A 109,717-nucleotide genomic window follows, 5' to 3' on the forward strand; every position below is an offset into this window, starting at 1 on the left:
GCGTCCCGATCGACGAGGCCAAACAGAGCGTCCGCCGGAAGCACGGCGGCGGAGGCGGCGGCTCCACTCCCACCCCCGACGCCGTCGACGTGGGCGAGATCACGACCGATCACGACGGGGTGACGGTCACCGTCCGCGTGCTCACGCAAGGGACGCGGACGATCCGGTACCAGGGCGACGACCTCACGATCCGCGAGGGCGAGGTCGCCGACGAGACCGGCGTCATCTCCTACACCGCGTGGCAGGACTTCGGGTTCGAACCCGGCGACTCGCTGACGATCGGCAACGCCGGCGTCCGCGAGTGGGAGGGCGCGCCGGAGCTCAACCTCAACGACTCCACCACCGTCGCCATCGCCGACGAGGAGGTCGAGGTCGACCGCGAGGTCGGCGGCGACCGGAGCCTCGTCGACATCGACGCCGGCGACCGCGGGCGAAACGTCGAGGTCCGCGTGCTGGAGGTCGACGAGAAGACGATCTCCGGCCGGGACGGCGAGACCGAGATCTTAGAGGGCGTCGTCGGCGACGCCACCGCGAAGCTCCCCTTCACCGACTGGCAGCCCCGCTCGGAACTGACGCCGGGCGCCGACCTCCGGATCGAGGACGTGTACGTCCGCGAATTCCGCGGGGTTCCGTCGATCAACCTCACCGAGTTCTCGACGGTCACGCCGCTCCCGGACCCCGTCGAGGTCGCCGAGGACGCGCCACGCCTGTCGATCGCCGAGGCGGTCGGCTCCGGCGGGATCTTCGACGTGGAGGTCGTCGGCAACGTCTTAGAGATCCGGGACGGCTCCGGGCTCATCGAGCGCTGTCCGGAGTGCGGCCGCGTGGTCCAAAACGGTCAGTGCCGGAGCCACGGCGACGTGGACGGCGAAGACGACCTGCGCGTGAAGGCGATCGTCGACGACGGCACCGACACCGTCACCGTCGTCTTGGACGACGAACTCACCGCCGAGGTGTACGGCGGCGGGCTCGAGGACGCCCTCGACGCCGCGAAGGACGCAATGGACAAGGAGGTCGTTGCCGAGGAGATAGCCGACTCGCTGGTCGGACGCGCCTACCGCGTCCGCGGGAACCTCTCGGTCGACGACTACGGCGCCAATCTCGACGCGGCCGAGTTCGAGCTCGCCGACGACGACCCGGCCGAGCACGCCCGCGCCGCGCTCGCGGAGGTGGGCGAATGAGCGACGACGGGCCGGGCGCCCGCGAGGTCGCTCACCGCGTGTTCGCCGCCGAGTTCGACGACGCCTCCCTCTCGTACTCCGAGAGCGACGAGGAGCGCGCCCCGAACTACGTGGTCACGCCGACCGGTGCGCGCGTGAACCGGCTGTTCGTCGCCGGCGTGCTCACCGAGGTCGAGCGCGTGAACGACGAGACGCGCCGCGGGCGAGTTGTCGATCCCTCGGACGCGTTCGTCACCTACGCCGGACAGTACCAGCCGGAGGCGCAGACCTTCTTGGAACGCGCCGAGCCGCCGGCGTTCGTCGCGCTCACGGGCAAGGCGCGCACCTTCGAGCCGGAGGACTCCGACCGGGTGTTCACCTCGGTCCGCCCCGAGAGCCTCAACGCGGTCGACGCCGATACCCGCGACCGGTGGGTCGTCTCCGCCGCGGAGGCCACGCTCGACCGTCTCGCCGTCTTCGAAAAGGCCCTCGACGCCGACCTCCGCGGCGAGGAGCTCCGCGCGGCTCTCGAATCGGGCGGCGCGCCCGCGTCGCTGGCGGCCGGGATCCCGAAGGCGATCGCCCACTACGACACCTCAACGGCCTACGTCGAGTCGCTCCGTCGGCTCGCGATCGACGCCTTAGAGCTGATCGCCGGCGACCGCGACGAGGTTCGCTCGCTCGAAATCGCGCCTGATGGGGGCGACGAGACCGCGATCGGCGCGCTCCCGGAGACGGACGTGACGATCGAGGCGCCGGCGGAGCCGGTCGGCGACGAGGCACCGGGAGAACCGGAATCCGAGTCGGTCGCCTCCGAACCGGACGAAGTCGCCTCCGAACCGGACGAGGCTGCTTCCGAATCCGAGCCGGAGCCGGCGGTGACTGGTAACGAAACGACCGAGACGGCCGAGACCACCGAGACGGCCGATTCTGGATCGGCCGACGCCGACTCGACCGATACCGACTCGATCGGTTCCGTGTCTGCCGACGCCGCCGACACCGATCCTTCCGGGACCGAGACCGAGCCCGAATCCGCCGGCTCCGAGTCGGAACCCGATCTCGGAGCCGAACCCGACGACGACAGCGACGGGCTCGACGACTTCGACGTCGGGACGGACGACGCCGAAACCGACGACTCCGGAGGAGCCGAGACCGACCGCGACGAGCCGCCGACCGAGCCTGCGTCCGACGAGATGTACGAGCTCGACGAGGAGGAGCGCGAGGAGATCGAGTCGGAGTTCGGCACCGACTTCTCGACCGGGACCGAAGTCGACGAGCCCGGCGAGGCCGACATCGACGTGCCGGAGCCCGAAGAGATCGACGAGCCCCCGGCCGAGGAGGGCGCCGCGGAGTCCGCGGTCGACGCGCCTGCAGACGAGAGCGCCGGCACCGCCGCGGCGGAACCGGACGCCGGGAATCGGGACGCCGCCGACGCGAAACCGGAGAGCGGTGAATCGGCGGGCGACGAGGCGAGCGAGGCGGCCGACGATATCGACCTCGAAGCCGCAGTCATCGACGCGATGAGCGCGCTCGACGACGGCGACGGCGCCGGCCGCGAGGCGGTCGTCGAGGCCGTCGTCGACGACCACGGCGTCGCCGCCGACACGGTCGAGGACGCGATCCAGGACGCGCTGATGAGCGGGAAGTGCTACGAGCCCGGCGACGGGCTGCTCAAGCCGATCTGATGGCGCGGGTCGAGCCGGTCGTCGGCGAGCCGGCGGCCGTGGCCGACCTCGGCGGCGAGCGGGTGCTGCTCGTCGCGGACGTCCACGCGGGCATCGAGGTCGGCCTGCGCTACGAGCGCGGCGTCGAACTGGACTCCCGGGCCGACGCGCGCCGCGAGCGGCTCTGCGACCTCGTCGCCGAGACGGACGCCGACCGGCTCGTCGTCCTCGGCGACCTCGCGCACCGGATCGGCGCGCCCGACGGCGACGAGTGCGCCGAGCTGGAAACCCTAATCTCCGCCGTCACGGACCGCGTCCCGATGGCGCTCGTCGAGGGGAACCACGACGCGGGCGTCGCGGCGGCGTTCGCCGACGACCTCGACGTGATCGGAGCGGGCGGCGGCGTGCTCGGGGATTCCGTCGCCGTCTGCCACGGCCACACGTGGCCGGATCCCGCACTCCTCGACGCCGACGTGGTGTGTATGGGCCACGAGCACCCGCAGGTGCGACTGGAGGATTCGGTCGGCGGCTCGCGCGTCGAGCGCGCGTGGCTCCGCGGCCGGATCGAACCGGGGGCGTTCGTCGAGGACGGGAGTCCAGATGGGACCCCCGACGGAGATCTGCCCGAACTCGTCGTCTTCCCGGGGTTCAACGAGCGTTCCGGGGGCACGTGGGTCAACGTCGACGGCCAGTCCTTCCTCGCGCCGTTCCTCCCCGACGCGCTCCCGGCCGGCGACGCGTACCTGCTGGACGGGACGCGACTCGGGGAGTACCGGCGATTGTGAGGCGCAGTCGATTCTCACTATCAGAGATTCTCACCGCCGCAGACGTTGGGGACCGACAGATAGCGTTTATAGTCGCTTATACCAGTGAATACGGTATTTCCTGCGACTTAGCGCGGAGTCCACAGGCGAACAGATCGCGTCTTATTACCACGGGTGAGAATATGTCCATAGATTTATTAGCAGCGTATAGTATCGTTCCGATATGGGGCTTTCCCCCGGCATAGCCACCTGGATCTTGCTCGTTATCTCCGGGTTAAACCTCGGCATCGCGGCTGTCGCGGTTCGGCGCAGGGAGGTGCGCGGCGCAGTACCGTTCGCGCTCGTAATGGTCTCCGTCTCGCTCTATTCGTTAGGGACCGGTATCCGGGCGGGGAGTACGACGCTCTCCCTGTATCAGGTCGGCACGAGCATCAAATACATGGGGATCCTCGGACTCGGGCCAACGCAGTTCTGGTTCGGATTGGTGTACACCGGTCGGGAGTCACTTCTCACTCGCCGTCACTGGGCGCTTCTGCTCGCGTGGCCAGTCGCCGTCTTTGTGCTCGTTGTGACCGCACCGGCGCACGACCTGTTGTGGAGCGTGCAGGGGTTCAGCAGGAGCGCCCCTCTGGCAGCGGTCGACCGTGTGAACGGGCTGATCTTCTGGCTGACGCTCGCGTATATCTACACGCTGATATTTATCACGTACGTGTTAATATTCATATTCGGACTCAGGCGCGGGGGCCGATACCGCATTCAGGTCCTACTGATGCTTTCCGGCGGAATAATTCCGGTTGTCGGTAGTTTCCTACTCTTGTACAACGGTAACCTATCGACGGCTTTGGACCCGACCGCGTTCGCCAACACGATCACCGGCATCGTGTTCGCTATTGCGCTTTTTCGGTTCGGCTTTCTCGATCTGGCTCCCATCGCGAGGCATACCCTCGTCGACGAGATGGTCGACCCGGTGTACGTCGTCGACGTCGACGATCGCGTCGTCGACGTGAACGTGGCCGGGATGGAACTTCTCGACGAGGGAGTGGGTGAACCAGTCGGACGACCGGCGGCCGAGGTGGTTCCGCTGTACGACTCGTTCCACGGGAGCACCGACGACGCCGACTCGGACGTGACCATCGAGCGCGACGGGTCGCTTCGATTCTTCGACATCAACCGAACGACGCTGACCGACCGGAGCGGAGCGACGATCGGGTTGCTGTTGATCTATCGCGACGTCACCGAGCGACACATCGCCGAAGAGCGGTTCAAACGGCTCATCGAACAGTCTTCGGACATCATCGCGGTGATCGACGAGAGCGGAGACATCACGCACGTCAGCCAGTCGGTTGAAGAGATTCTCGGTTACGGCCCGACGGCGTTGATCGGTGCGAACGTCATCGAGAACGTCCATCCCAACGACCGAGACGAGCTCCGCGCCGAACTCTCCGCCCACGGCACCGAGTACGGCTACACCAGCTCCTACAGGGTTCGGTTCCGGCACGCCGACGGAGAGTGGCGGGTCCTCGAAGTACGGGCGCGGAACCTGCTCAAAGACCAATTCGTGGAGGGCATCGTGCTGAACTCCCGCGACGTCACGGGAAAAGAGCGGCAGAAGCGAAAGCTGGAGCGGCAGAACGAGCGGCTCGACCAGTTCGCCAGCATCGTCTCGCACGACCTCCGAAACCCGCTGAACGTCGCGACCGGGCACGTCGACATGCTCGCATCGGACGCCGGAAGCGAGCAGGAAGACTCCATCGAGACGGTTCAGCGGCAGCTCGAACGGATGGATGCGATCATCAGCGACGCCCTCACGCTGGCTCGGTCGGGCGAGGTGATCACCGAGACAACCGAGGTGCGGCTCGAGGACATCTCTCGCACGGCGTGGCAGAACGTCGACACCGCCGAGGCCGACCTCGTCGTCGACACGTCGCTCACCCTCGACGCGGACAAAGACCGGCTGCTCAACGTCTTCGAGAACCTGTATCGAAACAGCGCCGAACACAACGAGACGACGGGTCTGATCGTTCGGGTCGGGTCGCTGTCCGAGACGTTCGGGTTCTACGTCGAGGACACCGGCACGGGGATCCCCGAGGACAAGCGCGGCCAAGTGCTCGAACAGGGGTACACGACCAACCGCGAGGGGACCGGGTTCGGGCTCGCGATCGTCAGGGACATCGTCAGGGCGCACGGGTGGCAGATCACGGTCTCGGAAAGCGACGAGGGCGGCGCGAGGTTCGAGATCGAGTGCGCCGAGGTCCCGCTGGAAGAGCAGCCCGCGACAGCCTGAGCGCTCGGCCTCGCCGGCCTCTCAGAGCGGCCGGAACCGGAACCCGTCCCAGTCCTGGCTCTCGGGCTCGCGGATCCCGGCGCCAGGCTCGCGCAGTTCGTCGGCGTAGACGGGCTCGACGCGGTCGCCGATGTCGACGTCGAACGTCTCCCCGGTGCCGTCCTCGCGCTCGGCGATCTGCCCGAGCGCGCGGACCGCCGGCCCGTCGTACTCGTCGCCCATGTCGAACTCGACGATGGCGAGAGTGTTCGGCTCGCGGACGCCCGGCGGCGTCGCCGTCGACGTCGTCCACGTGAGGACCCGGCCCTCGTACTCGCGGAGGTCGACCGTCCCGACGCGCTCGGCGCCGTTCGGGCCCACGGTGTGGGGCGGGTACGTGACGGCCCCGTCCGCGTACTCTGCCGCTTCGAAGGTCGGTTCGGCGCTGTCAGTTTGGTCGTCAACTTCGCTGTCGGCCGCTTCGTTGTCGCTCATTGGTTGCCCTCCAGAATCGTCGTGGTCACGCAGTTCCCGAACCCGCCGACGTTGCAGGCGAGCCCCGTGTCGGCCTCGACCTGCCGCGGGCCGGCGTTACCCGTGACCTGTTCGAATATCTCGTACACCTGTGCGACGCCGCTGGCGCCGAGGGGGTGTCCCTTCGACTTGAGCCCGCCGGAGGTGTTGATCGGGAGCTCGCCGTCGCGGTCGGTGACGCCCTCCTCGACTGCCTTCCACCCCTCGCCCTTCTCGAAGAAGCCGAGGTCCTCGCTCTGGAGGAACTCGAGGATCGTGAACATGTCGTGTAATTCGGCCACGTCGACGTCGTCCGGCCCGATTCCGGCCATCTCGTAGGCGATGTCGGAGGAGTCGGCGACTCCCCCCATCGTCGTCGGGTCCGCGCGCTCGTGGACGACGTGGGTGTCGGTCGCGCCGCCGATTCCCGAAATGACCGCGTACTCGTCTTCCGGGACGTACTCAGCGGCGACCGACTCCGGACAGAACACGAGGGCGGCGGAGCCGTCCGTGATCGGACAGAAGTCGTACAGCCGGAGCGGGTCGGCGACGATCGGCGATTCGAGGACGGTGTCGAGGTCGACCTCCTTCCGGAACTGCGCGTGGGGGTTGTCCACGCCGTTCTTGTGGTTCTTCACCGCGACCTTCCCGAGGCTCTCGCGGGGGGCGTCGTACTCGTCGAGGTAGAGCCGCGCCGTGAGCCCCGCGAAGGAGGGGAGCGTGACGCCCTGTTTGTACTCGACCGGGTGCGTGAGCGACGCGATCACGTCGGTCGCCTCCGACGTCGTCCGGTGGGTCATCTTCTCGCCGCCGACGAGCATCGTCAGATCGCTCGCGCCGGAGGCGATCGACTGCCACGCGGCGTACACGCCCGCGCCCCCAGAGGAGGAGGTCTGGTCGATCCGGGCGGTGTAGACGGGCTGTGCCGCCAGATCGTGGGCGAGCGCGTTCGGGACGCCGGTCTGTCCCTCGAACTCGCCGCTGGCCATGTTCGAGACGTACAGGTGATCGAGGTCGTCGCCGTCGATCCCGGCGTCGTCGAGCGCGGCCGCGCCCGCCTCCGCCAGCAGCTCTCGCACCCACGCGTCGCGTTGCCCGAACGGGGTCATCGACGCGCCGATGATCGCTACGCGTTCCATACGCGTGGGTCCACGGCGCTCGCCTAAAGGGTACCTCTCTGCGGTCGCCGACCGGGCGATCGACTTCCTCCCTCCCGACTCACTCCGCTCGGCGTCCGGCGTGGCCCGGGTAGTCGCGCTCGAACCGCGACCCGATCTCGTCGCGGTCGAGTCGGATCACGACCGGACGCCCGTGCGGACAGGCGTACGGGTTCTCGCAGGTGTCGAGCCGATCGAGCAGGTCGACGACCGACCCCTCGGTCAGCGAGGTGTTCCCGGTCACAGAGGGGTAACACGCGAGATCCGCGAGCAGCTCGTCGACCACGTCCGTCACCGGCTCGTCGCCCGCGGTCGCGTCGCCGACGAGCGCGGAGAGCACGTCCCGGAGGAGTTCGGGATCGAGCGCGGCGTCGAACACCGCCGGGACCGACTCGACGATCACCTCGCGCTCGTCCGCGCGTTCGGCGCGGAACCCGACTCCCGCGAGGTCCTCGACGAACTCCTCGAACAGCGCCGCCTCCCGCGCGGTGAGCTCGATCCGGACGGGCTCGGCGAGCGCCTGCGCGGCCGCGCCGTCGGCGAAGACGTCCTGCAGGCGCTCGTAGTTCACCCGCTCGTCGGCGGCGTGCTGGTCGATCAACACGAGCCCGTCGGGCGCCTCCGCGACGACGTACGTCTCGTGGAGCTGACCGAGCACCCGCAGCGGCGGGAGCGAGTCGTAGGTGCGCTCCGCGCTCGTCGACTCGCCGTCGAGCGTCCGCTGGGCGGTTGTGCCCGAGCGAGGTCGGTCCTCCGACTTCCCCTGTCCGTCCGCCGTACTGTCCGCGGAGGACGGCGCGGGGTCGGTAGAGGTCCGACCCCGATCGTCGCTCTCGGAGCCACCGAACCGGTCGAGTCCGTCGGCCGCCCCGGGGTCGCTCTCGCTCTCGGTGTCGGCCTCGGCGCCGGCGTCGCCGTCCCCCGCGTCTCCTTCGGTCTCGTCCGGGTCCGACTGCCAACTCCGCGGCGAGGGGCGGTCGGACGCGGCGTCGGCGGGATCGGCGGTGTCGTCCGAGCCCACGTCGCCGACCGCCCACGCCTCTTCGTCCGTGGGGTCCAGTTCTGATGCGGAACCGGCGGCGGCTCCGATATCCGGGTCGTCGTCGTTCCGGCTGTCGCCGCCCTCTCGGTTGCCGATCGCGGCACGCTCGTGATCGGTTCCGGCGCCGCCGACGGCCTCCGTCTTGGGCCCTTCGGGGCTGATCTCGGTCTGATCGGGGGCCGACTCCCCTCGCGGCGCCGTCGAGCGGATCAGCCCGTGGTCCAGCAGCGCCTCCTCGACGGCGTCCTCCACGGCCTCGCGCACGGCCGGCTCCTCGTCGAACCGGACCTCCAGCTTGCGCGGGTGGACGTTCACGTCGACGTCGCCGGGCGGGACCTCGACGAACAGCACCGCGAAGGGATACCGGTCGGGCGCGAGTTGGCCGCCGTAGGCGTCGAGGACGGCCTCGCGGAGAGCGCTCGCGGTGACGTACCGACCGTTGACGTAGGTCGCGAGGTACTCGCGGGTCGACCGGGTCGTCTCCGGGTGGGAGACGAGCCCGGTGACGCCGCGGACGGGGGGATCGGCGGATTTGGCGGCGTCCGATCCGGCCGGGCCGCCGTCCGTCTCGGGTGCCCACCCCACGTCCACCATCGCCTCCGCGACCTCGCGGCCGTAGACGGCCAAGACGGCCGACCGGAGATCGCCGTTCCCCTCGGTCGCGAACGTCTCCCGCCCGTCGTGTTCCAGCGAGACGGCGACGCCCGGGTTCGCGAGCGCGTAGCCGGTGACGACCGTGTTGATCCGGTCGAACTCGGTCGCGGTCCGCTTGAGGAACTTCTTGCGAGCGGGGGTGTTGTAGAAGAGGTCGTCGACCTCCACGGTCGTCCCCTCGGGACAGCCGGCGGGCCGGACGTCGCCGACGTCGCCGCCCTCGACGGTGATCTCCGCGCCCGGGTCGGCGCCGGGCGGGCGCGACCGGACGGTGAGCCGCGAGACCGCGCCGACGGTGTACAGGGCCTCGCCGCGGAAGCCGAGGGTGCCGACGCCGTGATCGAGGTCCTCGATGTCGCCGATCTTCGAGGTGGCGTGTTCGGCGACTGCGGCCTCCAGTTGGTCCTCGGGGATGCCCACGCCGTCGTCGCGGACGCGGATCCCCTCGGTGCCGCCGGCCTCGACCGACACGGCCACGCGCGTCGCGCCCGCGTCGAGGCTGTTCTCGATCAGCTCCTTGACGACGCTGGCCGGGCGCTCGACGACCTCGCCGGCCGCGATGCGCTGGACGGTCTGCTCGTCCAACCGCTCGATGTTCGGCGGCTCCATTGCTTACCCTCCGGTCCGTCGAGCGCGCACTTGAAGCCGTTGTCGCCGACGGCATGGGGGATAGATGATTTTGGTGAGCGCCGCCGAAGTCCCGGCCGATCGCTTATAAATATCCACCCGCGAATCGGCGGTCAGATCCTCCAAAGCCCCAGCCGCGACGACTCGCGCGCTTTGCTGCGCTCCTCACTCGGTCGCTAGCGCTCCCTCGTTGCGGTGCTTGCTGCAGCGTGCTTCGTCCTCGCGGCAGCGAGGCGCTTCGCGCCTCTGGCAGCCGGCGGCGAAGCCGCCGGCGACTGCCCCTTTGAGTCCCACCCGACCGCACAGCACCGCCGGAAGACGGTCGCCTCGCTGCGCTCGGCGCTGCGACTTCCGTGCTCCCGCTCGCTCCCTTCGGTCGCTCACGGGACCGCAGCCTCACGCCTCCCCAGCCTCGTCGGTGGTCCTCCGCGTTGCTCCGGACCACCGACTCCCTCGCGCGGTGCCGTTCGCGGCCCTTCGGGCCGCTCACGGGCACGCGCCACCGCAGTTCGTTTATAAATAGTCGCTGTCGCGCGGGCGGTGCGACCCTCAGTCCGCCGCGTCCGGCGTCGGCGCCTCGCCGCCGAGCCGGTCGCGGTCGTGGGACGCCTCCCAGTCGAGGTCCGGGCCGCGCGCGATGATCCCGGAGGGAGTCACGTCCGGGTGCGTCGTGTAGTAGTGCTCCTTGATGTGGCTCATGTTCACCGTCTCGGCGACGCCCTCGGTCTGGTAGAGGTCGCGGAGGTACGGCCAGAGGTGCTCGTACTGGTGAATGAACTTCTTGTTACACATGAAGTGCGTGTGGTACACCTGGTCGAACCGGACCAGCGTCGTGAACATGCAGATATCCGCCTCAGTGAGCGAGTCACCGACGAGGAAGCGCTGATCGGCGAGGCGGTCGTTCCAGTGGTCGAGGGCGTCGAACAGCTCGTCGACCGCCTCGTCGTAGGCCCCCTGCGACTTCGCGAACCCGGCGCGGTAGACGCCGTTGTTGACGGGTTCGTAGATGTCGGTGATCACCCGATCGACCGCCGCGACGGTCGCCTCGTCGTCGGGACCGGGCAGCAGCGACGCGTCGTTACCGAGGTCGTCGAACGCGGTCGAGAGCATCCGGAGGACCTCGCGCGACTCGTTGTTGACGATCGTCTCCTCCTCGGTGTCCCACAGCACGGGGACGGTCACCCGACAGGTGGCGTCCGGGTCGGCCTCGACGTAGAGCTCGCGGAGGTAGTCGCTCCCGTGGAGCTTGTCGGGGGTACACCCCTCCTTCTCGGGGGTGAACTGCCAGCCGCCCTCGCCGCGGTACGGGTCAACGACCGAGACGTCGATCGCGTCCTCCAGCCCGAGCAGCGACCGCGCGAGCAGCGTCCGGTGCGCCCACGGGCACGCGTACGAGACGTACAGGTGGTACCGCCCCGCCTCGGGCTGGAACCGCTCGTCCGGCTCGGCGTCGACGTGATCGGGCACGTCGCTGCCGGCGATCCAGTTCCGGAAGGTCGTCTCACCGCGCTGGAACGAGCCGTCCTCGTCGGTCGCCTCGTACGCGTCGGTCCGCCACTCGCCGTCGACGAGCTGATTCATACCCGATCGTACTGGCGCGAGCCCCATAACGTGGGCGGGGACGCGCGTGTCACCGGGAGAGCCGGCCGTTTCCGATCCCGTCGGACGAACCCGCACGCCTGGCGGCAGTATTGCCGCGCCGCGACGGGTTTAAGAAACCCACGCGACTACCGGTATCCAGTCATGGCCGCACAGGCGATGGATCGCGTTCCGCGATCGTGATGAGGTCTTCTCCGTGAGTATCGACACTACGCGCCGAGCTAACGTGACGCACCCGAGAGCGGCCGCTCTTCGAGAGTCACCGTCCTCCGAGGTGACCGCCCGATGCTGACCGGACGCGAGGCGGTCGCCCGGACCGGCATCGACGCTGCGGCGCTGAAGCCCGCCGAGTGCGACGTGTCGCGTGCGACCGAACTCCCGGTCGATCGGGTGACGATCGACTACGAGGGCCGCGAGCACCTCCCGGACGCGGAGACGCTCGACCGGCTAGCCGCCGAGACGGAACTGTACGTCACCACCCCGGTCCGGGCGGACGGGTTCGACCCGCTCGGCGACGACTCGCTGGTCGACCGGATCCCGGACGCGGCCCGCCGAGTCCTCGTCGCCGGTCACGGCGCCTACCTCACCGACGATGAGTCGTCGCGCGCGGTCGCCCCGCGGCTCGGGGCCGCCCGGCGCGACGCTCCCGACGCGTGGGTCGGCACGGAGGGCGTCGAGCGCGTCGCGCTGGCCGCCGGCGGGACCCAGTTCGAACTGCTCTCTCGGTCGACCGACCGCGACGTGCGCGCGCTCCGCGCCGCCGGGTTCGACGGCGAGGTCGCCGTCTACGCGCCGGCCGTCCTGACCGACGACGAGGACGCCGTCCTCGACGCCGTTGGCGCGTACGTCTCTCGGCGCCGCCCCGTCGCCCGCGCGCTCCCGGACGGAGACGGATCTGACGGCGATTCCGGTACCGCGCCGTCGACCGATTCGGAAGCGACGGGACGCGCCCGCGAGGTGCTCTCGGCGGCCGCGCGGGACTTCGCGCTCGTCGGGTCGCCCGAGACGGTCCGAGAGCGCGTCGACGACCTCTGCGAGGCCGGCGTCGACCACGTGGTCGGCTACCCCGCACGCGGGATCGACGAGTTCCTGTCGTAGCCGCCCCGTCGTCGGTTAGCTGAATTGAGGCGCTAAGCCCCACTCACCGGCGCTTCGCGCCTCGCTGTCACCAGCGTGTAGCGCCGGATTCAAGGAGAGCTTCGCTCTCGCCCCGCCGCGAGGACTCGCACTACTCGCTCGCGCCGTCGCGCTCGATCGCCATCCCGAGGTCGGCCATCGCGTCGAAGAAGTTCGGGAAGGAGACGTCGACGTGTTCGCCGCCCCGGATCGTCGTGGTGCCGTCGGCGACCAAGGCGGCCACCGCGAGCGACATCACGATCCGGTGGTCCGCGCGCCCGTCGACGCTCGCGCCTCGGAGGTCGCTCTCGGAGCCGTGGATCGTCAGGGCGTCCCGCTCTTCGGTCGTCTCGGCGCCCATCTTCTCCAATTCCTCGGCCATCGCGGCGACGCGGTCGGTCTCCTTGTACCGGACGTGCTCGCAGTTCGTGATCCGGGTGTCGCCGTCGGCGACCGCGCCGAGCGCGGCGATCGTGGGGAGGAGATCCGGCGTGTCTCCCACGTCGACCTCGACGCCCGACAGCTCCGAGCGCCGGACGGTGATGACCCCCGCTTCGCGGTCCCACTCGATATCGGCCCCCATGCGCTCGGCGATCTCGACGATCGCGGAGTCGCCCTGCGCGCTCGGCACGGCGCCTTCGATCCGGACCGGCTCGCCCGGCTCGGCGGCGACCGCGCCCGCGGCGACCAAGTAGGAGATGGAAGAGAAGTCGCCGGGGACGGTGTAGCTCCCGCCTTCCGGCGCGTACGACTGGCCGCCCTCGACGACGAAGCCGGCCGCGCCGGCCGCGCCGTCGAGCGCGTCGCCGCCGTCGTCGACGGGGGTAGCCTCGATCCCGAAGTCGGCGAGCAGTTCGAGCGTGATGTCGACGTACGGGGCCGACTTGAGCGGCGTCGTCAGGTCAATCTCGACGCCCTCGTCGGTGACCGCGCCGGCCATCAGCAGGGCGGTGACGTACTGCGAGGAGACGTCGCCGGGGATCGCGACCTCGCCGCCCGCGAGCGGCCCGCTCACGACGAGCGGCGCCTGCCCGTTCCCGCGGGTCGACTCCGCGCGCACGCCGAGGTCGCCGAGGGCCTCTAGGAGGGGTCCCTGTGGGCGCGAGCGGAGGGAGCCGTCGCCCGTCAGTACGGTGGTCCCGTCCGCGAGCGCGGCCGCGGCCGTGACGAGTCGCATCGTCGTCCCCGAGTTCGCGCAGTCGATCACGTCCTCGGGAACGGCGGGTCGGCCCCCGAAGCCGTCGACGGCGAGCGCGCCGGCGTCGTCGGGGATGAGCGCCTCGGTGTCGTCGACGGCGGTCTCGGTTCCGGCCTCCGGCTCGACCGCGCCGCCGAAGGCGGTCACGGCCCGGGCGGTCGCCTTCGTGTCGGCCGAGACGAGCGGGGAGCGCACGGTCGCGCCGTCGCTGTACCCCGCGGCCAGCAGCGCGCGGTGGGTGTAGCTCTTCGAGGGCGGCGCGCGGGCGGTCCCCCGCACGGTCGAGGTGGTGACGTGAACGTCCATACCTCCCCTGCCGCCCGCGGCGACAAGTGGGTACCGGCCGCGGCACGATTCTGCCCCCGGACGCTCGCCGGCGCCCGCCGGCGCACCCTTTATACCAGCGGGAGCGTTACCGTCGCGTATGCCCCAGTGTGAGATGTGTGGCGCCGACGAGGCCTCGCTGACGACGACGAAGGTCGAAGGCGCAGAGCTGGAGCTGTGCAGCTCGTGTACGGACTTCGGCACCGAGGTCCGCGACGAGTCGACCGGCTCCGGCGGCAGCAAGTACTCCACGAGTTCGAGCACCGGGAAGTCGTCCGGGTCCTCCTCCGGCTCTTCCGGCGGGTCGTCCGGCTCGTCCGGTTCGTCGGGCGGGTCGACGCGTCCACGCGACATGTTCGACGACATGGACGAGATCGCCACCGACTACGACGACCAGATCCGGAACGCCCGCGAGTCCCGCGAGCTGAGCCAGGAGGAGCTGGCGAACCAGCTCAACGAGAAGGCGAGCCTCATTCGCAAGCTTGAGCGCGGCGACACGCTCCCCACGGACGAGGTCCAGCGGAAGCTGGAGGGCGCGCTCGACATCTCGCTGGTCGAGGGCGAGTCCGTCGAGGACGCCGACTGGGACAGCGGCGACGCCGGGACGATGACGCTCGGCGACGTCGTCAAGCGGAAGGACTAGCGGTCAGACGCGCTCCGAGAGTTCCGTTTTCCCGCCGGTCACCGCCGTTCGACCCGGAGCCACATTCCGACGAGCAGGACCGCGATCAGCCCGAACGCGACGAGCGAGAGGTTCGGGATCGAGAGCCCGAGAGCCGGGCTCTGCCACTGAACGGTCGCGCACGGACCCCCGATCGTACATTCCGTCATCGTCGCTTGGAGGAAGGAGTGGTAGGCGGCGAGGCTTCCGCCGATCCCCGCGAGCGGCAGCGCGGTCCGAACGACCGCTGCTCGCTTCTCGACAGCGGCGACGCCGAGCACCACGACGAGCGGGTACATCAGGATGCGCTGGTACCAACACAGGTCGCAGGGCGTGAGCCCGAGCCCGAGGCTGAACCAGAGGCTCCCCGCGGTCGCGACGGTCGCGACGAGCGCCGCGGCCGACAGCCAGCGGGTCGTCTCCGAGGGCCTCCCCGTCACACTGCCTCTCCGTCGTCGTCCGTCCCTTCCGACCCGCCGTATCGCTCCCCTAGGTACTCGATGATGTAGTCGACCGTCTCGGGGTCGTAGCTCCAGAACCCGTAGAACTCGCCCGGAGCGCGCTCCTCGGCGAGCAGCGCGCACTTCGCGTCGTCGTACCCGCCGCCGTCGTACGCGACGAACCACGTCTCGCGGATCTCGGCGGTCTCGCCGACGTGGACGGTGTAGTGCTCCACGTCGGGCGCGTCGCCCTCGTCGGCGGCGTACGCGTGCACGGCGAGCCGCTCCTTCTCGCCGAGCAGGTCGTAGGTGTCCGTCTCGCCGGTGAGCACGTCGAGCGTCTGGAAGCCGGCGTGGAGTTCGCCGTCGCCGACCCGCCACGCGCGGTCCTCGATCTCGCGGGACGCGGCGACCATGTCCGCGCGCGAGTAGGAGGTGAACATCGTCTCGTCGAGGTGGTCCAACACCGGTCCCCCGACGCGGCCGCCGGTCGACGCTTCGTCTGCCGAGGCACCGGCACCCGACTCGCCGTCTCCCGGCTTGCTTTCGCCGCCGAGCCGCGGCAACAGCTCGCCGACGGTCACGGCCGTGACGAACTCGCCGTCGCGCGCGAGCACGGCGAACGCCTCCGGGCCTGCGGCGGTCTGTTCCTCGACGACCCGGATGTTGCGGTCGGCGAAGTGCTTCCGGAGCTCCTCCGCGACCTCCGGGTCGGCGTTGAAGACGGTCAGCGTGGCCTCGTGAGCTTCCACGCCGGCGATGAGCTCGATGAGGGACATCTCTTGTCGGACCCACAGTAGCGGGGTATAAGGTCGTTTCTGCTCTCGGAGTCGCAAACGGGGACAGTCTCGGAGCCCGTGAGGTCGTGCCGGCGGTGTGCCGGGGAACGGGCCGGGGGAGCGTCGCCGGAGTATGAAGCTATTTGCGCCGCGCTCCCCGAGTACGAGTATGTTCATCTTGGTGAACCTCAAGGCGTACCCGTGTGACCCGATCGACGTCGCGACCGCCGCCCGCGACGTGGCCGAGGCGTCCGGCGCGCGGATCGCGGTCTCGCCGCAGGCCGCCGACGTCGCCCGCGTCGCAGACACCGGCGTCGAGACGTGGGCGCAGCACGTCTCGCCGAACGCGCACGGCTCCCACACCGGCTCGACGCTCGCCGAGGCCGTCGCCGACAACGGCGCCGAGGGAACGCTCGTCAACCACTCCGAGAACCGCCTGAAACTCGCCGATATCGACGGCTCCGTCCGCGCGGCCGAGCGCGCCGACCTGGAGACGATCGTCTGCGCGAACAACCCGGCGCAGGTCGGCGCCGCCGCCGCGCTCGGTCCCGACGCGGTCGCCGTCGAGCCCCCGGAACTCATCGGCGGCGACGTCTCCGTCTCGACGGCCGACCCCGGGATCGTCGAGGACGCGGTCGCGGCCGCCGAGGCCGTTGACCCGACCGTCGACGTGTTCTGCGGCGCCGGCGTCTCGACCGGCGAGGACGTGACCGCTGCCGGCGACCTCGGTGCCGCCGGCGTCCTGCTGGCCTCCGGTGTCGCGAAGGCCGACGATCCGGAGGCCGTGCTGGAAGACCTCGTCAGCGGGATCTGAGGGGCTCGCCACCGCCCTCAGATACGGTCTCGTGGGCCCCCGCGACGGGACGCGGGATGCTGCGCTTGCGGATCGGTATAAAGACATCGGTGAGATGCGTTCACACGATCGCGGAAACCGCACGACTGCGGCGGGATCGGCTGTTCGGCAAGATCGCACCGTCTAGTAACCTTTAACCGACACAAGCCGGTACATTTGGGTAAGATGGCGAGCAACAAAATCCTCGGTATCGACCTCGGTACCACCAACTCCGCGTTCGCGGTGATGGAAGGCGACGAGCCCGAGATCATCGCCAACGCGGAAGGCGACCGAACCACTCCGTCGGTCGTCGCCTTCGCCGACGACGGCGAGCGACTCGTCGGCAAGCCGGCGAAGAACCAGGCCGTCCAGAACCCCGATCGCACGATCCAGTCGATCAAGCGGCACATGGGCGAGGACGACTACACCGTCGAGATCGGCGACGAGGAGTACACGCCCGAGCAGGTCTCGGCGATGATCCTCCAGAAGATCAAGCGCGACGCCGAGGAGTACCTCGGCGACGACGTCGAGAAGGCGGTCATCACGGTCCCCGCCTACTTCAACGACAAGCAGCGGCAGGCGACCAAAGACGCCGGCGAGATCGCCGGCTTCGAGGTCGAGCGCATCGTCAACGAGCCGACCGCGGCCTCCATGGCGTACGGCCTCGACGACGAGTCCGACCAGACCGTCCTCGTGTACGACCTCGGGGGCGGCACGTTCGACGTGTCGGTCCTCGATCTGGGCGGCGGCGTCTACGAGGTCGTCGCCACGAACGGTGACAACGACCTCGGCGGCGACGACTGGGACGAGGCGCTCATCGACCACCTCGCGAAGGAGTTCAAGAACAACCACGGGATCGACCTCCGCGACGACCGGCAGGCGCTCCAGCGCCTCAAGGACGCCGCCGAGGAGGCGAAGATCGAGCTGTCGAACAAGAAGGAGACGACCGTCAACCTCCCCTTCATCACCGCGACCGATAGCGGTCCGGTCCACCTCGAACAGTCGGTCACCCGTGCGACGTTCGAGAACCTCACCTCTGACCTCATCGAGCGCACCGTCAACCCGACCGAGCAGGCGCTCGCCGACGCCGACTACTCGAAGTCGGACATCGACGAGGTCATCCTCGTCGGCGGCTCCACCCGGATGCCGCAGGTCCAAGAGCAGGTCGAGGAGCTCGTCGGGCAGGAGCCGAAGAAGAACGTCAACCCCGACGAGGCGGTCGCGCTCGGCGCGGCGGTCCAGGGCGGCGTGCTCTCCGGAGACGTCGACGACATCGTCCTGCTCGACGTGACCCCGCTCTCGCTCGGTATCGAAGTGAAGGGCGGCCTCTTCGAGCGGCTCATCGAGAAGAACACCACGATCCCGACCGAGGAGTCGAAGGTGTTCACCACGGCCGCGGACAACCAGACCTCCGTCAACGTCCGCGTCTTCCAGGGCGAGCGCGAGATCGCCGAGGAGAACGAGCTGCTCGGCGCGTTCCAGCTCTCCGGCATTCCGCCGGCGCCCGCCGGAACCCCGCAGATCGAGGTCTCCTTCAACATCGACGAGAACGGCATCGTCAACGTCGAGGCCGAGGACCAGGGCTCGGGCAACGCCGAGTCGATCACCATCGAGGGCGGCGTCGGCCTCTCCGACGAGGAGATCGATCAGATGCAGGAGGAAGCCGAGAAGCACAAGGAGGAGGACGAGGCCCGCCGCGAGCGGATCGAGGCCCGCAACGAGGCCGAGACGTCGATCCAGCGCGCCGAGACCCTCTTAGAGGAGAACGAGGAGGAGCTCGACGACGACGAGCTCGTCGCCGACATCGAGGCGGCCATCGAGGACGTGGAGGAAGTCCTCGAAGACGAGGACGCCGACACCGAAGAGATCGAGTCCGCCACCGAGGAACTCACCGAGGAGCTGCAGGAGATCGGCAAGCAGATGTACGAGGGACAGGCCGCGCAGGCCGGTCCGGGCGGCGCCGGCGGTGCCGCGGGCGCCGGTCCCGGCGGCATGGGCGGGATGGGCGGCGCAGCCGGTCCGGGCGGCGCAGGCCCCGGCGGTGCGGGCGGTGCCGACCCCGACGGCGACGACGAGGAGTACGTCGACGCCGACTTCGAAGACGTAGACGACGAGGAGTAGCGCCGGTTCATCGGGCCTCGGATCACCATTCACAACCAATTCACCGAACGTAACGCATGAGCGAGAACTTCTACGACGTCCTCGGGGTATCGCGGGACGCCAGCGAGGAAGAGATCAAGAAGGCGTACCGCAAGCAGGCCGCTGAACACCACCCGGACGTCAGCGACGACGACGACGCCGAGGAGCGGTTCAAGAAGATCCAGAAGGCCAAGGAGGTGCTCACCGACGAGCAGAAGCGCCAGCAGTACGATCAGCTGGGCCACGACCGCTTCACCGAGGCCGACAAGCGCGGCGCGACCGGCGGGGGCGGTCCCGGCGGCGCGGGCGGCCCCTTCGGTGGCGCGGGGGGTGCCGGCGGCGCCGGCGCCGGCGGCTTCGAGGACATCTTCAACCAGTTCTTCGGCGGTGGCGGCGGCCGCGGCGGTGGCGGCGGCAACCGACCGCGTCAGGGACAGGACCTCCGGACCGGGCTCACGATCGACTTGGAGGAGGCGTTCGAGGGCGCGACCAAGGAGGTCACGCTCAGGCGACCGACCGAGTGCGACACCTGTGACGGCGCGGGCCACCCGCCCGACGCCGACGTGGAGACCTGTCCGCAGTGTAACGGTCGCGGACAGGTCCAGCAGGTCCAGCAGACGCCGCTCGGCCGCGTCCAGCAGACCTCGACGTGCCCACGGTGTGAGGGCGAGGGCGAGCTGTACAGCGAGGACTGCGCCGACTGCGGCGGCGACGGCGTCGTCCGCGAGGAGGCGACGCTCTCGGTCGAGATCCCGGCCGGGATCCGCTCGGGACAGAGCCTCCGGATGGAGCGAGAGGGCGCGCCCGGCGAGAACGGCGGCCCGAACGGCGACCTCCTGATCGAGGTCGACGTCGATGTCGGCGACCGGTTTAAACGCGACGGCGACGACCTCCGGGTGAACGAAGCGGTCTCATTCCCGCAGGCCGTCTTCGGCGACACGATCGAGGTCGAGACGGTCGACGGCAGCGTCGAGATGGACGTGCCGGCCGGCACCCAGAGCGGCGAGACGTTCCGTCTCAAGGGGAAGGGAATGCCCCGGCTCCGTCGGCGCGGGCGCGGCGACCTCTACGTGCAGGTCGCCGTCGTGGTCCCCGACTCGCTCAACGAGGAGCAGCGCGAGGCGCTGGAGGCGTTCGCCGAGGCCGGCGGTGAGGACATCGACGTCGGCGGCGGCTTCTTCGAGAAGCTGAAGAGCTCGTTTTAAATAACCGCCTCCGGCGGTCCGTTGCGGCTCCCCTTCGCCGACCCGTACCTTTTCCGCGGTTCGGTCCGTTTGTCCGGTATGGGCTACGACACGACCGCCTACGACGATGTCGAACCGCGCGCCCCCGGAATGTACTTCCTCCGCGACGCGCTCGACTGCGAAGAACTCGGAGTCACGGTCGTCGAGGCCGACGAGGGCTGGGAGGGGATGGAACACGACCACGCCGAGGACGGCCAAGAGGAAGTGTACGTGCTGCTCCACGGGGAGGCGACGCTCACCGTCGACGGCGACCCCGTCGAGCTCGGCCCCGGCGACGCGGTCCGGGTCGACGCCGACTCGGCCCGCGATCTGGCCTTCTCTGCGGACGGCTCCAAGATGGTCATCGCCGGCGCGCCCTGAACATCCCCGTCGACTCTCGCTCCCCGGTTCCTGACCACCGTCTCGCGGCTCCGGAAACGCCTCCGCGTTTTTAAGTCTCGTCCGCCCCGAGCCCCGCGTATGGATGTCGTCGGCGACTTGCTCGATCGCGACCGACGGAGCCGGGAGACCGCGCTCGTCACGGCCGACGGACGCGAGCGCACGTATCGGGACCTGATCACCAACGCGTACAAGGCCGCCAACGTGTTGCGCTACCTCGGCGCCCGCGAGGGGTCGACCGTCGCCGTCGAGCCGGCGCCGGGAGTTCACACGACGCTCGCCTTTTTAGGTGCCGCGGGACTGGGCGCTCCGGTCCGGTTCGACCCCGCGGCGGGGATCGAACGGGGCGACCGCGTGGTGCTCGTCAGCGTGGCGGACGAGGCCGAGACGGAGCCGGCGCCCGGGACCAACCTCGCCGTCTTCGGCGGGCCGCCGGACCGACCCGAGACGACCCACTGGGAGCAGGAACTCTGGAGCGAGAATCCGGGAATGCCGCCGAGCGCGGTCGGTCCCGACGATCCGGTCGTCCGCGCCGCCGACGGCGAAATACCCCACAGAGACCTCCTCGCGGCGGCCGCCTCGGTCGTCGACCGGCACGGTATCGACGCCGAGACTCGGGTCGTCCTCCGGAGCGATCTTGCGGACCCGCGGGCGCTTGCCGCCGGCGTGATCGCGCCGCTCTCGGTCGGGGGAACGGTCGTGCTCACTCACGGGGAATCCGACCGCGAGAGCGGCGAGTCCCGCGGCGATCTGGCGGTGGTCGTCGATGACGAGGTCGAGGCACCCGAGGCGGATCGGGCGACGCTCCCGACACTCGAGAGCTGTTGAGGTTGGGGCCCGATCGGAGGTCGCTGGCGCCGAAGCGGCCAGTGGTCGGCCGACGCCGAAGCGGTCAGTCGTCGGTCGATGCCGAGGCGATTAGTTGTCGGCCGGAGAGAACTCGGACCAACGGGGCTGCCAAGTGAACTGCGGCTCGGCGAGCCCGTGATAGACGCCGTCGATGAGCTCTCGCTTGCCGATCGCCGCCGCCAGCGCTTGGCGGAACGGGACCAACCGGAAGAGGTTCCCCGGACCGGCGTTCCACCCGTTCGAGCGCTGGTTCACGGAGAGAATCGTGTTGTACGGCGTGGGAACCCGTCGCACCGTGACGTTATCGCTGTCGCTGTACGACTCGTACCGCTCCGGCGGGATCGCCGCCGAGTCGGTCTCTCCGGTCTCTAAGGCCCGGAGCCGAGATTCTCGTTCCTCGACGACGCTGATCGAGGCCGCTTCGAAGAGCGGCCCCTCCGAGAACAGGTCCGGACCCTCGTCGATATCGCGGAGGTAGTACTCGTCGTTGCGAACGTACTCGGTGCCCGAGCCCCGGTTCCACGCTTCGAGCTCGAACGCGCCGAGGTTGCCGGTGAACCCGAGTTCGAGCAGCCCCTCGTCCTGTTCGAGCCCGCTCGCGTCCTCCTCCTCGACGTACGGCTCGACGAGGTCGCGCGGGATCGGGTACAAGAGCGGGTCGTACGTTCGGGGCCACAGCGGGTTCGGGGACTCCAGCGTCGCTTGGAACTCGAACTCGCCCGTCTGTTCGACTTCGACGCCGTCCCAGTCGCTCGACGACGCGGTGTTCGCCCAGTCGGACTGATGAAGCTCTTCGACGAGGTAGACGAAGTCCTCGGCGGTGACCTGGCCGTACGGCTCGCTGAACCGGAGGTTCTCCCGCACGTCGAACGTCCACACTTCGCCGTCCTCGGTGGACATGTCGTACAGCAGCGGGAAGTACTCCTGACTCTCGTCGAACGTGTATCCCCGATCGAGGGCGCGGCCGATCGCGACTCCGGCGTGGCTTTCGGTGTTATACAGGGGGTTCAGGGTCCTGAAGCCGGCCGAGGTGACGGTGTCGTACGAACCGCTGACGGTCGGCTCACCCTCGTACCACGCCGGCAGGTCCCAGCCGTTCGAGAAGTTCTCGATCGGTCCTTCGAGATCGGGGTTGTAGCCGACGAGGTCGTCGCTGAACAGGAGGGTGATGTACGGCTGCTCGCGAGCGAGGTTCCCGAAGATCTCGGCGAACGACTCTCGGAGATCGTCGCGGCTCGTCGCCTGCCGTGCCTCTTGGAACAGCCCCTGCGCGTCGAACTGCGGGTAGTAGCCGACCGGGTTGTAAAACGGGTTGGCCCCGTCGAAGAACAGCTCGTTCATCAGGGGGTTGAGAGGATGCGTGTTCAGTCCGAACACGATCGACATGTCCCACGGCTCGTCGCCCGTGACCGATCGGGGGCCCGGGTTCTGCGGCGTCGGGTTTGTCCACTCGATCTCCTCGCCGTTCACGGTGTCGGCCCCGCCTTCGGGATCGCCGGTCCAGTACTCGTTGTTGAACCGCGCGCCGTCGATGGCCTCGACGACGACGTCGATACCGAGGTTACTGCCGAGTTCCCGAGCGATGAACTCGGCGGTAAGCCGTGAGAGCTCCCGTTCCGCGCGATAGTAGATGTCGAGCGTGACCTGTTCGCCCTCCGGAGTGACGAGTTCCCCGCCGTCGAAGGCGTAGTCGTACTCGGAGCGCTCGAACGCCTGCCGCGCGAGGTCGCGGGCGGTCTCCGCTCCGTACAGGTCGTCGACGCCGAACTGCGGAAAGTCGCCGACCTCCGGGGTGTCGGTACCGTCGCTTCTCCCGTTGCCGGCGCCGCCGCCTCTTCCGTCCCCGCCGTCGCTTCCGTCGCCGCCGTCACCGCCCCGGTCGGAACAGCCGGCGAGCGTCGCGGCACCAGCGACGCCGAGCGCGGAGAGCCATCGCCGCCGGCCGATGTACGTTTCTTTGTCACTTCCACTGCGACAATGCTGCTGTCTCACGTTCTGATCCAATAAGAAGAAATACAAAAGCACCTAGATCGATATCGGTTCACACGACGAAGTAACCGAATCCCAAAACCCCTAACCCACCGGGCCGAACGGGGCGTATGACCGAAATCCATCCCGATCAGCGCGTCGCGGTGCTCGCCGACTCGCAGAACCTGTATCACTCCGCCCAGAGCGTGTACTCCCAGAACATCGATTACTCGCGACTGCTCGAGGAGGCGGTGAACGACCGATCGCTCGTGCGGGCCATCGCGTACGTGATCCGCGCCGACTCCCCGGAGGAAGAGAGCTTCTTCGAGGCGCTACGGGACATCGGCTTCGAGACGAAGATCAAGGACATCAAGACGTTCGCCGACGGGTCGAAGAAGGCTGACTGGGACCTCGGGATGAGCCTCGACGCCGTCTCGCTCGCGAGCCACGTCGATACGGTCGTGATCTGCACCGGCGACGGCGACTTCGCCCGGCTCTGCTCGCACCTTCGCCACGAGGGCGTCCGCGTCGAGGCCATGGGCTTCGGGAACTCGGCCGCCGACGAGCTGATCGAGGCCGCCGACGACTTCATCGATCTCGCCGAAGAGGAGGAGACGTTCCTGCTGTAGCGGGTCGACCGTCGACGAGCCTCGCCGGCGTCTCCCGCCGCCGCTACGCGTCCCCGAGCAGTCCCGACACAGCGCGCTCGACCGTCTCAGCCGCCGCCTCTACCTCTCGAACCCGGACGTACTCCCGCTCGGCGTGAGCCACCGCCCCGGCGTCGTCCGCGAGGTCGCCGGGGCCGAACACGACCGTCGGCGCCGGCGCGAAGTACGACGCCTCGGTCGCCGCGCCGAAGGGGCGGACAGCGCCGCCGCGGTCCGCCCGAAGGCCGACCGACTCGCCGGCGCTCCGGGCCGCGCTCGTGACCGCCTCCACCAGCCCGTGGTCTGGATCCGTCGAGAATGCCTCGAAGAACGGCGACTCTCGGTCCGTCAGCGCGACCTCGATGCCGACGTCGCCCGGCGTCGACTCCCGGACCGCGTCCGTGAGCGACGACCGGAACCCCTCGGCCGTCTCCGGCGGGACGCTCCGCCGGTCGACGGTGATCTCGCAGTCCGCGGGCACCTGATTCGTCGCGCCGCCGCCCTCGATGACCGTCGGCGTGAGCTTCGGTGGGCCGAGCTGGGGGTGTTCGTCGGCGTCGTCGTCGAAGGTCCGGATCGCCGCGAGCGCGCCCTCGGCGGCCGCGACCGCGTTCGCCCCCGCGAACTCCGCGGCGTGGGCGGCGGTCCCCGACAGCTCGACGGTTCCCTGAAACCGCCCCTTCGCGGCGGTGCAGGCGTCGAGGCCGGTCGGCTCGCCGACGAGGAACAGGTCGCCGTCGAGCCGGTCTTCGGTGCCGGGCGACTGGCCGGTCAGCGCCGCCGCGCCGAGCGACAGCGACTCCTCGTCCGGCGTGAGAGCCAGCGTGAGCCGGCCGCGCTCCGGTTGCGCGGCGAGGAACCCCGCGAGCAGCGCGGCGAGCGGCCCCTTCGCGTCGCAGGCGCCGCGGCCGCGGATCACGTCTTCGGAACCGTCGTCGGAGGTTGGGTCCGTGGAGGCGGAGCCGCCCCGCTCGTCCTCACGCGCCTCGCCCCGCTCGAACGGGACGTGCGGCGTCACCGTGTCGAGGTGCGTGTTCAACACGAGGTGCGGCCCGTCGTCGGGCGCGTCCGAGCGCTTCTCCGCGAGCACGCAGCCGCCGGCGGCGACCTCGCACTCGACCCCGAACCGGTCGAGCGTCTCGACGACGAACTCGCGCATCTCGTCGACCGACTCGTGGGAGGACGTTTGGACAGCCGCCTCGAGGAACGAGACCGGATCGAACGCCGCTTGGTTCATCGCGGGTCGGCGGGGAGCGTTCCCTCGTACTCGCGTGCGACGGGGCCGGTCAGGGTCGCGTGGCCGCGGTCCGGCACCGTGATCTCGAGGTCGCCGCCCGGGGGACGGGTGAGCGCCGACCCGCCCTCGATCAGGTCGAGCCGTCGCGCGGCCGCGACGACCGCGACGGCGCCGGTCCCGCAGGAGCGGGTCTCGCCCTCGACGCCGCGCTCGAAGGTGCGCTGGTCGATGACGGCGGGGCCGTCTCCGGACCCGTCGTCGACGACGCTCGCGAGGTTCACGTTCGCTCCCTCGGGGAAGACCTCGGCGTGACGGACCGGCGGGGCCACCCCGTCGAGGTCGACCGCGTCGATCCCGTCGGGGTCGTCGCGGCCGCCGTCGACGAACGCCACCGCGTGCGGGACGCCGGTGTTGACGGCGGTGACCGTCAGCCCCTCGACCGGCTCGTCGATCAGGGGCGCGTCGCGGGCGAGGGGGACCCACACGGGGTCGAACGTCGGCTCGCCCATTTCGATGGTGGCCGCGGTCGCGTCCGCGTTCACGGAGGCGCGCCGAGTGCCGGCCTGCGTGTCGATCATGAACTCGCGGTCGCCCGTCTGATCGTGGGCCCACAGCGCGACGACGCGGGCGCCGTTGCCGCACATCGTCGCCGTGGAGCCGTCGGGCTGGACCAGCGTCATCACAACGCGGGTGGGGTCGAAGCGCTCCTCGATACTTAAAAAGAGGACGCCGTCGGCGCCGCGTCGACCGGTGGACCCTCCGTTTCGTTCGGCGTCGAAGTCCGCCCCGTCGACGCCCGTCTCGCGGTCGCAGTGGGCGCGTGCGAAGGCCGCGCGGTCGCCGACCGCCTCGGAGTCGGCGTCGACGACGAGGAAGTCGTTCCCCGTGCCGTGGTACTTCTCGAACGGGATGGCGTGGGTGCTCATCGACCCGCCTCCGTTCGGTCGGTTCGACCGGTTCGATCCGGGTTCGCCTCCCGCTCGACCGTCGTCAGATCGCCGAGCGTCTCCCGGCGTCGGACGACCGCCGCGGTCCTGTCGTCGAGCGCGACCTCCGCCGGCCGCGGTCGTGAGTTGTATTGGTTCGCCATCTCGTATCCGTACGCGCCCGCGATCCCGACCGCGAGGAGGTCCCCGCGTGCCGGGTCGGCGAGCGCTCGGTCCCTACAGAGGGTATCGCCGGTCTCACAGATAGGTCCGGCGACCGTGACAGGGGTTGCCGACCGGTCGTCGGGGGCGGGAGCGTCGCTCCCATCGCGCGCTTGCCCGCCCCCGAGGTTCCGGATCGGGTGGTAGGCGTCGTACATCGCCGGACGCAGCAGGTCCGTCATCCCGGCGTCGACGCCGACGACCGTCTCGTCCGGCGTCGGCTTCACGGTGTTCACCCGCGTCAGGAGGACGCCGGCGTCGGCGACGACGTACCGGCCGGGCTCGATCGCGAGGTCGACGCCCGCGGGGAGCGGCGAGATCGCTTCCCGCGTCGCCTCGGCGACCGCGGGCAGGTCGAGCGCCGGCGCGTCCTCCTCGTAGGGGACGCCGAAGCCGCCGCCGACGTCGACGTATTCGAGGTCGACGGGGGACATCCCGTTATTGCTCGGCTCCGCAAGCTCCCGCGCCAGCTCGCCTATCCGCGCCACGAGCTCGCGGTGGCTGTCGAGCTGGTCCGAGTCGATCCCGGATCCCGCGTGCGCGTGGATCCCGACCACGTCGAAGCGCTCGGCGGCCTCTTGGGCCGCCCGCGCGGCGCGGTCGTAGGGGATCCCGAACTTCGCCGCGCCGCCGGTCCGGACCTTCTCGTGGTGGCCCGCGCCGACGCCGGGATTCACCCGGACGCAGACCCGTCCGTCGTAGCCGCGCTCGGCCAGCCGGTCGAGGGTGTCGACGGCGCCGACGGTAATGGTGAGATCGGGCTCCGCCTCGGCGACGCCGACCACGTAGTCGAGGTCGCGGGCGGGCGGGTTGACCGCGGTGTAGTGGAGCCGCGAGCCGTCGAAGCCGGCGGCGAGTGCGCGGTCGACCTCTCCAGCCGACGCGCACTCGGCGTCGAGACCCGCCTCGCGGACCGCCTCCAGCACGGCCCGACCGGTGTGGGCCTTCACCGCGTACCGCACGTCGGCGTCCGGGAAGGCGTCGCGCAGGCGCTCGCAGTTCTCGCGGACGCGGTCGAGGTCCTGCACGTAGAGAGGGGTGTCGTGCTCGGCCGCGAGTTCGGCGAGCCGGTCGGCGTCCCAGTCGCTCACGCGTCGGACCGGAAGGTTGTCGGCGGCGTCGCGGTCGGCGGGTTCGTCGGCCGATCCGCCCGCGTCGCGGTCGCTCATTCGCGGAGCGCGTCCTCCCGCTGCGTCGCTTCGAGGGTGTCCTCCTCGACGTGGGTCGCGACGACCGCGGGCTTGTACGCGCCGCCCTCGAAGAGATCGTGGTCGCCGACGGACGACTCCACCATCCGAGTGAACGCCCGGCGCTCGGCCGGGAGGTGGCCGTAGATGACCTCCTCCTCGACGAGGTCGTAGACGGGGATCCGGGGCGTGAGCAGGGTGTTCTCGCCGACGATAGAGTTCTCCCCGACGCGGAAGCCCGAGGTGACGCGGCAGCCGGCGCCGAGCGAGACGCCGTCCTCGATTATCACCGGCGCGTCCTCCACCGGTTCGAGGACGCCGCCGATCAGCGTGTTGGCGCCGAGCTTGACGTTTTCGCCGAGCTGGGCACAGGAGCCGACCGTGTCACACGAGTCGACGAGGGTGCCGTCGCCGACGTACGCCCCCATGTTGACGAACGAGGGGCTCATCATGATGCAGTCGCTGCCGAGGTACGCGCCGCGGCGGATCGCGGTCCCGTCCGGCGTGTTGCGGGTGCCGCGCTCGCCGAGGTCGTCGGTGTCGCGCAGCGGGAGCACGTCGTGGTAGGTGACGCCGCCGTACTCGCGCGCCTCGGTCTCGCGCAGGCCGAAGTTGAGCAGGATGCCCCGCTTGACCCACTCGTTGGCCTCCCACGAGGTCACGTCGTCGCCGGTCTTCTCGGCGGCGCGGACCTCGCCGGCCTCCAGCGCGGCGAGGAACTCGTCGACGACGGCGGCGTCCTCGTCGGTCGCGTCGGCGGCGGTCAGCCCGTCCTGATAGCGGTCCCACAGATCGGATACGTCGGCTTCGAGCGTCATTGAGTGGTGTATAGATGAGTATCGGTATTTATTCGTCGATGTGTGTATGCTCTGTAGTTATTCCGGAGCGTCTCCAGCGTCCAGCACGTCGCCGAACCCGTACCAGCCGGGCTCGCGGTCGGCGAGCCAGTCGGCGGCGTCGAGCGCGCCCTCGGCGAACACCCCGCGGTCGCCGGCGCGGTGCGTGAGTTCGATCGATTCCCGGTTCCCCGCGAACAGCACCTCGTGCTCGCCGGTCACGTCGCCCGCACGCCGGGCGTGGACGCCGATCTCGGTCTCCTCGCGGGGCGCGTCGCCCTCGCGCCCGTGGACGCGCCGGTCGAGGTCGTCACGAACAGATTCCACGTCATCGAGGATCGACTTTGCGGTGCCCGAGGGGGCGTCGCGCTTGGCGTTGTGGTGCGTCTCCGTCAGCTCCACGTCGTAGCCGGGGAGCGCGGCCGCGGCCTCGCGGACCGCGCGACGGAGCGCGGCGACGCCCCGCGCGAAGTTCGACGCCTTGAGCACCGGGATCGACTCGCTCGCAGCCCGGAGATCGCCGAGCTGTGCGTCCGCGAATCCGGTCGTCCCCGTGACTACCGGCACGCCCGCGTCGGCGCAGGTCTCGGCGTACGTGACCGCCGAGTCGGGCCCAGTGAAGTCGACGAGCGCGTCGGGCTCCGCGGCCGCGAGCAGCTCGTCGAGCCGGTTGGCGTCCTCGACCGCGACTCCCGCCACGGGGTCGGTCGGGGTGCGGTTGACCGCGACCGCGACGGCGACGCGCTCGCGGTCGGCGGCGGCCGAGATGACTTCGCGGCCCATTCGGCCGCCGGCGCCGGTAACGGCGATGGACAACGGCTCGCCGCTCATTCGCTGCCTCCCGTCGCGGGCTCGACGGCCTCGGGATCGACGGCGCCGGGCGCGCGCTCGTCGTACTCGGCCAGCAGCTCGCGCAGAATCTCGCGTCGGTCCTCGGAGAGCCGCGAGAGCGGTGAGCGGACGCGGGGACCGCCCCGGCCGCGGATGTGCATCGCCTCCTTCACCGGGATCGGATTCGTCTCGGCGAACAGCTCGCGAACGAGCGGCGCCAGCTCGTGGTGGAGCGCCCGTGCCCGGTCGTAGTCGCCCGAGAGCGCGGCGCCGACCATCGCGCAGGACCGCTCCGGCTCGACGTTGGCGACGACACTGATCGTGCCGGTGCCGCCGATCGAGAGCACGGGCAGCGTGAGCCCGTCGTCGCCGGAGAGCACCGAGAACGCCTCGTCGCGGGTGCGCTCGATCACCTCGCTGACGAGGTTCAGGTCCCCGGAGGCGGCCTTGTACCCCTGGATGTTCGGGTGTTCGGCGAGCTCGACGGTCACGTCGACCGGGATCGACTGACCCGTTCGGCTCGGGACGTTGTAGACGATCTGCGGGAGGTCGACCTCGTCGGCGATAGTGCGGTAGTGTTCGAGGAAGCCGGCGGGCTCGGGCTTGTTGTAGTACGGGGAGATGAGGAGGAGCCCGTCCGCGCCCGCGTCGGCGGCGCGTCGAGAGAGCGACAGCGCCTCGGCGGTGTTGTTGGAGCCAGTGCCGGCGATGACGGGAATATCGTCGACGGCGTCGCGGACCGTCTCGATCACGTCGACGTGCTCGTCGTGGGTCATCGTCGCCGACTCGCCGGTGGATCCGACGGGGACGACCCCGTCGACGCCGGCGCGTTCGAGGGTGCGGGCGTTGTCAGCGAGCTGTTCGTGGTCGACCTCGTCGTCGTCCGTGAACGGGGTCGTCATTGCCGGGTAGACGCCCTCAAAGGGTTCGTCGGTTCGGTCTCGCTCGCTCGCGCTCTGTGCGCCGTAGGGTGTCGTGGTCGTGGTGTCCGTCATGGGTGGGCGGTCAGTGTCTGGTCGGTGTCTGCGGTCGGTCAGGGGACGGTGCGCGCGGGTCGGGGGTCGTCCGGGACGGGGTCGCCACTCCCGCCGGTGGACGGTTCACGCGCGTTTTTTCGAGAAGAGCCGCGTCGCTGTCGGCGTCGGCGAGCCGCGTTCGGACGCGGGTCGAATCACACCTCGGTATGCGTCTTTGGCTCGCTTATAGATTGCGCCTCGGGTCGAAACTGCCGCTCCGGCCCGTCGCGCCCCTCGTCGATCGCGTCCGGTCGCCCACGTACATCCTTTTAATAACTCGCCGCGTCCTCATCGATCTCATGACCGACTCCTCAGACGCCGAGTCCGACCCCGCCGGATCCGACCCGGTCGACGCCCTCGACGACGCGGACCGCGACATCGATCGCGACGCGGACCGCGACGCGGACCGCCACGAGTACCACCCCGACCGGGAGCACGCCTTCCCCGACGACCGGCTCAACGAGATGCTCGGCCGGATCGACTCGAACCCGGAGATCACGGCGTACCTGGAGGCGCAGAACGTCAACCCGGTCGACCGGAAGGGGTACAACGACCACGGGACGAAACACGTCGAGATCGTCCGGGACCGCGCGCTCCGGCTGTACGACCTGCTGAAGGCCGGCGGCGTCGAGTTCAACGGCGCCCGTCAGCAGGGGCTCGACGAGGCCGACGAGCCGGTGATCATCGCCCTCGCGGCGACGCTCCACGACATCGGCCACGTCGTCCACCGCCACGACCACCCGTACTACTCGATCCCGCTCGCGGCCGACTTCCTCGACGACTTCCTCCCCTCCTTCTACGACGTTCCGGACCAGGTGCGGATCAAAGCCGAGGTGCTCCACGCCATCCTCTGTCACCACACCGAAGAGCAGCCGCTGACCCGCGAGGCCGGCATCGTCCGCATCGCCGACGGCCTCGACATGGAGCGCGGGCGCTCGCGGGTCCCCTACGAGGAGGGCGGCCGCGGCATCAACACCGTCTCCTCGCAGGCGATCGAGCGCGTTTCCCTCCGAGAGGGGGACGAGACTCCGGCGCAGGTCGTGATCCGGATGAACAACGCGGCCGGCGTCTACCAGGTCGACTCGCTGCTCAAAGCGAAGATCGAGGGGTCGCTGCTCGAAGACCAGATCCGGACGATCGCGATCAACACCCACCGGGACGACGACGGCAACGGATCGATCGTCGATCGGATCGAGCTGTAGTCCGCCTCTGCCACTCCGTCCGCGTCTCGTGTCGCAACGGCTTTGCGGGTGGCCGCGATAGCCGAGGTATGAGCGACGCAGCGGCCCTCGCGGACCTGCGGACCGGCGCCGACTACCAGTTCGGCGCCGGCGCGGGCGACGCGCTGTTCCCCCCGGATGAGACGCTGACTCTCCGGCGGTCGAGCGGCGGCCGCCCCCGACAGGTGATCGTCGGCGACGTGGACGGGGACCCCGGCAGCTCGGAGGGCGACCGGCTCGTCTCGTACGGGACGGACGGGCGGTTCACCCTCGGCGTCGCCGGCGGGGACCGGCTCCGCGAGGCGTTCGCGGCCCCGCGGCACCGGATGGTCGTGGGCGAGGAGAGCGAGCCGTTCGTCCGCGAGGGGCGCAACACCTTCGCGAAGTTCGTGACCGCGGCCGACGACGGGATCCGCCCCGGCGACGAGGTGCTCGTCGTCGACGAGGACGACGCGCTGTTCGCGGTCGGGCGGGCCGAACTCTCCGGCGCCGAGGCCGAGGCCTTCGCGAGCGGGGTCGCGGTGAAGGTGCGGAACGGGGCCGGGAGCGACGGAAACGATATCGACGAGTAGTGCGCTCTCAGCGCTTTTGAGGCGGCTTTCAGACTCATGCATGTACGGTGGCGCGTGCCGACGAGCAGCCGTCAGGCTGCGAGTCGCACGCGCGAGGGAGTCGGGCGCCCGGAGCAACGCGGAGGGCGACCGACGAGGCTGGGGAGGTGTGAGGCTGCGGTTGCGGTCGGGTGGGACTCAAAGGGGCAGCCGTGAGGCGGGCGCAGGCGACGCAAGCACCGCAAGGAGCGAGTGAAACGAGCGACTGAGGAGCGCAGCGAGCGTGCGCCCGCCTCACGGCTGGGGCTTTGGAGGTGATCTTTGTCGATCCGTCAACAGCCATATATAATCGATCGACGATAGCCACTCCGTTCACTCGCGCTCTCGAATCACCGAATCTCCCAATCACCCACTACACGCCTCCGTATCGGGACCGACGGGTACACAAGCGGGCCGGACCCACGACTCGGTATGGACGATATCGACGTCGAGCCGGTGGATCGCGTCGAGGAGTCGGAGACCGAGGGAGACGAGAGCGTCGACCCCGCGAGCGACGAGACCGACCTCCCGACCGAAACCGACGCCGCCACGGACCTCCCGGTGGGCGTCGACGCCCCGGACTACGTCCTCTACGGCGGGAAGGGCGGGGTCGGGAAGACGACGATGGCGGCCGCGACCGGGCTCGCCTCGGCGGCCGGCGGGGTGAACACCTTGGTGGTCTCCACCGACCCGGCCCACTCGCTGTCCGACACCTACGAGACGGAGATCCCGGCGGAACCGTCGCGCATCCGCGAGGACATCCCGCTGTACGCCGCCGAGATCGACCCCGACGACGCGATGGATGAGGGGATGTTCGGCGCGGACGGCGACCCCCTCGGCGGGATGGGCGAGATGGGGGACGCGATGGGCGGGATGATGGGCGGCGCGGACGGCCCCGCCGGCGACGCGGAAGACGGGGAGGCCGGCCTCGGCTCCCTCCTCGGCGGCACGATGCCCGGCGCCGACGAGGCGGCCGCGATGCGCCAGCTGCTGGAGTACCTCGACGACCCGCGGTTCGACCGGGTCGTCGTCGACACCGCGCCGACGGGGCACACCCTCCGGCTCCTCCAACTGCCCGAGATCATGGACTCGATGATCGGCCGGGTGATGAAGCTCCGCAACCGCTTCTCCGGGATGATGGACGGGATCAAGGGGATGTTCGGCGGCGGGGACGACGACGCCGACCCCTCCGCCGACCTCGACGAGCTCCGCGAGCGGATCGAGCGCCTCCGGAGCGTGCTGCGGGACCCCGCGAAGACCGACTTCCGCGTGGTGACGATCCCCGAGGAGATGAGCGTCGCGGAGTCCGAGCGGCTCGTCGCGCGGCTCGACGAGTTCGGGATTCCGGTGAACACGCTCGTCGTGAATCGCGTGATGGAGGGTATCGGCGACGTGACCGGGACAGACGCGGACGACGGGAGCGCGCCGACGATCGACCCCGACTGGATCGTCGAGCCGAACCCGGACACCTGCGAGTTCTGCGCGCGCCGGTGGGAGGTCCAGCAGGCGGCGCTGCGCCGGGCGACGGACCTGTTCCGCGGGCGCGACGTGAAGCGCGTGCCCCTGCTCGCGAAGGAGGTCCGCGGGGAGGCCGCGCTGCGGGTCGTGGCCGCGTGTCTGCGCTAGGACCGTTCGTCTAACGCCCCGTACAGCCCCTCCCGGACCCGCTCCGCGACGCCGGTGAGATGTGCCTGACCGAAGAGCGCCACGAGGAGCGCGCCCACGGAGTTGTACGTCAGGTCCGCCACGGTGTCGTCGAGCCCGAACTGGGCGAGCGGCATCTCGATGCCCGTCTCGTCGGCGAGGATGTCGAGCCCGAACTCGAACAGCTCCCAGACGACGCCGAACGCGAGCACCACCACGAGGATGAACACGAACGCGAACCGCGACGGGATGTATATCTCGTCGCTGTGGAGGTCCACCGCGCGTAGCGTCGTGTACCCCGCGCCGGCGACCAGCGACGCCGACAGCGCGTGCGTGAGGTGGTCCCACCACGGGACGCGGGCGTAGAACCCGGCGGATCCGACGGTGTGTAACAGCACTGCCGTCGTGATCCACACGCCGAGCCACGGGTCGAGCGGGATGTCGTAGTTCCGTTCGAGCAGGGCCGGGATGAACGTGACGAACAGGCCGAGCCCGCCGTTAGTGATCGCCTTCGGCTGGCCGTAGGCCACGCCGTACCCGACGATGGCGACGAGCAGGATCTGCATCGCCCTGGTGAGCCGCCGCTGGGTCCGCAGCGACGGGCGGGCGCGGAGGGCGCCGCGGACGCTCATCGGCGCACCACCCACCCTATCGCGCGGCGGAGCCGCGCCGTGCGCCGCCGGAAGTAGGAGTCGAAGAGGACACCGGCGACGAGTCCGGCCAGCGTCACGTAGATCCACTCGATCATCAGCGCCTCGTTGGTCGTCAGGAACTCGGTGCCGAGCAGCCGATCTGCGTTCCACCGCAGGATCGTCCACGCGGCCGCCGTCGCCATCGTGGCCATCACGACGAAGACCACGGCGAACCAGTGTGTCACGCGTAGCGTGGTGAACATCTGGAGTTCCACGGTGATGATCAGCGCGAACGCGGCGATCGCGAGGTACGTCGCGAACGTCCCGAGTTCGCCACCGAGGAGCGCACGCACCAGCACCGGCAACAGCGCCAGCCCGAGCACCTCCCACGGGAGCATCACCCGCGGGTCCCGCGCCGCGACCGCCGGCGCCACCACGACGGCGGCCATCGCGGCGACGAGGGCCATCGGCAGGAGGTCGAAGTCGAGCAGGCTCTCGACGAAGACGGCGACGAGCACCGCCACCATCGCCCACGCGATCAGCGCGTTCGTCCGCCCGCTACGGAACAGTCGCGCCAGCCGGTCCTCGATGGCGTTCCCCTCCGGGATATCCGGCTCGGGGGCGGCCGGATCGGGACTGGACGGATCGAGGTCGTCCAGGTCGGAGTCGGCCAGGTCGGAGTCGGCCGGATCGCCCCCGTCGACCTCGGCCTCGGAATCCCCGTCCGGGGCGTCCACCCCGGATCGGTCGGTAGTCATGCCTTCCCTTCAGACCGGCCCCACTATATGGGTTGCCTTGCGACACGGCGAACGAACGCCCTTTTACCCCTCACGTCCCTCCGTTCGCTATGAACTGCCGGCGGTGTGGAACCCCGCTCCGCAAGCCCGGGGACTACTGTCTCACCTGCAACACCGCCAACGCCGACGCGGTCGTCGTCGAGTTCGAGGAAGACCGGGCCCGGCTCACGATGCTCGACGAGGACGAGGTCGTCGGCGAGACGACCGTGACCACCCGGCCCGAGAGCGACGAGCAGCTGACCGAGATCCAGCTCCGCAACTTCGCCGGGCGCGTCGCCGACGAGATCCGCCGGAAACGACCCGACACCGTCTACGCCGCCGGCACTCGAGAACCGCTCCGCGAGACGCGCGCGCAGGTCCACCACGAGTTCTACCGCGTTCCTGACGCGAAGGCGGGAGCAGGCGAGGGAGAGAGCGGGGAGTCCGACGGCGATAGCGAGACGACCCCCGTCGTCTCGTGGGTGCTCGACCGCCGCGGCGACCGCGCCTTAAAAGTGGTCGAGACGCCGCCGCGCGAGAAGATCGGCGGGTCGCACTCGACGCTCATCGGCGACCGCAAGGGGCGGAAGGCGGTGAGCACGGTCGCGCAACACCCGCACGTCAAGAAGATCGTCCCGGGCCCGATTGACGCCGGGGGTACCGGCTCTCGGACGGGCCTGCGCGCGAAGGCGACGCGCGCCGGGACGAACGGGAACGTCCGGCTCCTCCTCCGCGACGGCTCCAGCGTGCAGGAGAACCGGATCGTCACCACCGCGATGGACCGCGAGACCGGCGAGCGCGTCCGCGAGGACCTCAACGAGGCGCTGCGGGACGCGGAGCTACAGGACTGACGGGCCGGGAGCGCGGGGTGGTTCCCGCGACCGACCGGACCGCCTCCCGGTAGGTATTTCCGCCGTCGCGCGCGATCGCTTATAAATGCTGAGCGACGTGATGGAGGACTACTTGAAGGCTATCTACGTCCTCCAGTCCGAGCAGGAGCCCCCCGTCTCGACGTCGGCGATCGCGGAGTACCTCGATAAGACCTCGCCGTCGGTTACCGACATGCTCGGCAAGCTGGAGGACCGCGGACTCGTCGAGCGCGAGCCGTACCGCGGCGCGGAGCTGACGGCGGAGGGCGAGGCGGTCGCGCTGGAGATCGTCCGCCACCACCGGCTGCTGGAGGCGTTCCTCGCGGAGCGGCTCGACTACGACTGGAGCGAGGTCCACGAGGAGGCCGACGCCCTGGAACACCACATCTCCGAGGCGTTCGAGCGGCGCGTGGCGGAGGCGCTCGGCGACCCCGCCGTCGACCCCCACGGCGACCCGATCCCGAGCGCGGACCTCGAACCGGTCGACGAGGGAAGCGGCGCGCGGCTCGCGGACCGCGAGGAGGGCGACCGCGTGGTCGTCGCCCGCGTCTCCGACCGCGACGAGGACGAGCTGGAGTACCTCGCCGACGCCGGGATCACGCCCGGCACCGAGATCGAAGTCATCGACGTCGCCCCGTTCGGGATGGTGACCGTGGCGACCCCGACTGGCGAGCAGAGCCTCCCCGCCGAGGTCGCCCGCGCGATCCGGGTCGAGGACGCGGGTTGATCCCGACTCCCCGTTCCCAGCCGACCGCAACGTCCGACCGTCATCGTCCACACCCGTACATCGATGTCGATTCTTCGCCCGTGGCGCCCACCATTCGTTCGCGAGGCTTTTCACGAAAACGACCCTCTCGAACGGTGTGAGTCTCCTCGTAACGCTCGGCGCCGGCGTCGTCTTCGGGCTGGCGCTCGCGGCCCCGCCCGGACCGATGAACGCCGTGATCGCCGAGGAGGCCGTGCTGCGCGGTCGCCTCGCCGGCTTCCGCGCCGGCCTCGGCGCCGCGACCGCCGACGCCGTCTTCTTCGTGCTCGCGTACCTCGGCGTCGTCGCGGTCGTGGAGTCGTTCCCGCTGTTACAGGGCGCCATGGTCGCGGTCGGCGGCGTCCTGATGCTGTACTTCGCCGTCGACGCGGCCCGCGGCGCGCGCGCGTCGTTCAGACCCACCTCGGGCGACGAGCCGGTCGTCGCGGAGGGGAAGGGGTTCCGCAAGGCGCTGGTGCTCGCCCTGACGAACCCGTACCAGGTGCTGTTCTGGCTGACGATCGGCGTCGGGCTCCTCCGCCCGGGCGAGCTCGACGTGCTCGCTCGGCTCCCCGTCATCGGCGAGGAGCTCGCCGGGACGCTCGTGGTCGCCACCGGCTCGCCGGCGCTCATCGGCGGGTTCTTCCTCGGCGTGTTGACGTGGGTCACGGGATTCCCGACCGGGCTCGTCGCCGCCGAGCGCCGGATCGAGACGTTCGCGCCGCTCGTCGCGGTCGGCTCCGCCGTCGTGCTCGCCGGGTTCGGCGTCTACTTCCTCTACGACGCGGCGACGACGCTGGCGGCGCTCGGGGTCTGAGCCCCGGCGGCCGGAGCCGCGCGGAGAGCCGGGGCGACGGCGACGATTCGCATGGACAACGGCTTTCACCCGCGGGCGCGACCGCCACGGTATGTTCGAGAAGACCACGTGGATCAAGCTCCCGCGGAACGTGCTCGTGGGGCACGGCGTCCTCGACGACCTCGGGGAGGCGGTCGGCGAGCTGTACCTCACGGGGCGGCCGCTGATCGTGACGAGCCCGACGCCGAACGACATCGCCGGCGACCGGGTGCGCGCGCAGTTCGACGACCCCGCGACTGCCGTCGTCAAGGAGGCCTCCTTCGAGGCCGTCGAGGAGCTCACCGAGACCGCGGAGGCGGTCGACCCCGGCTACCTGATCGCACTCGGCGGCGGGAAGCCGATCGACATCGCGAAGATGGCGGCCGACCACCTCGGCGTCGGCTTCGTCTCCGTCCCCACGGTCGCCTCCCACGACGGGATCGTCTCGGGGCGCTCGTCGATCCCCGAGGGCGACACGCGCCACTCGGTCGCGGCCGACCCGCCGCTCGCGGTCGTCGCGGACACGACGCTGATCGCGGAGGCCCCCTGGCGGCTCACCACCGCGGGCTGTGCCGACATCATCTCGAACTACACCGCGGTGAAGGACTGGCGGCTCGCGCGCCGGCTGCGCAACGTCGAGTACAGCGAGTACGCGGGCGCGCTCTCGGAGATGACCGCGGAGCTGCTCGTCGAGAACGCCGACATGATCCGGCCCGGGTTAGAGGAGTCGGCGTGGGTCGTCGTGAAGGCGCTCGTCTCCTCCGGCGTCGCGATGTCGATCGCGGGCTCCTCGCGGCCCGCCTCCGGCGCGGAACACCTCATCTCCCACCAGCTCGACCGGAGCGCGCCGGGGCGGGCGCTCCACGGCCACCAGGTCGGCGTCGCCTCGATCATGACCGAGTACCTCCACAGCGGCGAGAACGGGGAGTGGGCCGCGATCCGCGACGCGCTCGCCGAACTGGACGCCCCGACAACCGCCGCCGAACTCGGTATCGACGACGCGGAGCTGATCGCCGCGCTCACGAGCGCCCACGAGATCCGCGACCGGTACACGATCCTGCAGGGCGGGATCAACGAGGCGGCCGCGATCGAGGTCGCGACCGCGACGGGCGTCATCGACGGGTGAATTGACTCATCACGAGTGATCGACCCATCTGCGATCCGACCCGCCGACAGCCGGCGACCCGTTCCGCGCTCGAAAGGGAATTAACGGTCCCGCGACAACGACGCGTATGTCCACCGCCAGCGTTCGCGACCGGGTCAAAGAGCGGGCCGGCGCGGTCACCGTGCTCCTCACCGTCGTCGGCTACGGCGCGGTCGGGGGCGTGTTCCTCGTCCCGGAGTTTCAGGCGCTGTTCCCCGAACTGACCCGGAGCACCGTCGACCTCCTCGCGCACGCCATCGCCGCCGTCAACACCGTCACGATCGCCACGCTCTCGCTCGGGTGGTACTGGATCCGCAACGGCGAGGTGAAGAAGCACGCGGCGGCGATGACGACCTCCTTCGCCCTCATCCTCGTGTTCCTCGGGCTGTACCTGCCGAAGGTCGCCGGCGGCGGGACGCGGGAGTTCGTCTTGGAGTCGGCGTACGCGTGGGTCCCCCTGTGGGAGTGGATCTACCCCGCGTACCTCATCATGCTCGCGATCCACATTATTCTCTCCGTCGTCGCCGTGCCCGTCGTCCTCTACGCCGTCGTCCTCGGGCTCACCCACTCGGAGGCGGAGCTCCGGAACGAGACCCCGCACCGCCGGGTGGGCCGGATCGCCGCGAGCGCGTGGCTCCTCTCGCTCGTGCTCGGCGTCGTCACCTACCTCATGTTGAACCACGCGTACGACTCGACGTTCGCGGCCGCCGAGGCCGCGACGGCGCTCGTTCCGATGGTTCCCGGAGCGTAGAACGCGCTCCCCTCACCCCCACGCTTCTCTTCGCCCCAGCGACCCCCGGATCCGGCCCCGCCCACCGCCACCGAAACGCTTGACTCGCGCCCCGGTCACCCACAGGCATGACCGACTGGATCGGCGACGTCTTCACGAGCGACGTTGGCTGGGACCACCTCGAATCGCTCGTCGACATCGGTGATCGCATGGCCGGCTCCGACGGCGAGCGCGCCGGCCTCGAACTGACCCGCGACGCGCTGGCCGAGGCCGGCGCGCGCGACGCCCGGATCGAGGAGTTCGAGATCCAGGGCTGGGAGCGCGGCGACAGCGAGATCCGACGCGGCGACGAGGCCGTCGCGAGCGGGATGAACGCCTGTATCGCGCTCCCGCGGAGCCCGAGCGGCGAGGCGACCGGCGAGTTCGTCGATCTGGGGTACGGCGTCCCCGAGGACTTCGAGGAGGACCTCACGGGGAAAGTCGTGATGGTCTCCTCTGACACCCCCGACTCCGTCGACCGGTTCGTCCACCGACGCGAGAAGTACTACCACGCCGTCGAGGCCGGCGCCGCCGCCTTCGTCTTCGCGAACCACGCCGAGGGAACACTTCCCCCGACCGGGAGCGTCGGCACCGCGGACGCGCCCATCGGCGAGATCCCGGCGGTCGGCGTCTCGAAGGAGACCGGCGCGCGGCTCGCGCGCCGCCGCGAGGGGGAGGAACTCACCGTCGCCGTCGACTGCGAGACGCCCGACGCGACGAGCGGGAACGCGATCGCCGATACCGGACCCGACACCGACGAGTACCTCGTCGTCTCCTGCCACGTCGACGCCCACGACCTCGCCGAGGGCGCGATGGACAACGGCGCCGGCACCGCGTCGCTCGTCGAGGTCGCCAACGCCCTCGCCGCCCGAGAGGCGGAGCTCGACACGCGGGTTCGGTTCGTCGGCTTCGGCGCCGAGGAGGTGGGGCTCGTCGGCTCCTCGAAGTTCGCCGCGAGCGTCGACCCCGACCGCGTCAAGGCCGTGGTCAACGTCGACAGCAACGTGTTCGGGCGCACCCTGCGGCTCGATCACCACGGCTTCGACGCGCTGGCGGCGGCCGGCGAGCGCGTGAGCGACCGGTTCGACCACCCGATCTCGCTCGGCGGGGAGCTGGTCCCCCACAGCGACCACTGGCCCTTCGTCGAGCGCGGGATCCCCGGGTACATGGTCTCCGGGGAGACGGCGGGGCGCGGTCGCGGCTGGGGGCACACCGGCGCGGACACGCTCGACAAATTGGAGTCGCGGAACCTCCGCGAGCAGGCGATCCTCCTGACGGAACTGGTCGTCGACCTCGCCGGCGACGACGCCTCGACCGCGCGGCGGCCCACCGACGAGATCGCGAACGCGCTCGAACGGGAGGGGAAGGCGACGGGGATGAAGATAACCGGGGACTGGCCCTTCTAGCCCTGCCCGCCGTGAACCGGGAGGTTTTCACTCCCGCCGGTCGCATCCCCGGACATGGAAGCGTCGGAACGCCGTGTCGCCGTCGCCGGCGACGACGGGCGAGCGTCCGAACTCCGAGACGCGGTCCGAGACGCCGGCGGTCGTGTCGTGGAACTCGCGAGTGCGAGCGCCGAGGCACACGGGAGCGCCGAGGCGAGCGCGATCGCCGACCGGCTCTCCGACGCACCCGATGCGACCCTCCTCGTGGCGGTCGGCGACGAGGCGATCCGCGACGCGGTCGTCGCGGCGCCGGACTGCACCGTGGTCCCCGTCGCGGAGCGTCGGCTCGCGTTTGACCGCGACGGCGCAGTCGAGGCGCTCCGGCGGCTGCTCGACGACTCGGGGACCGGCGACTCCGTCGCCCGTGTCACACGTCCGGTCCTCGCGGTCGGCGACGGAACGGAGCCGCCCGTGCGGGCCGCGTTCGACGTGGCCCTCGTCACGGACGAGCCGGCGCGGATCTCGGAGTTCGCGGTCGGGTTCTCTCGCGGCCGGGACGAGTCGATCCGCGCCGACGGCGTCGTCGTCGCGACCCCCTTGGGAAGCGACGGGTACGCGAACGCTATCGGCGCCCCGCTCGTGGAGCCCGGCGGCGGGCTCGCGGTCGCTCCGATCGCTCCGTTCAGTACGCGGACAGACGCGTGGATCGCGAGCGATCGGGTGCGGCTCACGGTCGAACGAGAGAGCGAGCCGATCGGGCTCGTGGTCGACGGGGAGCGACGCGGCGCCGTCGAGCCGCACCGGCCGATCGAGATCGAGACGGTCGATGGGGTCGCGTTCGCGGTGCCGAGGGGCCGTCGCGAGCGCGCCGATCGGAAACACTCTAATAACTCGTGACCGGAATGATCGGTATGGACCCACTGCAGTTCCTCGTTCCGCTCGGCTGGTTGTCCGAAGTCGGACCGATGCTGCCGTACGCGATACTCGTGATGGCGGTCGCAAACCTCGCGACCCGACACATCGCGCACCGGCACCACGTCGAACAGGGGGACGACGGTGACAGCGTCGATCCGTACACGCCCCACGCGTTCACGAACATCGGGCTGCTGCTCTTGACGCTCCTGTTCGTCCTCGCCGCACCCGTTAGCGGGACGATCCTCGCGGTGATCGTGATCACGATGCTGATCGCCGACCTGTTCGAGCTGGAAGCCCGCAACGTCGAGGCGCGCAACGACATGCCGATCGAGGCCCCGAAGAGTTCGATCGCCGCCTCGTTGGTCTTGATGGTGTTCGTCGCCTACTACTCGCTGTTCTTCCTCGTCTCGGGGATCTGGAACCAGTTCGTCGTCGCGTAAGCCGAGCGCGTCCCGACGAACCAGATTTCGTCTTTGACCGCCACGATCGATAGCGGGAGTGGGTGTTGCAGATCGTCGGTGGCAGGAGCATATTTAAAAAGACCTGAGCGACAGCGACGATCGCTTATAAATAACCGTTCCACCAATTCGCTATACCCACTCCCGTTATCAATCAAAGGCCCACTGTATCGGACGAGAGGATGTCCGATAGAGTGCAACGGAGCAACACGGGCTAACTACGTCGTTCCGGACGCACTCTCTATCGGGGGGCGAGCGTCTTCGAGTTAGAACCGGAGACACGGCGACAGCAACGGCGAGCCGGCGCGACCGAAACGCGAAGCAGACACTACGACGAAAAACGGGGCAGAGGGTGAAAACGGAGGCAGAAGGGTCGGAGTCAGTTCGCGGTCTCGGCTTCGTCGCCGAGTATGTCCCGGAGCTGGCGACTCATCGGGATGAATACCCAGAAGGTGAGCGCACCGAGGATCATCAGCCAGAAGGAGGCGTCGCCGGCGATCAGACCGATCTCGCCGTAGGCCGTGCTGACCCCTTCGGCCGGGTTGACGAGCTGGACAATGTCGTAGTACGAGGGCGTCCGGTACCAGCCGCCGAAGGTGAGCCATCCGAGACCGCCGAGCGTGAAGAGGGTGAACCCCTTGATGAACTCGTCTGCCATTATATCAGGTTTCGCTGGAATCGCCTTGAGGCTTTCCCATCCCTTGCCCGCGGAACCGCGTACCGAGAACGTACACCGCCGTTCCCGCGACGAGGAACCCGATGCCGGTGATCGCGAGGACCGCGACGAGCAGGTCGTCGGACGGGTAGAGCCCCGCGCTGTTGAGCAGGTAGACGATCGTCGTCCGGACGAAGCTGATCTGCAGCGTCGCCGCGTCGATTAGCGTGAACCCGATCAGGTACGCGACCACGGCGGCGAGCGTCGAGAAAACGGTGACGGCCTTATACAGCCGAAACGGAACGACGATCTCCCGACCGTCGGGACCGACGCGCGGCCCGGTCGGCTCGTCTCGTGGATCCCGCTCGGCGTCCTCGGCGTCCTCGGCGTCCTTCGCGACGGGATCGCCCGTCTCGTCGAACGCCTGCGTGTCGTCGTGGTCGGGTGGTGGTGACATCGGTGACGGAGACCGCAAAATCGGGGTGTTTCGGCCCGTTACTTCGGGGGCCGCAGCATGTAGTACCGACGGTTCAGGTCGTACATGTACCCTTCACGCATCGTTTTCAACACCGCGTAGGTGATGATTCCGCCCAGCACGGGCAGCATGAACGTGAGCGTGAGCAGCAGGTCGAGCGAGATCGGGAAGAAGTTCTGGATCGCGAGCGCCGCGAGCGTGAACGCCAGGATGACGCCCGTCACGCCGACGGCGGCCCAGAACGGCTGCTCGACGGGACGGCGCGCGCTCCCCTTGTTGAGGAACGGCACGAGCCCGATAACGCCGAAGATGATCCCGTGGGCGACGATACCGAGCAGCTCGTTCCCCATCACGATGTTGCCGTCGAGCACGGCCAGGCTCGGGTTGAGGGGGTTGAGCTTCAGCAGGCCGAACGACCAGTAGAGGTACCAGTCGGGGAGGATGATCGCCGGCGTCGATCCGGGGTTGGCTGGCTCGCCGAAGTGCGCCGGCATCAGCGCCGCGACGAGGATCATGATCCCGACGAAGAAGCTCGTGATCGCGAGGTTCCGGAGCGTCTCGTGGGGCCACGTCGGGAAGCCGAGCACGTCGCGCTCGACGTACGTCGACTCCGCGCGGAGGTCCTCGTCCTCGCGGCGCGAGCGCTCGAAGTACTGGTACGTGAGCTGTGCGAGGCCCTGCTTGCGCTCCTTGCGCTCGGTCCAGGTGGGCGTCTCGTCGTCCGGCGGTACGGTGGCCGGCGGACCGCCGTCCGTGCGCGCTTCCTCGTCGGTGCCTCCGTCCGTCATGGGGGTGGTGTCGTCGGTCATTGGATTAGTGCGGCTCCGCGATGCCCTGCACCCAGACGATGCCGACGTGGAGGGCGATGAGCCCCGTCACCACGAACGGCAGCACGAACACGTGCAGGATGTACATTCTCACGAGCGTCGCCTGTCCGAGGGTGAAGCCGCCGAACAGGAGCTGCGCCGCCCACTCGCCCACGATGGGCGTCGCGAGCGCCATCTCGACGCCGATCTGTGCGGCCCAGTACGAGAGCTGCTTCCACGGGAGCACGTACCCGGAGAAGCCGAACAGCAGGGTAAGGCCGATGAGGACGATACCGAGGATCCAGTTGACCTCGCGGGGCTCCTTGTAGGACCCGGTGAAGTACACGCGAAGCATGTGGAGGAACACCGCCGCCACCATGAACTGGGCGGCCCAGCGGTGGATGGAGCGGAGCATGTACCCGAACTGCACGTCCGTCATGATCATCACGAGCGAGTCGTACGCGGCCGTCGGGTCGCCCTGCGCGGCGGCGCCGGCGGTCGACGGGGCGTAGTAGAAGCCCAGCAGCGCGCCGGAGACCGCGGCGACGAGGTACGCGACGATCGACAGGGACCCGAGCGAGTACAGGGGGTACCAGTACCAGAACTTGTTGTCGAGGTCGTACTGTTCGGTGTGGCTCTTCGGCATCTGGAGGTTCGCGCGGTAGTACATCGTCTCCAGCAGCTCGAGGTAATCGACGATGCGGAGCCGCTTGTCGAGCCAGATGAGCGTGGTGAGGAACGCGGTCTCGATAACCGTCAGATCCTGCTTTTTGAGCCACGCGTTGTGGTCCATTTCGTCTTGTTTTTTGAGGCTCATTGTCAGGTTACTTCTTGTAGTACGGGTAGACGGCCCGCTTGAGCGTCTCGGTCAGGTTCCCGGTGTCGACGCCGACGCCGTCTTTGTCCTCCTCGCGGACGTAGAGGTCCTCCCACTTGCGGCGGCGCTTCTTCACGATCATCACGTCAGGCAGGAACTCCTTGCGGTACAACAGGAGGATGAAGGCGAGGTCGATGAAGATCATCGCCAGCAAGGCGCCGGTGAACATGTTTCCAAACTCCGTCGAGGCCCAAGCGGACATGAGTCCGAACACGAACAGGGAGACGAACACGACCTCGATGACGGTGAGGAGCACGATCGCGATCGCGGCGGCGGTGCTCTCGCGGGCAGGCTCGTACCGGTGAATATCGCCGTACGAGGAGCCGCCGGAGCTCATTGGGCACCCCCGTGGCCGGTGTGTGCCGACTCGCCGTACTTCAGCAGGTAGAAGGTGAACACGAAGGTCAGCGCGATCCCGAGTATCGCTGCGATGCCGACCCAGTGGGCGTGCAGCGGGACGCCGACGTGGGCGATGTTCTCCGGCCACCCGGTGTTCCCGCCGGTCTCGACGGTGGGAACGTCCTCACCGACGGCGATGCCGCCGTGCATCCCGACCGCGTCGTGGGGCGAGCAGTGGTAGTGGGTGATCCCCGCGTCCTCCTCGGTCACCTCGTACTCGTAGGTGTAACCCTCCTCGCCGACCGGGTCACCGCTGTCAAGGGACGCCTCGCCCTCGACCGTCACGACGTTGTGGTCGCCGCCGTTCCCGGTCCACTCGAACGTGATCGTCGTGCCGGTGTCGACCCACAGCTGGGTCGGGGCGAACGCGAGCCCGTCGCTGCCGGCGCCGACCTCGACGGTGACCTCGCTCTCGCCGCGGGCGTCCTGGTACTCCCCGAGGTTCCCGCCGGTGACACCGCTCGGCCAGTCCGGTTCCGCCTCCTGTGCGGCGGCCGTTCCGGTCGCCCCGGCCGAGGCCGCAACCGCGGCGCTGGCACCGCCGGCCGTCCGCACAAATTCCCGCCTTTTCATACAGGTTCACTCGGGACGGCGTGCGCTTAAACCCACCGACTGAATCCGTCGACTCGGAGGGGTTTACAAGCCCTGTGCCCCGCGATATCGGCGGTTCACTCGTCTCGCTCGTCCTCGTTCACGACCCCGCCTTCGACCGGGACGAAGTCGGGTCGCTCCTTGGCCTGTCGGAGGGCCCGTAGCCGCTCGCGGTACTCCTCCGAACGGAACCGATCTGAGAGCCGCGCGTTCGCGACCATGACGAAGAGCAGCAGCCCGACGAGCAGGAACACGATCCCCATCGCCGGCGCGACGATCGTGTTCAGGTCGGCGACGAAGGAGGCGACGAGCAGCGCCGCCCCGGCGAGCACCTGTACGACCGCGATCACCTGAATCATCAGGTTGCCGAACTCGCCCGACCCCTCCGGAACGGTGTCCGGGTGCGGAAGCGACCAGTCCTCCGGCGGCTCGGGCACGTCGTACGACTCCATCGCCGCCAGCGCGACGATCGGCTCGATATCTCGGAGCACGGTTCCCTGACCGCTCACCTCGCCCGTGGGTCGGACGATCGCGTACCCCTCGTCCGAGTACACGAGGAGCCGATCTTCGCCGTCCTCGCGGACGCGTTCCAACACGCCGAACACGTCCCGGCGCGCGATCCGGGTCTTCAACTCTGCCTCGGCGCGGGCGAGCAGTCGGTCGCCGGTGATCCACGAGTCCGGATCGAACGCGGCGTCCCACTCCTCGGCGCTCATCCGCGCCATGTCCGAGGGCCCGAAGTCGTCGAAGTCGTACTCCTCGTCGACCCGCTCGCGGAGCGCGGCGAGGTCGTCCGCGTCGTCGAGGGCGTCGGCGGGAGTATCGGACGCGTCGCCGTCACCCCTGTGAGGCGCGTCATCACCGGGAGACCCGTCGTCGCCGTCGGACTCGTCCGGCGCCCGGTCCGGCCGCGACCCCGGATCCGGTTCCGTCGAGGTGTCCTCCATTGCCCGGGGATACGTGCTCCGGACGCTAACTGTTTTCGTCTACGGACGGGGCGATCCGAACCGGGGCGATCCGGTGGAGAGACCGCGACCACGGAGCCGCGGATCGCGGGGCTTTACGCGCCGGAGACCCAACCGCTGGTAATGGTCGACGACTCGGTTATCGCGGCGGCGGCCGGGCTGTCGGTGACGGCGAGCCTCCCGTTCCTGCTGTACGGGGCGTGGATCATGATCGACGCCGAGACCGTGACGTGGAACGTCCTCACGCACCACCTGCGATACATCGGTGCCGGGCTGTTGCTCACGACCGTTCCGATCGTCGTGTGGATGGTCCCGCGGCTCTTCCGGCGGCTGTCCGGGCTCGCCGTGATCCACGCGTTCCTCGGGCTGCAGGCGTACGCGCTGTTGGCGTTCGCGCTCACCGGAATCTTCCGGATCTTACAGGCGAAGCGCAACGCCGACGCCTACGAGGACCCCGACGTCGACATCGACGAGATCCACGAGGACATGGGACACTGGCGCGCGCGGCTCCGAGTCGGCGTGGCGGGATTCATGCTCCTCTGGCTCTGCGCGTGGGTGACGGGCCTGTATCGGTTCTACTCGATTCACGTCGCCCCGATGCTCTGACAGGTGCTTCGAGGACCTCGGAACCCCGCATCGACCGCGCCGATCGACAGGTTCAATCCCGTTTTCGCCGTAGTTCCGATACTGTGGCAGTCACCTTCGACCTGTTCGGGACCCTCGTCGACGTCGAGTACCCGTCGGATCCCGCGGAGATCGTCGCGCGCGAGCTGGAGTCGCGCGGCGTCGAGGTACCGGACGACTGGCACGTCGCGTACGGCGAGCGACACGTGGACGCCCCGGCGGGCGCCGAGGTCCCCCTCCCCGCTCACGCGGCGCACGCGCTCGACTCCCGCGGCGTCGAAGCCTCGGACAACGTCGTCCGGCACGCGGTCGTCGCGGCCTTCGACCCGGACGTAACCCGGCGCGACGGCGCGCTGGAGGCCGTCCGCGACGTGAGCGACCGCGGGCCGGTCGGCCTCCTCTCGAACTGCGCGGTGCCCGAGCTCGTCCCCAAGACGCTGATCCGCGCCGGCCTCCGCGGGGAGTTCGACGCGGTCACGACGAGCATCGGCTGCGGCTGGCGGAAACCCCACCCGAAGGCGTTCGAGGCGGCGGCCGAGGCCCTCGGCGTCGCGCCCGCGTCGCTGGTCCACGTCGGCGACGACCCGCAGACCGACGGCGGCGTCGAAGATGTCGGCGGCCGGTTCGTCGACGTGACGGAGACGCCGCTCGACGAGCTTGCGGCCCACCTCGAAGCCGAACTCTGAGGCCGGAAAACGCCTATTTGACGGGTGGATCTCTCTCGATCCGACCCGCCCACTCCCGGCCGATTCGCCCCTCAGCGAGCAGCTTTTCCAGATGCGCAACGACCGTCGCTCGCGCGAGGTCCGTGACGCCGGTCAGGTCCTTCTCGTAGGCTCCGTCGACTGCGCCCTCCACGTCGCTCGCGCCGGTCTCAACCGCGTCGAGGACGGCCCGTTCGCGGTCCAGCCGGTGGTCGATCAGGCGCTGACAGACGACATTCGGGTCGTCGATCGCGGGTCCGTGTCCCGGATACAGTCGGTCATACCCCGTCTCGCGGACCCGTTCGAGACTGTCCAAGTAGTCTCGGAGGTCGCCGTCGGGGGCGCCGACGACGACGCTCCCCTCGGCGACCGCGAGGTCGCCACAGAAGAGTTCGCGAGGCGTACCGTCTACGGCACCGCCGTCGGCGTCCTCGCTGTCTCCACCGATCGACCCGACCGCGAACGCGACGTGGTCCGGCGCGTGTCCGGGCGTCTCGACCGCCCGGACGGGGGTGTCGCCGACGCGGTCGCCGTCGCGGAACGTCTCGTCGGGGTCGACGCCGGTGGCCGCCGTGAACCGGTCGACGTGGTCCGCGTGCGCGATCACGGGCGCGCCGGTCAGGTCGGCGTACTCCGCGACCGCGCCGACGTGATCCGGGTGCGTGTGAGTGACGGCGATCGCCTCGACTGCGGTCTTTCCGGTTTCGTCGCCGCCCGCGCCGGCGACTCCGATAGCCGCGTCGAGCGCGTCCGTCCGAGCCGCGGGGTCGACGAGGAGCCCGCCCGCGAGGTAGGCGTTCGTCGTCCCGACAGGCGCCCGGGTGTCGACCGGCAGTTCGATTCGGGTGACCGACGGCTTCGGGTCCGGCGCCGCCATCGCCTCAGTCTCCGCGGCCGACCGAGGAGCCCTCGCGCCGGTCGAGCAAGGAGCGCGCGTCCGGACCGGGGCCAGATCCGGCGCGCTCGCGTCCGGGGATCGCCACGTCGGTGTCGCCGGCGACGGCGAACCGCGAGAGGTCGGCGACGCCGGAATCGACCTCGTCGATCGAGCCGTACGGGCGGCCGACGACGATGTCGCCCGCCTTGCTCCGGTTGATGCCGGGGATCGCGGTCAGCTCGTCCATCGACGCCGCGTTCACGTCGAGGGGGTACGGGACGCCAGTGACGGAGCGGTAGCCGTGGTCCGTGATCGCCACGTCGATGGCGGTGCCGAGCTCGCGTTCGCCCGGCACGGCGACGAGGAGCGCGTAGGTCCCGAGCTGGCGGCCGAACGTCTTCCCGTCTTGGTGGTACTCTAAGTGGAGGTCGGGTAGAACCGTCCCCGACGGGACGACCCGGTCGAGCATCGGGTTGTCGACGGTCTCGCGCACCTCCTTCTTGTACGCCTGGAACTGGTCTTTGTGCTCCTGTGCGATGTCCGCGCCCGTCTCGGCCATCTCCGTGCCAGCGAACGCCATCACCTGCCGGATGTTGATCCGGCGGAGCATGAGCCCCTCGTCGTAGACGGTCTGCAGGAACGCCTTGTTGTGCTCGTACGTCTCCGGGCGCTCGCCCGCGAGCCCGTGGACGAGGTTGATCCCGGGCAGGAGCTTCGGCAGCCGCGGCGAGGCGTCCGGCCCGGTCGAGGGGCCGGTCACCCGGTCGTCGGGGCCCGGGGTCGACTTCGGGGTATCGCCCGGGCGCCAGCCCCCCTCCTCGTTGACGACGCGGACGGCTTCCAAACACTCCTCGGCGGTGACGAGCAGGTTATTCTGCTCTTGGACGACCGGGTCCGCGGACTCGAGCCCGAACGCCGCGGTGTCACCGGGCGTGTTGTGCGCGGCGATGACGCGAATCGCCTCGCGGGAGGCCTCGGGGTAGTCGGTGATCGTCACCGGGTTCATGTTGTCGAGGTGGAGCGTCCGCAGGTCGGGCGCGACCTCGCGGATGCCGCCGTACAGCTCTCGTAAGGCGTCGGGGTTCGGCGCTTCGCCGTCGCCGCCGAACGCGAGGATGTCGGCCTGCCGGCCGAGCCGGAAGTGTCTGACCCCGCGGTCCGAGAGCGCGTCGACCTCGTCGACGACGGAGGCGGGCGCGCGGAACGCCGGGTCGCCGTACAGCGGTTCGGTACAGAACGAACAGCGGTAGGCGCAGCCGCGAGAGGTCTCCATCTCACAGATGAGGTAGTCCGGGTGGTTGGGGTGCTGCTCGACGACGAACGCCCCCTTCCGCGCCCAGCGGTCGACCTCCTCGTTCGTCCGCATCCGGTTGCCGTACCCCTCAAGCCCCTCGCGAACGAGGTCGTACGCGGCCGCTTCCACGTCGCCCATGGCGACGAAGTCGTAGTCCAGGTCGTCGCGCTCGGTCTCCTGCGCGCCCGCGTTCTCCTCGCCGACCCCGAACCGCACGGGACCGCCGAGCAGGGTGACGCCGTCCGCGGTCCACCCCAGTTCGCGGACCTCGTCCGGCTCCGCGGGTGTCCCGCCGACGTACTTCCCGGGGACCGTCATCCCGCCGACGTACACCATGAGGTCCGCGTTCGCGACGTCGGCGTGCTTACCGCGGTCGTCGCGTAGTTCGTCGATGGTGTGGTAGGTGATCTGCGACTCGGGGACGCCCGCGTCGACGAGCGCGCCGGCCGTGTACCGCGGGTACGTCGAGACGTAGGGCGGCACGCCGAAGTGCGCCGGCTCGTCGACGTAGCCGTCGACGATGGTGACGGAGAGGTCGTTCGGGTCGGCCGGGAGCGAGCCCCGGGCCGACGCGGGCGAATCGGTCATGTTACCCCACCGTAGTCGGCCGAGACGGGAAAAGCGTGCGGAACGGCGGGGGCCGAGCCGATCGTTTATCGTTGTTCGCTCGGTAGCGGAATCTATGCCCTCCGAGACGGTTTCGCCCCGACTGCGCGTCGTGCTCGCCGGCGTCTGCCTCTTCGCCGCGGGACAGTTCTACGCCGCCGAGCCGCGCCCGTGGGGAGTCGCGGCCGCGTGGGCGGCCGGGACCGCCCTCGTCTACGGACCGATCGCGTGGCTGGCGCGCGATCGAGTCTCGGAGGAGCGCCGCGAGACGCTGACGTACGTCGCCGCCGGTGCGGGGATCCTCCTCGCGTCGGTCTGGCTCGGTGTCGCGCTCGCGTTCGCCCCGGCACTTTTCCCGTACGGTCCGGGCGTCTGGGTGGGGGTCGCGATCGGGATCCTCGTCGCGTTGCTCGCCGAGCGCACGGTCGTTCCCGAACGGCTTCGCGGAGCCGAGATCTGATCGTCACGGCGGTCACACCGCCACGGCGACCGCGCGCTCCGCGCGCCTCGACCGCCGCCGCCACGCCGTTTAAGCCCTCGCCGACACAACACGTCGATATATGCCATCGACGATGGAGGTCAAATGCGAGAGCGACGACTGCGAACTCGACATGTTCGAGAACCACTACACCTACGACGTGCCCGACGACCACGCGGTCGAGGACCTGTCGTGCCCGTACTGCGGCGGGAGCGACCTCGTCGAGATCGAGGTGTAGCCCGTGAGCGGACTCGTCGAGACGGGTCGGTCTGTCGTCCGGCGCGCCCTCGAGCGCCTCGGCCGCGGGTGGAGCAAGATGCAGGAGCGGCGCCCGCTCTCGTACGACCTCCTGGAGAGCGACGACGCCTACCTCGTCGTCTTCGACGCCCCGGGCGTCCGCGGCGAGGACCTGAACGTGACGTTCCTCGATCACACCGTCGAGGTCGAGCTCGACCGGTTCCGCGACTTCTACGACGGCTACGAGATGCTGTTCCCCGGCCGCGGCGTCTCGCTGTCCGGAAGCGCAGAGCTGCCTCCCGACGCGAACGTGACGCCGCAGGGCGCGAACGCGACGCTGGCGCGGAACGGCACTCTCCAGGTCGAGATCCCGAAGAAGGACGACGGCCGCGACGTGGCCGTGGTTGAGGAGGGAGACGAAGACGACTCGGGACGCGACGCGAAATCGGAGCCGGCCGACGACGCCTGACCGCGGTCTTCTCTCACTCTCACACCCTCACTTTTTCGCCCCCTCACTCCTTCGCCCCCTCACTCCCTCGACCGGCTCTCCACCGACATCCCCTCCGCGATCTCGAACTCCTCATCGCCGTCGAATCGGTCCGGATCGAAGGCGTCGATCCACGGCGACTCCGGGGCTTTCGCTTCGGTGCCGTCGAGCGACGCCAACACCCCTTCGGCGACGAGTTCGCCGATCGCCGGCGCGCGCATGAACCCGTGTCCCTGCCAGCCGGCGGCGACGAACAGGCGGTCTTCGGGGTCGCCGATCGGTCCGACCAGCGGGTCGCCGTCGGGCGTGGCCGTGCAGAGCCCGGCCCACGCGCGCTCCACGTCGAGGGCGTCCGTCCCGTCCGCGCCGCTTACCCCGCCCTCGCCCACCGCTCCGAGTCGCTCGCGGAGCGTCGCCGAGACGGACTCGACGAACCAGTCGTCGCCAGTCGGGTCGTAGTCGTCCGGATCGGCCGGGACCGGCTCCGTGCCGTCGCCCGCAAGCAGCCCGGTCGGGTGCGGTCGGACGTACGCGCCCGCGGTCGCGTCGTACACCATCGGGGCGTCGTAGCTCGCCGACCCGCTGCCGCCGATTTCGGCCGTCAGCGCCTGCACGCGGTAGGGGACCACGGGAACCTCGCGACCCGCGCCGCCGAGGAGGTCGGCGGTGTGCGCGCCGACGGCGACGACGACCGCGTCGAACTCCCGGCGGTTCCCGGATCGCCCCCCGCCGCCGACACGCAGTTCGGGGCGGTCGCCCGCGAGCGAGACGGCGATGTCGGTTTCGACGGCGACTCCCTCGCGGCGCGCGCGCTCGCCCATCGCGGCGACGTAGCTCGCGGGGTCACACCAGCCGGCGCCCTCGGCCACCGCGGCGACCGCGAGGTCGTCGACGCGGAGCGGGAATCGCTCGCCGAGCGTCTTGGGATCGACGAGCGAGACGTCGCGGTCGTGTGCGCGCATCCGGTCGACCATCGCCGGCACGGCCTCCGCGTCCGGGTCGCCCTCGCGCACGGCGATGACGTAGGGACACGGAGTGAACGAGAATCCGGGGAGCGAGCGGTCGAAGGCCCGGAACCGGTCCATCGCGCGGGCGGCGAGCGCGGCGTCGATATCCTCGGCGTACGCGTCGTACAGCACGCCCGCCGCGCGCCCGGAACTCTCGGCGCCGAGATTTCCCCTGTCGTACAGCGTCACGTCGGCGCCGCGGGCCGCGAGGTCGGCGGCCGCGGTGACGCCGACGGCGCCGCCGCCGACGACCGCGACTTCGGGGGACGAAGACCCTCGATCTGCGGGAACGTCTCGGTCCGTCGATCCGTCGGAGCGGCTCATACGAACCCGGCGAGCCCGACCGCCTCGATCAGCGGGACGCCCGCGACGACGGAGCCGATCAGGTAGCCGCCGATCGCGCCGCCATTTAAGAGGGGGAGCCCGGCGTGCGGCCGTCCCTTGATGACCCAACTCATCAGCACCAGCAGCCCCGCGAGGCTGCCGACCATCGCGAGCAGCGCGGGGACGTTGATCCCGATCAGCGGCACGTCGAGGGTCGCGGCGGGCGAGAACGTCGCCGCGCTCGCCACGAGCACCGCCGGGATCACGGCGTCGCCGAGCCCGATGAAAAAGGCGTCGCGGTCCTCGATGTCGGTCGGTTCCGAGACGTCTGAGCCCCGGTCGTCCGGGTCGTCGGAGTCGTCCGGGTCGTCGGAGTCGTTCGGGTCCCCGTCGAGAGCGCTATCGGGGTTGTCGCTGTCGTCGCCGTCGGCATTGCCGCCCCCCGACGCCGCTTCCTCCCCCAGAAGCGAGTACGAGAGCGTCAGCGGGATCACGAGCACAACGGGGATGTTCAGGTCCATCACGCCCTCCGCGAGCGACAGCATGTGCTCGGTTCCGTACACCGAGATCGCGTCGTACACGGCCAGAAACGCCAACAGCAACAACGCGGGCAACAGTCCGAACGAGATCCCAAACAGCCCCGCCGCGCCCGCGCCCATCAACACCCCGGCGGTGTCGATCACGTACCACTCGGGGTACGCGAGGAGGGCGATTCCGACCGCGACCGCGGGCACCGCGGCCGCAAGCGGCGACACCAGCGCGGAGAAGACGTACCACGAGAGCCACGCGGAGACGCCGACGATCAGCAGTCGGATCCCCTGATCGAGGTCGTAGCGGAACGCCGCGAGCATCAGCCCCGTCATGCCGATGATCGCGGCGATGTACACGAGGCTGTTCGTCGGGTCGTCCGGGTTTTCGACCGCCTGATAGCCGCTCTCGGCGAACTCCGGTACCAGCGCTAACGCGCCCAGTTGAACGACGAGGAACAGGCCCACGACGAAGGCGACGCCGCGGTACTCGCGGGGGAACATTCGACCGTCGATTCGGGATCCGAGGGTTTCGTCCTTGCGCTTCGGCTCGGTCGGGGAACGGATCCGCCGCTGCCGGCGGTCGATGCGGTACCGAGAAACGGGACCGGGTACGGTGTGGGAGCGGTTGACCCGAGCCCGAAAGCCAACGGACGACGGACGGTGGAAGCGAGTCTCCGACCGGCCCGCCCGAAAACGGGGTTGGGCCGGCCGGTTTCGTCCGCGGCGTTTACGTGCTCCCCCGAGCGGCGTAAGTAGCTATCGTCTGAATTATCGCGACTGATTCCGAGCGGGGCCGAACGCCCCTCCTCCTCGGGCGGCGTCGGAGCGCGAATACGAACCCACAGAACGCGAGCTCACGGCTACGAGCGTTCGGAAAGGGAGAGGACAAGGCGGCGAAAGGCGAAACGGAAGGTTGAACGACGGGAGGCGGGCGGGCGGCGGCCGAACAGCGGACCCCCGAGCTGTCCTCGGCGACGCCGCCCGAGTGGTCGGGACGGGCGCGTGGTTTTGTCGCCGAACCCCAACGAGAAAAGCGTCGGACTTCGGCAATAGATCGTTGTCGCTTCTCCCGTATAAATGAGACGGTCCGCGACTACCGACGGTCGCGCAGCGCGGGGAACTCCTCGCGAACCGCGGCCACGCGGTCCGGGTCGACCTCGGCGGTCACGGTCGCCGGCTCCTCGCCCGCCGACGCCAGCGTCGTCCCCCACGGGTCGTAGACGGTCGTCCGGCCGCAGAGCGCGTCGCGGTCGAACGATCCGCTCCCGTTGACCGCCGCGACGTACGCCAGGTTCTCGATCGCCCGCGCTCGGCCGAGCGTCCGCCAGTGCTCGACGCGCGGGTACGGCCACGCGCTCGGCACCAGCACGCACTCGACGCCCGACTCGACCATCCGCCGGAACTGCTCGGGGAACCGGAGGTCGTAGCAGGTCGTCACGCCGACGCGCACGCCCTCGATCTCCGTCACCGGCTCCCGCTCGCCGGGGACCATCTGGGTCGTCTCCTCGGAGCCGTAGCCGAAGAGGTGCCGCTTCCGGTAGACGAGTCGGCGCTCGCCGCTCCGGTCGAACAGCACCGCCGTGTTCGCGAGCCCGTCGTCGGCCGGCACGTCGATCCCGTCGGCCGCGGACGCGGCGAGGTCCTCGACGACGGTCCCCGCCAGCACGTTCACGTCGGCCTCGGCGGCGACCGCAGCGAACCGGCCCAGTCGGTCGCCGTCCAGGCTCTCGGCCGCGCGGGCGTACGAGTCGAACGCGAAGTACCCCACGTCGAACAGCTCCGGGAGGACGACGAGGTCGGCGCCGTCGGCCGCCGCCTCGCGGACCGACTCGATCGCGCTCGTGACGTTCTGCTCGACGGCCCCGCCCTCGACGCCGAGCTGGACGCAGGCGAGCCTCATGCCGTCGTTCCGAACGACGCCCGGAGGGCGTTCTCTAGGTTGTCCAGTTCCTCGTCGAAGTTGCGCTCGAAGAAGGACTCGACGCCCGGCAGCCGCCCGTCGACCACGAACTCGTTTGCCAGCCGGCAGCCGCCGTCGGTCTCGGTGATCGTGTGCTCGCCGGTGACGCGGAAGGCGCGCGACTTGCCGACGAACTTCACCCGGGTCGGGGGCTCGCGCTCGACCTCCTCCGTCTCGACGGAGATGGTCGACCGGATCATCGGGATCGGGAGCGCGACGTGCCACGTCGCCCGCCCGTCGCCGTGTACTTCGAAGGTGTCGACGACGCTTATCGCTCCTGCGCGCTGCTCGGCGTCCGAGATGAACGCCCACACGTCCTCGGGCGGGGCGTCGAACTCGAACGTCCGGGAGACTCGGACGGTCATACGTCTCGGTTTGGGGCTACGGGGGTTAAAAACACGTGAGTCGAGTGAGCGGGGATCGAAGTCGAGAGAAGCGAAAGGAAATCGTCTCAGCCTTGCGGAGTGACGCGCCAGGTCGTCGACCGCGCGCGACCCCACTTCTCGATGTCCACGTCGTCGGACTTCTCGGCGAGCCGGGGGAGCCGCGAGCCGACCTGCTTGGCGGTGAGGCCGATGGCGTCGGCGATCGTCTTCGAGCGGACGTACCGCTCGCCACGGGTGACGCTGTCCGTGAGGTACGCGAGGATGCGCTGCTCCTCCTCGGTGTACTCGCTCATGTCCGAAGGTAGGCGTCAAACGTCCTTAACGGTTTCTCGTCCGGACGGCGCTCGGCGTCAATCAATCGAAGATCTGGACGGCGACGACCGAACAGAGGGCGAAGACGAACGCCGCTCCGAACCCCCAGGCCTTCCCGAGCTGCGACGGGTGGCCGAACATCACGACGGCGCCGACGAGCGCGATCGCGCCCAGCGCGAGCGCCACGCCGACTTCCTTGTCAGACTCGATGGATGCCTCGCTCATACCTGTCGCTTTGCGGGCGGGTACTTAGTTCATGCGAACGCGCGGAACTCGGCGTCGGAACTCGGATCCGAGGCCGGGCCGAGCGCCGGCCCGGATCAGATGATCTCGACGTGCTCCGACTCCTCGTTGAGCGCGAGGTTCGCAGCGATCTCGGCGTTCCGCATCGCGTACTCCGCGGTGTGCTGGAGGCTGACGAGCACTTCGCGGGTCATCAACAGCGTGTCGTTGTCGAGGTCGCTCGGCAGCTCCCCGAGGATCTCCTGTTCGCGGTCCTCGAGCCGGGCGAACAGCTCCCGGCACTCGACCGTGAGGTCGTAGTCGCGCTCGACGACCGCCCGCACGGCGAGCGCGGTCAGGTCGTCCACCTGATCGGTGAACTCCCGGATCTGTCGCATCGTCGCGCTGTCGACGTCGAGCGTGTGGCCGTCCGCCTCCATCACGATGTCGGCGATGTCCTCCGCGTTGTCGGCGGTGAGCTCGAGGTTCTTCGCGACCGACCGGTAGCCGATCAGCGGGAACCCCTCCTCTAACCCGACCGCCCGGGCGAGGTTCGGGTTCTGGTACGCCGTGAAGATGAGCCGGAGCAGGAGCACGAAGATCTTGTTCGCCTGCCGCTCGCGGTTGAGCGCCCGCTGGGCCAGATCGGGGTTGCCGTGCGCGAGCGCCTTCACGGCCTCGCCGCGCATCGTCGATCCCGTGTTCTCCAGCCGTTCGAGCAGGTTGTCGAGGGTGAAGTCCTCGGGGTCGACGGAACACCGGATCGAGATGTCCGAGGGCGTCTCCTCGATGACGCCGAGCCCCATCAGCTGCGTCTCGGCCTTGTAGACGGCGTTGATGTGCTCGCTGTCGAGCGTCCCCTCGCTGCGGACGTGGATCACGCGTCGCCCGAGGACGTACTGCGCGACGATGGCGCGTTCGAGCGAGCGCGCGTCGAGCGCGTCCGCGTTGATCACGGCTTCCGACTCCTCGGTGCTCACCGACTCCGGCAGCACCGTGAGCGTTCCCTTGCCACCCATCCGCAGCGAGACCTCGTCCCCCTTGTTGACGCCGTGCTCCTTCGCCCACTCAGCGGGGAGGGTCATCGCCAGCGTCGACGGCCCCAACCGCTGGACTTTCCGCGTTTCCATAGGGGTCGATACCGCCGGATACACCTTAACCTTGTTCCTATGTTCATTATACGCTCCGTCGAATATACAAGGTGTTCTTCGCGTCGTCGACGAGAGGAAGGCGATGAGCGGCGACGGAGGCGGGAGAGTACCTGCCCCCCACCGGCTGCGGTTCGATCCGCGCGCTTATGCCGTTCTGCCGCCGACGGGCAGGCATGACCGAGCGGGTACTCGTCGTCGACGACTCCTCGTTCCAGCGGACGGTCGTTCGGGACGCGCTGGAAGGGCCTTTCGAGGTGGTCGGCGAGGCGGAGAACGGCGCGGAGGCGGTGGAGCTGTTCGAGGCGTACGAACCGGACGCGGTGTCGATGGACGTCGTCATGCCCGAGATGACCGGGATCGAGGCCACCGCCGCGATCAAGGACCGCTGGCCCGACGCCGTGATCGTGATGTGCACGAGCGTCGACCAGCAGGAGAAGATGATGGAGGCGGTGAAGGCCGGCGCTGACGGCTACATCACGAAGCCGGTCGACGCCGACGAGCTTGTTCCCGAGATGCGGAGCCACTTCGGGTGAGCGGGATGCGGTCGTGGCGGAGGCGGGCCGCCTCCCTCACCCCGGATCGAACGACCGAAGGATCGACGCGAGCGCGCTCGCGAGTTCCTCAAAGCGGTCGATGTCCATCGAGTCGGTCGTCACCCATACGCCGTGACCGTTGTTGATAACCCGCGTGAGTAGCCGTTCTCGAACACGCGGACCGTGAACCGGTAGTCGCCGAGTTGGGTGTCGGCGTACAGCGACTGCGCGTGGAACCCGTGTCGCTCGCTCTCTGCGAAGCCGACGAGGTCGGCCGTCCGACTCAGGTCGCTGCGGAGGTAGAGCTGCTCGACGTCCTCCTCGGTGAAGTACGTGAGGCTCCGCAGCTCGTCTCCGGTGGCGGTCCGCGCCGCGCTGAGCAACTCCTCGACGCCGTCGTCGGGTGGGTGTCCCATGCTACCACGATCGATCGTCTGGTACATGAGCGTATGGGTGCCAGACGCGATCCCGACCCGGAAGGACAGAGTTTAGCGACTCCCCCGATATCGACCCCGTAATGAGCGAGTACGACGACGTCTGCGTCCTGTTGCCGACGTTGGACGAGGTCGAGACAGTCGCGCGCGTCGTCGAGGCGTTCCGCGACGCCGGGCTCGACGAAGTCCTCGTCATCGACGGCGGATCGACGGACGAGACGCAGGAAACAGCCCGAGAGGCGGGCGCGCGCGTCGTCGAGCAGTCGGGGCGGGGGAAGGGGCAGGCCGTCAGGGAGGCGGTCCGCGACCACATCGACGCCCCCTACGTCGTGATGGCCGACGCGGACGCGACGTACGACGCGGGCGACGTCGACGCGATGCTCGACCCCCTGCTGTCCGGCGAAGCAGACCACGTCATCGGGAATCGGTTCGCGGACATGCGTCCGGGCGCGATGACGCGGCTGAACCGGATCGGCAACCGGATCATCAACCTCGCGTTCCGCCTCATCCACGGCGAGAACTACGGGGACATCCTCTCCGGCTACCGCGCGTTCACCCGCGAGTCGTTCCGGCGGCTCCACCTCGCCGCCGACGGGTTCGGGATCGAGACCGAGATGGCGGTCGAGTGCGTGAAGAACCGGCAGTCGGTCGCGGTCGTCCCGATCACCTACCGCGAGCGACCCGGCGGCTCCGCCACCAACCTCCACCCCATCCGCGACGGCGGCGTGATCTTCCTCGAGCTGTACCGGAAGGCGAAGACGAACAACCCCCTGTTCTACTTCGGCAGCCTCGGCGCGGTCTCGACGAGCGCCGGAGCGCTCATGACCGGCTACGTGCTCTACGACTGGTTCGTCAACGGGATCACCCACGAGATAATCTCGATCGGCGCCGTCGGGGCCGCGATCTTAGGGATTCAGCTGTTGATCTTCGGATTCCTCGCCGATATGATCCTCTCGCTCCACCGCGAGCAGGTGGCGCGCTACGAGCGCGCGGTCGACGACGATCCCGACCGATAGGCGTCGTCCGCTCTGCTCTGAGCCGGCCGAGCCCCATGGTTTATGTCCGACCACCGAGAGGAACGGCTATGGACGAAAAGCGGTTCGTCATCGCCCTCTTCGGACTCATCGTCGCGCTGCTCGTCGGGTTCATCGCCTACCGGTTCGTCGCTCCGCTCACGGTCGCCGTCTTCCTCTACTACTCGACCCGTCGCCTCTACCACCGCCTCGAACGCTTCCGGCTCCCTGCCCGAGTCAGAGCGGTGGCATCGCTCTCGCTGATCGGCATCCCGCTCATCGGACTCCTGAGCTACACCGTGCTCCTCCTGCTGATAGAGGCGCGACGGTTCATCGAGCAGTATCCGGTCGCCGAGACGGTCGGCGCCGAGAACTCGTGGGTCGGCGATCTCGCCGCCCTCTCGGACCCGACGTTTGAGGGGGTCATGCAGGCCTACCAGTCCGGGCAACTGGATCCGCTCATCGACTTCATCTCCGAGGAGGCGGGGCTGCTAGCGGGCGTGGTCTCGGGGCTCGCGTTGAACCTCCTCATCACGATCGTCGTCACCTACTACCTGCTGCTCGACGGCTCGAAGTTCCACGAGTGGCTGCTCTCGTTCGACGACGACGCTATCGTCCGCGAGTACTTGGAGGCGGCCGACGCCGAGCTGGAGTCGGTGCTGTACGGGAACCTGCTCAACGTCATCGCCATCTCGATCATCGCCGTCGTCACGTACACCGGCTACAACGTGGTCGCGCCCGAGATCGCTGAAGTTCCGTACCCGGCGCTCGCAGGCGCGCTCACAGGGATCGCAAGCCTGATCCCGGTGATCGGGATGAAAATCGTGTACATCCCGATCGCGGCGGTGGCCGCGGTCCCGTCGATCCTCGGCGACGAGGTCGCCGCGCTCGTGTACATCGCGGGGTTCCTCGTCGTCGCCGCGATCGTCGTCGACACGATCCCCGACATCGTGCTCCGCCCCTACTTCAGCGGGAAGACCACCCACGTCGGACTGCTCATGCTCGCGTACATCTTCGGTCCGGTCGTGTTCGGGTTCCACGGGCTGTTCCTCGCGCCGATCGTGCTCGTGTTGGCGCTCACCTTCGCCGACACCGCCCTCATCCGGTTGCTCGGTGGCGACTCCGAGCAGACGGGTCCGGAGGTCCCGCGCGGACAGCGCCAACTCGACGAGTTCTGAGCGGGGTCCGGCGTCCAGCGCTCGGGCCGAAAAGATAAACCCCGCTCGACGACCGGAGTGACGTATGCGAGTACACGTCATCGGTCTCGGGGGCGGCGGCGGCCGGATCGCCGACCGGCTCGCGGCCGACAGCGACGGAGACCCGTTCCTGCAGGGCGTCAACGCGTTCGACACCGACTCGGCCGCGCTCGACGCCCTCCGGTCGATCGGCGAGTCCCGCCGGTACCGCTTCGGTGACGCGGCCGGTGGGGGCGGGCTGGACGGCGACCTCCACGCGGCTCGGCGGCTCGGCGACGCTCACGCCAGCGAACTCACCCGGGCGATGGACGACCAACAGCCGTCGCTCGCGGAGGCGTTCGTCCTCGTCGTCGGGATCGGGGGCGGTGCGGGCGCGGGCGTCGCGCCGGCGCTGGCCGAGGAGCTGACACGGCTCTACGACGTTCCCGTCTACGCCGTCGGGGTGCTCCCGACGCCCGCTGAGTCAGCGCCCCGCGAGCCCGACCCGGCCCACGCGAGCGCGACCGGGGACGGCTCCGAGGACCAACCTCCGGAGCGCCCCCTCGCGGAGAAGAACGCCGCGCGGACTCTCAACGCGCTCTCGGACCGGTGTGCGGCGGTCTTCCCCTTCGACAACACCGAGTGGCTTCGTCCGGGGGAGACGCTTGTCGACGCCCGCGACCGGCTGAACGGAGTCGTCGCGGAACGGATGGCGGCGCTGTTCGGCGCCGGGGAGGCCGACGACGCGGAGTCGACGCCCCAACAGGTCCTCGACGCGAGCGACGTGGCTCGGGCCGTCGGTGACGACGGGGAGATTGCCGCCGTCGGCCGCGCGACGCAGGCGGTCGAGCCGCCCGAGTCGGGATCGCGGTTCGGGCTCGGACTGTTCGGTTCCTCGGAGCCGGCGGCGGTCGACACGAGCGCGGCGGTGTCGGCGATCGAGACGACGATCCGGAAGGCAGCCCGCGGGAAGAACACCGTCGAGGTGCCCGACGGGCGTGCCGACCGCACCCTGCTCGTCGTCGGCGGGCCGCCGGCGTGGCTCAACCGCGAGGCGATCGCGGACGGGCGGCGGTGGCTCGCCGACGAGACCGGCTCCGGCGCAATCTTGAGCGGCGACGCCCCGGTCCCGGGCGGCGACGAGGTGTTCGCGCTGGTCGTGCGCTCGGGGATCGACGAACCGGCGCGGGTCCGGGAGATCCGGGAGTCGATCGCGTGATCGCTGGCGATCGACCGTCATCGCGCATGTCGGTCGTCGTTGCGCTCTGGAACCCGAACTCGTTAACCGGGTGAGGCGCCCAGTACGCCCGTGACCACCCACGCCGACCTCGGGCTCGACCTCGACGTGCGCGACACGGACGCGGTCGCCGACCGGCGCGACGAGCTCGTCGCCGCCGTGCGGGACCACGCCGGAACGATCGCCTACCAGCTCGCCAAGCTCCAAGGCGGCGACTACGGCCGACAGGAGCTGTCGACGCCGGGCGGCGAGTGGACCGTCAAACACGAGGCCGGCGAGCTGGAGTTCCTGCTTTTCTCGCCGACGTCGGGCTCGGACGTGTACGTGATCTCGACGAAACAGCCGCCGGAGCCCGCCGACCTCGCGACCGCGCTCGACGACTACGCGAACTTCGTCGCGGCGTGGAACGAGTGGGTCGAATCGCTGTCGGGCGTCCTCGACGGCGTGAGCGCCGAGTTCCCGGAGCCGGCCTCGACCGACGGGATCGTCGCCGAGCGCGACCGCGTGCTGGACCGCGTGCGCGAGACCTGCTCGGTCATGGCCGGCGAGATCCACCGGTACGAGGGCGACGACTACGGCACCTTCACCGCCCGCGTCGACGGCGACCGCTGGGAGCTGAAGTGGGACGAGGGGGCGGTCTCGTACCTCCGCGTCGGGGGATCGGGCGGGCTCTACCTCCTCTCGCAGTACGAGGCGCCCTCGGCGGCCGACGTACGCGAGTACGCCGACTCGTTCCGGGGGTTCGTCGAGGCGTACAACGAGTTCGTCGCGGAGTTGGAGAGCGATCTTGAGGCAGTTGAGTTGTAGGCGCTGGGAAACGGGTGTGAGCGATAGCGGGAGTGGGTATATTGATACGGTGGAGTGGTTGTTTATACGTGATCGAGTGGTGTTGCTGTCGGCTGTTTATAAGTGGGTAGTGACACTGCGGTGAAAGCTTCCAAAGCCCCAGCCGGTGAGGCGGGCGCACGCTCGCTGCGGTCCTCGGTCGTTCGCTTCGCTCACTCCCTGTGGTCCTTGCGTCGCCTGCGCCCGCCTCACCGGCTGCCCCTTTGAGTCCCACCCGACCGCACAGCCTCACACCTCCCCAGCCTCGTCGGGCGTCCTCCGCGTTGCTCCGGACGCCCGACTCCCTCGCACCGGCGGTTCGCGCCGCGTTGCGGCGCTCACCGGGGCGCGCCACCGCACATCTCTTTATAAACGATCGTCGCTATCGCTCGTGTCTTTTTAAATGGGCTCTTTCCACCAACCGATCTGCAACACTCACTCCCGCTATCGATCAAGGGCTCGTCTTCAGCAACCGACTGTGTCGGTGTGGTATGTCTAAACAAAACTATCTCAACGAAGTCGCGTAGTCTATACACAAACATGTGTATTACGCCGTGCAATGTGAGAATATTTATGCAGTAACGTCCGGTACCGCCGCGTATGACGATCACGCTACCGGGACCGACGCTCGGCGTCGTCGGCGGCGGTCAACTGGGTCGGATGATGGGGGAGGCGGTCGCGCCGCTCGGCGTCGAGGTCGTCGTGTTGGACCCGACAACCGACTGCCCGGCCAGCCCCGTCGTCAGCGACCAGATCGTCGGCGGGTTCGACGACGCCGACGCGATCCACGAGCTGGCGAGCCGGGTCGACGCCTTGACCTTCGAGATCGAACTGGCCGACCCGGACCTGATGGCCGAGGCGGCCGCCGAACACGACGTGCCGGTCCACCCCGACCCGGACACCCTCCGCACCATCCAAGACAAGCTCGTGCAGAAGGAGGCGCTGGTCGACGCCGGGATCCCTGTCCCCGAGTTCGCCGCCGTCGCCACCGCAGAGGGGCTCGAACGCGTCGTCGAGGAGTTCGGCGGCATCATGCTGAAGGCCCGCGAGGGCGGGTACGACGGCCGCGGGAACGTTCCCGTCGACGACCCCGCGGACGCGGCCGACGCGCTCGACGAGGTCGGCGGGAACGCGATGGCCGAGGAGTTCCTCGACTTCGAGCGCGAGATCGCCGTGATGGGCCTGAAGGGCGCCGACGGCGAGACCCGGACGTATCCCGTCACGGAGACGATCCACCGCGAGGAGATCCTCCGCGAGAGCGTCGCGCCGGCCCGGACCGACGACGTAGTCGTCGCCGAGGCCGAGTCGGTCGCGCGCGACGTGCTCGACGTGCTCGACGGCCGAGGCGTCTACGGGATCGAGCTGTTCGAGACGAAGGAGGGCGACGTGCTCGTCAACGAGATCGCGCCGCGACCGCACAACTCCGGCCACTGGACCATCGAGGGCGCGCGCACCTCGCAGTTCGAGAACCACGTCCGGGCCGTCCTCGGGTGGCCGCTCGGCCCGACCGACCTCGTCGCGCCCGCGGTCACGGGGAACGTGCTCGGCGATATCGATGAGACCCAACCCGCGACGCTGTCTGGCGTCGAGGAAGTGTTCGCGGCCCCAGACGCCGACCTCCACTGGTACGGGAAAGACGACGTGCGCCCGCTCCGGAAGATGGGGCATCTGACGGCGACGGACTGCAACGCCGACCGCGACGCCCTGCTCTCGCGGGCGCGAGACCTCCGCGACGGGCTGACGTTCCGGGACGCGTAGTCGCGAACCGGTCGCCCTTCACGAGTTCCGGTCGATCCACGCGCAGAAGGCGTCGAAGTCTTGTGCCCCTGCGCTCTCGGCGATGTCTCTGAGCGTTCCTTTCCGAACTTCGTCGTGCAACGGGACGGTGACGTGTCTCTCGTCCTCCTCGTTCGTCGGATGCCGGTAGTAGAGTTGTGCGTGGTCGCCGGTAGTTCGTCGCCACTCGAAGCCGCCGCGGTTGACGAGAACTTTCACGACTGCCCGTCCGGAGAACGTGCGCCTCGTCACGCTATTCGAGAACGTCGGGCGGCTCCGTGTCTCCGGTCGCGTTCTCCTCAGGATCGATCCCGAGGTCCTGAAGCTCTTCGTCGGTTGGTTCGCGGCCGATCTCTCCGCGATGGAGCGCGACGGCCTCGTCGAGGTTCTCCAACGCGTCGGCTCGTGACTCCCCCTGTGTCGTGACTCCCGTCCCCACGTCTCGGGCGATCCACCAGTCGTCCTCTCGCCACAGCCGGATCTCACCTTCGTGATCCGGCCCGTTTTCCGTCGAGCTTGCCATTACGGCAGAGTTCGTGCTATTTCGTTGTTAAGAGTTAGGCAGACGAACGACTGATACGGATGCGTCGACCAACGCTCGAATCGATGCCCGACGTCCCCGTGCCTGACGCCCCTCGCGAACGCCAGTCGATCCGGCTCCCGCCGGACCGGATCGAGGCGCTCCGCGAGTGGGCCGAAAAGGGAACCGCTCTGACTGCGGCGGCCTGCGTCTGCGACCCCGATGACCGGCTCGCGTTCGTGAAGGCGGCGTGGTCGGGGGGCTGGGTCCTCCCCGGCGGCGCGGTCGGGCCCGGCGAGCCGCCCGCGGTCGCAGCGAGGAAGGAGGTCAGCGAGGAGACGGGACTCGACGCGGCGATCGGCGACCCGGTCGTCGTCTTCGAGCAGTCGTACGTCGACGCCGAGCGCGAGGCGGTCGCGTTCGAGGCCGAGTACGTCGTCTACGCGGCGCGCGCCGCGGGTCGCATTCCCGACGCAGCCGAGCTCGGGATCGCTTCCAACGAGATCCGCGCCCCGTGGTGGTTCGAGGCGGTTCCAGAGAACCTGCACGACGGCGATCTTCTCCGCATGTCTCTCTCAGGAAAGAACCACTAACCGCCCGCTACCTGTCCCCATCGCCACCGTCGCGAACAGTCTCCCGTCGGCGGCGGTGACGTAGCTCGCGCCGCCGTCGACCTCGTGTTCGAACTGGGTCTCGCCGACGCGGACGGACAGGACGCCGACGCCCCCACCGACGCCGAGCCCGCGGAGCCGTTCTCCGCCGACGTATATCGTGTCGCCGACGAGCGCCGGCGGCGTCGGCCGAACGGCGCTTCCGATTTCGGTTCGCCACGCGTGATTCCCGTTCTCGGCGTTCAGCGCGTATAGCCGCCCGGCCGAGACCGCGAACACTCCGCCGCGACCGACCGCCATGCCCCCTTCGACGAATCCGCGGAGGTCGGCTCGCCACTGCGGCTTCCCGGTTGGGTCGAAACAGCGAACCGACCCGTCTCCCGCGCCGACTACCACGTCCCCCGACCCCCGTATCGACTCGCCGTCCGGCCCGCGTGACCCGACGACGGTCGGCGGGGTACGGATCCCGGCGTCGACGGTCCGGTTCCAGTGTACCCGGCCGTCGTCGTCGACCGCGTACAGCTCCCCACCGGCCGTCGCGGCGTAGACGACGCCGTACACCGACGCCAGTGAGTGGGCGGCGGCACGCCGGACGATCCCATCGAGCCGGCGCTCCCACTGCAGTTCGCCCGTCGCGCCGTCGAACGCCCGGAGGTACTCGCCGGCGCCGATCACCACTCGGTGGTCGTCCCCGCGGTCGACTACGAGAGGCGTCGTCTCCCCGAAGACGTACTCGAACTCCCGACCCCACAGCCGCTCACCGGTGTCGAGGTCGCGCGCGACCAGCGTGTCGCTCTCCAGGACGTACGCCACGCCGTCCGCGACGGCCGGCGCCCCCGTGTAGCGGAACGCGCTGTTGTCGTCGGGGGCGACGGCCCAGCGCTGGCTCAGGTCCCCGCGATCGAGCGCGACCACGTCCACGCCGGTGTTCAGGAGAACCGTTCCGGCGGTCACTACCGGGTCGCCGGCAGGGGTCCCGTCGAACTCGTGTGTACGGTCAGCAGTCGGGTCGTCGCGCGGCGCGACCCCGTTCGGAACCGCTCGCGAGTTCCAGTCGTTGCCGCCGCCGCTCGGCCAGTCGTACGTCTCGTCGGCGCCGGGATCAGCGTCGAATCCGGTGAGACAGCCGGCGGTAGCCGTCAGTCCGGCCGCTCCGAGCCCGGAGAGAAACGCGCGTCTGGAGGGCATATTCGTCCGGCGGTTCCGCGGCTGAGACCTTCCAACTTGTGGTCGCCGGGCTGTCTATCGACGGCGTACTGGTCGACCGCCGGACCGGCACGATTTACAACCCGCCTCGCGTCACTCACACCCATGACCACGGTCCAAGACCTGATCGACCGGCTCGAAGCCGAGGCGGCGGCCGACGCCGACCCCGAGACCACGCCCGACGTGGGTATCATCATGGGGTCGGACTCGGACCTCCCCGTCATGGAGGGCGCCTACGACGCGCTCGACGAGCTCGGGTTCGCGGAGCAGACCGACTTCGACGACGCGCCCGACGCGCGGTTCACCTACGAGAGCTACGTCGTCTCCGCGCACCGGACCCCGGAACTCATGTACGCGTACGGGGAGACCGCCGCGGCTCGCGGACTCGATATCGTGATCGCGGGCGCGGGCGGGAAATCCGCCGACCTCCCGAACATGACCGCGTCGCTCGCGTACCCGATCCCGGTGATCGGCGTCCCGGTTCAGGAGAAGTCGGTCGACTCCGTCATCGGGATGCCCACGGGTGCTCCGATCGTCGCGGTCGACGCCGGTAAGTCGTTCAACGCGGGACTGTCGGCCGCGCAGGTGCTCGCGCGTGAGCACGACACGATCAAAGAGCGGCTGATCGAATACCACGAGGGACTGAAAGGCGGGGTCGCAGCGGTGTCGGCCGACTTGCACGATCTCGGTATCGACGGGTTCCGCGAACGCGACGAGTCGTAGCACTGGTGGGCGATCGAGCGGGTTCCGGATCCGGATTGCTCCTCCGGACCGCTCGCCGGCGTTTTCGGCGACGTGGGGGCGTTGCGATGAAGACTCAACGCTTATGAGGGGGCGGTCCAAATCCTCGCACGTTACGGAGACCTATATGAGCGATTGGATAGCGATCGGCGCCTTGGCGGTCGTCGGCTTGGTCATCCCGCTAGCGATGATGTCCGTGTCGGCGTTGCTCCGTCCAAGCGTGCCTGAGACCGGTAAAAGTACCACCTACGAGTCCGGCGAGACCCCGACGGGCGGGACGCGGATCCGGTTCAACATTCAGTACTACATGGTCGCGCTGTTGTTCGTCGTGTTCGACATCGAGACCGTGTTGCTGTTCCCGTGGGCCGTCATCTACCGTCCGGCGATCAGCGCTGGCGTGCCGATGATCGCCCTGCTGTGGCCGATGCTGGCGTTCGTCGGAGTCCTCGCGATCGGGCTCGTCTGGGCGTGGCGCTCCGGCGCGATCAGCTGGGCCCGGAGTCCCCGCGCGACAAGTCGAAAGACGGAGCGTGACCTCAACTAATGAGCAGCGATCAACCATTCATCACCGACGAATCGCAAGTCGTAACCGAGACCCGCGACGCCCGGATGACCGGGCAGGGGGACCGGTTTAACTCCCGCCTCCGAGAGGCGTTCGGCTCCTCGCCGTTCATCCTCACCAAGTTCGACAAGTTCCTGAACTGGTGTCGCGGCTCCTCGATGTTCATGCTGCAGTTCGGCATCGCCTGCTGCAGCATCGAGATGATGCACACCTACGCGGTGAAACACGACCTCGACCGCTTCGGGTCGGGCGTCCCCCGCGCGTCGCCGCGGCAGGCCGACGTGATGATCGTCCCCGGGACGATCGTCTCGAAGTTCGCGCCGCGGATGAAGCGCGTCTACGACCAGATGCCGGAGCCGAAGTTCGTGGTCGGCATGGGCTCGTGTACCATCTCCGGCGGTCCGTTCCAGGAGGGGTACAACGTGATCAAGGGCGCCGAGGAGGTCATCCCGATCGACATCCACGTCCCCGGCTGCCCGCCTCGCCCCGAAGCGCTCGTCTACGGCGTCGTGAAGCTGCAGGAGCGCGTCGCCAACGGCGAGGCCTCGCCCGTCACCGTCAAGCCGTACGAACTAGAGGAGTTCTCCGACCTCGAACGCGACGAGCTCGTCGACAAGCTCGCCGACGAGATCGAGGAGGACGAGCTCGTCATGCGGTACAACTTCGCTGATTCGCCATGAGCCTCGAACGACCAGACTCCGTCGACGACGCGGCGGTCGAGCGCACTCCCGACGAGCTGGAGGCGCTCCTCGGCGACCTCGTCGTCGACCGCGACGACCACCTGAACGCGCCCGGGTTCGTCATCCGCCCGGACACCGTCCAGGAGACGCTCTCGATCCTGAAAGAGCAGGCGGGGTACGACCACCTCTCGGTCGTGTCTGCACAGGAGTACGAGAACCGCTACGAGTCGATCTACCACCTGAAGAAGTTCGACGACCCCACTCAGGAGGTCAGCATCGTCGTTCCCGCCGATAAGGACAATCCCGTCTCTGAGTCGGCCGAACCCGTCTTCCGGACCGCCGACTGGCACGAGCGGGAGGCGTACGACCTGATCGGCGTCGAGTACGACGACCACCCCGACCTGCGCCGGATCCTGCTGCCCGAGACGTGGCAGGGCCATCCCCTGTCGATGGACTACGACAAGGACCGCCCGCAGATCGCCACCCTGCCGGAGCACGCGAACCCGCTGCAGGAACACCACAAGGACGCCGAGTCCGACACGATGTTCCTCAACATCGGGCCGCACCACCCGGCGACCCACGGCGTCTTACACCTGAAGACGGTCCTCGACGGCGAGCAGGTCGTCGACGTCGAGCCCGACATCGGCTACCTCCACCGCAGCGAGGAGCAGATGGCCCAGTCCGGGACGTACCGCCACCAGATCATGCCGTACCCGGACCGCTGGGACTACATCTCGGCGGGCCTGCTCAACGAGTGGGCGTACGCCCGCGCGGCGGAGGACCTCGCCGACATCGAGGTGCCCGAGTACGCGCAAGTCATCCGCACGATGGGCGCGGAGATGTGCCGGATCGCCGCGCACATGCTCGCGCTCGCCACGTTCGCGCTCGACATCAACGGCGACTTCACGGCGACGTTCATGTACGCCATCAACGACCGCGAGCGCGTTCAGAACCTCTTGGAGGACCTGACGGGTCAGCGGCTGATGTTCAACTACTTCCGGCTCGGCGGGGTCGTCTGGGACCTCCCGGAGCCGCGCGACGAGTTCTTCTCGAAGACCCGGGACTTCCTCGACCACCTCCCGGAGTCCGTCGAGGAGTACCACAACCTCATCACCTCCAACGAGATCTTCCAGATGCGGACGATCGACACCGGCATCCTCCCGCCGGAGGTCGCGAAGAACTACGGCGCGACCGGTCCCGTCGCCCGCGGTTCGGGCGTCGACTACGACCTGCGCCGCGACGACCCGTACGGGTACTACGACGAGCTCGACTGGGACGTGATCACCGAGGACGGCTGCGACAACTTCAGCCGCCTGCTCGTTCGGATGCGCGAGGTCGAGGAGTCCGCGAAGATCATCGAGCAGTGCGTCGACCTGCTCGAGGACTGGCCCGAAGACGAGCGGAACATCCAGGCGAACGTGCCGCGCACGCTCCGCCCGGACGACGACACCGAGATCTACCGGGCCGTCGAGGCCGCGAAGGGCGAGCTCGGCATCTACATCCGCGCGGACGGCACGGACAAGCCGGCTCGGTTCAAGATCCGGTCTCCCTGCTTCTCGAACCTCCAGACGCTTCCGGAGATGGCGAACGGGGAGTACATCCCCGACGTGGTCGCCGCGCTCGGTAGCCTGGACATCGTTCTCGGGGAGGTGGACCGCTGATGGGAACGGCGCCCGCACAGCTGTTCCCCGAGTACCTCGTCGACACGTTCGGGATCGACAGCGTCCTCGGTGACGTCGTCGCCTCGCTGATCGGGGCGGCGCTCGTCGCCAACATCATCCTCGCGTTCTCCGGCGTCGCCGGACCGTGGGCGAAACGGAAGATCACGGCGGCGTTCACCGACCGGATCGCGGTCGATCGGATCGGGCCCTACGGGCTGCTCATCATCCCGGCGGCGGCGGTCCAACTGCTCGCGAAGGAGCTCATCGTCCCCGAGGGAGTCGACCGCCCGACGTGGGACATCGCTCCGATCCTCCTGCCGGCGTCGGCGATGCTCGGGTTCTCCGTGATCCCGATGGGACACATCGGGCCGCTGAACCTCCACCTCGCCGACCCGGAAGTCGGGTTAGCGCTGGTGTTCGCGTTCGCCTCTATCGCCTCGGTGTCGCTGGTGATGGCCGGCTACGCGTCGAGCAACAAGTACTCGCTGCTCGGCGGGCTCCGCGCGGTCGCGCAGAACCTCGCGTACGAGATCCCGCTCATCGTCACCGCGATGTCGGTCGTGATCTTCGCCGGGACGCTCCAGATCAGCGGCGTCGTCGGGGCGCAGACCGAGACGCTCGTGACGATCGCCGGGATATCGATCCCGGCGTGGTTCGCGTTTGTGAACCCGTTCGCGTTCGTGCTGTTCCTCACGGCGAACATGGCGGAGATCGGCCGGAACCCGTTCGACATCCCCGAGGCGCCGACGGAGATTGTCGGCGGGTATCAGACGGAGTACTCCTCGGCGTACTTCGTCCTGTTCTACCTCGGCGAGTTCGTCCACATCTTCCTGGGCGGCGCGATCCTCTCCGTCGTGTTCCTCGGCGGGGCGTCCGGTCCGGGCCCGGAGAGCATCAGCTTCATCTGGTTCGTGGTGAAGGTCTGGGGCTTCTTCCTGTTCACACAGTGGGCCCGCGCGGCGATTCCCCGTGTTCGGATCGATCAGCTGATCGAGATCGGCTGGAAGGGAATGCTGGTGCTGTCGTTCGCGAACCTGGTGCTCACGGCCGTAATCGTGGGGGTGATCGCGTAATATGATCGGACTCATGAAATCCATGGCGACGACGATGAAGCACGCGCTCGACGGGACGACGTTCACGGTGGAATACCCGGAGGACGCGCCCGAGGTGAGCCCGCGCTTCCGCGGCGTTCACAAGTTCAGTCAGGAGCGGTGTATCTGGTGTCGGCAGTGCGAGAACGTCTGCCCGAACGATACGATCCAGATCGTTCAGGACGACCAGCGCAACGGCGAGCAGTACAACCTTCACATCGGTCAGTGTATCTACTGCCGACTGTGCGAGGAGGTCTGCCCCGTCGACGCCATCCTGCTGACGCAGAACTTCGAGTTCACCGCGGACACGAAGGACGACTTCGTGTTCAACAAAGAACAGCTCAAGAACGTCCCGTGGTACAAGGGAATCGACCCGCTGGAGTCCCGGAACCCCGATCGCGGCGCGTGGATCGGGGAGGGAGACGGCGAGGTCGACTACCAGTAGCGGGCGCGTCTCGAAATCTTCAAAGGGACTCTCATAGGAGACACACACAATGGTTTATGCTACCATCGCGTTCGGGCTGTTCGCCGCGGTCACGCTGGCGTTCGGCCTCGGGGTCGTCCTGGCGCGCGACGTGTTCCACGCCGCGTTGCTTCTGGGCGGTGCCCTGACGAGCGTTGCGGTGCACTACGTGATGCTGCAGGCGGAGTTCATCGCCGCCATGCAGATCCTCGTCTACGTGGGCGGGGTCTTGATTCTCGTCACGTTCGCCGTGATGCTCACGCGATCGGACACGGAAACGGAGGTGAATAGCGCGTGAGTAACGACGACTCCCGGAGCCGCGGGCGTCTCGTGCCCGCAGTCGCGGTCGGACTCCTGTTCGCGGTACTGGCGCTGACGGCGCTGTCGGCCGACTTCGGCGAGGTCGCGGCGTTCCCGGCCGACGCGTCGATCGTCCACAACATCGGGTACGCCCTCTTCAACCTCGGCGAGTACGAGCTCGGATCCGTTCCGGCCGAGGGGTTCCTCGCGGCATTCCTGATCGCGGCGGTCGCGCTCGACGTGGCCGTCGACGGCGCAGTCTACCTGGCGAAGCGCGAGGAGGACGGCTCCATCGTCTCTGCGGTGGGCGAGGCGCTCACCGACGGCGGGCGCGAGGGGGGTGAGCGGCGATGACCGCTGTCGCCTCTTCCATCCCGCCCGAGTGGTACCTGCTGCTCGCCGCCGCCGTGTTCTGTATCGGCCTGTTCGGCGTGCTTACCCGAAACGACGCGCTGTACTTCCTGATGAGCGTCGAGCTCATGATGAACGCCGCGAATATCAACTTCGTCGCGTTCGCGCTGTACTACGGCGACCTCACGGGACAGGTGTTCGCGCTGTTCGTCATCGCGCTCGCGGCCGCGGAGGTCGCGATCGGGATCGGCATCATCCTCGTGTTGTACCGCAACTTCGGCGTCACCGACGTGACCGTTCCAACGGAGATGAGGTGGTAACATGATAGACGTGTTCTCATACGTTCCGGCGATCGTTCTCCTCCCGTTCTTCTCGTTCCTGATCGCCCTCGGCGTCGGGAAGTACCTCCCGAAGGGCGGCGCCTTCGGCGGCATCGCGGCGACGGCGGGCTCGTTCCTGCTCTCGCTGTGGGTGCTCGCGACGGTCGCGGGCGGGGAGGCGGCGAACCGCACGCTCTACACGTGGGCGAGCGCGGGCGGCATCGGCCCGACGGACGTCGAACTCTCGTTCGGGATCCTGATCGACCCGCTGTCGGCGCTCATGCTCGTCATCGTGACGCTCGTGGCGCTGCTCGTCCACGTGTTCTCGCTCGGCTACATGAACGACGAGGGCGAGACGGGGCTCCCCCGGTACTACGCCGGGCTCGGCCTGTTCACGGCCTCGATGCTCGGCTTCGTCGTCGCCGACAACCTGCTGATGGCGTTCATGTTCTTCGAGCTGGTCGGGCTCTGCTCGTACCTGCTCATCGGCTTCCACTTCCGGGAGCCCGGCCCGCCGTCGGCGGCGAAGAAGGCGTTCCTCGTCACGCGGTTCGGGGACTACTTCTTCCTGATCGGCGTCGTCGCTGTGCTCGCGACGTTCGGCACCGCGCAGTTCGCCGGACCCGAGTCGTTCCCGGCGCTCGCGGAGGCCGGTGAGGTCGCGTGGACGCCCGGGGGGCTCGCGCTCGACACGTGGTTCACGGTCGTCGGCCTGCTCGTGCTGGGCGGCGTCGTCGGGAAGTCCGCGCAGTTCCCGCTGCACACGTGGCTCCCCGACGCGATGGAGGGCCCGACGCCTGTCTCCGCGCTCATTCACGCCGCGACGATGGTGGCGGCCGGCGTCTACCTCGTCGCGCGCATGTACGGGTTCTACGCCCTGACGCCGACGACGCTCGCGGTGATCGCCTTCATCGGCGGCTTCACCGCGCTGTTCGCGGCGACGATGGGACTCGTGAAAGACGAGCTGAAGCAGGTGCTCGCGTACTCCACCATCTCGCAGTACGGCTACATGATGCTCGCGCTCGGCTCGGGCGGGTACGTGGCCGCGGTCTTCCACCTGACCACCCACGCCTTCTTCAAGGCCCTGCTGTTCCTCGGCGCCGGTGCGGTGATCATCGCGATGCACCACAACGAGGACATGTGGGACATGGGCGGGCTGAAATCGAAGATGCCCGTCACGTACTACACCTTCCTCGCCGGGTCGCTGGCGCTCGCGGGCATCTTCCCGTTCGCCGGCTTCTGGTCGAAAGACGAGATCCTCTACGAGGCGCTCGTCCACGGACTCAACGACCCGCTGCTGCTCGGCGGCTACCTGATGGGGCTGCTCGCGGTGCCCGTCACCGCCTTCTACACCTTCCGGATGGTGTTCCTGACGTTCCACGGCGAACCGCGCAGCGAGACCGCACGCGACCCCGAACCCGTTCGCTGGAACGTGAAGGGACCGCTGACGGTGCTGGGCGTGCTCGCGGTCGTCACCGGCTTCATTAACATGGTGCCGGTCCAGAAGGTCCTCGGACTGGAGGGCATCGACCTACTTCACCTCTGGCTCGATAACCATTGGGGCGGCATCGAGGGGCTCTCCTCGCACCACTACGGCGACATCGGGCCGTACAGTAGCGGGTCCCTCGTCGGCGGCGAGGTCGGTACCGTCCTCGTCGGCGCGGCCGTCTCGCTCGGCCTGGCGCTGACTGGGCTCCTCGTTGCCTGGCGGCTCTACAACGTTCCGTCGCCGACGGAGCACACGGCGAAGCTCGGCGGGATCAAAGACGTGCTGTACAACAACTACTACTTGGACGAACTGCAGGTATGGCTCGCGTATCGCACCGAAGACGTCGCTGGCGGCGCTAACACCTTCGATCAGGGGATCATCGACGGCGTCGTCAACGGCGTCTCGTCGGTGAGCCTCTTCGGTGGGAGCCGGATCCGTCGGCTCCAGAGCGGCGTGGTCTCGCAGTACGCCATGCTGCTCACGCTGGGGCTCGTCGCGTTGCTTCTCGCGCTCGGCGTGACTGGGGGGTGGTTCCTGTGATGATCGAAGCCCTCATCGGGTTCACGTTCGCGGCCGCGATCCTCGTGCTGCTCGCCCCGAACGAGTGGGCCGGTCGGCTGGCGTTCGCGTTCAGCCTGCTCCCGTTCGCCGGCTCGCTGTACCTCTGGTCCGGCTTCGAGAGCGCCGGCAACGCCCTCACGGGCGGTGACATCGCGTACGCGACCCAGATCGAGTGGCTGGAGGTCGGCGGCCGGACCGTGTCGTGGTTCGTCGGCGTCGACGGGATCAGCCTCCCGCTCGTCGTGCTCACGACGTTCCTCGTCCCGCTCGCGATCGTGAGCGCGTGGACGCCGATCGACGCCCGTCAGAGTCAGTTCTACGGGCTCATGCTGTTCATGGAGGCGAACCTGCTCGGCGTGTTCACTGCGCTTGACTTCTTCCTCTGGTTCGTCTTCTGGGAGGCCGTCCTCGTGCCGATGTACTTCCTCATCGGCATCTGGGGCGGTCCCCGCCGGAAGTACGCCGCGATCAAGTTCTTCGTCTACACGAACGCGGCGTCGCTGCTGATGTTCATCGGCTTCATGTCGCTGACGTTCGCGCTCGGCGACTCCGTGAGCTCGTTCGCGCTGCCGGAGATCACGGGGGCGATCGCCGACGGCGGTCTCGGTTCATTCGCCGGACTCGCTCCGGAGACGCTCGCCACGGCCGCGTTCCTCGCGATGTTCCTCGGGTTCGCGGTGAAGGTCCCGATCGTTCCGTTCCACACGTGGCTCCCCGACGCCCACGTGGAAGCGCCGACGCCCGTGTCGGTGCTGCTGGCCGGCGTGCTCCTGAAGATGGGGACGTACGCGCTGCTCCGGTTCAACTTCACGATGCTCCCGGAGCAGGCGTCCGCGCTCGCGATTCCGATCGCCGCCATCGCCGTCATCAGCGTCATCTACGGCGCAATGTTAGCGCTGGCACAGAAGGACCTCAAGCGGATCGTCGCGTACTCCTCCGTCTCGTCGATGGGGTACGTCATCCTCGGGCTCATCGTCTTCACCGAGTACGGGGTCGGCGGCGCGACGTTCCAGATGGTCGCGCACGGCCTCATCTCGGGGCTGATGTTCATGGCCGTCGGGGTCATCTACAACGCGACGCACACGCGGATGGTCGGCGACATGTCCGGCATGGCCGACCGGATGCCCGTCGCGGTTGGCATCCTCGTCGCCGGCGCGTTCGGGTACATGGGGCTCCCGCTGATGGCCGGCTTCGCCGGTGAGTTCTTCATCTTCGTGGGCTCCTTCGCCGCCCCGGCGCTGCCGTACGCGCCGCTGTTCACGGCGCTCGCGATGTTCGGTATCGTGGTCGTCGCCGGCTACCTGCTGTCGGCGATGCAGAGCACGCTGTTCGGGCCCTTCGAGCTCGAAACCGACTACGAGGTCGGTCCCGCACCGTTCCACGACGTCGCCCCGCTCGCGGTGCTGCTGGTGGCGATCATCGTGCTCGGCGTGGCGCCCGACATCTTCTTCGAGATGATCCGTGATGCTGCCGTTCCCGTGGTCGAGGGGGTGACCGTCGATGGTTAACACGCTTCCGCCCGTGGCGGCGCTGCTGCCCGTCTTCCTGCTCGCGTTCACCGGGCTCGCGCTGCTTTTAGTCGACACGATCAGCCCCGACGCGCGCTCGAACACCTCGATGGCCGTCGGCGGCGCGCTCGGCTCGCTCGCCGCGCTCGCGGCGAGCGTCTGGCTGGTCGTCTCTGGCACTGGAAGCGGCGACACCGGCGGCGCGATCACCCTGTTCGCCGAGGCGATCAAGGTGGATACGATGGCGCTGTTCTTCACCGCCATCTTCGCGTCCGTGACGGCGCTGGTCGTTGTCGCGGCCCACGACTACTTCCACGACCACGAGAGCCCGGCGGCGTTCTACTCGCTCGTCGTGTTCGCGGCGACCGGGATGGCGCTGCTCGCGGCCGCGAACTCGCTCGCGGTCGTCTTCGTCGCCCTCGAAATGGTGTCGCTGCCGTCGTACGTGCTCGTCGCGTACCTCAAGCGGGACCGCGGGAGCGTCGAGGCGGGGCTGAAGTACTTCCTCGTCGGCGCGCTCTCCTCCGCGATCTTCCTGTTCGGAATCTCGCTGGTGTACGCGTCGACCGGCTCGCTGCTGTTCAGCGGGGTCGCCGAGGGGATCGGCTCGCTCGACGGCCTCGCCGGCGTCGCCGGCATCGGAATCGTGATGATCGTCGGCGGCGTCGCGTTCAAGACCGCGTCCGTCCCGTTCCACTTCTGGGCGCCGGAGGCGTACGAGGGCGCGCCCGCGCCGGTGAGCGCGTTCCTCTCGTCCGCCTCGAAGGCGGCCGGCTTCGTGGTCGCGTTCCGTCTGTTCACCGAGGCGTTCCCGGTGGGCGCGTCGCTCGCCGCCGGCATCGACTGGGTGCTGGCGTTCGGTATCCTCGCGGCCGTGACGATGACGCTCGGTAACTTCGCGGCGGCCGTGCAGGAGGAGGTCAAGCGGATGCTCGCGTACTCCTCCATCGGGCACGCGGGCTACGTGCTCATCGGCGTCGCCGCGCTCTCGGCCGGCGGATCGGCCAACGGCGCGGTGATGGGCGCGGCGATGGCGCACCTGCTCGTCTACGGGTTCATGAACACCGGTGCGTTCCTCTTCGTCGCGATGGCGGAGCGGTGGGGCGTCGGCCGGACCTTCGAGGACTACGCCGGGCTTGCGCGGCGCGCGCCCGTCGCCTCGACGGCGATGGCTGTGTTCATGTTCTCGCTCGCCGGGCTCCCGCCGTTCGCCGGGTTCTTCTCGAAGTACTTCCTGTTCATGGGCGCCATCGACAACGGGTTCCTGTGGCTCGCGGCGGTCGGTGCCGTCAACAGCGTCGTCTCGCTGTACTACTACAGTCGGGTCGTGAAGGCGCTGTGGCTCGACGACCCCGCGTCGTCGAGCGCGCTGGACGCGATCGACGTGCGGCCGACCGGACTGTACGCCGCGGTCGTGTTCGCGGCGGTCGCGACGGTGCTGCTCCTGCCCGGCTTCGAGCCGGTCATCGAGACCGCCGAGGCCGCGGCGTCGGCGCTGTTCTAGCGGTCCGACGCGCCCTCGCGGCGCTTTGGATCTCCGTTCTCCGAACCGGTACCCGCAGGTATTAGCGCGTTCGGTCCCCTACGTTCTGTCATGAGTAGAACTCGAACGTACCGCTGTCTGAACTGCCTCGAACACACGATCGACCGCGAGTTCGACACCTCTCACCTGTCAGTGACCTGCCCGAACTGCGAGGCGTTCGAGCGGTTCGTCAACGAGGCGGTGTACCGGCAGTTCCGGGCGTTCGAGGAGTCGCCGCCACCGGAACTCGACTGGGAGCGGCTCGATCGAACCGAGAAGCTCGTGGTCGCAGAGCGGATCGCTCGCTCGACGAAGACGATCGAAGACTTCGCCGTCGTGAGTGGTGACGAGGACGGAGAGGGGGACGAAGCCGAAAGCGCCGACGACATCGCCGAGTCGCCGACTCCCAAGTAGGTGAGCGGTCAACGCGCGTACAACTTCCCGCCGACGAGCGCCGCGAGGTCGTCGTTGCTCGGCGTCACCGCCACGTAGGGGCGATCGACGGGACCGAACACGTCGACGACGCGGCCGACCGTCGCGAGCGACTCGTCGACCACGGACGAGCCGATCCGCGGCGGCTCCGCGCCCGCCTCTGTGCGCGCGATGGCGAGCCCCCCGGCGGTGCGGACGACGGTGCCGACGCGGTGCATCGTCACTCCCGGATGACCCCGAGGTAGGCGGCGATCGCCTGTACGAGGTCGTTTTTCGCGGTGTCTTCGGTGCCTCTGACGACCACCGCGCCTCGCGGATCGAACTCGCGGGAGTAGGTCTTCTCGCGTTCGATCACCGCGTCGTATCCGACCTGTTGGACCGCCTTCGCGATCTCGTCGACGGTGGGCTCCTCGATCGCGAGGTCCATCGGGACGCGGCGCCCCTCCGACCGCGATCGATCGGCGTCGAAGTACGCGGGATAGACGACGTTCTCGACCATATATCGGAGAGGCGAGCGCGCGGCGTAAGGTCGTTTCGGACCCCGACGCGCTCAGGCGGTCTTGAACTCGAACCGAGCGCCGCCTGACTCGCCGGCGAGCGCGCGCACCTCCCAGCCGTGCGCGTCGGCGATCCGCTTCGTGATCGCGAGCCCGAGGCCGGTCCCGTTCTCCTCGGTCGTGAACCCGCTCTCGAACACGCGGTCGCGCTCGGCCTCGGGAAGCCCGCGTCCGTCGTCCTCGACAAAGAAGCCGCTTCCCGCCTCCCCGTCGCCGCCGCGAAACGACGCCTCGCCGACGCGAACGGTGAGGTGGTTGGCGCCGTCGGCATCGCCGTCTCTCGAACGCCCGTGCTTGACGCTGTCGTCGGGCGGAGCCCGACTGCTCGTGGAACCATGTTCCACGCTGTCGCCGGACTCCGTCGGGCTGCCAGTGGAACCGTGTTCCACGCTGTTCCGGAACACGTTCTCCAGCAGCTCCCGCGTGCGGGTCGCGTTGGCGTCGATCGTCACGTCGCCGTCGACGACGAGTTCGGCGTCGCTGGTGTCGACGCTCTCCCACGCGTCCCTCGCGAGCGCCTCGATCGAGACGGGGCTCGTCTCGCCGACCGATTCGCCCTGTCGGGCCAGCGAGAGCAGGTCGCCGACGAGCTCGTCCATGCGGTCCAGCGCCTCACTCGCTTTCCCGAGGTACCCCGTCTCACCGGTTTCGGCCGCGAGATCGACGTACCCCTCCGCGACCGAAAGCGGGTTCCGGAGGTCGTGCGAGACGATCGAGGCGAACTCGTCGAGCCGCTCGTTCTGGCGTTCCAGCGCCGCCTCACGCTCTCGCCGCTCCGTCACGTCGGTGTAGATGGCGTACCCGGAGACGTTCTCGGTGTCGAGTCGGATCGGCACAACATGGAGGATGAAGTGTCTGGGGCCGTCTGCGGTCTCGCGGGTCACCTCGCGCCTGACGTTCTCCCCGCGCTGGAGGCGGTCGTTGAGCTCCGTCGCCTCGGACTCGGCCTCGTCGCTGGCGGGGACGATGAAGTCGTCAACGGACTCCCCGACGACGGTTTCGGCGTCGTAGCCGAACGTTTCCTCGAACGCGTCGTTGACCCGGTGAACGATCGGCTCGCTGTCGACGTAGTCATAGGCGATCGCCGGATCGGGGACGTTTGAGAACAGCGCGAGCAACTGGTCGCGTTCGGCCCGAAGCGCCTCGTCTGCGGGGTCTGTGCCTGACTCGTCTCTGGCCGCGAGCCAGCGGAGCGTCGCGTCGAGATCGGTCGGGGTGGTCGCGACCGCGTCGACGAGGGGGTCGATCGCCGTCGTCGAAACGGGGTCGTCGACGAACGCAACGACGCGGCACGACCCGTCGCGGCTGCGGACCGCGTCGAGTCCCTCGGCGTCGAGGACGACTGCCACGTCCGCCGCGGCGATGTCGTCGCCGACGGAGGCGGGAGCCGCGTCGGCGCTCTCCAACGCGTCGGCCACGCTGGCCGCCTCGTCCGGGTCTCCGGCGAGGGCGAGAACCGACGACCGTCCCCTCGGCTCGGAGTTCACGATGGGAGTAGACACAACTGGTGTGCGGATAAATTTTCCTCCGTCGTCGGTTTCGGAGGGGGAGCCGACCGCCGGGAAGCCGGTGACGCGTGCCTCTCCGAACGCCCGCAGGAGGGACGCGGGGCACCCCGGAACCCTTTTGGAGGAACACGGGCCACGTTCCAGTAATGAGCGATCTCGAAGCGGAGTACCGCCTCGACTACTTCGAGGAGGAGGGGTTCGAGCGGAAGGAGTGTCCCTCCTGCGGCGCGCACTTCTGGACCCGCGACGCCGACCGCGAACTGTGCGGCGAGCCGCCCTGTGAGGACTACAGCTTCATCGACGACCCGGGCTTTCCGGAGGCTCACTCCCTGTCTGAGATGCGGGAGGCGTTCCTCTCCTTCTTCGAGGAACACGACCACGAGCGGATCGATCCGTATCCGGTCGCCGCGAACCGCTGGCGCGACGACGTCCTGCTGACGCAGGCGTCCATCTACGACTTCCAGCCGCTCGTCACGTCGGGCCAGACCCCGCCGCCGGCGAACCCCCTCACGATCTCACAGCCCTGCATCCGGATGCAGGACATCGACAACGTCGGCAAGACGGGCCGACACACGATGGCCTTCGAGATGATGGCCCACCACGCGTTCAACACGCGCGAGGAGGTTGACGAGGACGAGTACGCCTACCACGGCGAGGTGTACTGGAAAGACGAAACCGTCGAGTACTGCGACGAGCTGTTCGAGAGCCTCGGCGCGGATCTGGAGGAGATCACCTACATCGAGGACCCGTGGGTCGGCGGCGGCAACGCCGGCCCCGCCATCGAGGTCATTTATAAAGGCGCCGAGCTGGCGACGCTCGTCTTCATGTGCATGGAGCGGGACCCCGACGGCGACTACGAGATGAAGGACGGGCACACGTACTCGTTCATGGACACGTACATCGTCGACACCGGGTACGGGCTCGAACGGTGGACGTGGATGAGCCAGGGGACAGCGACGGTGTACGAGGCGATCTACCCCGACGCGATCGACTTCCTGAAGGAGAACGCGGGGATCGAACGCACGGAGGAGGAACGGAAGCTCGTCCACCGCGCCGCGAAGCTCTCCGGTCGGCTCGACATCGACGACGTCGACGACGTGGAGGGCGCGCGCGGCGAGATTGCGGACCGGCTCGACGTCGATGTCGGCCGGCTCCGCGAGCTGGTCGAGCCGCTCGAATCGATCTACGCGATCGCCGACCACTCGCGGACGCTCGCGTACATGTTCGGCGACGGGATCGTCCCCTCGAACGTCGGCACGGGCTACCTCGCACGAATGGTCCTGCGGCGCACGAAGCGGCTCGTCGACGAGGTCGGCGTCGACGCCCCGCTCGACGAGCTGGTCGATATGCAGGCAGAGCGACTCGGCTACGAGAACCGCGACACGATCCGCGAGATCGTCCGCACCGAGGAGCGGAAGTACCGCCAGACGCTCGAACGCGGCTCCCGGAAGGTGGAGTCGCTCGCGGACGAGTACGCCGGCACGGGCGAACCGATCCCGACGGAGGTGTTGCTGGAGCTGTACGACTCCCACGGGATCCAGCCGGACATGGTCGCCGACATCGCCGCCGAGCGCGGTGCGACCGTCGACGTGCCCGACGACTTCTACGCGCTCGTCGCCGACCGCCACGAGGAGGCGGACGGCGAAGATGGGGACGCCGAGCGCGACGACCGGTTCGACGACCTCCCCGAGACGGAGAAGCTGTTCTACGACGACCAGGGGCGCACCGAGTTCGAGGCGGTCGTTCTCGACGTGTTCGAGCGCGAGGAGGGGTACGACGTGGTCTTAGACCAGACGATGTTCTACCCGGAAGGCGGCGGGCAGCCGGCCGACAGGGGCCACCTCACGGCCGGCGAGACGACCGTCGACGTGGTCGACGTCCAGGAGCGCGACGGCGTCGTGCTCCACCGCACCGACGCCGACCCAGGGAAGGGAGAGTTCGTCAAGGGGCAGGTCGACGGCGGCCGCCGCGACCGGCTCCGTGCCCACCACACGGCGACCCACCTGATCGGTCACGCGGCCCGGGAGGTGCTCGGCGACCACGTCCGACAGGCGGGCGCCCAGAAGGGGATTGACTCCTCCCGGCTCGACGTGCGCCACTTCGAGCGGGTCACCCGCGAACAGGTCAGGGAGATCGAGCGGGTCGCCAACGAGCTCGTCCGCGACGACGTGCCGGTCCGACAGGAGTGGCCCGACCGCAACGAGGCGGAGGCCGAGCACGGCTTCGACCTCTATCAGGGCGGCGTCCCGCCGGGAACGAACGTCCGCCTGATCCACGTCGGCGACGCCGACGTGCAGGCCTGCGCCGGGACCCACGTCGAGCGGACCGGCGAGATCGGCGCGGTGAAGGTGTTGAAGACGGAGCCCGTTCAGGACGGTGTCGAGCGGATCGTGTTCGCGGCGGGCGGCGCGGCGATCGAGGCGACCCAGCGCACCGAGGACGCGCTGTACGACGCCGCCGAGGCGCTCGACGTCGACCCGCTCGACGTGCCCGAGACGGCAGAGCGGTTCTTCGACGAGTGGAAGGCGCGGGGCAAGGAGATCGAGTCGCTGAAAGAGGAGCTCGCGGCGGCGCGCGCCTCCGGCGGCGCCGACGCCGAGGAGGTCGATGTCGGCGGCGTCACCGCGGTGATCCAGCGGCTCGACGGCGACGCCGACGAGCTGCGCGCGACGGCGAACGCCCACGTCGACGACGGGAAGGTCGCGGTCGTCGGCAGCGGCGCGGGCGGCTCCGCGAGCTTCGTGGTCGGTGTCCCCGACAGCGTCGACGTGAACGCCGGACAAGTGGTCTCGGAGCTCGCCGGCCGCGTCGGCGGCGGCGGCGGCGGTCCGCCGGACTTCGCACAGGGCGGCGGTCCGGACGCGGACGCGCTCGACGACGCCCTCGACGCGGCGCCGGACGTCCTTCGAAGCTTACAGGAGGCCTGACGACTTCCTCCACTTCCCATGCCCCACGCGAACAACGCCGGTGTCGAGGTCCGGTACGAGGTCGACGCTCCCGACGCCGGCGACCCCGACGAGGCGGTCGTGTTCTGCGGCGACGTGGGGCTGGGCGCGTGGCAGTTCGGCTGGCAACACGCCGCGCTCGCGGGGCCGCACACGGTGATCACGCCCGAGACACGAGGCGTCGGTCGGTCCGATGCGCCGTCAGGACCGTACACCGTCGAGGAACTCGCGAGCGACGTGGACGCGGTGTGCGCCGCGGAGGGGGTCCGGAACGCCCACATCGTCGGGTACGGGCTCGGCGGGATGGTCGCGCTCGCGTACGCGCTCGCCTCCTCGCGCCCGGCGAGTCTCTCCGTCGTCGGGACGCCGCCCGCGGGCGACGCCTACAATTCCGACGGCGTGTGGGCCGACCCGTCGAGCCCGAGCGCGGTGAAGGGATCGCTGAACGGGCTGCTCTCGGAGTCGTTCCGGGAGACGCATCCCGACGTGCTCTCGCGGATCGCCGAGTGGCGAATCAGCGAGGACGCCGGCCGCGAGACGTTCGAGGCCCACCGCGCGGCGGTCGAGGGGTTCGACCTCTCGGACCGGCTGTACGAGCTCACGACGCCGACACTCGTCGTTCACGGGACCGAAGATGCGGTGTGTCCGAAGCCGGCCGCGGAGGGGCTCGCCGAGGGGCTCCCGCGCGGGGAGTTCCACTCGATCGCGGGCGCGCGCCACCTCGTCGGCGTGGAGAAGTCCGCAGCGGTCAACGACGCCCTCGTCGGCTGGCTCGCGGAACACGCCGCGGACCCCTTCTCGGAGTGAGCGGGGCCGTCGGCCGACCGAAGCCCCCGCTCGTCGACGTCGGTAGCGCTTCCCGCCGTCGCAACCGTTTTTGCCCCGTCGTGCGTCGGGGCGTTCAATGACACGCCTCCGGTTCGCCCTGCTGAACGCCGCCCACGACGGCGCGAACACCCGGCGGAACTTCCGGCGGGAGCTCGACGCGGACCTCGTCGAGTTCTCGGCCAGCGACGGACAGCTCCCCGACCACACCGAGTTCGACGGCGTCGTCGTCACCGGATCGCGCTCGTCGGTCTACTGGGACGAGACGTGGATCCCGCCGCTCATCGACTACGTCGCCGAGGCCGCGGAGGCCGGCCTCCCGGTGCTCGGCGTCTGTTACGGCCACCAGGTGGTCGCCGAGGCGCTCGGCGGGCGTGTCGCCGGGATGGACGAGTTCGAGATCGGGTACAATGAGGTGCGCCACCGCGGCGGCGACGAGCTGTTCGCGGGGATCGACGAGGAGTTCACCGTCTTCACGACCCACGGCGACGCCGTCGTGGAGCTCCCGCCGAGCGCGACCCTGCTCGCCGAGAACGACCACGGGGTCCACGCGTTTCGCGACGGCCACTGCTGGGGCGTCCAGTTCCACCCCGAGTACGACATCGAGACGGCGCGGGAGGTCACGGAGGGGAAACGCGAACGTCTCGGCGACGCCCGCGTCGACGCGGTACTGACCGAGATCACGCCCGAGGCATACGACGCCGCCTGCGAGGTGAAGCCGCTGTTCGACAACTTCGTGGCGTACGCCCGGCGGCTGAAGGCCGACCGGGGTGCAGTCGCGGCGGCCGACGACTGACCCGGATCCGCGAACCCGCGCCGGTAGCTGACCCGGAACCGCGATATCGACGGGATCGAATTCTCGGGTCGACGACAGCTACTTGCTCCGGGGGCCCGTTCAGATCGGCATGATACTCCGTCGGGCCAGAGCGCTGTTCGACCGCGCCCGCTCGGAGCTTCACCGTTCGTTCACCGAGGAACACTCGTCTCGCGAGACCGCCGGGAGCTTCTCGCTCGGCGTGTTCATCACGATGCTCCCGACGCTCGGGACCGGACTGATCGCGTTCGTCGTGCTCGCGTGGGCGGTGAGCCGGATCAATCGGATCGCGATGTTCGCGTCGGTGATCGTGTTTAACCCGGTCGTGAAGTGGGGCGTGTACGGCACCAGCTTCGCGCTCGGGACGGCGATCCTCGGCCCCGTCCCCGGCGTGTCACCCTCGTCGGTGTCGCTGACGGCGGGGCCGGCGATCGTCGCCAGACTCATCGTCGGCAACCTGATACTCGCGGTCGTCGCCGCCGCGGCCAGCTATCTCGTCGCCCACCGAATTGTCGTGGCGTACGAACGGCGGGGGCTCGGCGTCGTCGACGCGGTCACGGGGGTCGTTGGCGTCGACGGAGAGAAATCGGAGGGCTCGGAGGGCTCGGAGGACTCGGACGGTTCTGATCGACCAGAAGCCGGCGACGCCTCGAAGGCCGCCTCTGTCGACTCTTCCGAGTGACGCCGCCGCTCGGGTCGAACACGCTTATACGGTTCCCGCCCGGACTCACGGTATGAACGTAGTACCGGACACCAGTGCGGTCGTGGACGGCCGCGTGTCCGAACGCGTCGAGGACGGGACCTACGCGGCGGCGACGGTGCTCGTCCCGGAGGCCGTCGTCGGCGAGCTGGAGTCGCAGGCCAACGACGGGCTCGAATCGGGCTGGGACGGGCTGAGCGAGCTCAAGCGGCTCGCCGACTACGCCGACGAGGGGACGATCGAGCTGGAGTACGTCGGTGAGCGCGCCGACGGCGACGCCCGCTCGCACGCCCACGAGGGCGACGTGGACGCGCTGATCCGCGACATCGCCGCCGACCGGGACGCCACGCTCCTCTCAAGCGACATCGTGCAGGCCGAGGTCGCCCGCGCGAAGGGGATCGACGTCGAGTACGTGGAGCCGGTCGCCCGCGGCGTGGTCGACAAGCTGCCGATCCAGCAGTTCTTCACCGATGAGACGATGTCGGTCCACCTCAAGACGGGGACGAAGCCGAAGGCGAAGCGCGGGGCCCTCGGCGAGATGCGGTACGAGGTCATCGACGACGAGGAGTCGAGCGAGGAGCAGATGGACGAGTGGGCCACCGCCATCGTCGACCTGGCCCGGCAGTCCAACGAGGGGTTCATCGAGCTCTCAGACGACGGGATGGACATCGTCCAGTTCCGCAACTACCGGATCGCGGTCGCTCGTCCGCCGTTCGCGGACGGGATCGAGATCACGGCGGTTCGGCCCATCGCGAAGACGACGCTCGACGACTACGAGTTCGCCGACGAGCTCCGCGAGCGGTTCAAAGAGCGGAAGCGGGGCGTGCTCATCTCTGGGTCGCCGGGCGCCGGGAAGTCGACGTTCGCGCAGGCGGTCGCGGAGTTCCTCAACGACAGCGACTACGCGGTCAAGACGATGGAGAAGCCGCGCGACCTCCAAGTCGGCCCGGAGATCACCCAGTACGGCGCGCTCGGCGGCGAGATGGAGAACACGGCCGACTCGCTGCTCTTGGTCCGTCCCGACTACACCATCTACGACGAGGTCCGGAAGACGAACGACTTCGAGGTGTTCTCCGACATGCGGATGGCCGGCGTCGGGATGGTCGGCGTCGTCCACGCGTCGCGCGCCATCGACGCGCTCCAGCGGCTCGTCGGTCGGGTCGAGCTCGGGATGATCCCGCAGATCGTCGACACCGTCGTCTACATCGAGGCCGGCGAGGTCCACACCGTCTACGACGTGACCACGGAGGTGAAGGTGCCCGCGGGGCTCACCGCGGAGGACCTCGCGCGCCCGGTGATCCAGGTGTCGAACTTCGAGACGGGGCGGCCGGAGTACGAGATCTACACGTTCAACCGGCAGGTCGTCACGGTCCCGCTGAACGAGGACGGCGGCGAGGCCGAGAGCGAGACGGGCGTCGGCCGGATCGCGAAACAGGAGATCGAACGCGAGATCAAGTCGGTCGCGCACGGCCACGTCGATGTCGAACTCAAGGGGAACGACCAGGCGGTCGTGTACGTCTCCGAGGGCGACATCGGCACCGTCATCGGCAAGGGCGGCGGCCGAATCAGCGACATCGAGAACCGGCTCGGGATCGAGATCGACGTCCGCACCCACGACGAGAAGCCCGGCGGTCGTGGGGGCGGCTCGGGCGACGATCGCAGCGCGAACGGGCAGGGCGACGGTCGCGGCGGGCAGGTCGGCGAGGAGCGCGGCACCGTCGTGACCCCCGAGATCACCTCCCGGCACGTCGTCATCGATGTCGACGCCGGCGTCGGCGAGACGGTCGAGGTGCGCGCGGACGGCGAGTACCTCTTCACCGCTACCGTCGGCCGCGGCGGCGAGGTGCAGGTGTCCCGCGGCTCCGCGATCGCCGAGGAGCTGGAGGACGCGATAGACCGGAAGCGCACGGTGACGGTCGTGCCGGCTCGCTGATCGTCGCGCCGAACCGTCGATCGCCGGTGTCGACTCGCTGATCGTCGGGTTATCGCGCCGGTCTCGGGCGGGACCGCCACGGCTCACCGCCACGGATCTCGCAAACCGACCGACTGAGGCGCCGTCATCCGACGCGGTCCGATTCGACGATCGTCGTGCGCATTCCTCCTGAAAGATAACGCTTTTTTGGTGGTGGTCGGAACGTCACTGCATGTCAGACGAGTTAAAGCGCGGGCTCGAAGGCGTCCTCGTCGCGGAGTCGGATCTGAGCTACGTCGACGGCGAGGCCGGCAAGCTCGTGTACCGTGGATACGACATCGAGGACCTCGCTCGCGGCGCGAGCTACGAGGAGGTGCTGTACCTCCTGTGGCACGGCTCGCTGCCGACGCGCGAGGAGCTCGACGACTTCGCCGCGGATCTCGCCGCCGAGCGCGCCGTCGACGACGACGTGCTCGACGCGGTTCGGACGCTCGCCGACGCGGGCGAGCGCCCGATGGCCGCGCTGCGGACTGCTGTCTCCATGCTGTCGGCGTACGAACCCGAGGAGGACGCGGACCCCGCGGACCTCGACGCGACGCTCCGGAAGGGCCGCCGGATCACGGCGAAGATCCCGACGATCCTTGCGGCCTTCGAACGCGCCCGGCAGGGCGAGGACCCGGTCGCGCCCGACTCGGACCTCTCGCACGCCGCGAACTTCCTCTACATGCTCACCGGGACCGAGCCCGACGACGTGAGCGCGGAGACGTTCGACATGGCGCTGACGCTCCACGCCGACCACGGGCTCAACGCCTCGACGTTCACCGGGATAGTGATCTGTTCGACGATGGCGGACGTGTACTCCGGGGTCACCGGCGGGATCGGCGCGCTCTCCGGCCCCCTCCACGGTGGCGCGAACCAGGACGTGATGGAAGTGCTTCAGGAGGTCGACGCCTCCGATAAGGACCCCGTGCAGTGGGTGAAAGACGCCCGCGAGGAGGGCCGGCGTATCCCCGGCTTCGGCCACCGCGTCTACAAGGTGAAGGACCCCCGCGCGAATATCCTCCAAGAGAAGCTTCGCGACCTCTCGGAGTCCTCGGGCGACACGAAGTGGCTCGACTACACCACCGCGATCGAGAACTACCTCACCGAACAGGGGCTTCTGGATAAGGGGATCGCCCCGAACGTCGACTTCTACTCCGGCTCCGTCTACGACTCGCTGGGGATCCCCGTCGACATGTACACTCCCATCTTCGCGATGAGCCGCGCCGGCGGCTGGATCGCCCACATCGTCGAGTACCAGGAGGACAACCGCCTCATCCGTCCGCGGGCTCGGTACACCGGCCCCCAGGGCTCGGAGTTCGTTCCGGTCGACGAGCGGTGAGGCGCCGACGCCGGTGCAGCGCCGCGGTCTGACGCCCGCTCCCTGTTATATCTTCTTCACAAGGTGTAGTCGTGATCGCCATTCTCAGACTCCAAGAAGGCCGTCAGCAGGTCGATCGTCGCGGCCACGTCGTCGCCGTCGGCGGTCTCGGTGACGGTGTGGAGGTACCGCGTCGGGATCGAGATCGCGCCGACGGGCTTCGGACCGGCGGTGTTCTGGAACCCGGCGGTGTCGGTGCCGCCCGCGGGCAACACCTCGTGCTGGTGGTCGATGTCTTCCTCTTCGGCGACCGCGGTGAGTCGCCGGTGGACCTTCGGGCTGGTGATCACGGAGGAGTCCTTCAGCTTGATCGCGGTTCCTTCACCGAGTTCCGTCACCGCGTCGGCCGGCTCGCCGATCTGGGGCACGTCGTTCGCGACGGTCACGTCGAGGGCGATCGCGAGGTCGGGGTCGATGTCGACGCCGAGAGCGCGAGCGCCACGGAGTCCGACCTCCTCCTGTACCGTCGCCGCGAAGTGAATCGTCACGTCGGGGTCCTCGATCCGCGCTGCGGCTTCGAGCGTCGCGAACAGACAGATCCGGTCGTCGAGCGCCTTCCCCGTGATCCGGTCGCCCATGCGGGTCGTCGTCTGGTCGAGGGTGACCAGATCGCCGACGCCGACGAGTTCCTCGACCGCCTCGGCGTCGCGTCCCACGTCGATGTACACGTCGGAGACCTCGTCGTCTTTCTCCGTCTGCTCGTCCGTGAGCGTGTGCGGCGGGACGGAGCCGATGACGCCGGTGAGGTCTTCCTCCCCGTGGACGGTGACTCGCTGCGCGCGCAGCACGCGGGCGTCGAACCCGCCGAGCGGGTCCACCTGGACGAACCCCTCGTCGGTGACGTGTCGAACCATGAAGCCGATCTCGTCCATGTGGGCCGCGACGGCGACCGAGTAGTCGGAGTCGCCCTCGACGGTGGCGACGACGTTGCCCATCGCGTCGGTGCGGACGCGGTCGGCGCGGTCGGCGAACTCGCGGCGGACGATCTCGCGGACCTCGTCCTCGTACCCCGGGACGCCTCGGGCCTCGGTCAACTCGCACAGCAGGTCGTAATCGAACTCGAAGGACATGTCCGCACTTCGCGACCCCATCGACAAAGTTCCGCAGGATCCGGAACCGCCCCCGGTTTCGGGGTTCTCGTCTGAGAATCCTCAACGAGTTTAGCGTTGTTCCGCAACGCTTTTGCGGTCGCTCCCGGGACGTGCGTGTATGACAGACGTGAAAGCGGAACTCCGCGAACAGTTCTTGGAGGCCTTCGGCGGCGCCGACTTCCCGGTCGAGAACCAGATGGATCTGGTCCCCGCCCTCCCGGACGGTCCGGGCACCAAGTTCGAGGCCGGCGACGTGAGTTTCACCGCGATGGAGATGGCCGCGAAGCTCGGCAGCGAGCAGGAGTTCCCCTACGACACGCCCGAGGAGCTCGTCGACGATATCCTCGAGGGGCTCGAAGCGAAGGAGATGATCTGACGCCCCGGCGCGATACGCTCGGACCGTTCGCTGAACCCGCCGAGGGGTTGATACGCTCGGAGCCGTAACTGCGGGCGTGGTCGTCGAGATCGTCCGTCTCCTGCCGCCGTGGGTCGCGTTGGGCCTCGCGCTCGGTGCGGTCGCCTCCGCGCTCGTCGCGCTCGCCTTCTACCTGGGGGACCGGTACGTGGGGCCCGCCCCGAGCGACGGCACCGGGAGGGCCGGTCCGGGAGGTGTCGGCGACGGAATGGGTGGCGCAGGCGGCCCCGGCCCCGGCTCGGGGTCGGCCGGCGACGAGCGACGACGGCGAGAGATCCGCGACTACCTCCGAGCGATCGGCGAGGACTTCCGCGAGGACCACGCGTTCGACGGCGTCGCGGTCCCCTTTTACCTCCCCGAGCGCGGGGTCGCGATAACGTTCGACGCGCACGACTACTTCAGACTGGAGGGAGAGGGAACCTACACCGTCCTCTGCGAACACGAGATGCCCGGCCGCGGGCTCGGTCGACGGCTCCCCTTCGACGTGACCGAGCCCGAGTGGGCGACGAGCGGGCGATCCGAGAGGGCCGGCCGATCCGGGAGCCGGCGCGTCGCCGGGGCCGGTCGCGCGGCCGACCGGATCGGCCGGGGTAGCCCTTCCACCGCCGGCGGGCCCGACCCCGTGGCGGCCGCCTTCGCCGAGCTCGACGTGGCGACCGACGCCGACGCCGACGAGGTGAAACGCGCCTACCGCGAGCGCGTCAAGGAGACCCACCCGGATCAGGGCGGCGACGAGGAGGCGTTCAGGCGCGTCCGCGAGGCGTACGCGACCGCACGCAACCACGTCGACGAGGGGGACCGCGGAGTCCGCGAGCGCGCCTCGCGGTGAACGTTTTTCCCGTCCCCGTGCCATGTTATCGTACATGCAAGCCGCCAGACTCCACGAGTACACCGACGACATGAGTGACGGGCTCGCGATCGACGAGGTCGACCGACCGCACGCGACGGGCGCGAGCGACGTGATCGTCGAGGTCGAGGGCGCGGGCTGGTGCCAGACGGACAACCACATTATCGAGGGGATGTGGGAGGAGTACGTCCCCCAAGAACTCCCCATGACCCTCGGCCACGAGAACGCCGGGACGGTCGTCGAAACGGGCGAGGACGTGAACCTCGTCTCCGAGGGCGACCCCGTGATCTGCCACCCGGTCCAGACCTGCGGCACCTGCCGTCCGTGCCGACTCGGGGAGACGATGTACTGCGAGAACGACGCGTTCAACGGGCTCACCACCGACGGCGGCTTCGCCGAGTACCTCCACACCACCGAGCGCTCGGTGATCCCGCTGCCGTCCGGCGTCGAACCGATCGACATCGCGCCGCACGCCGACGCCGGGATCACGGCGTATCACGCCGCGAAGAAGGCGGTCGCCGAGTTGAATCCCGGCGACCACGCGGTCGTCATCGGCGTCGGCGGGCTCGGCCACATCGGCCTGCAGTGTCTCGACGCGATGAGCGCGGCCCGCATCACGGCGGTCGATCTGAAGGAGTCCGCGCTGGATCTGGCCGAAGGGTACGGCGCCGACCACCTGGTAAACCCGAGCGAGGCCGACGTGCGCGAGGAGCTCGACGGGATCACCGACGGGACGGGCGCCGCGCAGGTGCTCGACTTCGTCGGCGAGGACGTGACTACCGCGTACGCGCCGGACATCACCGCCGCCGGCGGCGACCACCACATCATCGGCTACGGCGGGCACGTCCACGAGCCGGCGCAGGCGCTAGTGAACGGCGAGTTCTCCTTCGTCGGCAACATCGTCGGCCGATACGCGGAGCTACAGGAGCTGGTCGCGCTCGTCGAGCAGGACGACGTCGATCTGCACACCAGCCGGTACGACCTCGGCGAGGTGAATGCGGTCGCGGAGAAGCTCGAACACGGCGAGATCGACGGGCGGGCCGTGATCACGCCTTGAGACGGGAGTCGACGGGACCGCTGCGAGACCGCGACCGCTAACTCCTTGTGACCGGAACGCACACCGAACGCCATGGACGAGAACGGCGCCGACGCGGCCGGCTCCTCCGGCTCATCGACCGACCCCCTCGCCGACGAGGACCTCTACCGCGTGCTCGGGCCGGACGGCAGTCCCCTGCCGGACGCGGCCGTGCCGGACCTGTCGGACGAGCGGTTCCGCGCCATCTACCGCGATCTGGTGGTCACGCGCCGCTTCGACGAGCGCGCGGTGAGCCTCCAGCGACAGGGGAGAATCGGGACGTACGCGCCCTGCGCGGGCCAAGAAGGGTCGGCGGTCGGGTCGACGCACGCGCTCGCGGACCGGGACCTGATCAGCTACCAGTACCGCGAGCACGGCGCGATCGTCGTGCGGGATCTGCTCTCGGAGTACCTGCCCTACTGGCTGGGCCACGAGTCGGGAACGGAAGCGATCGCCGACGGCAACGTCTTCCCCCTCAACATCGGAATCGCGGCGCACCTGCCGCACGCGGTGGGGGCCGCGTGGGCGTTCGACTACCGGGACGAGGACCGGGTCTCCGTCGCGCACTTCGGCGACGGCGCGACCAGCGAGGGCGACTTCCACGAGGCGATGAACTTCGCGGGCGTCTTCGACACCCCGGCTCTCTTCTGTTGTCACAACAACGGCTGGGCGATCTCGATCCCCGAGTCGCGCCAGACCGCCAGCGACACGTTCGCGGAGAAGGCGGCCGCCTACGGCTTCGAGGGCGTCCGCGTCGACGGAATGGACCCGCTCGCGAGCTACGCGGTCACGAAGGAGGCGGCCGAGCGGGCGCGGGGCGGCGGGGAGAGGTCGGAAGGCGGCGGTTCGGCGGACGGAGACCCCCGCCCGGCCCTTATCGAGTTCGTGGAGTACCGGTTCGGCGCGCACACGACTGCCGACGACCCGACAGCCTACCGCGACCCCGGCGACGTGGACCCGTGGCGCGCGCTCGACCCGATCGACCGGATGGAGGGGTTCCTGCGCGAGACCGGGCGGATCGACGACGAGGGCGTCGCGGCGATCCGCGAGGAGGCGGACGAAGTGGTCGCCGACGCGATCGATGTCGCGGAGTCGGTCGAGCCCGACCCGGCCGACATGTTCGACCACGCGTACGCCGACCTGCCGCCCGAGATCCGCCGCCAGCGAGACGAGTTGCTCGCGGCCGTCGAGAAGCACGGAGTGGAGTCGTTCCGACGGGAGGAATAACGATGGACGCGATGGACCGCCTCCGAGAGATCAAGCGGGACCTTAGCGACAGAGACGTCGATGTCGCACAGCTGCGACGCGAGTCGAAGTCGGACTGGGAGTCCGGAATTGACGACGACCGGTTATAAATACTCGCCGGCCGCGTCGGCCGCCGTCCGCCCGCTCTCCAGCGCACCCTGGATCGACGACCACTCGGTGTAGTCGCCGGCGAGGACGACCGGTCCCTCGGGGTCGTCCGGATTTGGGAGGTCGGCGTGGACGCCCGGCGGCTGGGCGAACTGCGCGAACCGGATCCGGTGGACGTCGAGGGTCTCTAAGCCCGCAAAGTCGCGCTCGGGGTACCACGCCGCCAGCGTGTCGCGGACGTCGTCGCGGAGGGCGTCCGCGGGGCGGTCGAGGGGCTCCTCGCCGAGGAACGTCGCGGCGAGCAGCGCGCGGTCGTCGGGGGCGTACTCGGGCGCGACCTCCGACATCGGAACCACCGCGTTCGGTGAGTCGTCCGCGGCGTTAAGCAGGATCCGTTTCCCGGTCTCGAACGACTCGCCCGCGGGGAGCGTGTACCAGCCGGTCACGTTCGGGACGCCCTCGGTGGGAATCGACTCGACGCCCGTCAGCCGGCGGGCCTCCGGCGGAGTGGCGGCGACGACGACCGCGTCGGTCTCGTGCGTCGAGCCGTCCGCCAGTTCGACGGTGGCGCCCTCGGCGTCGGCCGCGCCGGTCCGGAACGGGATTCGACCCTGGCCCGCGGTTCGGACCGACTCAACGTCCTCACCGGTCTCGATCGTCGCGCCGGCTTCGCGGGCGCGGGCCGCGAGCGTCTCGGGGATCGCGGCCATCCCCTCGGCGGGAACGCCGATCGCGCCGCGGCTCATCGCGCGGAAGGTGTACTCGAAGACGTGCTTCGAGGTCGACAGCGTTCGGTCGAGGGTGATCCCCCCGTAGAAAGGCTCGACGAAGTTCTCGACGTAGTCGTCGGCGAATCCCCAATCGCGGAGGTACTCGCGGATGGAGGCGTCCGGACCGACGAAGAAATCGCTCTCGCCGCGCTTCGAGAGGTCGTACCGGAGCGCGAGCGTCCGGAGCTTGTCCGAGAAGGAAACCTCGTCGTTCAACAGCGAGGGGATCGCCCCGCGGGGGTCGCGGAGCGGGTCCGAGAGGGTCGACCGCGACCCCGGCCGGCAGATCGTCGCGCCGGGGGCGAACCGGCGGACGTCGAGGTCGGCGGCGTCGAGTTCGGCCGCGACCGCCGGGTAGCTCGTGAACAGCACCTGAAAGCCGCGGTCGAGAGTGAACCCGTCGGCGGTCTCGGTCCGCACGCGCCCGCCGACCTCGGGGCGTCGCTCGTACAGCGTCACGTCCGCGCCCGCCTCGGCGAGTCGGGCCGCCGCGACGAGCCCCGCGACCCCGCCGCCGACGACGGTGGCGTCTCTACTCATACGTGAGGTATCGGGTTACGGGTTTATAAGCGGTTGCTGGTGGATCGGCGGTGAACTCCTCCAAAGCCCCAGCCGGGGGGACTCGCGCGACTCGTTGCGCGCTTCGGTCGCTCACTTCGTTCGCTCCCTGCAGTGCTTCCGTCGTCGGGCTTCGTCCCCCCGGCTGCCCCTTTGAGTCCCACCCCGCACAGCACCGCCCCGCACCTCACGCCNNCGCCGCTCCGACTCCCTCGCGCGTGCTCCTCCCGGCCGCCAAGGCGGCCGCTCGGAGGCGCGCGCCACCGCACGGCCGAGGTACGATCTCGATCGCGATCCGGATCCGAGAGGGAAGCGATTAGTCGCCGCCGCCGAAAGGACCGGTATGGAGTCGACGGAGACGACGACGGCGTTCCGCGGGTTAGAGAGTCGCGCGTCGGGTCGCGTCCACGAGACGGCCGACCCGACGACCGTGTCGGCCGAGGAACAGGCGCGCGGGCTCGATCCCGCCTACGACTACGACGCGGTCGATCCGGAGACGCTGCTCGGGTCCCCGCGAGACGGCCCGGCCGGGACGGGGCGCGGGCACTGGCGCTTCGACGCGCTGCTCCCGTTCCCGGCGAGGGAGGCCATTTCGGCGGGCGAGGGCGCCACGCCGCTAGTGCCGACGGAGCGGCTCGCCGACGAGCTCGATGTCGACGCGGTGTACGTCAAAGACGAGGGACGGAACCCGACCGGAACCGTGCTCGACCGCGGACTCTCCGTCGCGCTCACCGCGGTCGCGGCGCGGGCCGCGGAGGGGGCCGACGTGGAGCCGCTCGCGTGCGCGAGCCCGGGCAACGCCGGGCAGTCGATGGCGGCGTACGCGGGCCGGGCCGACCTGCGCTCGTACTCGTTCGTCCCCTCGCGATGCGCGTTCTCGAACAAGGCGATGACCAACGTCCACGGCGGCGACATGCGCGTGGTCGGCGGGCGGTTCCCCGACGCGGCCGACGCGGTCGACGAGCAGCTGGAGACGGCGTACACCGACCTCGCCGAGTTCGCGACGCCGTACCGCCACGACGGCGTGAAGACGCTCGCGTTCGAGCTGGTCGCCGACCTCGGTGCGGCGCCCGATGTCGTCGTCGTCCCGACCGGCTCCGGCGAGGTCGTTGCCGGCGTTTACAAGGGGTTCGCGGAGCTGGAGCGGGTCGGTGCGATCGACGCGGTCCCGAAGGTCGTCGCCGCGCAGGCGGCGGGCTGCGCGCCGATCGCGGCCGCGATCGAGCGCGACCTCGACGAGCCGGAGCCGTGGGAGACGCCCGATACGATCTGCGGCGAGCTGGAGATCGCCGACCCGGCGGGCGGCGCGGCCGCAGTCGAGGCGGTCCGGGAGAGCGGTGGCACCGCGGTCGGCGTCGAGGACGAGGACATCCTCGCGAGCGCGGTCGCGGTCGCCCAGAACGAGGTGATGGAGATGGGCGCCACCGGCGGGGCCGCGCCCGCCGGCGCGTGGGCGCTCAAGGAGGACGGGTTCTTCGACGGCGACGAGACGGTGGTCCTCGTCAACAGCGACGCCGGGCTCAAGACGCCGGACGTGCTGCGCAGCCACCTGATGGGACAGGGTATTTAAACGGGGTCGACGCCCTCGCCCCGCGGGGAACCGTTTTTACGTCGTCCCGCGTACGTGTATCCATGTACGTCCGCGACGCCAAGAACCGTGACGAGGCGTGGTTACTGGACGCGATCGAGCAACTGGGGCTCGACGACGTCGCCTTCCGCTCACGGGACTACGTGATCGCGGTCGACGAGGAGTCCGGCGACCGGGCGGGATTCGGTCGGCTCCGCCTCCACCGCGGCGGCGAGGAGGCGGAAGAAGAGCAAAACCGGATCGAGCTCACCGGGATCGGCGTGCTCCCCGAGTGGCGCGACCGCGGCGTCGGGGCGCACGTGGTCGAGCGTCTCGTCGACACCGCGGCCGCGGACCGGTTCGAGACGGTGTACGTCCTCACCGACCAGCCCGGGTACCTGACCCAGTTCGGCTTCGAGGCGGTCGACACCGACGACCTCCCGGCGGCGCTCTCGGACCGGCTCGCGGAGAAGCGCGAGTTCCTCGGCGGCGACGTGGTCGGTCTGCAGTTGGCCGTCGACGACTTCGAGATGCCCGATCGGTTCCGCGAGGCGTTCAAGGCCGCCGAGCCGGCCGACGCCGCCGACGACACGGCCGAGTCGCCCGAGGACTTCGGGATCGACCCCGACTCGGCGACGTATAAGTACGACACGGGTCGGTGAGGGCGGCCGGCGGACCGAGGAAAACGCGCCGAAGCCGACAGCGATCCGACCGCTTATCGGCCCGCCGGTCGACGCCCCCGTATGGACCTGATCGAGGCTGCGCGCGACGCACTCTCTGACGCCCACGTCCCGTACTCCGAGTACCGCGTCGGCGCCGCGCTCCGGACCGCCGACGGCACCGTCTACACCGGCTGTAACATCGAGAACGCGAACTACTCCAACAGCCTCCACGCCGAGGAGGTCGCGCTCGCGGAGGCGGTGAAGAACGGCCACCGTGAGTTCGACCGGATCGCCGTCGCCTCCGGCGCCCGCGACGGCGTCACCCCCTGCGGGATGTGCCGACAGTCGCTCGCGGAGTTCGCGGCCGACGACCTCGCCGTCGTCTGCGACGAGGGCGACGGGGAGACGACCGAGTACACACTGGGCGAGCTGCTCCCGAACACCATCTCGGAGGGGACGCTGGACGACGCCGAACGGAACCGGCGCTGATCGAGCGACGGGATCAGGGGTAACGCGGGCGGCGTTCGGCGGGCTCAGTCCGCGAGGCCGCTCTCGCGGAGGACGCGTCTGCCCGACTCCACGAACCGCTCGCGTTCCTCGTCTATCGTCTCGTTCAGGAGGTCGCCGTCACGCTTCACGACGGTCCCGTCCGCGAGGACGGTGTCGACGTTCCCGACGCCCGCCTGGAAGACGACCGTCTCGACCGGGTCGTTGACCGGTGACGTGTTGATGTCCTCGCCGTCGATCACCACGAGGTCCGCGCGCTTGCCGGGCGTGATCGAGCCGATCCGGTCGTCGAGTCCGAGCGCGCGGGCGCCGTCGATCGTCGCCAGCTGCAGCGCGCGGTGCGCGTCGATCGACACCTCGCTGATCTGCTCGCCGGCCTCGACGGTCGGCCGGTTGTCGAGGCCGCGCTGGACCTGGACGGCGCTCCGCGTCTGCGTGAACATGTCGCCGCTGACGTTCGAGACGATGTCGACGCCGACCGTCGGGATCGCGCCGGCGTCCATCGCCTTCCCGACCGCGGGCATCCCCATTCCCATCTGCATCTCGACCTCCGGCGTGGTCGATATCGAGCCGCCGGTGTCGCCGATCAGATCGAACTCCGCGTCCTCGAAGCGGTTCCCGTGGACGAAGTTGAGGTCGTCGCCGAGCAGCCCGAGCTCTTCGAGCTTGTAGACCGCGCCGGGGCCGAGCGAGCCGGCGTGCAGCGAGATCGGAATCCCCATCTCGCGGGCGCGGGTGATGTCCTCCTCGACCACCTCGTCGGTGGCGTAGTCGGGGCCGCGGATCCCCATCGCGAGGGTCAGCCGGTCGTCCGCGGCCGGGAACCGCTCCTCGTGGAGTCGCTCGATGTCTTCGGGGTGCGGGGCCGCGCTCGCCTCCCACCACCGGGCGCCGTCGTCGCCCGGCGGCCCGTGCGCGAACACGGCGCGGATGCCGGCGTCCGCGAGGCCGTCGACCGCCCGGTCGGAGTGCTCGGGCGAGTTGGCGATGTGGAACCAGTCGAGGATCGTCGTGGTGCCGGCGTTGAGCTGCTCGACGGCCCCGAACAGGTTGCCGAGGTAGGCGTCCTCCGGCTCGTAGTGGCTGCTCACCTCGCCGAGCATCGTGTCGAGGTACTCGGAGAAGGTCCAGTTACCGGCGACGCCGCGGACGCCAGCCTGCCACGTGTGGAGGTGGGAGTTGACGAATCCGGGAGCCACGACCGACCCCTCGACGTCGATCTCGGTCGCGTCCGCGGCCTCGATCGTCTCCCCGACGTCGGCGATCTCGCCGTCTTCCACGTACACGTCGCCCCGCTCCAGCACGCCCACGCTCGGGTCGACGGAGACGACCGTCCCGTTTCGGAGGACGAGTCGGTCCGGGTCCTCTCCGAGGGACCCGTCGCCAGCGGTGTCGCCGTTGCCTCCGCCGATCGATCCGAGACATCCCGAGAGCGGGAGCGAGAGCGCCGCCGCGCCCCCGGCCAGATAGCTTCGTCGCGATACGCCGCCGTCGTCGTCAGTTCGTCGTCGCATTGGACACCCGTTCGTCGGGCCCGTGGAACCGTGGGAGTTCGTTCGGTATGTTCCAACCGTGCCGACGAGGAACAGCGGAGGGGCAGCTACGGGGCGCTCTCCTCGACCTCGACCGAATCGGACGCGAACGCGGTGCGCCCGGAGAGGTAGTTCTTCGCGAGCCACGCCTCGGCGCGCGAGACGCGGTACTGGAGGGTGGAAACGGGGATCCGCTCCGCCTCCGCGATCTCTTGGAGGGACATTCGACGCGGGGTGTCGTAGTAGCCGCGCTCGATCGCCGCCCGGAGCGCCTCGCGCTGTTCCGGCGGGAGGTCGTCGGCGTCCGGCCGGTCGGCCGTCCAGTCGGGAGAGCCGTCGACCCGGCCGAAGGTCAGATCGAGGCCGGGGCGGAGGTTCGCTTCGAGCTCCTCGTACACCGGGCTCAGGGCGCTGTCGTCGTCGACGAGCACGTTCCACTCGTAGGTGTTCCCGTACTGCTGTGCCCGGCAGAGCGCCCCGTCGCCCAGCCGCCGCGTGACGAGGTACGGCACCGATCGGCACCCCTCGCCCTCCGACTGCTTCGAGTAGATGAGTCGGCTGGTCGGCCGCTCGGCGAGCACCTCGTGTTCCCAGTCGAGCTGACACCCGCCCATCCCGCGGAGGCTCGAACAGCGCGGGAGCCCCTCGATCCGGCGGTCGTACGCCTCCAGCGCCTCCGGCGGCCCGGTGACCTCGTCGACGCGCCACATCGTGTCCGCGGTCGCGTGACAGGAGACCGTCCGGGAGTAGAGCCCGGAATTCTCGATGAACACGTCCATCAGATCGTCAGCGCCCTCCTCGTAAGTGACCGTGAAATCGAACTCCTGCATGCCGATCGATACGACGGATCCGTACAAGAACGCACGGTTGGCATATACCGAGTCGGCGCGGGTGCGGAATCCGGCGCCGTGCCGGGCGTCGTGACGGCCGTCGGAGCGAAGCGGTCCGTCCGACAGTTCGTGAAGTATTATAAAAGGAGGCCCTCTACGGGAGGCATGACCGACAAGAGCGACAGGAGCGAGGACCCCAACGACGACGTGCAGTACCACGTCGAGGTCGCCGAAGGCGACGTCGCGGACGCCGTGCTCCTCCCCGGCAACCCCGAGCGCGTGGACAAGGTCACGGCGCTGTGGGACGGCCACGAGGAGGTCGCGCATCACCGCGAGTACCGCACCGCGACCGGGACCTACGAGGACGCGCCGATCTCGGTGACCTCCACCGGGATCGGCTCGCCGTCGGCCGCCATCGCGGTCGAGGAACTGGCCAGAGTCGGCGTCGACACGTTCATCCGGGTCGGCTCCTGCGGCGCGATCCAGCCGGGGATGGACGTGGGCGACCTGGTCATCACGACCGGCGCGGTCCGGCAGGAGGGGACCAGCGACGAGTACGTCCGCGAGGACTATCCGGCCGCCGCCGACGGCGAGGTCGTCTCCGCGCTGATCGCCGCCGCCGAACGGCTCGGCCACGACTACCACACCGGCGTGACGATGAGCGCCGACTCCTTCTACGCCGGGCAGGGGCGTCCCGGTTTCGAGGGGTTCGAGGCGGCCGGCTCCGACGAGCTGGTCGAAGAGCTGCGGGACGCGAACGTGAAGAACATCGAGATGGAGTCGTCGGCGATCCTCACGATCGCGAACGTGTACGGGCTCCGCGCCGGCGCGGTCTGCTCCGTCTACGCGAACCGGGTCACCGGCGAGTTCCGCACCGAGGGCGAGTCGCGGGCGGCCGAGACCGCGAGCCTCGCCGTGAAGCTCCTCGCGCGGATGGACGAGGTCAAGCGCGAGGCGGGCGCCGACCGCTGGCACGCCGGCCTCTCGCTTTGACATCTTCCCGGCGCTGAAGCGCGAGGCTTTCGCCTCGAATTTTCTGTAAGGCGACGGGGCGACCACAGACCAGTCGGATATCGTGTTTGTTCCAAAGCGACTTTATTCACGCGCTGCGGACATACACACATGACTACACAGGTCGTCGTCGTCGGCTCCGGCTACGCCGGGGCAGGTGCGGTGAAGGCGTTCGAAGACGAGGTCGGCGACGGGGAGGCCGAGCTCACGTGGATCTCGGAGCACGAGTACCACCTGGTTCTCCACGAGGTGCACCGCGCGATCCGCAACCCCGCGGTCGCCGAGAAGATCACCATCCCCGTCGACGAGATCAAATCGCCCGAATCCGACTTCGTACAGGGTCGCGTCGTCGACGTCGACCCCGACGAGCGGGTCGTCGAGACCGACGACGGGACGACCGTCGACTACGACTACCTCCTGCTCGGCGTCGGCTCCACGACCGCCTTCTTCGGCATCGACGGCCTGAAGGAGAACGCCCACCAGCTCAAGAGCCTCGACGACGCGAAGGCGATCCACGAGGACGTGCGGTCGGCCGCCGCCGAGGCGACCCGGTCCGACCCGGTCGAAGTCATCGTCGGCGGTGCGGGCCTCTCCGGCATCCAAACCGCGGGCGAGATCGCGGAGTACCGCGACAAGCACCGCGCGCCGATAGAGATCAAGCTCGTCGAGGGCCTCGACGAGGTCTTCCCCGGCAACGACCCGCAGCTTCAGGGCGCGCTCCGCCAGCGGCTCGAGGACGCCGACGTCGAGATCCTCACCGGCGACTTCATCTCGAAGGCCGACGAGGACGCGGTCTACCTCGGCGGCGGCGAGGACGAGGAGCCCGAGGAGCTCGCCCACGACGTGCTGGTCTGGACCGGTGGCATCACGGGGCAGCCGGAACTGGAGAACGTCGAGGTCGAGAAGGACGAGCGCTCGAACCGCGTCCACGCCGCCTCCGACTTCACCACCAGCGACGACCGCGTGTTCGCCATCGGCGACACCGCCCTCGTCGAGCAGGGCGACGACGACGTGGCGCCGCCGACGGCGCAGGCCGCCTGGCAGGCCGCCGAGGTCGCCGGCGAGAACCTCGCACGCGCCGCTCGCGGCGCGCCACTCCAGTCGTGGGAGCACAAGGACAAGGGGACCGTCATCTCGGTCGGCGAGGACGCGGTCGCTCACGACGTGATGGGAATGCCGATCCAGACGTTCGGCGGCACCCCCGCGAAGCTGCTGAAGAAGTCCATCGCGGTGCGGTGGATCGCGAAGGTCTCCTCGCCCGGGCGCGCCGCGAGCGCGTTCGGCGACATGTAACGCCGGCGAGAGCGACGCCCGACTCGGAGGAACTTTTCGTCGAAGTCGACGGTTCTCGGACCCGCGAGCAGCGCCGCTATCGACAGCGACGGAGTCGGCTACCGAGTCCGAGCGGCCGCAATCGGGCTATCGACGGGTTCGCGAAGAGAGGGAAGCAGAACGGGATCGTCAGGGACGCGGTCAGTGCTCGGCGGGCTCGTCGGGCGCGCGCATGTCGTCGATCCGGAGGATGAGGATGTTCGCGGTGTCGTCTTTGCCGTCGACGGTCCCGTCGATGACGAGCTTCGAGAGGGGCGTCGGCCCGACGGTGACGGAATCCCCCTCATGGAAGTCGCGGACGGAGCCCTGCACGTGGATCTCGGCGCGGCAGAGCTCGGGGTGGTGGACGCTAGAGAGGTCGATCCCGTCGACGTTGACCCCGGTCACTTCCTCGCCCTCGTGGTAGATGGGGACGTCGGCGGGCTCGTCCATGCGCTGGATGTCGAGCGCCTCGTACGCGTTCGAGGTGGGCTTGTACCCGCCTTTCGGCCCCGGTACGCCCTCGACCAGCTGGAGGGCCTTCAGGCTCTGCATCTGGTTGCGGATAGTGCCCGGATTGCGGTCGACCTCCTCGGCGATCGCCTCACCTTTGACGGCGTCTTCCTGTTCCCCGTACAGGTTGATGAGGGCCGTGAGGATGCTTTTCTGACTCGATGTGAGCTCGATCGATGACATGGTCGCGAATAGATGGCGACCCTGCTTAAATGCGATGGAAGCCCGTTATAAACGATCATGTGATTTCTCAAGACTCGCGGAGGCGACGGAGGCGAACGTACGCGATTGGGCTGGAGAGCGCGACGATGGCGCCGACTCCGATCAGCGCGAGCCCGAGGTCGCTGAGGAAAAAGGCAACCCCTGCGCCGACGAGCCCGATCACCGCGCCGGTGAACGCGACGGCGATCATGGCCCCGATCGGTTCGATGTCGGCCGGAGCGAAATCTCTCTCGGAGCCGCTCATACCCGTCGTTGGAGGGGCGACGTGAAAACCGTGTGCGATCCGGGCGCGATCACGGCGGAAACCCCGATCATTCAAGCGTCGTCGGGGCGCTCTCTCGGACATGACCACAGTCAGGATCATCGGGGCGCCGACCGACTACGGGGCGAACCGACGCGGCGTGGACATGGGACCGTCGGCGATCCGGTACGCGGGACTGGCCGACCAGCTCGCGGGCGCGGGCGTCGAGACCGTCGACGCAGGCGACCTCGCGGTCCCGCGCGCCGAGGAGCGCGACCCAGACGCGGAGGCGCCCCGCGACGGGAAGGCGAAGTTCCTCCGCGAGACGGCCGACGTCTGCCGCCGGCTCGGGGACGAAGTCGGCGGAACGCTGGCGGCGGGGGAGGTGCCGCTCGCGCTCGGCGGCGACCACTCGATCGCCATCGGCTCGCTCGTCGGCTCGGCGCGGGACGCGGAGATCGGCGCGGTGTGGTTCGACGCGCACGCCGACCTCAACACGCCCGCGACGACGCCCTCCGGGAACGTCCACGGGATGCCGCTCGCGGCCGCGCTCGGGCTCGGCGAGTTCGCGGGGTCGGACTGGGCGAACGCGCCCGGACTGAACCCGGAGAACGTCGCGCTCGTCGGGCTTCGGTCCGTCGACGACGCGGAGGTCGAGGTCATCCGCGACCGCGGGTTCGCGGCGTACACGATGTCCGACATCGACGAGCGCGGGATCACGGACGTGACGGAGGAGGCGATGGCCGAGGCGTCGGCCGGCGTCGACGGCGTTCATGTCAGCCTCGACCTCGACTGGCTCGACCCCAAGGAGGCGCCCGGCGTCGGGACACCGGTCCGCGGCGGCGTCACCTACCGAGAGGCCCACAGCGCGATGGAGGTCGTCGCCGAGAGCGACGCCGTCCGGTCGATGGAGCTCGTCGAGGTGAATCCGACGCTGGACCAGCACAACGAGACCGCGGAGCTCGCGACGGAACTGGCCGCGAGCGCGTTCGGGAAGCGGGTGCTCTAAGACCGGGGAGCCGCGGCCGGACGAGCCGCGGGGGCGCCGTCAGGGGCTTCGGTCCAGCTGATCGACGACTCGCTGGAGGTCCGCCTCGCGCTCGATATCGCGTTTGATCTCCTCGCGGCGGCGGACCGCCGCGGAGTCGGCGTCGTACGCGCGCACGAACTCGGCGCGGGTGTGCTCGTCGAACGCGTGCCGGATCGCGAAGTAGCCGTCCGGAACGATCGTACCGCACACCTTACACTCGTGGCGCTGGTGGCCGTTCGTCTGGTGGACGATGGCCGACTCCACGTCGTCGAAGCCGGCGTCGCAGCCGTCGATTCCGCACGTCCAGCGGGGCATGTCATCTCGTCCCCGCCGCGAGGGATTAACGGTTTCCCCCGACGGCCGCCGCTTGGGGCCCGTCGCTCCCGCGCGTGACCGGCGCACCCCCGAGGCGACTCCGCCGGACTCGCCGTCGAACGATACGCCTTTGCTCGGCGACGAAGAACGCCCACCCGTGACTGGATCGAGAACGCGCGTCGACGCCCACGTGAAGGTGCTCGACGACGACGTCGTGGCCCTCGCGAAGGACCGAGGGATCGACGCGCTCGTGTACGCCCCGCACTTCACCCGCCTGCCGACGATCCGGGCGCGCGCGGCCCGGTTCTCCGACGACGACCTGACCGTGGTCCCCGCCCGCGAGGTGTTCACCGGCGACTGGGGGAACCGTCGGCACATCCTCGTTCTCGGCTTGGACGAGCCGGTCCCCGACTACATCACCTTCGAGGCGGCGATGGCCGAGGCCGACCGGCAGGACGCCGCCGTCTTGGCGCCTCACCCGAGCTTCGCGACCATCTCGCTCACCCGCCCGGAGATCGCGGCCCACGACGCTCGGATCGACGCGGTCGAGACGTACAACACGAAGCTCCTCCCGCACCAGAACGCCCGGACGCGCCGGATCGCCGAGGCCACCGATCAGCCGGGGTTCGGCTCGTCGTACGCCCACCTCCCCGGCACCGTGGGCGAGGCGTGGACGGAGTTCGACGGCGACCTCGATGGCGTCGACGCGGTCGTCGAGGCCTTCCGCGAGGCGCGGCCGCGAACCGTGGTCCACCGCGGCGGGGCCGCCCATCAGCTCCGCGGACTCGTGGAGTTCGCCCACCTCGCGTACGAGAACACGTGGGAGAAGCTCGACCGGCAGTTCCTCTCCGGCGACGAGCCGACCCTCCCGAGCAACGTCGCCTACGAGGGGCGGTTCAACGACGTAAGTGTCTACTCCGGGACGCTCTCCGACTACCGGCCGAACTAAGCTTTAGATCCCGAGCCCCGCCGCCGCCTCCGAGGCGGCCGCCGAGAGGTCCAGATCGAGGGTCACGACGTAGGTGTGAATCGCCCAGAAGACCGCGAGTTCGACGGCCGTGACGATCACGGTGACGAGATCCGCGTACTTGCTGCTCGTCGTCACGCCGGTCGGCATCCCGTACTCCGTGTCCGACAGCGGGTGGAACAGCGCGATGCCGCGGCGGCTCCCGACCACGTCGAGGACGTAGTGGGTCAACACGCCGATCCAGACGTACTGGAGGTTGCCGAACACGAGCGGGTACGCGAGGAATATCCCGAGCACCGGGAGGCTGTGGAGCGTCTTCCGGTGGCGGCCGAAGGCGGTGTCGACGTCGGGGAACAGCGCCCCCAACACGATCGGGACGGTGATCTCGGCGACGGTCCGCGCGGTGGCCGCGCTGAGGCTCGGCTCGATGACGAAGCCGAGCCCGAGCGCGAGCAGTAAGCCGTTGAGAACGTGACCCCGTTTGTTCATACCTCCGGGTGACTGGGGGCGCAGGTGAAACCACCGGATCGGGGTGGGCAGAGGATACGGTCGGCATAACGCACGCAGGCGGCCGGCCAAGCGCAGGGGGGCCAGCCGAAAGAGCCACGGCGCCCGACGCCGAGCGACCGGTATGGAGTACGAGGAGCCGAAGTTCTTCCACGTGATGCAGTACGCGACCGCGGCCGACGGCGACGTCATCGACATGGTGAGCGGCAACCCCGACTGGGAGCCGCCGGCCGCGCTGCGGGAGGCGCTCCGCGAGTACGCCGACCTCCCCTCGGCGGAGTTCCAGTACCCGCCGAGCGAGGGACTGCTGGAACTCCGCGAGGCGATCGCCGAGCGCCGGAACGTCGACCCCGACCGCGTGGTGGTCACGAACGGGACCGGCGAGGCGAACTACCTCGCGATGGCGCGCGCGTTCGAGCGCGACGCGGGCGACGAGGCGCTGCTCACCGACCCCGTCTATCCCTACTACCCCGGCAAGGCGGACATGCTCGGCGGGGAGGCGACGCTCGTCCCGACCGCGCGCGACGGGAGCCTCGACGTCGACGCGATCCGGGAGGCCGCGAGCGAGGACACCGCCCTCGTCGTCCTGAACACGCCGAATAACCCGACCGGCGCGGTCTACGACCTCGACGCGATCCGCGAGGTCGTCGCGGTCGCCGAGGCGGTCGACGCCCTCGTCCTCGTCGACGAGGTGTACGACCACTTCGATCTCAGCGGCGAGTTCGAGTCCGCGCTGACGCTGGACTCCGATCGGGTGATCGTCACCAGCGGCTTCTCGAAGTCGATGGCGATCACGGGGTTCCGGGTCGGGTACGGGATCTTCCCCGAGAAACACGTCGGCGACGCCAAGACGCGGCACATGCTCGTGAACGTCGCCGGGGCGCGGCCCTCGCAGTACGCGGTCCACCACGCGCTCGCGGAGACGCCCCCGGAGTACTACGCCGAAGCCCGCGACCTGCTCGCCGACCGCGCGGACGCGTTCACCGACGCACTCGACGCGGCTGGCGCGGAGTACACCCGCCCTGAAGGAGCGTTCTACGTGCTCGCGCGCTTCGACGGCTTCCCCGGGACGATGGACAACGTCAAGCGCCTGATCGACGAGGCCGGCGTCGCCGGGATGCCGGGCGACGCGTTCGGCACCGCCCGCGACGAGTGGATCCGGTTCGCGCTCGTGACGCCGCGGACCGCGGAGGCCGCGGAGCGCCTCGCCGACTACTTCGGGGACTGATCCGTGGACGGCCCCGCGACGGATCGCGGTGGCGTGCCGGCGAGCGCCCTGATAAGGGCGCGAGCCGACCGCGAGGGAGTCGGCGCGGCGCTTAAAAGCGCCGCGCCGACGAGGCTGGGGAGGCGTGAGGTGCGGGGCGGTGCTGTGCGGGGTGGGACTCAAAGGGGCAGCCGCGAGGACGACGCTTGGCGATGCAAGCACCGGAAGGAGCGAGTGAAACGAGCGACTGAGGAGCGCAGCGAGCGTGCGGGCTTCTCGCGACTGGGGCTTTGGAGGTGTTCTCCGCCGATCCAGCATCAACCATTTATAAGCGAGCGACTGGGGCTTTGGAGGAGTTCACCAATTCTCAGTAATCCACTTAAAAACAACCGCCTAAAACGTCCCAAACCGCGTCTAGCCGAAGTTCTCGACCTTCGCGGCGTCCGCGTCGCCGCCGGCGGCCTCGACCGCGGCCTCCGCGTCGGCCACCAGATCGGCGAAGCCGTACACGAAGACGGTCTCGCCCTCGCTCCCCGTCAGCGCCTCGGCGACCGCGTCGTCGAGTTCCTCGTCCGCGTCGAGAAGGTGGATCGCGGCGCCGCGCTCCGCCAGTCGATCGAGCCGGTCCGCGTGCGACACGTCGTCGTCGCGGTAGACGACCGCGGCCTCGGCGCCGTCGTCGAGCGCGCGCTCCGCGATGGCGACCGCCGGACCGACGCCCGGGCCGCCCGCGATCACGACCGCGCGCGGCTCGCCGTCGTAGTGCTGGTCGCCGAACGGCCCGGAGAGGGTCATCTCGGTGCCCGCCTCGGCGCCGGCGAGGAACGCGGAGAAGTCGCCGCCTTCCTCGGGGTCGATGCCGACCGTGACCTCGAAAGTGTCGCCCACGGTCGGCGACGACAGAGTGTAAAACCGAGCGACCGACTCGCCGTCGATCTCGGTGCCGAGCTTGACGAACTGACCGGGCTCGGCGGCGAACCCGTCGGGGGCGTCGAACCGGAGGGCGTACGTGTCGCGGCCGACCGTCTCGACCGCGCTGACCGTCGCTGTCGTGTCCATGACTCCGTTCCGGCCGGGAGACACAAACGTGTTCCCGTCGGCGTCGGTGCTGCCCGTGTCGAAACCGTCGCGGACGCGCGGGCCGTTGGATCGAGTCACGCGCGCTGTCCGTCTGCCGCGCCCGATTTGTTCGACAGTTGTCGATATCACCGACGACAATGAGGGTCGATCGTGAGGGATTTGAAAAACATTCGTTCACTATAAACGATATAT

At 69.2% G+C, this 109,717-nt stretch carries 114 protein-coding genes and 1 pseudogene (1 of these 115 only partly in view); 67 read left to right on the top strand and 48 right to left on the bottom strand.

What is annotated here, in order from left to right; genetic code table 11:
* From ACP96_RS08545 to ACP96_RS08560, 4 genes are all read left to right on the top strand, one after another.
* Window positions 1-1,181: the 3' portion of a Single-stranded DNA binding protein gene (locus ACP96_RS08545; protein WP_050033008.1), read on the top strand. The gene continues 94 nt to the left of window position 1, outside the view; the window shows 1,181 of its 1,275 coding nt (coding positions 95-1,275); the start codon falls outside the window, past its left edge; the stop codon is at window positions 1,179-1,181.
* Window positions 1,178-2,845 carry a hypothetical protein gene (locus ACP96_RS08550; RefSeq protein ID WP_050033009.1) on the top strand — a complete coding sequence of 556 codons (1,668 nt, stop codon included), beginning with the start codon at window positions 1,178-1,180 and terminating at the stop codon, window positions 2,843-2,845. The genes ACP96_RS08545 and ACP96_RS08550 overlap by 4 nt, the downstream gene beginning before the upstream one ends.
* Complete coding sequence (locus ACP96_RS08555) at window positions 2,845-3,609, top strand: metallophosphoesterase (RefSeq protein ID WP_050033010.1); 765 nt, start codon at window positions 2,845-2,847, stop codon at window positions 3,607-3,609. The genes ACP96_RS08550 and ACP96_RS08555 overlap by 1 nt, the downstream gene beginning before the upstream one ends.
* Window positions 3,610-3,811: 202 nt before the next feature.
* Window positions 3,812-5,872: a histidine kinase N-terminal 7TM domain-containing protein gene (locus ACP96_RS08560; RefSeq protein ID WP_050033011.1), complete on the top strand. Its 2,061-nt coding sequence runs from the start codon at window positions 3,812-3,814 to the stop codon at window positions 5,870-5,872.
* Window positions 5,873-5,893: 21 nt separating this feature from the next.
* On the opposite strand, the gene ACP96_RS08565 is transcribed toward ACP96_RS08560, so the two are convergent.
* The 4 genes from ACP96_RS08565 to ACP96_RS08580 form a co-directional block, all read right to left on the bottom strand.
* Complete coding sequence (locus ACP96_RS08565; protein ID WP_050033012.1) at window positions 5,894-6,346, bottom strand: Zn-ribbon domain-containing OB-fold protein; 453 nt, start codon at window positions 6,344-6,346, stop codon at window positions 5,894-5,896.
* The gene (locus ACP96_RS08570) at window positions 6,343-7,503 is read right to left on the bottom strand and encodes a thiolase family protein (RefSeq protein WP_050033013.1); all 1,161 of its coding nucleotides are present in this window, start codon (window positions 7,501-7,503) and stop codon (window positions 6,343-6,345) included. The genes ACP96_RS08565 and ACP96_RS08570 overlap by 4 nt, the downstream gene beginning before the upstream one ends.
* A 79-nt stretch (window positions 7,504-7,582) precedes the next feature.
* Window positions 7,583-9,826, bottom strand: a complete 2,244-nt coding sequence (gene mutL, locus ACP96_RS08575; protein ID WP_050033014.1) for a DNA mismatch repair endonuclease MutL — start codon at window positions 9,824-9,826, stop codon at window positions 7,583-7,585.
* 567 nt (window positions 9,827-10,393) lie between these two features.
* On the bottom strand, window positions 10,394-11,425 hold the full coding sequence (locus tag ACP96_RS08580) for a glutathione S-transferase family protein (RefSeq protein ID WP_050033015.1): 1,032 nt from the start codon (window positions 11,423-11,425) through the stop codon (window positions 10,394-10,396).
* Between the two features lie 303 nt (window positions 11,426-11,728).
* Here ACP96_RS08580 and ACP96_RS08585 point away from each other — a divergent pair, with 303 nt between their 5' ends.
* Window positions 11,729-12,541, top strand: a complete 813-nt coding sequence (locus tag ACP96_RS08585) for a DUF7388 family protein (RefSeq protein ID WP_050033016.1) — start codon at window positions 11,729-11,731, stop codon at window positions 12,539-12,541.
* Between the two features lie 130 nt (window positions 12,542-12,671).
* Here the strand turns inward: ACP96_RS08585 and aroA are convergent, their stop codons facing one another.
* Window positions 12,672-14,063 carry a 3-phosphoshikimate 1-carboxyvinyltransferase gene (gene aroA, locus ACP96_RS08590; RefSeq protein WP_050033017.1) on the bottom strand — a complete coding sequence of 464 codons (1,392 nt, stop codon included), beginning with the start codon at window positions 14,061-14,063 and terminating at the stop codon, window positions 12,672-12,674.
* A 118-nt stretch (window positions 14,064-14,181) separates the two neighbouring features.
* On the opposite strand from aroA, the gene ACP96_RS08595 reads away from it, so the two are divergent.
* Window positions 14,182-14,724, top strand: a complete 543-nt coding sequence (locus ACP96_RS08595) for a multiprotein bridging factor aMBF1 (RefSeq protein WP_050033018.1) — start codon at window positions 14,182-14,184, stop codon at window positions 14,722-14,724.
* A 38-nt stretch (window positions 14,725-14,762) separates the two neighbouring features.
* Here ACP96_RS08595 and ACP96_RS08600 read toward each other — a convergent pair whose 3' ends face one another.
* Both ACP96_RS08600 and ACP96_RS08605 read right to left on the bottom strand, forming a co-directional pair.
* The gene (locus tag ACP96_RS08600) at window positions 14,763-15,182 is read right to left on the bottom strand and encodes a disulfide bond formation protein B (protein ID WP_050026489.1); all 420 of its coding nucleotides are present in this window, start codon (window positions 15,180-15,182) and stop codon (window positions 14,763-14,765) included.
* Entirely contained in the window at window positions 15,179-15,961 is a 783-nt protein-coding gene (locus ACP96_RS08605; RefSeq protein ID WP_050026487.1) for a DICT sensory domain-containing protein, read from the bottom strand. Before ACP96_RS08605 ends, ACP96_RS08600 begins: the two co-directional genes overlap by 4 nt.
* A 169-nt stretch (window positions 15,962-16,130) precedes the next feature.
* Between ACP96_RS08605 and tpiA the strand changes: the two genes are divergently transcribed.
* From tpiA to ACP96_RS08630, 5 genes are all read left to right on the top strand, one after another.
* Window positions 16,131-16,775, top strand: coding sequence for a triose-phosphate isomerase (tpiA, locus tag ACP96_RS08610; RefSeq protein WP_050033019.1), 645 nt, complete (start codon window positions 16,131-16,133; stop codon window positions 16,773-16,775).
* A gap of 204 nt (window positions 16,776-16,979) precedes the next feature.
* A complete protein-coding gene (dnaK, locus tag ACP96_RS08615) occupies window positions 16,980-18,914 on the top strand; it encodes a molecular chaperone DnaK (RefSeq protein ID WP_202593930.1) in 1,935 nt (644 codons plus the stop codon).
* A 56-nt stretch (window positions 18,915-18,970) separates the two neighbouring features.
* The gene (gene dnaJ / locus ACP96_RS08620) at window positions 18,971-20,137 is read left to right on the top strand and encodes a molecular chaperone DnaJ (RefSeq protein ID WP_050033021.1); all 1,167 of its coding nucleotides are present in this window, start codon (window positions 18,971-18,973) and stop codon (window positions 20,135-20,137) included.
* Window positions 20,138-20,215: 78 nt separating this feature from the next.
* Window positions 20,216-20,536, top strand: a complete 321-nt coding sequence (locus tag ACP96_RS08625) for a cupin domain-containing protein (RefSeq protein ID WP_050027037.1) — start codon at window positions 20,216-20,218, stop codon at window positions 20,534-20,536.
* 99 nt (window positions 20,537-20,635) lie between these two features.
* Window positions 20,636-21,382 (top strand): AMP-binding protein, encoded by a 747-nt coding sequence (locus tag ACP96_RS08630; RefSeq protein ID WP_050033022.1) that lies wholly within the window; start codon window positions 20,636-20,638, stop codon window positions 21,380-21,382.
* A 90-nt stretch (window positions 21,383-21,472) separates the two neighbouring features.
* Here ACP96_RS08630 and ACP96_RS08635 read toward each other — a convergent pair whose 3' ends face one another.
* Complete coding sequence (locus ACP96_RS08635) at window positions 21,473-23,395, bottom strand: ABC transporter substrate-binding protein (protein ID WP_050033023.1); 1,923 nt, start codon at window positions 23,393-23,395, stop codon at window positions 21,473-21,475.
* Window positions 23,396-23,502: 107 nt separating this feature from the next.
* On the opposite strand from ACP96_RS08635, the gene ACP96_RS08640 reads away from it, so the two are divergent.
* On the top strand, window positions 23,503-24,000 hold the full coding sequence (locus ACP96_RS08640; protein ID WP_050033024.1) for a LabA-like NYN domain-containing protein: 498 nt from the start codon (window positions 23,503-23,505) through the stop codon (window positions 23,998-24,000).
* A gap of 43 nt (window positions 24,001-24,043) precedes the next feature.
* Here the strand turns inward: ACP96_RS08640 and ACP96_RS08645 are convergent, their stop codons facing one another.
* From ACP96_RS08645 to dapA, 6 genes are read right to left on the bottom strand one after another with little or no spacing between them, the layout of a single operon-like run.
* Window positions 24,044-25,255, bottom strand: coding sequence for a M20/M25/M40 family metallo-hydrolase (locus ACP96_RS08645; protein WP_050033025.1), 1,212 nt, complete (start codon window positions 25,253-25,255; stop codon window positions 24,044-24,046).
* The gene (dapF, locus tag ACP96_RS08650; protein ID WP_050033026.1) at window positions 25,252-26,181 is read right to left on the bottom strand and encodes a diaminopimelate epimerase; all 930 of its coding nucleotides are present in this window, start codon (window positions 26,179-26,181) and stop codon (window positions 25,252-25,254) included. Before dapF ends, ACP96_RS08645 begins: the two co-directional genes overlap by 4 nt.
* Entirely contained in the window at window positions 26,178-27,572 is a 1,395-nt protein-coding gene (gene lysA / locus ACP96_RS08655) for a diaminopimelate decarboxylase (protein ID WP_050033027.1), read from the bottom strand. Before lysA ends, dapF begins: the two co-directional genes overlap by 4 nt.
* Window positions 27,569-28,408 (bottom strand): 2,3,4,5-tetrahydropyridine-2,6-dicarboxylate N-succinyltransferase, encoded by an 840-nt coding sequence (locus tag ACP96_RS08660; RefSeq protein WP_050025106.1) that lies wholly within the window; start codon window positions 28,406-28,408, stop codon window positions 27,569-27,571. Before ACP96_RS08660 ends, lysA begins: the two co-directional genes overlap by 4 nt.
* A 57-nt stretch (window positions 28,409-28,465) precedes the next feature.
* The gene (gene dapB / locus ACP96_RS08665) at window positions 28,466-29,257 is read right to left on the bottom strand and encodes a 4-hydroxy-tetrahydrodipicolinate reductase (RefSeq protein ID WP_050033028.1); all 792 of its coding nucleotides are present in this window, start codon (window positions 29,255-29,257) and stop codon (window positions 28,466-28,468) included.
* The gene (gene dapA, locus ACP96_RS08670) at window positions 29,254-30,252 is read right to left on the bottom strand and encodes a 4-hydroxy-tetrahydrodipicolinate synthase (protein ID WP_050033029.1); all 999 of its coding nucleotides are present in this window, start codon (window positions 30,250-30,252) and stop codon (window positions 29,254-29,256) included. The genes dapB and dapA overlap by 4 nt, the downstream gene beginning before the upstream one ends.
* Window positions 30,253-30,572: 320 nt before the next feature.
* Between dapA and ACP96_RS08675 the strand changes: the two genes are divergently transcribed.
* The 3 genes from ACP96_RS08675 to ACP96_RS08685 all read left to right on the top strand — a co-directional run bounded on the left by ACP96_RS08675 (window position 30,573) and on the right by ACP96_RS08685 (window position 33,709).
* Window positions 30,573-31,475, top strand: coding sequence for an HD domain-containing protein (locus ACP96_RS08675; RefSeq protein ID WP_050033030.1), 903 nt, complete (start codon window positions 30,573-30,575; stop codon window positions 31,473-31,475).
* A gap of 68 nt (window positions 31,476-31,543) precedes the next feature.
* On the top strand, window positions 31,544-32,065 hold the full coding sequence (locus tag ACP96_RS08680; RefSeq protein WP_050033031.1) for a PUA domain-containing protein: 522 nt from the start codon (window positions 31,544-31,546) through the stop codon (window positions 32,063-32,065).
* Window positions 32,066-32,515: 450 nt separating this feature from the next.
* Window positions 32,516-33,709 carry an ArsA family ATPase gene (locus ACP96_RS08685; RefSeq protein WP_050033032.1) on the top strand — a complete coding sequence of 398 codons (1,194 nt, stop codon included), beginning with the start codon at window positions 32,516-32,518 and terminating at the stop codon, window positions 33,707-33,709.
* On the opposite strand, the gene ACP96_RS08690 is transcribed toward ACP96_RS08685, so the two are convergent.
* Window positions 33,706-34,359 (bottom strand): hypothetical protein, encoded by a 654-nt coding sequence (locus tag ACP96_RS08690; protein WP_050033033.1) that lies wholly within the window; start codon window positions 34,357-34,359, stop codon window positions 33,706-33,708. The genes ACP96_RS08685 and ACP96_RS08690 overlap by 4 nt on opposite strands.
* Entirely contained in the window at window positions 34,356-35,117 is a 762-nt protein-coding gene (locus ACP96_RS08695) for a hypothetical protein (RefSeq protein ID WP_050033034.1), read from the bottom strand. Before ACP96_RS08695 ends, ACP96_RS08690 begins: the two co-directional genes overlap by 4 nt.
* 89 nt (window positions 35,118-35,206) lie before the next feature.
* On the opposite strand from ACP96_RS08695, the gene ACP96_RS08700 reads away from it, so the two are divergent.
* The 8 genes from ACP96_RS08700 (at window position 35,207) to ACP96_RS08735 (ending at window position 42,237) form a co-directional block, all read left to right on the top strand.
* Window positions 35,207-35,986 (top strand): DUF2103 domain-containing protein, encoded by a 780-nt coding sequence (locus ACP96_RS08700; RefSeq protein WP_050025097.1) that lies wholly within the window; start codon window positions 35,207-35,209, stop codon window positions 35,984-35,986.
* Between the two features lie 85 nt (window positions 35,987-36,071).
* Window positions 36,072-36,731, top strand: a complete 660-nt coding sequence (locus ACP96_RS08705; RefSeq protein WP_050025096.1) for a metal-dependent transcriptional regulator — start codon at window positions 36,072-36,074, stop codon at window positions 36,729-36,731.
* Between the two features lie 136 nt (window positions 36,732-36,867).
* The gene (locus ACP96_RS08710) at window positions 36,868-37,566 is read left to right on the top strand and encodes a LysE family translocator (protein WP_050033035.1); all 699 of its coding nucleotides are present in this window, start codon (window positions 36,868-36,870) and stop codon (window positions 37,564-37,566) included.
* Window positions 37,567-37,657: 91 nt separating this feature from the next.
* A complete protein-coding gene (locus tag ACP96_RS08715; RefSeq protein ID WP_050025094.1) occupies window positions 37,658-38,710 on the top strand; it encodes an NAD(P)-dependent glycerol-1-phosphate dehydrogenase in 1,053 nt (350 codons plus the stop codon).
* 106 nt (window positions 38,711-38,816) lie between these two features.
* Window positions 38,817-39,479, top strand: coding sequence for a DUF420 domain-containing protein (locus ACP96_RS08720; protein WP_050025093.1), 663 nt, complete (start codon window positions 38,817-38,819; stop codon window positions 39,477-39,479).
* Window positions 39,480-39,586: 107 nt separating this feature from the next.
* Complete coding sequence (locus ACP96_RS08725; RefSeq protein WP_050025092.1) at window positions 39,587-40,903, top strand: M28 family peptidase; 1,317 nt, start codon at window positions 39,587-39,589, stop codon at window positions 40,901-40,903.
* Window positions 40,904-40,957: 54 nt separating this feature from the next.
* Window positions 40,958-41,779 carry an NAD(+)/NADH kinase gene (locus ACP96_RS08730; RefSeq protein WP_050033036.1) on the top strand — a complete coding sequence of 274 codons (822 nt, stop codon included), beginning with the start codon at window positions 40,958-40,960 and terminating at the stop codon, window positions 41,777-41,779.
* A 14-nt stretch (window positions 41,780-41,793) separates the two neighbouring features.
* Entirely contained in the window at window positions 41,794-42,237 is a 444-nt protein-coding gene (locus ACP96_RS08735; RefSeq protein WP_050025107.1) for a DUF7313 family protein, read from the top strand.
* A 397-nt stretch (window positions 42,238-42,634) separates the two neighbouring features.
* On the opposite strand, the gene ACP96_RS08740 is transcribed toward ACP96_RS08735, so the two are convergent.
* From ACP96_RS08740 to ACP96_RS08770, 7 genes are all read right to left on the bottom strand, one after another.
* Entirely contained in the window at window positions 42,635-42,913 is a 279-nt protein-coding gene (locus ACP96_RS08740; RefSeq protein ID WP_050033037.1) for a DUF7314 family protein, read from the bottom strand.
* A gap of 4 nt (window positions 42,914-42,917) precedes the next feature.
* Entirely contained in the window at window positions 42,918-43,367 is a 450-nt protein-coding gene (locus ACP96_RS08745; protein ID WP_050033038.1) for a DUF7315 family membrane protein, read from the bottom strand.
* Window positions 43,368-43,405: 38 nt separating this feature from the next.
* Window positions 43,406-44,194, bottom strand: a complete 789-nt coding sequence (locus ACP96_RS08750; protein ID WP_050025088.1) for a cytochrome b — start codon at window positions 44,192-44,194, stop codon at window positions 43,406-43,408.
* A gap of 4 nt (window positions 44,195-44,198) precedes the next feature.
* A complete protein-coding gene (locus ACP96_RS08755) occupies window positions 44,199-45,008 on the bottom strand; it encodes a cytochrome b (RefSeq protein WP_050033039.1) in 810 nt (269 codons plus the stop codon).
* 7 nt (window positions 45,009-45,015) lie between these two features.
* A complete protein-coding gene (locus ACP96_RS08760) occupies window positions 45,016-45,405 on the bottom strand; it encodes a DUF7318 family protein (protein ID WP_050025086.1) in 390 nt (129 codons plus the stop codon).
* Window positions 45,402-46,040 (bottom strand): halocyanin domain-containing protein, encoded by a 639-nt coding sequence (locus tag ACP96_RS08765; protein WP_050025084.1) that lies wholly within the window; start codon window positions 46,038-46,040, stop codon window positions 45,402-45,404. Before ACP96_RS08765 ends, ACP96_RS08760 begins: the two co-directional genes overlap by 4 nt.
* 95 nt (window positions 46,041-46,135) lie before the next feature.
* Window positions 46,136-47,005 (bottom strand): DUF7319 domain-containing protein, encoded by an 870-nt coding sequence (locus ACP96_RS08770; RefSeq protein ID WP_050033040.1) that lies wholly within the window; start codon window positions 47,003-47,005, stop codon window positions 46,136-46,138.
* A gap of 141 nt (window positions 47,006-47,146) precedes the next feature.
* On the opposite strand from ACP96_RS08770, the gene ACP96_RS08775 reads away from it, so the two are divergent.
* A complete protein-coding gene (locus ACP96_RS08775) occupies window positions 47,147-47,629 on the top strand; it encodes a DUF7321 family protein (protein WP_050025080.1) in 483 nt (160 codons plus the stop codon).
* A gap of 83 nt (window positions 47,630-47,712) precedes the next feature.
* Window positions 47,713-48,333: an HAD family hydrolase gene (locus ACP96_RS08780; protein WP_050033041.1), complete on the top strand. Its 621-nt coding sequence runs from the start codon at window positions 47,713-47,715 to the stop codon at window positions 48,331-48,333.
* Between the two features lie 13 nt (window positions 48,334-48,346).
* Here ACP96_RS08780 and ACP96_RS08785 read toward each other — a convergent pair whose 3' ends face one another.
* Complete coding sequence (locus ACP96_RS08785) at window positions 48,347-49,228, bottom strand: MBL fold metallo-hydrolase (RefSeq protein WP_050033042.1); 882 nt, start codon at window positions 49,226-49,228, stop codon at window positions 48,347-48,349.
* 4 nt (window positions 49,229-49,232) lie between these two features.
* On the bottom strand, window positions 49,233-51,110 hold the full coding sequence (locus ACP96_RS08790) for a radical SAM protein (RefSeq protein WP_050025075.1): 1,878 nt from the start codon (window positions 51,108-51,110) through the stop codon (window positions 49,233-49,235).
* Window positions 51,111-51,204: 94 nt separating this feature from the next.
* Here ACP96_RS08790 and ACP96_RS08795 point away from each other — a divergent pair, with 94 nt between their 5' ends.
* The 3 genes from ACP96_RS08795 to ACP96_RS08800 all read left to right on the top strand — a co-directional run bounded on the left by ACP96_RS08795 (window position 51,205) and on the right by ACP96_RS08800 (window position 52,312).
* Window positions 51,205-51,588 (top strand): hypothetical protein, encoded by a 384-nt coding sequence (locus ACP96_RS08795; protein ID WP_050025073.1) that lies wholly within the window; start codon window positions 51,205-51,207, stop codon window positions 51,586-51,588.
* 100 nt (window positions 51,589-51,688) lie between these two features.
* Window positions 51,689-51,844 (top strand): DUF7559 family protein, encoded by a 156-nt coding sequence (locus tag ACP96_RS19195; protein WP_008581677.1) that lies wholly within the window; start codon window positions 51,689-51,691, stop codon window positions 51,842-51,844.
* Between the two features lie 3 nt (window positions 51,845-51,847).
* Complete coding sequence (locus ACP96_RS08800) at window positions 51,848-52,312, top strand: Hsp20/alpha crystallin family protein (RefSeq protein ID WP_050033043.1); 465 nt, start codon at window positions 51,848-51,850, stop codon at window positions 52,310-52,312.
* Between the two features lie 59 nt (window positions 52,313-52,371).
* Here the strand turns inward: ACP96_RS08800 and ACP96_RS08805 are convergent, their stop codons facing one another.
* The 7 genes from ACP96_RS08805 to ACP96_RS08835 form a co-directional block, all read right to left on the bottom strand.
* Window positions 52,372-53,661 carry an NAD(P)/FAD-dependent oxidoreductase gene (locus ACP96_RS08805; protein ID WP_050033044.1) on the bottom strand — a complete coding sequence of 430 codons (1,290 nt, stop codon included), beginning with the start codon at window positions 53,659-53,661 and terminating at the stop codon, window positions 52,372-52,374.
* Window positions 53,658-54,692 carry a presenilin family intramembrane aspartyl protease PSH gene (locus ACP96_RS08810; protein ID WP_050033045.1) on the bottom strand — a complete coding sequence of 345 codons (1,035 nt, stop codon included), beginning with the start codon at window positions 54,690-54,692 and terminating at the stop codon, window positions 53,658-53,660. The genes ACP96_RS08805 and ACP96_RS08810 overlap by 4 nt, the downstream gene beginning before the upstream one ends.
* A gap of 592 nt (window positions 54,693-55,284) precedes the next feature.
* Window positions 55,285-56,091: a carbon-nitrogen family hydrolase gene (locus tag ACP96_RS08815; protein ID WP_050024343.1), complete on the bottom strand. Its 807-nt coding sequence runs from the start codon at window positions 56,089-56,091 to the stop codon at window positions 55,285-55,287.
* A complete protein-coding gene (locus ACP96_RS08820) occupies window positions 56,088-56,516 on the bottom strand; it encodes a CoxG family protein (protein WP_050024346.1) in 429 nt (142 codons plus the stop codon). The genes ACP96_RS08815 and ACP96_RS08820 overlap by 4 nt, the downstream gene beginning before the upstream one ends.
* Window positions 56,517-56,602: 86 nt before the next feature.
* A complete protein-coding gene (locus ACP96_RS08825) occupies window positions 56,603-56,830 on the bottom strand; it encodes a DUF7123 family protein (RefSeq protein WP_007998354.1) in 228 nt (75 codons plus the stop codon).
* Between the two features lie 61 nt (window positions 56,831-56,891).
* Window positions 56,892-57,074, bottom strand: a complete 183-nt coding sequence (locus ACP96_RS08830; RefSeq protein ID WP_050033046.1) for a DUF7525 family protein — start codon at window positions 57,072-57,074, stop codon at window positions 56,892-56,894.
* 95 nt (window positions 57,075-57,169) lie between these two features.
* Entirely contained in the window at window positions 57,170-58,201 is a 1,032-nt protein-coding gene (locus ACP96_RS08835; RefSeq protein WP_050024350.1) for a phosphate signaling complex PhoU family protein, read from the bottom strand.
* A gap of 194 nt (window positions 58,202-58,395) precedes the next feature.
* Between ACP96_RS08835 and ACP96_RS08840 the strand changes: the two genes are divergently transcribed.
* Complete coding sequence (locus tag ACP96_RS08840) at window positions 58,396-58,755, top strand: response regulator (protein ID WP_050033047.1); 360 nt, start codon at window positions 58,396-58,398, stop codon at window positions 58,753-58,755.
* Window positions 58,756-58,791: 36 nt separating this feature from the next.
* Here the strand turns inward: ACP96_RS08840 and ACP96_RS08845 are convergent.
* Window positions 58,792-59,171: pseudogene (locus ACP96_RS08845) on the bottom strand (DUF7522 family protein).
* A gap of 101 nt (window positions 59,172-59,272) precedes the next feature.
* Here ACP96_RS08845 and aglJ point away from each other — a divergent pair.
* From aglJ to ACP96_RS08870, 5 genes are all read left to right on the top strand, one after another.
* Entirely contained in the window at window positions 59,273-60,205 is a 933-nt protein-coding gene (aglJ, locus tag ACP96_RS08850) for an S-layer glycoprotein N-glycosyltransferase AglJ (RefSeq protein ID WP_050033048.1), read from the top strand.
* Window positions 60,206-60,273: 68 nt separating this feature from the next.
* On the top strand, window positions 60,274-61,380 hold the full coding sequence (locus ACP96_RS08855) for an AI-2E family transporter (RefSeq protein ID WP_050033049.1): 1,107 nt from the start codon (window positions 60,274-60,276) through the stop codon (window positions 61,378-61,380).
* Between the two features lie 64 nt (window positions 61,381-61,444).
* Window positions 61,445-62,596: a cell division protein FtsZ gene (locus tag ACP96_RS08860; RefSeq protein WP_050033050.1), complete on the top strand. Its 1,152-nt coding sequence runs from the start codon at window positions 61,445-61,447 to the stop codon at window positions 62,594-62,596.
* A 90-nt stretch (window positions 62,597-62,686) separates the two neighbouring features.
* Window positions 62,687-63,421: a hypothetical protein gene (locus ACP96_RS08865; protein ID WP_050024358.1), complete on the top strand. Its 735-nt coding sequence runs from the start codon at window positions 62,687-62,689 to the stop codon at window positions 63,419-63,421.
* Window positions 63,422-64,039: 618 nt separating this feature from the next.
* Window positions 64,040-65,197 (top strand): 5-(carboxyamino)imidazole ribonucleotide synthase, encoded by a 1,158-nt coding sequence (locus ACP96_RS08870; RefSeq protein ID WP_050033051.1) that lies wholly within the window; start codon window positions 64,040-64,042, stop codon window positions 65,195-65,197.
* 18 nt (window positions 65,198-65,215) lie between these two features.
* Here the strand turns inward: ACP96_RS08870 and ACP96_RS08875 are convergent, their stop codons facing one another.
* Both ACP96_RS08875 and ACP96_RS08880 read right to left on the bottom strand, forming a co-directional pair.
* Window positions 65,216-65,467, bottom strand: coding sequence for a type II toxin-antitoxin system HicA family toxin (locus ACP96_RS08875; RefSeq protein WP_050033052.1), 252 nt, complete (start codon window positions 65,465-65,467; stop codon window positions 65,216-65,218).
* A gap of 1 nt (window position 65,468) precedes the next feature.
* Entirely contained in the window at window positions 65,469-65,738 is a 270-nt protein-coding gene (locus ACP96_RS08880; protein WP_050024365.1) for a type II toxin-antitoxin system HicB family antitoxin, read from the bottom strand.
* An 83-nt stretch (window positions 65,739-65,821) separates the two neighbouring features.
* Here ACP96_RS08880 and ACP96_RS08885 point away from each other — a divergent pair, with 83 nt between their 5' ends.
* Window positions 65,822-66,328, top strand: coding sequence for an NUDIX hydrolase (locus tag ACP96_RS08885; protein WP_050024368.1), 507 nt, complete (start codon window positions 65,822-65,824; stop codon window positions 66,326-66,328).
* Here ACP96_RS08885 and ACP96_RS08890 read toward each other — a convergent pair.
* Window positions 66,311-67,534 carry a PQQ-like beta-propeller repeat protein gene (locus ACP96_RS08890; protein WP_050024370.1) on the bottom strand — a complete coding sequence of 408 codons (1,224 nt, stop codon included), beginning with the start codon at window positions 67,532-67,534 and terminating at the stop codon, window positions 66,311-66,313. The genes ACP96_RS08885 and ACP96_RS08890 overlap by 18 nt on opposite strands.
* A gap of 123 nt (window positions 67,535-67,657) precedes the next feature.
* Here ACP96_RS08890 and purE point away from each other — a divergent pair, with 123 nt between their 5' ends.
* The 13 genes from purE (at window position 67,658) to ACP96_RS08955 (ending at window position 79,215) form a co-directional block, all read left to right on the top strand.
* The gene (purE, locus tag ACP96_RS08895; protein WP_050024372.1) at window positions 67,658-68,275 is read left to right on the top strand and encodes a 5-(carboxyamino)imidazole ribonucleotide mutase; all 618 of its coding nucleotides are present in this window, start codon (window positions 67,658-67,660) and stop codon (window positions 68,273-68,275) included.
* A gap of 145 nt (window positions 68,276-68,420) precedes the next feature.
* Window positions 68,421-68,837, top strand: coding sequence for an NADH-quinone oxidoreductase subunit A (locus ACP96_RS08900; protein WP_050024374.1), 417 nt, complete (start codon window positions 68,421-68,423; stop codon window positions 68,835-68,837).
* Window positions 68,837-69,535 carry an NADH-quinone oxidoreductase subunit B gene (locus ACP96_RS08905; RefSeq protein ID WP_050024377.1) on the top strand — a complete coding sequence of 233 codons (699 nt, stop codon included), beginning with the start codon at window positions 68,837-68,839 and terminating at the stop codon, window positions 69,533-69,535. Before ACP96_RS08900 ends, ACP96_RS08905 begins: the two co-directional genes overlap by 1 nt.
* Window positions 69,532-71,196: an NADH-quinone oxidoreductase subunit D gene (locus ACP96_RS08910; RefSeq protein ID WP_050024379.1), complete on the top strand. Its 1,665-nt coding sequence runs from the start codon at window positions 69,532-69,534 to the stop codon at window positions 71,194-71,196. Before ACP96_RS08905 ends, ACP96_RS08910 begins: the two co-directional genes overlap by 4 nt.
* Window positions 71,196-72,269, top strand: coding sequence for a complex I subunit 1/NuoH family protein (locus tag ACP96_RS08915; RefSeq protein WP_050024381.1), 1,074 nt, complete (start codon window positions 71,196-71,198; stop codon window positions 72,267-72,269). Before ACP96_RS08910 ends, ACP96_RS08915 begins: the two co-directional genes overlap by 1 nt.
* A gap of 1 nt (window position 72,270) precedes the next feature.
* Window positions 72,271-72,732 (top strand): NuoI/complex I 23 kDa subunit family protein, encoded by a 462-nt coding sequence (locus ACP96_RS08920; RefSeq protein WP_006113010.1) that lies wholly within the window; start codon window positions 72,271-72,273, stop codon window positions 72,730-72,732.
* A gap of 49 nt (window positions 72,733-72,781) precedes the next feature.
* The gene (locus ACP96_RS08925) at window positions 72,782-73,048 is read left to right on the top strand and encodes an NADH-quinone oxidoreductase subunit J (protein WP_004049822.1); all 267 of its coding nucleotides are present in this window, start codon (window positions 72,782-72,784) and stop codon (window positions 73,046-73,048) included.
* Window positions 73,045-73,404, top strand: coding sequence for a hypothetical protein (locus ACP96_RS08930; protein ID WP_050024385.1), 360 nt, complete (start codon window positions 73,045-73,047; stop codon window positions 73,402-73,404). The genes ACP96_RS08925 and ACP96_RS08930 overlap by 4 nt, the downstream gene beginning before the upstream one ends.
* Window positions 73,401-73,721 (top strand): NADH-quinone oxidoreductase subunit NuoK, encoded by a 321-nt coding sequence (gene nuoK / locus ACP96_RS08935; protein ID WP_050024387.1) that lies wholly within the window; start codon window positions 73,401-73,403, stop codon window positions 73,719-73,721. Before ACP96_RS08930 ends, nuoK begins: the two co-directional genes overlap by 4 nt.
* A gap of 1 nt (window position 73,722) precedes the next feature.
* A complete protein-coding gene (gene nuoL, locus ACP96_RS08940) occupies window positions 73,723-75,750 on the top strand; it encodes an NADH-quinone oxidoreductase subunit L (protein ID WP_050033053.1) in 2,028 nt (675 codons plus the stop codon).
* Window positions 75,750-77,279 (top strand): complex I subunit 4 family protein, encoded by a 1,530-nt coding sequence (locus tag ACP96_RS08945; RefSeq protein ID WP_050033054.1) that lies wholly within the window; start codon window positions 75,750-75,752, stop codon window positions 77,277-77,279. Before nuoL ends, ACP96_RS08945 begins: the two co-directional genes overlap by 1 nt.
* Window positions 77,272-78,783, top strand: a complete 1,512-nt coding sequence (locus ACP96_RS08950; RefSeq protein WP_050024391.1) for an NADH-quinone oxidoreductase subunit N — start codon at window positions 77,272-77,274, stop codon at window positions 78,781-78,783. Before ACP96_RS08945 ends, ACP96_RS08950 begins: the two co-directional genes overlap by 8 nt.
* A 90-nt stretch (window positions 78,784-78,873) precedes the next feature.
* Window positions 78,874-79,215, top strand: a complete 342-nt coding sequence (locus tag ACP96_RS08955; protein WP_050024393.1) for a hypothetical protein — start codon at window positions 78,874-78,876, stop codon at window positions 79,213-79,215.
* 8 nt (window positions 79,216-79,223) lie between these two features.
* Here the strand turns inward: ACP96_RS08955 and ACP96_RS08960 are convergent, their stop codons facing one another.
* The 3 genes from ACP96_RS08960 to ACP96_RS08970 are packed head-to-tail and all read right to left on the bottom strand — an operon-like array spanning window position 79,224 to window position 81,277.
* Entirely contained in the window at window positions 79,224-79,451 is a 228-nt protein-coding gene (locus ACP96_RS08960; RefSeq protein WP_050033088.1) for an H/ACA ribonucleoprotein complex subunit GAR1, read from the bottom strand.
* A 2-nt stretch (window positions 79,452-79,453) separates the two neighbouring features.
* Window positions 79,454-79,732 (bottom strand): signal recognition particle subunit SRP19, encoded by a 279-nt coding sequence (gene srp19, locus ACP96_RS08965; RefSeq protein ID WP_050024398.1) that lies wholly within the window; start codon window positions 79,730-79,732, stop codon window positions 79,454-79,456.
* 51 nt (window positions 79,733-79,783) lie between these two features.
* Window positions 79,784-81,277 (bottom strand): receiver/sensor box histidine kinase, encoded by a 1,494-nt coding sequence (locus tag ACP96_RS08970; protein WP_050033055.1) that lies wholly within the window; start codon window positions 81,275-81,277, stop codon window positions 79,784-79,786.
* A gap of 167 nt (window positions 81,278-81,444) precedes the next feature.
* On the opposite strand from ACP96_RS08970, the gene alaS reads away from it, so the two are divergent.
* The 6 genes from alaS to citZ all read left to right on the top strand — a co-directional run bounded on the left by alaS (window position 81,445) and on the right by citZ (window position 89,875).
* Window positions 81,445-84,225: an alanine--tRNA ligase gene (alaS, locus tag ACP96_RS08975; protein ID WP_050033056.1), complete on the top strand. Its 2,781-nt coding sequence runs from the start codon at window positions 81,445-81,447 to the stop codon at window positions 84,223-84,225.
* A gap of 18 nt (window positions 84,226-84,243) precedes the next feature.
* On the top strand, window positions 84,244-85,050 hold the full coding sequence (locus ACP96_RS08980) for an alpha/beta fold hydrolase (RefSeq protein ID WP_050024400.1): 807 nt from the start codon (window positions 84,244-84,246) through the stop codon (window positions 85,048-85,050).
* A 97-nt stretch (window positions 85,051-85,147) separates the two neighbouring features.
* On the top strand, window positions 85,148-85,864 hold the full coding sequence (locus tag ACP96_RS08985; protein ID WP_050024402.1) for a type 1 glutamine amidotransferase: 717 nt from the start codon (window positions 85,148-85,150) through the stop codon (window positions 85,862-85,864).
* Window positions 85,865-85,973: 109 nt separating this feature from the next.
* Complete coding sequence (locus ACP96_RS08990; protein ID WP_082222489.1) at window positions 85,974-86,564, top strand: DUF2062 domain-containing protein; 591 nt, start codon at window positions 85,974-85,976, stop codon at window positions 86,562-86,564.
* Window positions 86,565-86,616: 52 nt separating this feature from the next.
* Window positions 86,617-88,515 (top strand): PINc/VapC family ATPase, encoded by a 1,899-nt coding sequence (locus ACP96_RS08995; protein WP_050033057.1) that lies wholly within the window; start codon window positions 86,617-86,619, stop codon window positions 88,513-88,515.
* A 211-nt stretch (window positions 88,516-88,726) separates the two neighbouring features.
* Window positions 88,727-89,875, top strand: coding sequence for a citrate synthase (gene citZ, locus ACP96_RS09000; RefSeq protein ID WP_050033058.1), 1,149 nt, complete (start codon window positions 88,727-88,729; stop codon window positions 89,873-89,875).
* A 56-nt stretch (window positions 89,876-89,931) separates the two neighbouring features.
* Here citZ and ACP96_RS09005 read toward each other — a convergent pair whose 3' ends face one another.
* Entirely contained in the window at window positions 89,932-90,984 is a 1,053-nt protein-coding gene (locus tag ACP96_RS09005; RefSeq protein ID WP_050033059.1) for a M42 family metallopeptidase, read from the bottom strand.
* Between the two features lie 139 nt (window positions 90,985-91,123).
* Between ACP96_RS09005 and ACP96_RS09010 the strand changes: the two genes are divergently transcribed.
* The 5 genes from ACP96_RS09010 to ACP96_RS19730 all read left to right on the top strand — a co-directional run bounded on the left by ACP96_RS09010 (window position 91,124) and on the right by ACP96_RS19730 (window position 94,697).
* Window positions 91,124-91,381, top strand: a complete 258-nt coding sequence (locus ACP96_RS09010) for an MTH865 family protein (protein ID WP_050024408.1) — start codon at window positions 91,124-91,126, stop codon at window positions 91,379-91,381.
* Between the two features lie 76 nt (window positions 91,382-91,457).
* Entirely contained in the window at window positions 91,458-92,249 is a 792-nt protein-coding gene (locus ACP96_RS09015; RefSeq protein ID WP_050033060.1) for a J domain-containing protein, read from the top strand.
* Between the two features lie 34 nt (window positions 92,250-92,283).
* Complete coding sequence (locus ACP96_RS09020; RefSeq protein WP_050033061.1) at window positions 92,284-93,324, top strand: NAD(P)-dependent alcohol dehydrogenase; 1,041 nt, start codon at window positions 92,284-92,286, stop codon at window positions 93,322-93,324.
* Between the two features lie 72 nt (window positions 93,325-93,396).
* Window positions 93,397-94,569 (top strand): thiamine pyrophosphate-dependent dehydrogenase E1 component subunit alpha, encoded by a 1,173-nt coding sequence (locus ACP96_RS09025; protein WP_050033062.1) that lies wholly within the window; start codon window positions 93,397-93,399, stop codon window positions 94,567-94,569.
* Between the two features lie 2 nt (window positions 94,570-94,571).
* Window positions 94,572-94,697: a hypothetical protein gene (locus ACP96_RS19730; RefSeq protein ID WP_268762315.1), complete on the top strand. Its 126-nt coding sequence runs from the start codon at window positions 94,572-94,574 to the stop codon at window positions 94,695-94,697.
* Here ACP96_RS19730 and ACP96_RS09030 read toward each other — a convergent pair.
* Window positions 94,692-96,005, bottom strand: coding sequence for an NAD(P)/FAD-dependent oxidoreductase (locus ACP96_RS09030; RefSeq protein WP_050033063.1), 1,314 nt, complete (start codon window positions 96,003-96,005; stop codon window positions 94,692-94,694). The two genes, ACP96_RS19730 and ACP96_RS09030, sit on opposite strands and share 6 nt — an antisense overlap.
* 361 nt (window positions 96,006-96,366) lie before the next feature.
* Here ACP96_RS09030 and ACP96_RS09035 point away from each other — a divergent pair, with 361 nt between their 5' ends.
* The 3 genes from ACP96_RS09035 to cdd all read left to right on the top strand — a co-directional run bounded on the left by ACP96_RS09035 (window position 96,367) and on the right by cdd (window position 98,741).
* Window positions 96,367-97,593 carry a pyridoxal-phosphate dependent enzyme gene (locus ACP96_RS09035; RefSeq protein ID WP_050033064.1) on the top strand — a complete coding sequence of 409 codons (1,227 nt, stop codon included), beginning with the start codon at window positions 96,367-96,369 and terminating at the stop codon, window positions 97,591-97,593.
* Window positions 97,594-97,655: 62 nt separating this feature from the next.
* Window positions 97,656-98,252: a GNAT family N-acetyltransferase gene (locus ACP96_RS09040; RefSeq protein ID WP_050033065.1), complete on the top strand. Its 597-nt coding sequence runs from the start codon at window positions 97,656-97,658 to the stop codon at window positions 98,250-98,252.
* A gap of 81 nt (window positions 98,253-98,333) precedes the next feature.
* Window positions 98,334-98,741, top strand: a complete 408-nt coding sequence (gene cdd, locus ACP96_RS09045) for a cytidine deaminase (RefSeq protein ID WP_050025450.1) — start codon at window positions 98,334-98,336, stop codon at window positions 98,739-98,741.
* Window positions 98,742-98,785: 44 nt separating this feature from the next.
* On the opposite strand, the gene ACP96_RS09050 is transcribed toward cdd, so the two are convergent.
* Complete coding sequence (locus tag ACP96_RS09050) at window positions 98,786-100,273, bottom strand: amidohydrolase family protein (RefSeq protein ID WP_050033066.1); 1,488 nt, start codon at window positions 100,271-100,273, stop codon at window positions 98,786-98,788.
* 86 nt (window positions 100,274-100,359) lie between these two features.
* Window positions 100,360-101,121, bottom strand: a complete 762-nt coding sequence (locus ACP96_RS09055) for a helix-turn-helix domain-containing protein (protein WP_050025448.1) — start codon at window positions 101,119-101,121, stop codon at window positions 100,360-100,362.
* A gap of 165 nt (window positions 101,122-101,286) precedes the next feature.
* Here ACP96_RS09055 and ACP96_RS09060 point away from each other — a divergent pair, with 165 nt between their 5' ends.
* The gene (locus tag ACP96_RS09060; RefSeq protein ID WP_050025447.1) at window positions 101,287-102,114 is read left to right on the top strand and encodes a nucleoside phosphorylase; all 828 of its coding nucleotides are present in this window, start codon (window positions 101,287-101,289) and stop codon (window positions 102,112-102,114) included.
* A 129-nt stretch (window positions 102,115-102,243) separates the two neighbouring features.
* Window positions 102,244-103,425, top strand: a complete 1,182-nt coding sequence (locus ACP96_RS09065; RefSeq protein ID WP_050033067.1) for an NAD(P)/FAD-dependent oxidoreductase — start codon at window positions 102,244-102,246, stop codon at window positions 103,423-103,425.
* A gap of 180 nt (window positions 103,426-103,605) precedes the next feature.
* Here ACP96_RS09065 and ACP96_RS09070 read toward each other — a convergent pair whose 3' ends face one another.
* The gene (locus ACP96_RS09070) at window positions 103,606-104,139 is read right to left on the bottom strand and encodes an Rrf2 family transcriptional regulator (protein WP_050025443.1); all 534 of its coding nucleotides are present in this window, start codon (window positions 104,137-104,139) and stop codon (window positions 103,606-103,608) included.
* 67 nt (window positions 104,140-104,206) lie between these two features.
* Complete coding sequence (locus ACP96_RS09075; protein WP_050025440.1) at window positions 104,207-104,422, bottom strand: hypothetical protein; 216 nt, start codon at window positions 104,420-104,422, stop codon at window positions 104,207-104,209.
* 100 nt (window positions 104,423-104,522) lie between these two features.
* Here ACP96_RS09075 and rocF point away from each other — a divergent pair, with 100 nt between their 5' ends.
* Complete coding sequence (gene rocF, locus ACP96_RS09080) at window positions 104,523-105,428, top strand: arginase (RefSeq protein WP_050033068.1); 906 nt, start codon at window positions 104,523-104,525, stop codon at window positions 105,426-105,428.
* 39 nt (window positions 105,429-105,467) lie between these two features.
* Here rocF and ACP96_RS09085 read toward each other — a convergent pair whose 3' ends face one another.
* Window positions 105,468-105,764 (bottom strand): DUF7565 family protein, encoded by a 297-nt coding sequence (locus tag ACP96_RS09085; protein ID WP_050025438.1) that lies wholly within the window; start codon window positions 105,762-105,764, stop codon window positions 105,468-105,470.
* Between the two features lie 130 nt (window positions 105,765-105,894).
* Between ACP96_RS09085 and ACP96_RS09090 the strand changes: the two genes are divergently transcribed.
* Window positions 105,895-106,713 carry a PHP domain-containing protein gene (locus ACP96_RS09090; protein WP_050025436.1) on the top strand — a complete coding sequence of 273 codons (819 nt, stop codon included), beginning with the start codon at window positions 105,895-105,897 and terminating at the stop codon, window positions 106,711-106,713.
* 3 nt (window positions 106,714-106,716) lie between these two features.
* Here the strand turns inward: ACP96_RS09090 and ACP96_RS09095 are convergent, their stop codons facing one another.
* Window positions 106,717-107,220, bottom strand: coding sequence for a metal-dependent hydrolase (locus ACP96_RS09095; RefSeq protein ID WP_050025433.1), 504 nt, complete (start codon window positions 107,218-107,220; stop codon window positions 106,717-106,719).
* A 142-nt stretch (window positions 107,221-107,362) separates the two neighbouring features.
* Between ACP96_RS09095 and ACP96_RS09100 the strand changes: the two genes are divergently transcribed.
* Complete coding sequence (locus ACP96_RS09100) at window positions 107,363-108,466, top strand: pyridoxal phosphate-dependent aminotransferase (protein ID WP_050025432.1); 1,104 nt, start codon at window positions 107,363-107,365, stop codon at window positions 108,464-108,466.
* Window positions 108,467-108,859: 393 nt separating this feature from the next.
* Here ACP96_RS09100 and ACP96_RS09105 read toward each other — a convergent pair whose 3' ends face one another.
* Entirely contained in the window at window positions 108,860-109,504 is a 645-nt protein-coding gene (locus ACP96_RS09105) for an FAD-dependent oxidoreductase (RefSeq protein WP_050033089.1), read from the bottom strand.
* Window positions 109,505-109,717: the final 213 nt, after the last annotated feature.

It is taken from the genome of Halorubrum halophilum (genome assembly GCF_000739595.1).
In the GTDB taxonomy this organism is placed as follows: Archaea; Halobacteriota; Halobacteria; order Halobacteriales; family Haloferacaceae; genus Halorubrum; species Halorubrum halophilum.

Excerpts from the sequence above, each read along its gene's own strand:
- ACP96_RS08725 (WP_050025092.1), top strand. The coding sequence starts at position 39,587 with ATGACCGACTGGATCGGCGACGTCTTCACGAGCGACGTTGGCTGGGAC.
- ACP96_RS08565 (WP_050033012.1), bottom strand. The coding sequence starts at position 6,346 with ATGAGCGACAACGAAGCGGCCGACAGCGAAGTTGACGACCAAACTGAC.
- ACP96_RS08765 (WP_050025084.1), bottom strand. The coding sequence starts at position 46,040 with ATGAAAAGGCGGGAATTTGTGCGGACGGCCGGCGGTGCCAGCGCCGCG.
- ACP96_RS08910 (WP_050024379.1), top strand. The coding sequence starts at position 69,532 with ATGAGCCTCGAACGACCAGACTCCGTCGACGACGCGGCGGTCGAGCGC.
- ACP96_RS08660 (WP_050025106.1), bottom strand. The coding sequence starts at position 28,408 with ATGACGCTCGAAGCCGACGTATCCGATCTGTGGGACCGCTATCAGGAC.
- ACP96_RS08605 (WP_050026487.1), bottom strand. The coding sequence starts at position 15,961 with ATGTCCCTCATCGAGCTCATCGCCGGCGTGGAAGCTCACGAGGCCACG.
- ACP96_RS08645 (WP_050033025.1), bottom strand. The coding sequence starts at position 25,255 with ATGAACCAAGCGGCGTTCGATCCGGTCTCGTTCCTCGAGGCGGCTGTC.
- ACP96_RS08595 (WP_050033018.1), top strand. The coding sequence starts at position 14,182 with ATGCCCCAGTGTGAGATGTGTGGCGCCGACGAGGCCTCGCTGACGACG.
- ACP96_RS08855 (WP_050033049.1), top strand. The coding sequence starts at position 60,274 with ATGGACGAAAAGCGGTTCGTCATCGCCCTCTTCGGACTCATCGTCGCG.
- ACP96_RS08830 (WP_050033046.1), bottom strand. The coding sequence starts at position 57,074 with ATGAGCGAGGCATCCATCGAGTCTGACAAGGAAGTCGGCGTGGCGCTC.
- ACP96_RS08925 (WP_004049822.1), top strand. The coding sequence starts at position 72,782 with ATGGTTTATGCTACCATCGCGTTCGGGCTGTTCGCCGCGGTCACGCTG.
- ACP96_RS08980 (WP_050024400.1), top strand. The coding sequence starts at position 84,244 with ATGCCCCACGCGAACAACGCCGGTGTCGAGGTCCGGTACGAGGTCGAC.
- ACP96_RS08735 (WP_050025107.1), top strand. The coding sequence starts at position 41,794 with ATGGACCCACTGCAGTTCCTCGTTCCGCTCGGCTGGTTGTCCGAAGTC.
- lysA (WP_050033027.1), bottom strand. The coding sequence starts at position 27,572 with ATGAGCGACCGCGACGCGGGCGGATCGGCCGACGAACCCGCCGACCGC.
- ACP96_RS09025 (WP_050033062.1), top strand. The coding sequence starts at position 93,397 with ATGGACGAGAACGGCGCCGACGCGGCCGGCTCCTCCGGCTCATCGACC.
- ACP96_RS08720 (WP_050025093.1), top strand. The coding sequence starts at position 38,817 with ATGTCCACCGCCAGCGTTCGCGACCGGGTCAAAGAGCGGGCCGGCGCG.
- srp19 (WP_050024398.1), bottom strand. The coding sequence starts at position 79,732 with ATGGTCGAGAACGTCGTCTATCCCGCGTACTTCGACGCCGATCGATCG.
- ACP96_RS09100 (WP_050025432.1), top strand. The coding sequence starts at position 107,363 with ATGGAGTACGAGGAGCCGAAGTTCTTCCACGTGATGCAGTACGCGACC.
- ACP96_RS08950 (WP_050024391.1), top strand. The coding sequence starts at position 77,272 with ATGGTTAACACGCTTCCGCCCGTGGCGGCGCTGCTGCCCGTCTTCCTG.
- cdd (WP_050025450.1), top strand. The coding sequence starts at position 98,334 with ATGGACCTGATCGAGGCTGCGCGCGACGCACTCTCTGACGCCCACGTC.
- dapB (WP_050033028.1), bottom strand. The coding sequence starts at position 29,257 with ATGAGCGGCGAGCCGTTGTCCATCGCCGTTACCGGCGCCGGCGGCCGA.
- ACP96_RS08885 (WP_050024368.1), top strand. The coding sequence starts at position 65,822 with ATGCCCGACGTCCCCGTGCCTGACGCCCCTCGCGAACGCCAGTCGATC.
- ACP96_RS08905 (WP_050024377.1), top strand. The coding sequence starts at position 68,837 with ATGAGCAGCGATCAACCATTCATCACCGACGAATCGCAAGTCGTAACC.
- ACP96_RS09070 (WP_050025443.1), bottom strand. The coding sequence starts at position 104,139 with ATGTCATCGATCGAGCTCACATCGAGTCAGAAAAGCATCCTCACGGCC.
- ACP96_RS08585 (WP_050033016.1), top strand. The coding sequence starts at position 11,729 with ATGCTGACCGGACGCGAGGCGGTCGCCCGGACCGGCATCGACGCTGCG.
- ACP96_RS09095 (WP_050025433.1), bottom strand. The coding sequence starts at position 107,220 with ATGAACAAACGGGGTCACGTTCTCAACGGCTTACTGCTCGCGCTCGGG.
- ACP96_RS08945 (WP_050033054.1), top strand. The coding sequence starts at position 75,750 with ATGATCGAAGCCCTCATCGGGTTCACGTTCGCGGCCGCGATCCTCGTG.
- ACP96_RS08755 (WP_050033039.1), bottom strand. The coding sequence starts at position 45,008 with ATGAGCCTCAAAAAACAAGACGAAATGGACCACAACGCGTGGCTCAAA.
- ACP96_RS08785 (WP_050033042.1), bottom strand. The coding sequence starts at position 49,228 with ATGGCGGCGCCGGACCCGAAGCCGTCGGTCACCCGAATCGAACTGCCG.
- alaS (WP_050033056.1), top strand. The coding sequence starts at position 81,445 with ATGAGCGATCTCGAAGCGGAGTACCGCCTCGACTACTTCGAGGAGGAG.
- ACP96_RS08790 (WP_050025075.1), bottom strand. The coding sequence starts at position 51,110 with ATGACCGATTCGCCCGCGTCGGCCCGGGGCTCGCTCCCGGCCGACCCG.
- mutL (WP_050033014.1), bottom strand. The coding sequence starts at position 9,826 with ATGGAGCCGCCGAACATCGAGCGGTTGGACGAGCAGACCGTCCAGCGC.
- ACP96_RS09105 (WP_050033089.1), bottom strand. The coding sequence starts at position 109,504 with ATGGACACGACAGCGACGGTCAGCGCGGTCGAGACGGTCGGCCGCGAC.
- ACP96_RS08835 (WP_050024350.1), bottom strand. The coding sequence starts at position 58,201 with ATGGAAACGCGGAAAGTCCAGCGGTTGGGGCCGTCGACGCTGGCGATG.
- ACP96_RS08630 (WP_050033022.1), top strand. The coding sequence starts at position 20,636 with ATGGATGTCGTCGGCGACTTGCTCGATCGCGACCGACGGAGCCGGGAG.
- ACP96_RS08705 (WP_050025096.1), top strand. The coding sequence starts at position 36,072 with ATGCTGAGCGACGTGATGGAGGACTACTTGAAGGCTATCTACGTCCTC.
- ACP96_RS08690 (WP_050033033.1), bottom strand. The coding sequence starts at position 34,359 with ATGAGCGTCCGCGGCGCCCTCCGCGCCCGCCCGTCGCTGCGGACCCAG.
- ACP96_RS08580 (WP_050033015.1), bottom strand. The coding sequence starts at position 11,425 with ATGAATCAGCTCGTCGACGGCGAGTGGCGGACCGACGCGTACGAGGCG.
- ACP96_RS08880 (WP_050024365.1), bottom strand. The coding sequence starts at position 65,738 with ATGGCAAGCTCGACGGAAAACGGGCCGGATCACGAAGGTGAGATCCGG.
- ACP96_RS08825 (WP_007998354.1), bottom strand. The coding sequence starts at position 56,830 with ATGAGCGAGTACACCGAGGAGGAGCAGCGCATCCTCGCGTACCTCACG.
- ACP96_RS08695 (WP_050033034.1), bottom strand. The coding sequence starts at position 35,117 with ATGACTACCGACCGATCCGGGGTGGACGCCCCGGACGGGGATTCCGAG.
- ACP96_RS09040 (WP_050033065.1), top strand. The coding sequence starts at position 97,656 with ATGTACGTCCGCGACGCCAAGAACCGTGACGAGGCGTGGTTACTGGAC.
- dnaK (WP_202593930.1), top strand. The coding sequence starts at position 16,980 with ATGGCGAGCAACAAAATCCTCGGTATCGACCTCGGTACCACCAACTCC.
- ACP96_RS08715 (WP_050025094.1), top strand. The coding sequence starts at position 37,658 with ATGTTCGAGAAGACCACGTGGATCAAGCTCCCGCGGAACGTGCTCGTG.
- ACP96_RS08915 (WP_050024381.1), top strand. The coding sequence starts at position 71,196 with ATGGGAACGGCGCCCGCACAGCTGTTCCCCGAGTACCTCGTCGACACG.
- ACP96_RS08995 (WP_050033057.1), top strand. The coding sequence starts at position 86,617 with ATGAACGTAGTACCGGACACCAGTGCGGTCGTGGACGGCCGCGTGTCC.
- ACP96_RS08775 (WP_050025080.1), top strand. The coding sequence starts at position 47,147 with ATGGTCGACGACTCGGTTATCGCGGCGGCGGCCGGGCTGTCGGTGACG.
- dapF (WP_050033026.1), bottom strand. The coding sequence starts at position 26,181 with ATGAGCACCCACGCCATCCCGTTCGAGAAGTACCACGGCACGGGGAAC.
- ACP96_RS08760 (WP_050025086.1), bottom strand. The coding sequence starts at position 45,405 with ATGAGCTCCGGCGGCTCCTCGTACGGCGATATTCACCGGTACGAGCCT.
- ACP96_RS08555 (WP_050033010.1), top strand. The coding sequence starts at position 2,845 with ATGGCGCGGGTCGAGCCGGTCGTCGGCGAGCCGGCGGCCGTGGCCGAC.
- ACP96_RS08730 (WP_050033036.1), top strand. The coding sequence starts at position 40,958 with ATGGAAGCGTCGGAACGCCGTGTCGCCGTCGCCGGCGACGACGGGCGA.
- ACP96_RS08870 (WP_050033051.1), top strand. The coding sequence starts at position 64,040 with ATGACGATCACGCTACCGGGACCGACGCTCGGCGTCGTCGGCGGCGGT.
- ACP96_RS08805 (WP_050033044.1), bottom strand. The coding sequence starts at position 53,661 with ATGAGCCGCTCCGACGGATCGACGGACCGAGACGTTCCCGCAGATCGA.
- aroA (WP_050033017.1), bottom strand. The coding sequence starts at position 14,063 with ATGGACGTTCACGTCACCACCTCGACCGTGCGGGGGACCGCCCGCGCG.
- nuoL (WP_050033053.1), top strand. The coding sequence starts at position 73,723 with ATGATAGACGTGTTCTCATACGTTCCGGCGATCGTTCTCCTCCCGTTC.
- ACP96_RS08990 (WP_082222489.1), top strand. The coding sequence starts at position 85,974 with ATGATACTCCGTCGGGCCAGAGCGCTGTTCGACCGCGCCCGCTCGGAG.
- ACP96_RS08900 (WP_050024374.1), top strand. The coding sequence starts at position 68,421 with ATGAGCGATTGGATAGCGATCGGCGCCTTGGCGGTCGTCGGCTTGGTC.
- ACP96_RS08560 (WP_050033011.1), top strand. The coding sequence starts at position 3,812 with ATGGGGCTTTCCCCCGGCATAGCCACCTGGATCTTGCTCGTTATCTCC.
- purE (WP_050024372.1), top strand. The coding sequence starts at position 67,658 with ATGACCACGGTCCAAGACCTGATCGACCGGCTCGAAGCCGAGGCGGCG.
- ACP96_RS19730 (WP_268762315.1), top strand. The coding sequence starts at position 94,572 with ATGGACGCGATGGACCGCCTCCGAGAGATCAAGCGGGACCTTAGCGAC.
- ACP96_RS08860 (WP_050033050.1), top strand. The coding sequence starts at position 61,445 with ATGCGAGTACACGTCATCGGTCTCGGGGGCGGCGGCGGCCGGATCGCC.
- ACP96_RS08920 (WP_006113010.1), top strand. The coding sequence starts at position 72,271 with ATGATCGGACTCATGAAATCCATGGCGACGACGATGAAGCACGCGCTC.
- ACP96_RS08740 (WP_050033037.1), bottom strand. The coding sequence starts at position 42,913 with ATGGCAGACGAGTTCATCAAGGGGTTCACCCTCTTCACGCTCGGCGGT.
- citZ (WP_050033058.1), top strand. The coding sequence starts at position 88,727 with ATGTCAGACGAGTTAAAGCGCGGGCTCGAAGGCGTCCTCGTCGCGGAG.
- ACP96_RS09030 (WP_050033063.1), bottom strand. The coding sequence starts at position 96,005 with ATGAGTAGAGACGCCACCGTCGTCGGCGGCGGGGTCGCGGGGCTCGTC.
- ACP96_RS08625 (WP_050027037.1), top strand. The coding sequence starts at position 20,216 with ATGGGCTACGACACGACCGCCTACGACGATGTCGAACCGCGCGCCCCC.
- nuoK (WP_050024387.1), top strand. The coding sequence starts at position 73,401 with ATGACCGCTGTCGCCTCTTCCATCCCGCCCGAGTGGTACCTGCTGCTC.
- ACP96_RS08700 (WP_050025097.1), top strand. The coding sequence starts at position 35,207 with ATGAACTGCCGGCGGTGTGGAACCCCGCTCCGCAAGCCCGGGGACTAC.
- ACP96_RS08685 (WP_050033032.1), top strand. The coding sequence starts at position 32,516 with ATGGACGATATCGACGTCGAGCCGGTGGATCGCGTCGAGGAGTCGGAG.
- ACP96_RS09050 (WP_050033066.1), bottom strand. The coding sequence starts at position 100,273 with ATGCGACGACGAACTGACGACGACGGCGGCGTATCGCGACGAAGCTAT.
- ACP96_RS09005 (WP_050033059.1), bottom strand. The coding sequence starts at position 90,984 with ATGTCCTTCGAGTTCGATTACGACCTGCTGTGCGAGTTGACCGAGGCC.
- ACP96_RS08840 (WP_050033047.1), top strand. The coding sequence starts at position 58,396 with ATGACCGAGCGGGTACTCGTCGTCGACGACTCCTCGTTCCAGCGGACG.
- ACP96_RS08640 (WP_050033024.1), top strand. The coding sequence starts at position 23,503 with ATGACCGAAATCCATCCCGATCAGCGCGTCGCGGTGCTCGCCGACTCG.
- ACP96_RS09065 (WP_050033067.1), top strand. The coding sequence starts at position 102,244 with ATGACTACACAGGTCGTCGTCGTCGGCTCCGGCTACGCCGGGGCAGGT.
- ACP96_RS08985 (WP_050024402.1), top strand. The coding sequence starts at position 85,148 with ATGACACGCCTCCGGTTCGCCCTGCTGAACGCCGCCCACGACGGCGCG.
- ACP96_RS08550 (WP_050033009.1), top strand. The coding sequence starts at position 1,178 with ATGAGCGACGACGGGCCGGGCGCCCGCGAGGTCGCTCACCGCGTGTTC.
- ACP96_RS08820 (WP_050024346.1), bottom strand. The coding sequence starts at position 56,516 with ATGACCGTCCGAGTCTCCCGGACGTTCGAGTTCGACGCCCCGCCCGAG.
- ACP96_RS08890 (WP_050024370.1), bottom strand. The coding sequence starts at position 67,534 with ATGCCCTCCAGACGCGCGTTTCTCTCCGGGCTCGGAGCGGCCGGACTG.
- dapA (WP_050033029.1), bottom strand. The coding sequence starts at position 30,252 with ATGACGGACACCACGACCACGACACCCTACGGCGCACAGAGCGCGAGC.
- dnaJ (WP_050033021.1), top strand. The coding sequence starts at position 18,971 with ATGAGCGAGAACTTCTACGACGTCCTCGGGGTATCGCGGGACGCCAGC.
- rocF (WP_050033068.1), top strand. The coding sequence starts at position 104,523 with ATGACCACAGTCAGGATCATCGGGGCGCCGACCGACTACGGGGCGAAC.
- ACP96_RS08570 (WP_050033013.1), bottom strand. The coding sequence starts at position 7,503 with ATGGAACGCGTAGCGATCATCGGCGCGTCGATGACCCCGTTCGGGCAA.
- aglJ (WP_050033048.1), top strand. The coding sequence starts at position 59,273 with ATGAGCGAGTACGACGACGTCTGCGTCCTGTTGCCGACGTTGGACGAG.
- ACP96_RS08675 (WP_050033030.1), top strand. The coding sequence starts at position 30,573 with ATGACCGACTCCTCAGACGCCGAGTCCGACCCCGCCGGATCCGACCCG.
- ACP96_RS09055 (WP_050025448.1), bottom strand. The coding sequence starts at position 101,121 with ATGCAGGAGTTCGATTTCACGGTCACTTACGAGGAGGGCGCTGACGAT.
- ACP96_RS08795 (WP_050025073.1), top strand. The coding sequence starts at position 51,205 with ATGCCCTCCGAGACGGTTTCGCCCCGACTGCGCGTCGTGCTCGCCGGC.
- ACP96_RS08750 (WP_050025088.1), bottom strand. The coding sequence starts at position 44,194 with ATGACCGACGACACCACCCCCATGACGGACGGAGGCACCGACGAGGAA.
- ACP96_RS08815 (WP_050024343.1), bottom strand. The coding sequence starts at position 56,091 with ATGAGGCTCGCCTGCGTCCAGCTCGGCGTCGAGGGCGGGGCCGTCGAG.
- ACP96_RS09020 (WP_050033061.1), top strand. The coding sequence starts at position 92,284 with ATGCAAGCCGCCAGACTCCACGAGTACACCGACGACATGAGTGACGGG.
- ACP96_RS09085 (WP_050025438.1), bottom strand. The coding sequence starts at position 105,764 with ATGCCCCGCTGGACGTGCGGAATCGACGGCTGCGACGCCGGCTTCGAC.
- ACP96_RS08955 (WP_050024393.1), top strand. The coding sequence starts at position 78,874 with ATGAGTAGAACTCGAACGTACCGCTGTCTGAACTGCCTCGAACACACG.
- tpiA (WP_050033019.1), top strand. The coding sequence starts at position 16,131 with ATGTTCATCTTGGTGAACCTCAAGGCGTACCCGTGTGACCCGATCGAC.
- ACP96_RS08680 (WP_050033031.1), top strand. The coding sequence starts at position 31,544 with ATGAGCGACGCAGCGGCCCTCGCGGACCTGCGGACCGGCGCCGACTAC.
- ACP96_RS09060 (WP_050025447.1), top strand. The coding sequence starts at position 101,287 with ATGACCGACAAGAGCGACAGGAGCGAGGACCCCAACGACGACGTGCAG.
- ACP96_RS08745 (WP_050033038.1), bottom strand. The coding sequence starts at position 43,367 with ATGTCACCACCACCCGACCACGACGACACGCAGGCGTTCGACGAGACG.
- ACP96_RS19195 (WP_008581677.1), top strand. The coding sequence starts at position 51,689 with ATGCCATCGACGATGGAGGTCAAATGCGAGAGCGACGACTGCGAACTC.
- ACP96_RS09035 (WP_050033064.1), top strand. The coding sequence starts at position 96,367 with ATGGAGTCGACGGAGACGACGACGGCGTTCCGCGGGTTAGAGAGTCGC.
- ACP96_RS08770 (WP_050033040.1), bottom strand. The coding sequence starts at position 47,005 with ATGGAGGACACCTCGACGGAACCGGATCCGGGGTCGCGGCCGGACCGG.
- ACP96_RS08960 (WP_050033088.1), bottom strand. The coding sequence starts at position 79,451 with ATGCACCGCGTCGGCACCGTCGTCCGCACCGCCGGGGGGCTCGCCATC.
- ACP96_RS09075 (WP_050025440.1), bottom strand. The coding sequence starts at position 104,422 with ATGAGCGGCTCCGAGAGAGATTTCGCTCCGGCCGACATCGAACCGATC.
- ACP96_RS09010 (WP_050024408.1), top strand. The coding sequence starts at position 91,124 with ATGACAGACGTGAAAGCGGAACTCCGCGAACAGTTCTTGGAGGCCTTC.
- ACP96_RS08810 (WP_050033045.1), bottom strand. The coding sequence starts at position 54,692 with ATGTTCCCCCGCGAGTACCGCGGCGTCGCCTTCGTCGTGGGCCTGTTC.